82 protein-coding genes and 3 pseudogenes (1 of these 85 cut by a window edge) are annotated in these 106,174 nt (G+C 38.4%); 51 read left to right on the top strand and 34 right to left on the bottom strand.

The window, feature by feature from the left end; translation table 11 throughout:
• Window positions 1-99 precede the first annotated feature (99 nt).
• The 3 genes from H1X92_RS15600 to H1X92_RS15590 all read left to right on the top strand — a co-directional run bounded on the left by H1X92_RS15600 (window position 100) and on the right by H1X92_RS15590 (window position 2,935).
• Window positions 100-1,014 (top strand): Ig-like domain-containing protein, encoded by a 915-nt coding sequence (locus tag H1X92_RS15600; RefSeq protein WP_441293619.1) that lies wholly within the window; start codon window positions 100-102, stop codon window positions 1,012-1,014.
• A gap of 39 nt (window positions 1,015-1,053) precedes the next feature.
• Window positions 1,054-2,040, top strand: coding sequence for a hypothetical protein (locus H1X92_RS15595; protein WP_180560992.1), 987 nt, complete (start codon window positions 1,054-1,056; stop codon window positions 2,038-2,040).
• A gap of 460 nt (window positions 2,041-2,500) precedes the next feature.
• On the top strand, window positions 2,501-2,935 hold the full coding sequence (locus tag H1X92_RS15590; RefSeq protein ID WP_180560991.1) for a DUF4041 domain-containing protein: 435 nt from the start codon (window positions 2,501-2,503) through the stop codon (window positions 2,933-2,935).
• Between the two features lie 115 nt (window positions 2,936-3,050).
• Here H1X92_RS15590 and H1X92_RS15585 read toward each other — a convergent pair whose 3' ends face one another.
• The gene (locus tag H1X92_RS15585; protein WP_180560990.1) at window positions 3,051-3,860 is read right to left on the bottom strand and encodes a TOBE domain-containing protein; all 810 of its coding nucleotides are present in this window, start codon (window positions 3,858-3,860) and stop codon (window positions 3,051-3,053) included.
• 310 nt (window positions 3,861-4,170) lie between these two features.
• Here H1X92_RS15585 and H1X92_RS15580 point away from each other — a divergent pair, with 310 nt between their 5' ends.
• From H1X92_RS15580 to H1X92_RS15560, 5 genes are all read left to right on the top strand, one after another.
• Window positions 4,171-4,317, top strand: coding sequence for an AcrZ family multidrug efflux pump-associated protein (locus H1X92_RS15580; RefSeq protein ID WP_180560989.1), 147 nt, complete (start codon window positions 4,171-4,173; stop codon window positions 4,315-4,317).
• Between the two features lie 397 nt (window positions 4,318-4,714).
• On the top strand, window positions 4,715-5,851 hold the full coding sequence (locus tag H1X92_RS15575; RefSeq protein ID WP_180560988.1) for an iron-containing alcohol dehydrogenase: 1,137 nt from the start codon (window positions 4,715-4,717) through the stop codon (window positions 5,849-5,851).
• A 108-nt stretch (window positions 5,852-5,959) separates the two neighbouring features.
• On the top strand, window positions 5,960-6,793 hold the full coding sequence (locus H1X92_RS15570) for an SDR family oxidoreductase (RefSeq protein ID WP_180560987.1): 834 nt from the start codon (window positions 5,960-5,962) through the stop codon (window positions 6,791-6,793).
• Window positions 6,794-7,131: 338 nt separating this feature from the next.
• Entirely contained in the window at window positions 7,132-8,340 is a 1,209-nt protein-coding gene (locus tag H1X92_RS15565) for a serine hydrolase (protein ID WP_180560986.1), read from the top strand.
• Window positions 8,341-8,681: 341 nt separating this feature from the next.
• Window positions 8,682-10,688, top strand: coding sequence for a hypothetical protein (locus H1X92_RS15560; RefSeq protein ID WP_180560985.1), 2,007 nt, complete (start codon window positions 8,682-8,684; stop codon window positions 10,686-10,688).
• Between the two features lie 105 nt (window positions 10,689-10,793).
• Here the strand turns inward: H1X92_RS15560 and H1X92_RS15555 are convergent, their stop codons facing one another.
• The 3 genes from H1X92_RS15555 to ybjG form a co-directional block, all read right to left on the bottom strand.
• The gene (locus tag H1X92_RS15555; protein WP_180560984.1) at window positions 10,794-12,161 is read right to left on the bottom strand and encodes an L-serine ammonia-lyase; all 1,368 of its coding nucleotides are present in this window, start codon (window positions 12,159-12,161) and stop codon (window positions 10,794-10,796) included.
• A 142-nt stretch (window positions 12,162-12,303) separates the two neighbouring features.
• Window positions 12,304-13,614 (bottom strand): serine/threonine transporter, encoded by a 1,311-nt coding sequence (locus H1X92_RS15550; RefSeq protein ID WP_180560983.1) that lies wholly within the window; start codon window positions 13,612-13,614, stop codon window positions 12,304-12,306.
• A gap of 946 nt (window positions 13,615-14,560) precedes the next feature.
• Entirely contained in the window at window positions 14,561-15,169 is a 609-nt protein-coding gene (gene ybjG, locus H1X92_RS15545) for an undecaprenyl-diphosphate phosphatase (RefSeq protein ID WP_180560982.1), read from the bottom strand.
• Between the two features lie 161 nt (window positions 15,170-15,330).
• Between ybjG and H1X92_RS15540 the strand changes: the two genes are divergently transcribed.
• Window positions 15,331-15,765 (top strand): secondary thiamine-phosphate synthase enzyme YjbQ, encoded by a 435-nt coding sequence (locus H1X92_RS15540; RefSeq protein WP_180560981.1) that lies wholly within the window; start codon window positions 15,331-15,333, stop codon window positions 15,763-15,765.
• A 223-nt stretch (window positions 15,766-15,988) separates the two neighbouring features.
• On the opposite strand, the gene H1X92_RS15535 is transcribed toward H1X92_RS15540, so the two are convergent.
• A complete protein-coding gene (locus tag H1X92_RS15535) occupies window positions 15,989-16,246 on the bottom strand; it encodes a GrxA family glutaredoxin (protein WP_180560980.1) in 258 nt (85 codons plus the stop codon).
• 184 nt (window positions 16,247-16,430) lie between these two features.
• On the opposite strand from H1X92_RS15535, the gene H1X92_RS15530 reads away from it, so the two are divergent.
• The 3 genes from H1X92_RS15530 (at window position 16,431) to H1X92_RS15520 (ending at window position 18,232) form a co-directional block, all read left to right on the top strand.
• The gene (locus tag H1X92_RS15530) at window positions 16,431-16,736 is read left to right on the top strand and encodes a DUF1418 family protein (RefSeq protein WP_180560979.1); all 306 of its coding nucleotides are present in this window, start codon (window positions 16,431-16,433) and stop codon (window positions 16,734-16,736) included.
• Between the two features lie 130 nt (window positions 16,737-16,866).
• Window positions 16,867-17,361: a YbjN domain-containing protein gene (locus H1X92_RS15525; RefSeq protein WP_180560978.1), complete on the top strand. Its 495-nt coding sequence runs from the start codon at window positions 16,867-16,869 to the stop codon at window positions 17,359-17,361.
• 232 nt (window positions 17,362-17,593) lie between these two features.
• Window positions 17,594-18,232, top strand: a complete 639-nt coding sequence (locus H1X92_RS15520) for a hypothetical protein (protein WP_180560977.1) — start codon at window positions 17,594-17,596, stop codon at window positions 18,230-18,232.
• A 319-nt stretch (window positions 18,233-18,551) separates the two neighbouring features.
• On the opposite strand, the gene artM is transcribed toward H1X92_RS15520, so the two are convergent.
• From artM to H1X92_RS15490, 6 genes and pseudogenes are all read right to left on the bottom strand, one after another.
• Window positions 18,552-19,217 (bottom strand): arginine ABC transporter permease ArtM, encoded by a 666-nt coding sequence (gene artM / locus H1X92_RS15515; RefSeq protein WP_180560976.1) that lies wholly within the window; start codon window positions 19,215-19,217, stop codon window positions 18,552-18,554.
• The gene (gene artQ / locus H1X92_RS15510) at window positions 19,214-19,954 is read right to left on the bottom strand and encodes an arginine ABC transporter permease ArtQ (RefSeq protein WP_180560975.1); all 741 of its coding nucleotides are present in this window, start codon (window positions 19,952-19,954) and stop codon (window positions 19,214-19,216) included. Before artQ ends, artM begins: the two co-directional genes overlap by 4 nt.
• A gap of 12 nt (window positions 19,955-19,966) precedes the next feature.
• Complete coding sequence (artJ, locus tag H1X92_RS15505) at window positions 19,967-20,710, bottom strand: arginine ABC transporter substrate-binding protein (protein WP_180560974.1); 744 nt, start codon at window positions 20,708-20,710, stop codon at window positions 19,967-19,969.
• A 10-nt stretch (window positions 20,711-20,720) separates the two neighbouring features.
• The gene (gene artP / locus H1X92_RS15500) at window positions 20,721-21,458 is read right to left on the bottom strand and encodes an arginine ABC transporter ATP-binding protein ArtP (RefSeq protein WP_180560973.1); all 738 of its coding nucleotides are present in this window, start codon (window positions 21,456-21,458) and stop codon (window positions 20,721-20,723) included.
• 128 nt (window positions 21,459-21,586) lie between these two features.
• Window positions 21,587-23,023, bottom strand: a pseudogene (locus tag H1X92_RS15495) (DUF2867 domain-containing protein).
• 50 nt (window positions 23,024-23,073) lie between these two features.
• Window positions 23,074-23,973: a lysine exporter LysO family protein gene (locus H1X92_RS15490; RefSeq protein WP_180560972.1), complete on the bottom strand. Its 900-nt coding sequence runs from the start codon at window positions 23,971-23,973 to the stop codon at window positions 23,074-23,076.
• Window positions 23,974-24,171: 198 nt separating this feature from the next.
• Between H1X92_RS15490 and H1X92_RS15485 the strand changes: the two genes are divergently transcribed.
• From H1X92_RS15485 to macB, 3 genes are all read left to right on the top strand, one after another.
• Window positions 24,172-25,833 carry an ATP-dependent nuclease gene (locus H1X92_RS15485; protein WP_180560971.1) on the top strand — a complete coding sequence of 554 codons (1,662 nt, stop codon included), beginning with the start codon at window positions 24,172-24,174 and terminating at the stop codon, window positions 25,831-25,833.
• 114 nt (window positions 25,834-25,947) lie between these two features.
• The gene (gene macA, locus H1X92_RS15480; protein ID WP_180560970.1) at window positions 25,948-27,066 is read left to right on the top strand and encodes a macrolide transporter subunit MacA; all 1,119 of its coding nucleotides are present in this window, start codon (window positions 25,948-25,950) and stop codon (window positions 27,064-27,066) included.
• 4 nt (window positions 27,067-27,070) lie between these two features.
• The gene (gene macB / locus H1X92_RS15475) at window positions 27,071-29,017 is read left to right on the top strand and encodes a macrolide ABC transporter ATP-binding protein/permease MacB (protein ID WP_180560969.1); all 1,947 of its coding nucleotides are present in this window, start codon (window positions 27,071-27,073) and stop codon (window positions 29,015-29,017) included.
• A gap of 85 nt (window positions 29,018-29,102) precedes the next feature.
• Here the strand turns inward: macB and cspD are convergent, their stop codons facing one another.
• Window positions 29,103-29,315 carry a cold shock domain-containing protein CspD gene (gene cspD / locus H1X92_RS15470; RefSeq protein ID WP_180560968.1) on the bottom strand — a complete coding sequence of 71 codons (213 nt, stop codon included), beginning with the start codon at window positions 29,313-29,315 and terminating at the stop codon, window positions 29,103-29,105.
• A gap of 304 nt (window positions 29,316-29,619) precedes the next feature.
• Here cspD and clpS point away from each other — a divergent pair, with 304 nt between their 5' ends.
• Both clpS and clpA read left to right on the top strand, forming a co-directional pair.
• Window positions 29,620-29,940 (top strand): ATP-dependent Clp protease adapter ClpS, encoded by a 321-nt coding sequence (gene clpS, locus H1X92_RS15465; RefSeq protein ID WP_180560967.1) that lies wholly within the window; start codon window positions 29,620-29,622, stop codon window positions 29,938-29,940.
• A 26-nt stretch (window positions 29,941-29,966) separates the two neighbouring features.
• Window positions 29,967-32,252, top strand: a complete 2,286-nt coding sequence (gene clpA, locus H1X92_RS15460; protein WP_180560966.1) for an ATP-dependent Clp protease ATP-binding subunit ClpA — start codon at window positions 29,967-29,969, stop codon at window positions 32,250-32,252.
• 68 nt (window positions 32,253-32,320) lie between these two features.
• On the opposite strand, the gene infA is transcribed toward clpA, so the two are convergent.
• The 5 genes from infA to trxB all read right to left on the bottom strand — a co-directional run bounded on the left by infA (window position 32,321) and on the right by trxB (window position 38,244).
• Window positions 32,321-32,539, bottom strand: a complete 219-nt coding sequence (gene infA, locus H1X92_RS15455; RefSeq protein WP_004244560.1) for a translation initiation factor IF-1 — start codon at window positions 32,537-32,539, stop codon at window positions 32,321-32,323.
• Between the two features lie 329 nt (window positions 32,540-32,868).
• Entirely contained in the window at window positions 32,869-33,585 is a 717-nt protein-coding gene (aat, locus tag H1X92_RS15450) for a leucyl/phenylalanyl-tRNA--protein transferase (protein ID WP_180560965.1), read from the bottom strand.
• A 28-nt stretch (window positions 33,586-33,613) separates the two neighbouring features.
• The gene (gene cydC, locus H1X92_RS15445; RefSeq protein WP_180560964.1) at window positions 33,614-35,347 is read right to left on the bottom strand and encodes a heme ABC transporter ATP-binding protein/permease CydC; all 1,734 of its coding nucleotides are present in this window, start codon (window positions 35,345-35,347) and stop codon (window positions 33,614-33,616) included.
• A gap of 1 nt (window position 35,348) precedes the next feature.
• Window positions 35,349-37,121, bottom strand: a complete 1,773-nt coding sequence (gene cydD, locus H1X92_RS15440) for a heme ABC transporter permease/ATP-binding protein CydD (protein ID WP_180560963.1) — start codon at window positions 37,119-37,121, stop codon at window positions 35,349-35,351.
• A 157-nt stretch (window positions 37,122-37,278) separates the two neighbouring features.
• Window positions 37,279-38,244: a thioredoxin-disulfide reductase gene (gene trxB / locus H1X92_RS15435; RefSeq protein ID WP_180560962.1), complete on the bottom strand. Its 966-nt coding sequence runs from the start codon at window positions 38,242-38,244 to the stop codon at window positions 37,279-37,281.
• Between the two features lie 543 nt (window positions 38,245-38,787).
• Between trxB and lrp the strand changes: the two genes are divergently transcribed.
• From lrp to serS, 5 genes are all read left to right on the top strand, one after another.
• Entirely contained in the window at window positions 38,788-39,282 is a 495-nt protein-coding gene (gene lrp, locus H1X92_RS15430; protein WP_026822393.1) for a leucine-responsive transcriptional regulator Lrp, read from the top strand.
• A gap of 120 nt (window positions 39,283-39,402) precedes the next feature.
• The gene (locus H1X92_RS15425) at window positions 39,403-42,495 is read left to right on the top strand and encodes a DNA translocase FtsK 4TM domain-containing protein (RefSeq protein WP_180561013.1); all 3,093 of its coding nucleotides are present in this window, start codon (window positions 39,403-39,405) and stop codon (window positions 42,493-42,495) included.
• Between the two features lie 71 nt (window positions 42,496-42,566).
• Entirely contained in the window at window positions 42,567-43,169 is a 603-nt protein-coding gene (lolA, locus tag H1X92_RS15420) for an outer membrane lipoprotein chaperone LolA (RefSeq protein ID WP_370520711.1), read from the top strand.
• 1 nt (window position 43,170) lies between these two features.
• Entirely contained in the window at window positions 43,171-44,514 is a 1,344-nt protein-coding gene (locus H1X92_RS15415) for a replication-associated recombination protein A (protein ID WP_180560961.1), read from the top strand.
• 109 nt (window positions 44,515-44,623) lie between these two features.
• Window positions 44,624-45,916 carry a serine--tRNA ligase gene (gene serS / locus H1X92_RS15410; protein ID WP_180560960.1) on the top strand — a complete coding sequence of 431 codons (1,293 nt, stop codon included), beginning with the start codon at window positions 44,624-44,626 and terminating at the stop codon, window positions 45,914-45,916.
• A gap of 257 nt (window positions 45,917-46,173) precedes the next feature.
• Here serS and H1X92_RS15405 read toward each other — a convergent pair whose 3' ends face one another.
• The 7 genes and pseudogenes from H1X92_RS15405 to H1X92_RS15370 all read right to left on the bottom strand — a co-directional run bounded on the left by H1X92_RS15405 (window position 46,174) and on the right by H1X92_RS15370 (window position 50,767).
• Window positions 46,174-46,431: a Txe/YoeB family addiction module toxin gene (locus H1X92_RS15405; RefSeq protein ID WP_180560959.1), complete on the bottom strand. Its 258-nt coding sequence runs from the start codon at window positions 46,429-46,431 to the stop codon at window positions 46,174-46,176.
• Complete coding sequence (gene yefM, locus H1X92_RS15400; RefSeq protein ID WP_180560958.1) at window positions 46,428-46,679, bottom strand: YoeB-YefM toxin-antitoxin system antitoxin YefM; 252 nt, start codon at window positions 46,677-46,679, stop codon at window positions 46,428-46,430. The genes H1X92_RS15405 and yefM overlap by 4 nt, the downstream gene beginning before the upstream one ends.
• Window positions 46,680-47,235: 556 nt before the next feature.
• Window positions 47,236-47,493, bottom strand: a complete 258-nt coding sequence (locus H1X92_RS15395) for a bacteriocin immunity protein (RefSeq protein ID WP_180560957.1) — start codon at window positions 47,491-47,493, stop codon at window positions 47,236-47,238.
• Window positions 47,494-47,495: 2 nt separating this feature from the next.
• Window positions 47,496-47,840, bottom strand: a pseudogene (locus H1X92_RS15390) (colicin); the annotation flags it as partial.
• A gap of 110 nt (window positions 47,841-47,950) precedes the next feature.
• On the bottom strand, window positions 47,951-48,223 hold the full coding sequence (locus tag H1X92_RS15385; RefSeq protein ID WP_180560955.1) for a colicin immunity domain-containing protein: 273 nt from the start codon (window positions 48,221-48,223) through the stop codon (window positions 47,951-47,953).
• Between the two features lie 114 nt (window positions 48,224-48,337).
• On the bottom strand, window positions 48,338-49,435 hold the full coding sequence (locus H1X92_RS15380) for a colicin E3/pyocin S6 family cytotoxin (protein ID WP_310740110.1): 1,098 nt from the start codon (window positions 49,433-49,435) through the stop codon (window positions 48,338-48,340).
• Window positions 49,436-49,480: 45 nt separating this feature from the next.
• Window positions 49,481-50,767 (bottom strand): S-type pyocin domain-containing protein, encoded by a 1,287-nt coding sequence (locus H1X92_RS15370; RefSeq protein WP_180560954.1) that lies wholly within the window; start codon window positions 50,765-50,767, stop codon window positions 49,481-49,483.
• Window positions 50,768-51,498: 731 nt separating this feature from the next.
• On the opposite strand from H1X92_RS15370, the gene H1X92_RS15365 reads away from it, so the two are divergent.
• Window positions 51,499-53,922 carry an RHS repeat domain-containing protein gene (locus H1X92_RS15365; RefSeq protein ID WP_180560953.1) on the top strand — a complete coding sequence of 808 codons (2,424 nt, stop codon included), beginning with the start codon at window positions 51,499-51,501 and terminating at the stop codon, window positions 53,920-53,922.
• 66 nt (window positions 53,923-53,988) lie between these two features.
• A complete protein-coding gene (locus tag H1X92_RS15360; protein ID WP_180560952.1) occupies window positions 53,989-54,315 on the top strand; it encodes a hypothetical protein in 327 nt (108 codons plus the stop codon).
• A 208-nt stretch (window positions 54,316-54,523) separates the two neighbouring features.
• On the opposite strand, the gene pflA is transcribed toward H1X92_RS15360, so the two are convergent.
• The 4 genes from pflA to ycaO all read right to left on the bottom strand — a co-directional run bounded on the left by pflA (window position 54,524) and on the right by ycaO (window position 60,588).
• A complete protein-coding gene (pflA, locus tag H1X92_RS15355; protein WP_180560951.1) occupies window positions 54,524-55,264 on the bottom strand; it encodes a pyruvate formate lyase 1-activating protein in 741 nt (246 codons plus the stop codon).
• Window positions 55,265-55,349: 85 nt separating this feature from the next.
• On the bottom strand, window positions 55,350-57,632 hold the full coding sequence (pflB, locus tag H1X92_RS15350) for a formate C-acetyltransferase (RefSeq protein WP_180561011.1): 2,283 nt from the start codon (window positions 57,630-57,632) through the stop codon (window positions 55,350-55,352).
• A 57-nt stretch (window positions 57,633-57,689) separates the two neighbouring features.
• Window positions 57,690-58,547, bottom strand: coding sequence for a formate transporter FocA (focA, locus tag H1X92_RS15345; protein ID WP_180560950.1), 858 nt, complete (start codon window positions 58,545-58,547; stop codon window positions 57,690-57,692).
• 283 nt (window positions 58,548-58,830) lie between these two features.
• The gene (gene ycaO / locus H1X92_RS15340) at window positions 58,831-60,588 is read right to left on the bottom strand and encodes a 30S ribosomal protein S12 methylthiotransferase accessory factor YcaO (RefSeq protein ID WP_180560949.1); all 1,758 of its coding nucleotides are present in this window, start codon (window positions 60,586-60,588) and stop codon (window positions 58,831-58,833) included.
• A 187-nt stretch (window positions 60,589-60,775) separates the two neighbouring features.
• Here ycaO and ansB point away from each other — a divergent pair, with 187 nt between their 5' ends.
• From ansB to kdsB, 12 genes are all read left to right on the top strand, one after another.
• Window positions 60,776-61,819: an L-asparaginase 2 gene (ansB, locus tag H1X92_RS15335; protein ID WP_180560948.1), complete on the top strand. Its 1,044-nt coding sequence runs from the start codon at window positions 60,776-60,778 to the stop codon at window positions 61,817-61,819.
• A 147-nt stretch (window positions 61,820-61,966) separates the two neighbouring features.
• Window positions 61,967-63,055, top strand: coding sequence for a 3-phosphoserine/phosphohydroxythreonine transaminase (gene serC, locus H1X92_RS15330; protein ID WP_180560947.1), 1,089 nt, complete (start codon window positions 61,967-61,969; stop codon window positions 63,053-63,055).
• Between the two features lie 113 nt (window positions 63,056-63,168).
• Window positions 63,169-64,452, top strand: coding sequence for a 3-phosphoshikimate 1-carboxyvinyltransferase (aroA, locus tag H1X92_RS15325; RefSeq protein ID WP_180560946.1), 1,284 nt, complete (start codon window positions 63,169-63,171; stop codon window positions 64,450-64,452).
• Between the two features lie 177 nt (window positions 64,453-64,629).
• Window positions 64,630-65,316 carry a (d)CMP kinase gene (cmk, locus tag H1X92_RS15320; protein ID WP_180560945.1) on the top strand — a complete coding sequence of 229 codons (687 nt, stop codon included), beginning with the start codon at window positions 64,630-64,632 and terminating at the stop codon, window positions 65,314-65,316.
• Window positions 65,317-65,484: 168 nt separating this feature from the next.
• Entirely contained in the window at window positions 65,485-67,158 is a 1,674-nt protein-coding gene (gene rpsA, locus H1X92_RS15315; RefSeq protein WP_180561010.1) for a 30S ribosomal protein S1, read from the top strand.
• Between the two features lie 61 nt (window positions 67,159-67,219).
• The gene (ihfB, locus tag H1X92_RS15310; protein WP_026822377.1) at window positions 67,220-67,504 is read left to right on the top strand and encodes an integration host factor subunit beta; all 285 of its coding nucleotides are present in this window, start codon (window positions 67,220-67,222) and stop codon (window positions 67,502-67,504) included.
• Between the two features lie 352 nt (window positions 67,505-67,856).
• Window positions 67,857-70,154 (top strand): DNA internalization-related competence protein ComEC/Rec2, encoded by a 2,298-nt coding sequence (locus tag H1X92_RS15305; RefSeq protein WP_180560944.1) that lies wholly within the window; start codon window positions 67,857-67,859, stop codon window positions 70,152-70,154.
• A 55-nt stretch (window positions 70,155-70,209) separates the two neighbouring features.
• Entirely contained in the window at window positions 70,210-71,955 is a 1,746-nt protein-coding gene (gene msbA, locus H1X92_RS15300) for a lipid A ABC transporter ATP-binding protein/permease MsbA (RefSeq protein WP_180561009.1), read from the top strand.
• Entirely contained in the window at window positions 71,955-72,947 is a 993-nt protein-coding gene (gene lpxK, locus H1X92_RS15295; RefSeq protein WP_180560943.1) for a tetraacyldisaccharide 4'-kinase, read from the top strand. Before msbA ends, lpxK begins: the two co-directional genes overlap by 1 nt.
• Before the next feature lie 369 nt (window positions 72,948-73,316).
• Entirely contained in the window at window positions 73,317-73,538 is a 222-nt protein-coding gene (locus H1X92_RS15290; protein WP_180560942.1) for a cold-shock protein, read from the top strand.
• Window positions 73,539-73,665: 127 nt separating this feature from the next.
• Window positions 73,666-73,845, top strand: coding sequence for a Trm112 family protein (locus H1X92_RS15285; protein WP_026822372.1), 180 nt, complete (start codon window positions 73,666-73,668; stop codon window positions 73,843-73,845).
• A 1-nt stretch (window position 73,846) separates the two neighbouring features.
• A complete protein-coding gene (gene kdsB, locus H1X92_RS15280; protein ID WP_180560941.1) occupies window positions 73,847-74,596 on the top strand; it encodes a 3-deoxy-manno-octulosonate cytidylyltransferase in 750 nt (249 codons plus the stop codon).
• 31 nt (window positions 74,597-74,627) lie between these two features.
• Here the strand turns inward: kdsB and elyC are convergent, their stop codons facing one another.
• Window positions 74,628-75,434 (bottom strand): envelope biogenesis factor ElyC, encoded by an 807-nt coding sequence (gene elyC, locus H1X92_RS15275; RefSeq protein ID WP_180560940.1) that lies wholly within the window; start codon window positions 75,432-75,434, stop codon window positions 74,628-74,630.
• Between the two features lie 199 nt (window positions 75,435-75,633).
• Between elyC and cmoM the strand changes: the two genes are divergently transcribed.
• From cmoM to H1X92_RS15240, 7 genes are all read left to right on the top strand, one after another.
• Complete coding sequence (gene cmoM, locus H1X92_RS15270; RefSeq protein WP_180560939.1) at window positions 75,634-76,410, top strand: tRNA uridine 5-oxyacetic acid(34) methyltransferase CmoM; 777 nt, start codon at window positions 75,634-75,636, stop codon at window positions 76,408-76,410.
• A gap of 11 nt (window positions 76,411-76,421) precedes the next feature.
• On the top strand, window positions 76,422-77,744 hold the full coding sequence (mukF, locus tag H1X92_RS15265) for a chromosome partition protein MukF (RefSeq protein WP_180560938.1): 1,323 nt from the start codon (window positions 76,422-76,424) through the stop codon (window positions 77,742-77,744).
• On the top strand, window positions 77,725-78,432 hold the full coding sequence (gene mukE / locus H1X92_RS15260; protein ID WP_180560937.1) for a chromosome partition protein MukE: 708 nt from the start codon (window positions 77,725-77,727) through the stop codon (window positions 78,430-78,432). Before mukF ends, mukE begins: the two co-directional genes overlap by 20 nt.
• Window positions 78,433-78,434: 2 nt before the next feature.
• Complete coding sequence (gene mukB, locus H1X92_RS15255; RefSeq protein ID WP_180560936.1) at window positions 78,435-82,883, top strand: chromosome partition protein MukB; 4,449 nt, start codon at window positions 78,435-78,437, stop codon at window positions 82,881-82,883.
• Window positions 82,884-83,268: 385 nt separating this feature from the next.
• Window positions 83,269-84,963, top strand: a complete 1,695-nt coding sequence (gene ldtD, locus H1X92_RS15250) for a L,D-transpeptidase (RefSeq protein WP_180560935.1) — start codon at window positions 83,269-83,271, stop codon at window positions 84,961-84,963.
• A gap of 397 nt (window positions 84,964-85,360) precedes the next feature.
• Complete coding sequence (locus H1X92_RS15245) at window positions 85,361-85,909, top strand: YcbK family protein (RefSeq protein ID WP_180560934.1); 549 nt, start codon at window positions 85,361-85,363, stop codon at window positions 85,907-85,909.
• 50 nt (window positions 85,910-85,959) lie between these two features.
• Complete coding sequence (locus tag H1X92_RS15240; protein WP_180560933.1) at window positions 85,960-86,592, top strand: MBL fold metallo-hydrolase; 633 nt, start codon at window positions 85,960-85,962, stop codon at window positions 86,590-86,592.
• A gap of 101 nt (window positions 86,593-86,693) precedes the next feature.
• Here H1X92_RS15240 and H1X92_RS15235 read toward each other — a convergent pair whose 3' ends face one another.
• The 4 genes from H1X92_RS15235 to pncB form a co-directional block, all read right to left on the bottom strand.
• A complete protein-coding gene (locus H1X92_RS15235) occupies window positions 86,694-87,884 on the bottom strand; it encodes an amino acid aminotransferase (protein WP_180560932.1) in 1,191 nt (396 codons plus the stop codon).
• 247 nt (window positions 87,885-88,131) lie between these two features.
• Window positions 88,132-89,265: a porin gene (locus tag H1X92_RS15230; RefSeq protein WP_304488599.1), complete on the bottom strand. Its 1,134-nt coding sequence runs from the start codon at window positions 89,263-89,265 to the stop codon at window positions 88,132-88,134.
• A gap of 306 nt (window positions 89,266-89,571) precedes the next feature.
• Window positions 89,572-90,972 carry an asparagine--tRNA ligase gene (asnS, locus tag H1X92_RS15225; protein WP_180560931.1) on the bottom strand — a complete coding sequence of 467 codons (1,401 nt, stop codon included), beginning with the start codon at window positions 90,970-90,972 and terminating at the stop codon, window positions 89,572-89,574.
• A gap of 196 nt (window positions 90,973-91,168) precedes the next feature.
• Window positions 91,169-92,398 carry a nicotinate phosphoribosyltransferase gene (gene pncB / locus H1X92_RS15220; RefSeq protein ID WP_180560930.1) on the bottom strand — a complete coding sequence of 410 codons (1,230 nt, stop codon included), beginning with the start codon at window positions 92,396-92,398 and terminating at the stop codon, window positions 91,169-91,171.
• Between the two features lie 338 nt (window positions 92,399-92,736).
• Between pncB and pepN the strand changes: the two are divergent.
• The 3 genes and pseudogenes from pepN to H1X92_RS15205 all read left to right on the top strand — a co-directional run bounded on the left by pepN (window position 92,737) and on the right by H1X92_RS15205 (window position 97,452).
• A pseudogene (gene pepN / locus H1X92_RS15215) lies at window positions 92,737-95,358 on the top strand (aminopeptidase N).
• A 306-nt stretch (window positions 95,359-95,664) separates the two neighbouring features.
• Window positions 95,665-96,675: a quinone-dependent dihydroorotate dehydrogenase gene (gene pyrD, locus H1X92_RS15210; protein ID WP_180560929.1), complete on the top strand. Its 1,011-nt coding sequence runs from the start codon at window positions 95,665-95,667 to the stop codon at window positions 96,673-96,675.
• A gap of 228 nt (window positions 96,676-96,903) precedes the next feature.
• The gene (locus H1X92_RS15205; protein ID WP_180560928.1) at window positions 96,904-97,452 is read left to right on the top strand and encodes a cell division protein ZapC; all 549 of its coding nucleotides are present in this window, start codon (window positions 96,904-96,906) and stop codon (window positions 97,450-97,452) included.
• A gap of 112 nt (window positions 97,453-97,564) precedes the next feature.
• Here H1X92_RS15205 and H1X92_RS15200 read toward each other — a convergent pair whose 3' ends face one another.
• Window positions 97,565-98,677, bottom strand: a complete 1,113-nt coding sequence (locus H1X92_RS15200) for a YcbX family protein (protein WP_180560927.1) — start codon at window positions 98,675-98,677, stop codon at window positions 97,565-97,567.
• Between the two features lie 102 nt (window positions 98,678-98,779).
• Here H1X92_RS15200 and rlmKL point away from each other — a divergent pair, with 102 nt between their 5' ends.
• The 5 genes in view from rlmKL to pqiC are tightly spaced (at most 33 nt apart) and all read left to right on the top strand, a layout consistent with a single transcriptional unit that may run on beyond the window.
• Window positions 98,780-100,897, top strand: coding sequence for a bifunctional 23S rRNA (guanine(2069)-N(7))-methyltransferase RlmK/23S rRNA (guanine(2445)-N(2))-methyltransferase RlmL (gene rlmKL / locus H1X92_RS15195; RefSeq protein ID WP_180560926.1), 2,118 nt, complete (start codon window positions 98,780-98,782; stop codon window positions 100,895-100,897).
• Between the two features lie 3 nt (window positions 100,898-100,900).
• Window positions 100,901-102,814: an ABC transporter ATP-binding protein gene (locus H1X92_RS15190; RefSeq protein ID WP_180560925.1), complete on the top strand. Its 1,914-nt coding sequence runs from the start codon at window positions 100,901-100,903 to the stop codon at window positions 102,812-102,814.
• Window positions 102,815-102,847: 33 nt separating this feature from the next.
• Entirely contained in the window at window positions 102,848-104,140 is a 1,293-nt protein-coding gene (pqiA, locus tag H1X92_RS15185) for a membrane integrity-associated transporter subunit PqiA (RefSeq protein WP_180560924.1), read from the top strand.
• On the top strand, window positions 104,133-105,770 hold the full coding sequence (gene pqiB, locus H1X92_RS15180) for an intermembrane transport protein PqiB (protein WP_180560923.1): 1,638 nt from the start codon (window positions 104,133-104,135) through the stop codon (window positions 105,768-105,770). Before pqiA ends, pqiB begins: the two co-directional genes overlap by 8 nt.
• Window positions 105,770-106,174, top strand: partial view of a membrane integrity-associated transporter subunit PqiC gene (pqiC, locus tag H1X92_RS15175; protein ID WP_180560922.1) — the 5' portion only. It continues 153 nt past the right edge of the window; 405 of the gene's 558 nt are visible here — the first part of the coding sequence; it begins with the start codon at window positions 105,770-105,772; its stop codon lies beyond the right edge, outside the window. The genes pqiB and pqiC overlap by 1 nt, the downstream gene beginning before the upstream one ends.

Genomic DNA, 106,174 nt, shown 5'->3' with positions numbered 1-106,174 from the left:
GGTACTTATACCGTTACGGCTANCGTNAATGGNAAAGGGACTGANAAACAGACCACCTTTAAAGCCGATGGCACAACGGCGGAAATTACTGACGCCAATTTGTTGATTGATCCGGATAACTCACCGGCAGATGGAAAAACAACCAATGTAGTTACTGCAAGAGTAACTGATGCAAAAGGTAATTGGGTGCCTGATGCAGAGGTGACATTTACGGTCAGTGGTGAAGCGAAACTTACGCAGCAAAAAGTTAAAACCGATAGCGAAGGTAAAGCGATTACCAAGGTAACGAGCAGTAAGGCAGGTGCTTATACCGTCACGGCTAAAGTTAATGATAAAGAGGTTAACAAACCAACCCACTTTGTTGCGGATAGCACTACGGCAGCATTAACTCAAGTTCGATTGGATGGCGATATCATTAGTAAAGCTGCCAATGGTAAAGATACATTCACTTTTATTGCAGTGGTAAAAGATGCAAATGGCAATTTGGTGCCTAACATCGAGGTGACATGGCAACAAGATAAAGGTAGCGATGCTACATTACCAAAACCGGCGAAGAGTAAAACTGACGCTAATGGAGAGGCCAAAATTGATTTAACCAGTACAACTAAAGCTGTTGAGAATATTCAGGTCAGTGCGCAATTAAGCGATGGCAAGGTAAACAAAGCCGATAAAACAGTGAGCTTTGTTGGCGATACTGCAACTGCTGGGATCCAAATTACGTCATTAATGCAAAAAAATATTGTACCGGCGGATGATCAATCAGAGTATCCATTTGAAATTAGTGTCACTGATAGCAATGGTAATGTTTTGAAAGATTATGCTGTAGATGTGTTAATTCCAGCTTTATCGATTAATGAGAAACTTACCACCGATAATCTAGGTAAAGTTAAGTTCTCACCGAAGAGTGCAAAAGTGGGTAGGTTTGATGTGACTGTAACTTCGTCTACCAATCAGACAGTGTCTAACAAGTTCAAGGTTGAATACACTATTACAATGTTGTCATCAGCTAATTAACAATGACTGGTTGATTGTGAGATAGAAATGGAGTTTTTAATGAAAAAAATAGCACTTATTATGGCAATGCTGTTTTTCTATAGCAGCAGCGCGTTAGCGCTGGAATGTAAGGTTTTAGGTAATACTGATAATCCTTATCGTGAGACTAAACCTGTGGGCAATGTTTTGATCCCTAAAGATTCTAAAAATGGTGAAAAGATCTGGATATCTGAGCTATTTACGCGAAATGTTGAATGCACTTCTAAGGAATCAGAAGCGGTCTACTTTTATTCTTTTCCAGAAGTAAGTGCGCCAGACATTCCTCCGGGAATGAAATTTGGTATAACCTATAACGGTCATGATACTGATTTGAATATTAATATCCCAGAAATAGAGCGAAGGATAGAAACCGATATTTACGTGAATGCTAATCAGCCGGAAAAAGGAACTATTCAGGTAAGGCTTTATATAAAGAAAGATGGTGATATTGATTCAAGTCGTTTTTCTGGGCAGCTAAATATTTATCAGCTTGATGGTAAGGGTGGATTGAATAATGATCCGAAAGGGCCGAATTATAGATTTAGCTTATCTCAATTAGATAATATTACTGAAATTGCGTGTAATTCTAGCTATTCTTGGCGCAAATTTAATCTTTCTATCAATGACAATTTAACATTAAAGCAGCAGTCAGTAGCAAATATTGGCGGCTTAAATTTAACCTGTCAGGCTAATAACCACCTTAGTCTTGCTAATAAAAGCGTTACGCTGGATGTTTATCCAGACAGCGCTAAGTCTGGCGAGTTTTTTACCACCAATTTAGCCGGATTAAATTTTACCTTTAATATTGAGGGTCAGGAGCTAAAACCGAATAACAGAAATCAAATCATCGTACCACTTAATGACAAAGGCCAAGCCAATATTAATGTTGATGGGCTATTTAAGTTAGATTACCAGAAACCTGGCCAGGATTGGCTCTATAACCCTGCAACCTCAACCGTTACACCAGAAAAAGTCAGTATCAAATCAGATCTAAGGTTAATAGAATAAAAATGGGTTGGAAATCATGACAAATATTTTTATCAATGGAGAGATATTATATTGGGCATACAAGTGAAAGAAATATTTTCATTAGTATTGGCAGGGATTTCTAGTAAATTTCATTGCAATAAATCTTAACGGATGTAAGCGGTATTTTGAATGTCGATAAGGAAATTGGCATTCATTTATCGCTAGTGAGAAAAAGTAATGAAATGATAATATTGGTAATAATTATTATTTAGTCGTTATTACAAAAATTAAACCCATTTTTACTGAAATAAAAGATATTAGGAAGTAGTTAACCTGCCAGGGATGGCAAACTATATTTTAAAGCCACGGTAATTAATCTGAGAGGTTGATCGCTTTATTTATCGTTAGAAAAGGAAGTTGTTTACTTCTTTTATCAGTTAATTTACCATTCGTGATTTCGTGTAGATCAAAGAAAATAATATTTTTAGGATTCAATGACATGACGTACAATAAAAAAAATCTGTTTAGTGTATTATTAGCCATTATGTTGTTGAGCGGATGTGCGGGTTTCGCTAAAAAAAATAGCAATATCGATAACCAAACAGCGGCAGTTGAATCGCCAGTCAACAAATCTGGAATATTATTTAATGGTATTATTATTTCCTCAACAAACAACGAATGTATTGATCACTTAAATCTACTTAAAAAAACAGAACCCGTTAAATATCAAAAGTATATAAAAGACTACGTTATGATTATGGATGATATTAAATATTGGAATATTAACAAAAATATTATGGATAGTGATTCAAAAAATTTGTTAGCGATGGCACTTAATACCAAACTTGATTTACTCTGTGCCAAGGTAAAGTACAATAACTTTGTTAGCACGAAAAAGAAAATACAGAAGTTAGTTGACTCCTATCAAAAATAGTTAATTTGCTGTTATAGGAATAATATCAGTATCAATTTTTATATTTTCATTATAAAAGCTTAATTATTGGTTGGTTTTATTAAGCTTTTTATATGTTAAAATAAATTTTATAAAATTAATCTGTTGTTAAGTCAGGCAAATATTGTAATGTGGCGACAATAATCTGGTTAGCGGCAAAAACTGCCGTCAATTTATTGCCAAGTTCTATTCTTTGATCTGCTATTGCTTGATTTGACATGATAGAGCAAAGTAATAATCCATCCTCTAATTTCACCTTCAGCTCACTATCTTTATCATCTTTTTCAATATGAACTACCGTTCCTGTTACCTTGTTATCGGCTGCTGGGATTACTGTTTGTGATGGCAGCAATTTTATTGCGGGTGCTTTGAGTAGAATTAAAACTTCTTTGCCGACTGTTAATTGTAATCGTTTGATACTTTGCTTAGTTAATGAGGCATTTAAAATGGTGTCACTATTGGTTAACTGAATTTTGATATTTTGCTGAATTGAGTGGCTATCATATTCGATCAAAGTACCAAAGAATTGATTACGCGCGCTGGTTTGCAATGAAAAACGTGAAATTGCTGCTAGTAAACTATCGAGCGGTAAATTTTTATCATTTAACACATGATAGGCTTTTTGCTGGATCTGTTTTAATAATCCATACAGTTGTAATAAACGTTCGCCGTAGGGCGTTAAAACGGTACCACCGCCACCTTTACCGCCGGTAGCACTGGCAAGTAGAGTTTTTTCGGCTATTTGATTCATTTCGTTTATTGCATGCCAGGCGCTTTTATAACTCATGCCCGCCAATTGTGCAGCTTGATTAATGGAGCCAGAAGATTTTATATAGTTGAGTAATTTGATCCGTCGTGCATCAGCAAATAGTCGATCATGAAGTTTTAAGGTTAAGAAAATATCCATTAAAAATAGCCTTATTAGCCCAAACTCACATTACGAGTTTATTATTTTATTGCTCTTTGTTATATCAAATAGTGGAAATAGAATGAAGACTTGTCGATTGTTGCGAATAAATATCTGCGGTTAGAGATTAATATTTTAGGAATTTAATCATTTTTGTCACTAAATTTACCATCGGTGTAAAAAAATGAAAACTTTAGTGTTAGCCTTCAAAATAGAAAATAAATAGAATAATCTAACTTATAAGGTTACTATTTAGTTATGTTTATATCTTACCTAATAGAATGAATCACTACTTTACCGAGGCTATCTAATGCTGGATATTTTAAAAAGTATGCTCTTTGCACTCTGTATGGTGCCGATTGTGATGGGTGGAATTATGTTACTAATTTATGGTATTGGAGAGCTTTTTAACATATTGTCGAAGGCACATTACCCTCACTCAAAGAAACAACATTAATACATTGATCTTCTCTTGATAATTAGCCAAAATTTTGTGGCATTGCCTGAAAAAGCGTTTTATGCTTTTTCAGGCACTTTATTACTTATTTTTAATCTGAGTGATATATTTAATTTAGATATAACAACAGCCTCAATTACCTCGCCATTCTCTATTTTTTGCTCTTTATTATCTGATCTGTAAACGCTTAATACCTACTTGATATCTTACCGATGCCAAAATATTAAATATAATCAGCCTGTTTAGTTTAAAAGTATAAATAAACTATAAAACTATAAATTGACTTAGTGATTGATGAAGCGATTTTTATTTCTATCTGTGAAAAAATAGCTTGGTTGTTATTTGATAGCAAGATAAGTTCATTTGTTTTATTTTATTTAGTTTAAGGATAATTATTATGCCGCCATCAACTTTTTGCATTCCTACTATCAATAAAATTGGCCGGGGATGTTTAGTCGATGTGGTAAATTTAATGAAGGATTATGGTTATCAGCATGTGCTTATAGTGACTGATCCTTTTTTAATGAATAGTGGTCTGGTTGAAAAAGTAACCAGAGTTTTTTTACATAATAAGATTAAAAGTCATCTTTTTACTGATGCTAAATTGGTGTCATCATTAGAAATTGTAAAACAGTCGATCGGTTGTTATGAACAGCAGCAAATTGATTGTATTGTTTCAATTGGTGAGGGAGCTGCTTATGATTATGCTAAGGCAATGATTTATTTACAATCTCATCAATCCATTTTTATGACTGATAATATTAAAAAGCCATGGCCTTTAATTACCATCAACACAACTTCTGCCTCAAATATCGATAATTTTAATCCATTGATTGATCAAACTAAAAATGAATTGATCAATTTAGCAATTGCCGGATCACGTATTACGCCCTTACTGTCAGTAACTGAACCGGAATTAATGCTAGGTTTATCAAGTGAATTTATTGCTGCATTAGGCATGAACTCTTTAACTTATGCTATTGAGGCTTATGTTTCTACAGCAGCTAATCCTGTTACAGATGCATGTGCTTTGAGCGCTATTAAAATATTGAGTAATGATTTGCGCCGAGCAGTTAATTATTCATTAGATTTGCAGGCCCACGAAAATATTGCTTATGCCCAGTTTCTAGCGGGTATGGCTTTTAATAATGCTTCACAGGGATATGTACAGACCTTAGCCTGGCAAGTGAGCCATTTTTATAATCAACCACTAACCATTTGCAATGCGGTTTTGTTGCCTCAAGTACAAGTTTTTAATCTGAAGGCAGTGGCAAAAAAGTTAAAAAATATTGCTGGTGCAATGGGGATTCGAGTTGCTCATATGACCGATCAACGTGGTGCAGAAGCTTGTATTGCTGAAATAAGACGGCTAAATTGTGATCTTGGGCTACCTTCAGGACTAAGACGATTGAATGTTCAGGATAGTGATTTAGCTAAATTAGCTAAAGCAGCGTTAAAAAGTGCTTCCGGTATCACTAATCCTGTTCAGGCGAATTTAACTGATTTGATCGCTATTTACCAATCAGCAATGTAGTTTTAATGTTATAACTAATTATTGTTAGAGAATTGTGATCTTTGAATTATATTAATAAGTAGGGTAAGTATAATGTAACTACTAAGTTGATCGGAGGTGGTCAGATTTATGAAAAAGGTCGCTATCATTGGATTAGGCTGGTTAGGATTACCCTTAGCACTTGAGTTAATGCGGTCAGGAATGGAAGTGGTTGGTAGTAAAACCACGCCAGATGGTGTAAATGCAGCCAGAATGTCAGGTATTGATTGTTACCAATTACTGCTAACGCCAGATATTAAGTGTGAGGCCGAAGATCTGGTGCAGTTAATGAATGCTACCGATGTGTTGGTTATTATGTTACCAGCCAATAAAACAGCAGAAGGTGGTATCGGTTATTTGAAGGCGGTACAACTTTTAGTTGATACTGCCCTTTCCTACGCTATACCGCGTATTATTTTTACCAGTTCAACCTCAGTGTATGGAGCACAAAGTGGAACTTTAAATGAAGATGCTGAGTTATATCCTAATACCGAAGTAGGTAAAACGCTGGTCGAGGTAGAAAATTGGCTACATCAATTGCCAAATATATCAGTAGATATTCTTAGGTTAGCGGGTTTAGTGGGTGAAGCTCGACATGCAGGACGGTTTTTAGCGTGCCAAACAGCATTAACAGGAGGAAATGAGCCGGTTAATCTTATTCACCAAGATGATATTATTACTGCAATAAAGTTATTAATATTGCGGCCAGAAGGTGGCAATATTTATAATTTATGCGCACCTGAACATCCAATTAGATCATCTTATTATACAGCGGCATCACAACAGCTAGCCTTGCAACCGCCAGAATTTATTTCTGAATCAACACCTATCGCTGGAAAAATTATTGATGGTAGCCGTATCTGTAGGGAGCTTGGATTCGAATATAACTATCCTGATCCTGGCAATATGCCAATGAGTCTATAATTAGAGAATTGACGGTAAGATATATTTTGCATTTAGACCATTAGTAAAATTGCTGGTTAGGGCAAAAATTAGTAATACAGGGTTTTGTACTGATTTATTTATGCCACTGCGAGCAGTTATTGTCCGAAATTTGTCGGGTTTTCTGCTTATGGTGAATGTTTTATATTGGCTTAATTTTATCAACTGAAACAGTTAACAACCTATTTTTTCTACTTCGATTTGTGTGGCAGATCATATATAGCAATATTCTTTCTGCTTTTTGGCTAACTTTAATCGTTATAAGCGCTTTATAGTAGCATACTTAATATATTTAAATCAGAAAGCGCGGGAGATCGAGAATGAAAAAGAGCTTGATGAAAAAAATTAACCATTTGACGAGTGGATTAAGTCTATTATTTATTTTTGTTTTACCGATCAATGTTTATGCCGATGGATCACAGGTTACACCGCAACTTGATGTAAAAGCTTATGTGTTAATGGATTACCATAGTGGCAAAGTTTTAACAGCCAATAATCCAGATGAACGTTTAGATCCAGCTAGTTTAACAAAAATTATGACCAGTTATGTAGTGGGGCAAGCGATTAAAGCAGGTAAAATTAGCATTAATGATCTTGTCACCGTAGGAGAAGATGCTTGGGCAACGGGTAACCCTGTTTTACACGGTTCTTCTTTAATGTTTTTAAAACCTGGTGATAGGGTATCGGTGCTGGATTTAAATCGTGGTATCGTCATTCAATCGGGTAATGATGCTTGTATCGCATTGGCGGATTATGTCGCGGGTAGTCAAACGGTTTTTGTCGATCTCATGAACCAGTATGTTACCTCATTAGGATTAAAAAATACGCATTTTAAGACCGTACACGGCTTGGATTCAGAAGGCCAATACAGTACTGCCCACGATATGGCGGTATTATCTCAAGCATTGATTAGAGATGTTCCGCATGAGTATTTGCTACACGGCGAAAAAGTGTTTACTTATAATAAAATTAAGCAATTCAATCGCAATCGTTTATTGTGGAGCAAAAACTTACAGGTGGATGGGATTAAGACCGGTCATACAAGTGGGGCAGGGTATAATCTTATTACATCGGCAACGAATGGCCCAATGCGATTGATTGCTGTAGTGTTGGGGGCATCGAGTGATCGCATTCGTTTTACCGAAAGTGAAAAGCTGCTAAATTGGGGATTTCGTTTTTTTACTACGGTTATTCCTATAACGGCAGATAAACCCTTTACGACTGAAAAGGTATGGTATGGCAACCGATCTACGGTTTTATTGGGAACTGAAAAAGATGCAGCAATAACCATCCCGAAAGGAAAAGAGCAAGAGCTAAAAGCGACCTATACCCTCAACTCAGATTATCTCAAAGCGCCGTTAAGCAAAAATCAGGTAGTAGGAACAATTAATTTCTTTTTAAACGATCAATTGATTGATAAACGTCCATTAGTGGTGAAACAAGCGATAGAGCAGGGTGGATTTTTGAGTCGAGTATGGGATTATATTGTTGTGACAATTTCCAGTTGGTGGCAGGCATTATTTGGTTAGTTTGATTAGTTAAAGATAAAAAGACCTGCGGGTCTTTTTTTATAATTATTTTTAATAAAAGCAAGTTAAATATTTTTGAATAAAATTAGCGTTATATTTAATTAATTTTATAAAAATATAAAAATATAATATTATTTTTTTATATAAATTTACTTTTTTATTTACAGACAAACTTCATTGTGAGGTTAAATTAATTGCCTCATAATTGTTTTAGACATAATTAAATAATTATTTATTAATTAAATTATTATAATTTTGTCTACCAATTATTTCGGATTAACAGAAAGTTATTCCGCATTCCCTATTTTTATTAAATAAAATCTTATGGTGGAGTTTGTATAATGGATACAAATAGATTCAAAGTCAGAAATAACAATTTAAAAGGAGAGATTAAAAATAAAAAAAAGACAAAAATAAAATTTGACCGTTCGGTAACGCTTAATGATAGTGCGATAACAGTTATCGGTATTAATAATATTAATATCCTAGTAGCGGATAGTGGTAAGTCACAGATAGGCAATGTCACTGCCGGTAAAGAGAATGATATTACAGTCACAGCTAAACAGTATGCTGATGCACAGATAGGCAATATCACTGCCGGTAAAAACAACACGATTAAACAGAGTGCTATAGAGGTTGGTACTTCATCAATCGGCAATATTAAAGCAAATAAAGAGAACAATATTATAGCAATAGCAAAACAGCATGCTGATGCACAGATAGGCAATATCATTGGCTATGAAAACAATACCATTAAACAGACGGCGAAAGAGAGCGGCCGTTCAATCATTAAGGATATTACCGCCGGCAAAGAGAACAAAATTACAGCAACAGCGGAATTGTATGGTAGTGCAGAGATAGACGATGTTACTGCCTGTGAAAACAACAACATTAAACAGACGGCAAAAGAGAGTGGTCGTTCAACCATTAAGGATGTTGCAGCGGGCAAACAAAACAAACTTACGCTAATAGCGGAACTGCATGGTAGTGCAGAGATAGACGATATCACTGCTGGTGAAAACAACACCATTAAACAGACGGCAAAAGAGAGTGGTCGTTCAACCATTAAGGATATTACCGCCGGTAAAGAGAACAAAATTACAGCAACAGCGGAATTATATGGTAGTGCAGAGATAGACGATCTCACTGCTGGTGAAAACAACACCATTAAACAGACGGCGAAAGAGAGTGGTCGTTTGACCATCAAGGATATTACCGCCGGTAAAGAAAACAAACTTACACTAACAGCGGAACTGCATGGTAGTGCAGAGATAGACGATATCACTGCTGGTGAAAACAACACCATTAAACAGACGGCAAAAGAGAGTGGTCGTTTGACCATCAAGGATATTACCGCCGGTAAAGAGAACGATATTACGGTAATAGCAGTACAACATGGTAGTGCGGGGATCGGTGATATTACCGTTGGTAACAATATTAATGTAACGGGAACGCTATTATGTGAAACACAAACAGAAAAAAGTTCGACAGCAGAAATTCCAACGTTTATATCTCCAGAGGAAACCTTGGTAGAGAAAAGTCCAACAGCGGCAATTCCAACGATAGAGCAAGCGTTTTTATCTCTAGAGGAAATCTTGGCAGAGAAAAGTCTAACAGAGGAAGCCCCAAAAGAGAAAAGTCCAACAGCGGCAATTCCAACGATAGAGCAACCGTTTTTATCTCTCGAGGAAACCTTGGCCGAAAAAAGTATAACAGAGGAAGCCCCAACAGAGAAAAGTCCAACAGCGGCAATTCCAACGATAGAGCAACCGTTTTTATCTCTAGAGGAAACCTTGGCCGAGAAAAGTATAACAGAGGAAGCTGCAACAGAGAAAAGTCCAACAGCGGCAATTCCAACGATAGAGCAACCGTTTTTATCTCTAGAGGAAACCTTGCCAGAGAAAAGTCTAACAGAGGAAGCTCCGACAGAAAAAAATCCGACAGCGGAAATTTTAACTGTAGAGAAACTGTGTGGATGCTCAGATGAAACCATGAGCGAGAAGAGTCCAATACAGGAAGCTCCGATAGAGAAAAGTTTTCTAGCGGAATCGCCAACAACCCATTTACCGGCATATTTAGCTCCAAGCTTGGAAATGCAAACTCTTAGAGCTGCTGTTGACAACCAGCCAACAATTATAAATTATAATCAAATAAATATAATTAATTTAAATGGTTATAGTAGATTATCTCTTCAGGGGAATACCATTAATATTGATAATATGCAAACGGAAGGATTGAGCCAAATGATGTCAGGATTTAAAAATAAAGAATCAACCGCTTATGATTCCTGTGATTTAAAGCCTGCATTCGATCCAAGCCCACGCATGTATATGCCGCAAGTCGTTTAATCGGTAGACAGAGGTAATGGATAATAAAATAATTTATTAATATATTAAGTAAGCCAGTTATTAAAACTGGCTTACTAGTTAATGGCTGTAATAGTTTTAAATCATTCAGTCGCAATAAGTAATTTTAATAGCCAATCCACCTTGTGAAGTTTCACGATATTTAGCATTCATGTCTTTGCCGGTTTCATACATGGTTTCAATCACTTTATCCAGGCAAACGCGTGGATCACTGATTCGACGTAAAGCCATTCGGGCAGCATTAACCGCTTGAACTGCCGCAATCGCATTACGCTCGATGCAGGGAACCTGGACTTGACCACCAACCGGATCACAAGTAAGGCCAAGATGATGCTCCATGCCAATTTCAGCGGCGATACAGACTTGAGCGGGACTACCCCCCATTAATTCTGTTAATGCTGCTGCTGCCATAGAACAAGCAACTCCAACTTCTCCTTGACAGCCGACCTCAGCACCAGAAATGGAAGCATTCATTTTATAGAGGGTGCCAATAACGCCAGCAACTAAAAAGAAACGGGTATATGAATTTTCGTTAATAGGGCGAATAAATTTATCATAATAGGAAAGTACGGCAGGAATAATACCACAAGCACCATTGGTTGGTGCGGTAACGACGCGTCCACCTGCTGCATTTTCTTCATTAACTGCTAAGGCGAACATATTAATCCAATCAACAACTGCCATCGGATCAGTGGTCGTATTATCGGAGGTGACTAACATTCTTCTCAATGCTGCCGCACGGCGTGGTACCCGAAGTGGGCCTGGTAAAAGACCTTCGGTATTGACTCCACGTTCGATAGCTTGCTGCATAACCTGCCAGACTGCATCGAAGTGAGTTTGGATTTCCTCTTTGCTACGCAATGCCAGTTCATTTTGCATAACCAATGCCGAAAGTGAAAGGCCGGTATCTTTGCAGTGGCGTTGTAATTCTGCAGCTGATTTGTATGGATAAGGTAGTTGAACTGACGATCCACTTTCTTGACCAAAATGCTCTTCGTCAACAATAAAACCACCGCCAATAGAGTAATAGGTTTTACTGTACAGTTTATTTTCATCGGCGAAAGCGGTAATTACCATACCATTTTCATGGAGAGGTAGATTAGTGGTGTGAAAGTTCATCCCACCTTGGATAGGAAAATCGACCTCATGCTGTCCATTGGCAAGAGATAAGCGCTGAGTCTGTTCAACATTTTTAACAAAGGTAGAGATAGAATCGATAGCCACAGTATCAGGTAGATTACCAGCTAAACCCATAATAATGGCAATATCAGTGGCATGACCTTTACCAGTTAAAGATAAAGAACCATAAACATCAACACTAATCCGCTTGACTCTGGTTAGTATCTCTTTTTCGATTAGATCATCAACAAATTGTTTCCCGGCTTTCATTGGGCCGACAGTATGAGAACTGGATGGGCCAATGCCAATTTTAAAAATATCAAAAACACTACTCATATTTTATTCGCCTCCTTGTTAAAGGCGCTAATTTTTTTAGTAATAAGTTGGCTGAAGTGTTGAAGTTAATATTTCGGTTTTACGGTATTTGGGAAAGCTAATTCATTACGGATAATGAAAGCCATCCCAGAATCGTTAAACGTTAAAGAAATAATTTATATACTGCAGCTGAAATAGCGATAATACCGACAATTACCACAAAAATATTGCTAATATGACCAGAATATTTACGCATAGCGGGTATTTTGCTAATGGCGTACATTGGCAACATGAACAATAAAATTGCAATAACAGGACCACCTAAACTTTCGATAATGCTTAGAATGCTTGGATTTAAAGTAGCAACTAACCAGGTAGTGACTAACATAAAAATTGCAGTCGCTTTATTTAGCTTTTGGATATTGATTGTTTTACCTTTTGCCCGATAAGCGCGTTCAACCAAACCGTTAAAACCTTCACGAGCACCGAGATAATGCCCCAGAAACGATTTTATAATCGCGACAAAAGCAATGAGTGAAGCGGCATATTTAATAAAAGGTTTATCGAAATAACTAGATAGATAGTCGAGGATACTAATGTTTGCCGCTTTTGCTTTTACCAAATCAGCAGGAGACAAGGTAAATACACAGCTAAAAACGAAAAACATAACTGTTAGTACCATTAAAATATGTGCTGAAGCCAAAATTCGCGAAGATTTTTGATCAGCATGCGCACCATATTCTTTACGATTGGCAACGGCGAATGCAGAAATAATTGGTGAATGGTTAAAGGCAAAAACCATAACCGGAATGGTTAACCAAATTGTAGCCAACATACTTTGGTTATTTTCAGCATTATCCATATTAAGATTGGAGAAGGAAAGCGTTTCTAATGCAGCACTATGCCAATGCGGGATCATATAAAGTGAGAATATCACCAGCACCGCAATAAACGGAAATACTAGCATGCTCATTATTTTCACTATATATTTCTCACCTAGGCTAACAATAGCCATGATACCACCAACAAGAATAAGCGCTAATAGCCAGCGTGGTGGAGCATTGTAACCGAGGAGTTCAACGATAAAATTCTCAACATTATTGGTAATCGATACACCGTATACCAATAAGATAGGATAAATAGCGAAAAAATAGAGCAACGTAATCCAATTACCTGCTGAACGGCCAAAATGTTCTTCTACCACCTCGGTAATATCGCCATTTGGTTTTGAACCGGACAATACAAAACGGGTCAAACCGCGATGAGAAAAAAAGGCCATTGGAAAAGCGAGCAGCGTCATTAGAATGACGGGCAGTAGGCCACTCATACCTGCATTAATAGGCAAAAAGAGGACTCCAGCACCAATAGCGGTACCGTATAAGCCCAACATCCAAACTGTATTACTTTTACGCCAAACTTTTACGTCCTGGTGTGCATATGAGGAACTGATGGAATCAACTCGAGTTGTATCCATGGTAATCTCCAAAATATAAAACGAGAAACAAAAAATAGTAAATTTTTAATGTATGAAAACCGGTCAATATAATTATGATTGCAGGTATATTTATACAACATGCTTTATCTACAGAAACAAAATATATAGTTAGAATTTATGTAAATAAAGTAACTGATTATTCTAGTTAAGGATAATTGCGATACTATACCACATTATGGTTTAGTGTCATTATCACAATACTGTTTAGAATCAATTTTATTTGTTTTTTTATATATCGAAATTATATTTTAGTTTTTCAGACGCAAATCTTATTATTTATTGGCATAAAATTCCGTGATGAGCATCCCAAAAGTATAATCATCTATAGCCTGTTGTTAAAATGAGTGGTATTTTTTGTTTTTATTTTGTTAAATTTTAACTGTTCTTGGCTAATATTGCTTATAGTTGTTTTAATAAATATGATTAATCATTCAGTTAATAAACTCAATTTTTGATAAAAAATTTTTATTAATTTTGGTAATGTATATAAATAAACGGATAATTTACTAATAATATTTAGCGGTTTCACTTATTTAAAATTATTAATTGATTTATTGTTTGCTCTTTGCTGATTTCATTTTAAACATCATATTATTATTTTTTTACTTTTGTACAAAAAATAGTTTATTTTTATTAACGCGTTATTTTTATTTCATAAAGAAATAATTTCCTTTTAAGATATAACTATCATAAATTAATGCCGTAAATTTAAATGTTAAATGGCATAAATATTAAATCTGGCAATCTTTAATTCTATTTTAGTGTAATCCGATCATGTTATTTTATTTAGGTGATACTTATCATAAATAATTATCTGTTGATTTAAGATATTTAAAATATTGAATAATAAAATAGCCTCTTTAAAATTGGCAGGTTTTTCAATTAACAGAGGCTATTTATAGATTTATTTAAATTATTTTTGTATTTAACCTTTAATCCAACCTTTCTTAATAAAAGGCGCAAATAAGATTTGATAAGCTTTTATGATATATGGTAGTAATTTATCCCCAACTATTTCCCAAATTGTTTGACTAATTCCACAAGCCATAATAGCAACTAAAAATGCGCCTACCATATCTAAAGGCCAGTGTACTCCGAGAAAAATTCTTGCCCACGCAATAGCGAAAGCCGGTATTAAAAATAACAATCCAATCCAATTTCTTAACCAGAATAAAAAGCTAAAAGCAAAAGTAAAAGCAATAGTAGCATGATTACTGGGAAAAGAGGGAGTCGGCGCATGAGCAAGAAAATGTTGACCTATTCCCAACATAAAAGGTCGCTCTTGGGGAAAAATTACGCCAATAAAACCAGAAATAGCTAAACCTATAATAAGCGCAAGCGCAGTTTTACAGACAAAGACTCTTTGGCTGACTAAATTTTCCGATTTACCCCAAAACCAGCAAGCAGTAGTAATTAAGGGAAATATGAGAATGAGTCGTTTAGCCAAAAAAATTGCCAGTGTTAGTGTACTAATTGATGTAATTGGGGTGGCATTGATAAAACTAAACAAACTTAAGTTAATATCGTTTAGCAAGGTAGAGCCCTCATTGAGTAGATATCATGATCATTTATATTAGATAGCCAAGGGTAAAATGTCTTTTATATAGGGTAAAGTAAGCTTGGTAATTTTTTTATAGAACTTATTCATTTATGAGATATAAATAATGTCATCGGCTTTTTTGCTAGGGAGATACTATGTGGTACCAGAAGCAAATTAAACTGTATGCTCGTCCTCGAGGATTCCATTTGATAACAGCAGAAATTATACGACAACTACCTGATATTAGTCGAATAGAAGTCGGTATTGCACATCTTTTTATTCAACATACTTCTGCATCATTAACCATCAATGAAAGCGCTGATCCAAGTGTTCGAGCTGATTTTGAAAGCTATTTTAATCGAATTGTTAAAGAAAATGAATATTATTATCAGCATACTTGTGAGGGAAGTGATGATATGCCAGCTCATTTGAAGAGTAGCTTACTAGGAAGTAGTTTAATTATTCCAGTTACCAATGGCCAATTAAATATGGGAACTTGGCAAGGCATTTATCTCTGTGAACACCGCAATCATGGTGGTGAACGCCAGATTATAGTAACACTGCATGGTCAATTAGATAGTGATCAATAAAAAACCGATAGTTTAAATAGGACATAATTTAAACTATCGGATTCCTCAATAATTTGGGGACATTCAAAGAAAAGCAGTGGCATAAGTTATGACTATTTATTATTCATAAAGTTCTTATAAAAGAAAAAAAAGCATTTTTTGACAAAAAATGCTTTAATGATTTGTGCCTGAAACTTAAAAATATAAAATTAAAGTAATTAATAATTTTAATAAAATCAGCTAGTTAAGAAAGTAAGTGTTCTTCGGCGTAGGCTTCAAACTCGGTACAACCCCCAATATGTTGTTCATCAATAAAGATTTGAGGAACTGTCTTAACAGGTTTACCCACTTTTTTAGCTAAATCAGCTTTAGTGATCCCTTCCGCTTCTATATCAACATAATTATAATCAAAATCATCACGTTGATGTTTTAATTTTTCTGCTAAGGCTTTTGCACGGACACAGTAGGGGCAACTAGAGCGACCGAAAATGACAGTAAACATCCTATCTCCTTCAATTAAATTTTTATCTATTGTCTACAATATCAATTACTATGCTTATAGTCAGCATAAAAAAAAGCACAATTTATTCTTATTGTTATTTAAGAAGTTAATAATGACCTAATATAACAGGATAGCGTTTTTAAAAGGAAACATAGATTGTTTTGAGCAAAAAAAATTATCAGCTATGCGTTCTTTCGCTGATATGCCAAAAATTGTGATAATACTCGAAGTTATTGGCATACTAATATTGTTATTGGTCTATTTAGTGATAAATAACTATATTGAATTAGCTGCTTTATTTATGAAAAAAGGTGTTTTGCTTGCTATGATTATGCTAGCAATAGGTTGTATGATACCGGCTATCATTAATATTGTTTGGCGGGCACTGCCTAAGCTCAATTTTTTCGGCATTGATCAACAGAAAAATAGTTCGCAAAATAAGCAACGCAAGATAAAAGCTAAGCTGCGTAATTATCGTAAGATGGATTAAATTATAAGTTAGAATGGCTCGTTAAATATGATTTAACATGATAAAATATGGTTTATTTTTGGTTTAAGACGATAGATAGCGAATTTTCATAGGCAAAATTGTTGCTGTTTTGTGCAAATAAGGTTAATTAATGGATTCGATTTGTTTCCCTGACATAGCTAAATTACGAGAGTGGCTTGTTCAACTCAAAACATCGTATTTTGAATGTGATAATTGCCAGGCATTACATTTGCCACATATGCAAAATATTGATGGTATTTTTGATGCTAAAGTGGATATTGTTGAAAACATATTAGTTTTCTCGGTTTTGGCTGAACTGAAACCGACATCGATTATTACCTTATTGGCAAATTTAAGCCAAATTAATGCTAGCTCATTAACGGCGAAAGCATTTATGGAAATTAATGATGAAAATTTGCCTAAATTAGTCGTTAGTCAATCTTTTCCGTTGTTGGCAGGAATGACTTGTAACCAATTCTCCAGTTTTCTTCAGCAAGCAGAAGAACAGATGGCGGCTATTATTTTTGAAGTTTATAACAATGATTTGCTATATAGCGGTCAAGAAGATATTGACGATGAAGAGCTATCTGAGCAAACTTTGCCTGCCCGCTTTCTGTTACATTAAATTATAAAAATAGATTCAATAGGCATTTACCATTCATGTGAATGGTTAATGCGTTGCCTGCTTTTTATCTACAAATATGGCAGGAATAACAATAAAGTTCAGTCTTTTTATTACCTTACAGAACATAACTATTTTGCTGGATTCTTTTTATTATTCTTGTTAACTCCTTCATTTGCACTTTATCCACCAAACAATATTCCAATAATAGCTGCTTTCCAAAAGGAATTAGAATATGTTCAGTTTATCGCAATCTACTAGTGTCAAGAATATTGAATCTTCTGCTACTTCCGAACATCACCATGATCCGATAAAAACAGAAATTGATAAAAAAATTGATGGTAAATTTGTATTGGTTTTTAGTGGGTTTTCTGGAATGGGATATAAAGATACTGAAAAATTACAAAACGATATAAAAAAAGAGATAAAACAACATATTGATAAGTATGGGATCCATAATTTACTTATCGTTGCTGGTGCCACTTCTGAAGGTATTGGTTGTGTCTATGATATTGCTAAAAATCTAGCTGTAAATACTTTGGGGATTGTTTCAGAACACGCTTCAACAGATTGCTTAGCAAAAAATTGTGACAGTGTTATTCAAATTAAGGATCCGAATAACAGCTGGAAAGTTTTGGATGATTCAGGTGCTTCTTATATGATATATGCGGCAAGTAAGAATGGCTGCTTTTTAGCTTTTGGTGGCGGTAGTGTTACCCTAAGTGAATTAGAAGAAGCGGCTAAGAAAGGAATTGAAACAAAAGTTTTTCCTGATTTTTTACCTGATCCAGATAAATTAGACGCTAAATTAGCTCAAGGAAAAACAAGGGCTGAAATATGTCCAATACAAATGAAATATACAGAAGAGGTATAGTATAAAAAATAATCTCTTCACCTGACTTAAGAAATGAACAAAGCGTAAATATTGTCATAATTTATTCTTTACAGCACACGCAGGCTACTATCTTACAGATGGAGCTAGCATAATTGTGAAATCCCATAGTCATTCAATGGTTATATCACATTAAATAGAACCGGGTTTATTAAGTGGTGTTCAATGTTATTGATATCTATATATCATAGATTTTAGACATTAAAAGATTAACCCTTTTTGAAGGCAATATAGCATTAGCTTTATTAGTTAACATCATGATAAATTTCGTTTTCTTTAGTAGAAAGCGAGATTTATATGGTTAGTTTTTTTCAAAAGATAAAGCGTATTGTTCAAGCCAACGCATCAATAAGGTTAAGATGCCATTTACGCTCAGATATATAATTCCTGCGGCAATAAAAACATCGACATTATAAGTTTGGCCAAAAATTTGTTGGCTATATCCCATAATCTCTAATAGCGTTATGGTACTAGCCAGTGATGTGCTTTTAAATATAAGAATTACCTCATTGGAATAGGATGAAAGCGCACGTTTAAGCGCATAAGGTAAAATAATTCTCAAGGTTTGATGATTTGACATACCTAGCGCCTGACATGCTTGCCAGCTAGTTTTAGGAATTTCTTTAACGGCACCATGAAATAATAGAGTGGAATAGGCGGCACTATTAAGTGCTAATGCCAGCAAGGCGCAAATCCATGGAGTAGAAATTAAAGCCCATAAAGTAGGGTACTCTCTTAGCGCGGGAAATTGACCGGATCCATAATAAATCAGAAAAAATTGAACCAGCAAAGGAGTGCCAGTAAATAGCGTAATGTAGCCTTGAATTAGGGATGAAAAAAACGCTGTTTTTAACGATAAAATGATAGTCAAAAATAGCGCTAATAAAAAGGCAATAAGTATTGCGCATATTGTCAGTGATAAACTGGTTGGCAGGCCAGGCAGTAATGAAATGATTAAATTGATCATTTTGTTACTCCCTGTTCAAACTGGGTTGTGCGTATTTCAATCCGCCGTAAGATAAATTGACTTACTAGGGTGATGGCTAGATAGATCAAAGCCACAATTAGGTACCAAGTGAAAGGTTCATGAGTACGATTAACAATACTTTTGGTTTGCAACATTAAGTCATTTACGCTGATCAGAGAAACCAAAGCGGTATCTTTTAGCAATACTAGCCATTGATTGCCTAAGCCAGGTAAAGCGTGACGCCACATTTGTGGCATAATCAGCCGCAAAAAAATAACATTTCGATTGAGACCCAAGGCTTGTCCTGATTGCCATTGGCCGGATGGTATTGCTTTTAGTGCACCTCTTAAGGTTTGGGATGCATAGGCGGCATAGAGTAGAGCAAGGGCAAAAACACCACAAAAAAAAGGAATAAAATCGAATTCACTATTTTGTGGAAAGAACCATTCAGGATCAATTTGCCAGGTTGTTTGCCAGAAAATGAAATTAATATTAATGCCATCACCTAACAACATGATAAATTGTAATGTGCCATAGTAAACGAACAGGACAACGAGCAATTCAGGTAATCCGCGAATTAAAGTCACCCAGCAAGAACCCAGTAAGGCCACAGGCCTCCAGCGAATAGATTCCCAAGCAGTGAATAACACGGCTAATAACAGCCCGAGTATCAAAGCAGCACCGGCGAGAGTCAGTGTCAAGCCGGCAGCATTTATTAGAAATAACAGATTATTCATTGCTATAATCGACTATTTCTTCAACCATTTTTGGTAGATTACATCATAACTGCCATCTTGTTTCACTTGTGCCAATGCTTTATTTAATTTATCTAACAGCACTTTGTTTCCTTTACGTACCGCAATACCCAGACCTACACCAAAATAATTAGCATCGGTTACTTTTTCACCTACAGCAGCAAGGTCTTCGTTACCTTTTGTTTTTAGCCATTCCGTTGTGACAGCCGTATCACCAAACACCGCATCTATCCGGCCATTTTTTAAATCGAGGATAGCCGTTTGATAATTGTCATACGGCACAGCTTGCATCTCTTTATGTTGTTGCATGATATATTTTTGATGGGTGGTGCCATTTTGCACGCCAATTTTTTTACCTTTTAATAATGATATTTTATTAATTTTATTTTTTACCGCGATAAATGTTGCGGAGTTATTGTAATAAGTATCAGTAAAATCAACCTGCTTTTGCCGTTCTGGCGTAATATCAATTCCTGCTATCAATGCATCAAAACGGCGCATTTTTAAACTGGGGATTAAGCTATCAAAAGATTGATGAGTAAAAGTACAGTTGGCATTGAGTTTTTGACATATTGCCTTTGCCAGTTCAATATCAAAACCGACAATGTTATTATTGGCATCAATTGATTCGAATGTGGCATAAGTTGCTTCAGTTGCAAAGCGTATCGTCTCCTTTGCAGCGGCAAGCACTGGTAAGGATAGGCTGCATAAGGTAATAACTGACAGTAATTTTTTCATTACGGTATTCTCAATTAGATGAATGGGATAGATAATTTGCCAAGCCTTTAGTTTGTGGTTTAGCAAAACGATCAATATCGCCTTGTTCCACAATGGTTCCTTTTTCCATATACACAATCTTACTCGCTGTTTTACGGGCAAAATCAATTTCATGAGTCACAATCAGTTGAGTGATGCCCGTTTTTGATAATTCTTGTATAATATTAACCACTTGAGTGGTGATTTCAGGATCGAGAGCCGCGGTTGGTTCATCAAATAATAAGATTTCAGGCTCCATCATTAATGCTCGCGCAATAGCCACTCGTTGTTGCTGACCACCAGAAAGATGTAACGGGAAGCGATTAGCAAATTCAGTTAAATGCAAGCGACTCAATAAGTTTTTTGCTTTTTCTTTGGCTATTACTTTAGTTAAACCCAAAACTAAACAAGGCGCCTCAATCAGATTTTCCATTACGGTTAAATGGGGCCACAAGTTATATTGTTGAAATACCATACCAACTTTTTGTCTTAGGGCGCGGATTTCATTGCTTTTAGGTTGGCGAGAGAAATTGAAATGATAGCCTGCAATGTCCAGTTGACCAGAGCGGGGCATCTCAAGTAAATTGAATACCCGTAATAATGAGCTTTTGCCAGCACCACTTGGACCAAGTAATACCATTGTTTCACCCGTGCCGCATGTCAAATTGATATCGTGTAATGCTTGCTGCTCACCATAAAAGCAATTAATTTGGTTTAATTGAATACTCATGCTAAAAATCTGAATAAATAAACGATTGAGGTAATGGTAATCTTAATAGAATAATTATGCAATATATTGTTTTTGAAATAGTCTAAAATTGCTATATTTCAGAGATATTTTTGCTTTGCAAAATGATTTCAATCATTTTTATTCATTTTTAATGCGAATTTATTGATTTTTTTGGCCATTCCTTTGAAAATAAAACGATGAATTGGGGTCATAATTAGCCAATAGACTAGACCGCAAAAACCGGCAGGATGCCACCACGCTCTGACATCTAGCGTTCGATGTGTGCCACAATCCTGGATAGTAAAGGTTAAACGGCCCAGTCCAGGCGCTTTCATACCAAATAAGAGTGTTAATTGATGATTAGGTTTAATACAAATGACTTTCCAGCTATCAATCATGTCACCTAAATATAATGTTTCACGTTTAGGCCGGCCATATTTTACTTTGTTGAGCATTAAATCATCAATAAAGGCGCGTAATTGCCATAAAATATTGGCGTAGAAATATCCTCTATTGCCACCAATTTGTTGTAAGGTTTGCCAAATGGTAGCGCTAGTGGCGGTGGTTATTAACGTGAAACCGGCATCTTTTGGATAATAGCTATATTTGGCACACCAATGTGTTTTTAGCGTTGGATCTGGCCCCCAATCTGCTTTATTAATGGCATTATGCGAGTGCGTAAACGCATGTTTGATTGCCTCATCAATACTAAGTAATTTTTGCGGGATAAGCTGTCTTAACGCTTAATCCTTGGCGGGCAGATTGTACTGTAGCCCCTGAATTAAACTTTTGGTAATAAAGGGAGATACTGAAGTTATTAGGCTAATGAAATGAATAGAAATTATTCGAATTGGAATAGGTAGCGGGATGATTCGTCGATACTTACCGCTGATACTCATAAAGCGCTTGAATAGTGTTTAATAGTCAATATATTCAGGCCCACCCGCATCAAGGATGCGATGTTCATTCGTTGGATGGGCTATTAATTGCTTCAGATAGTAGAGAATATTTTCTAAAGCAATAGGGCAAGATTTTGACCTTACCCAGTGTGGAGGAGTAAGAATTAATAAGTTGTAAGTCATATCCCGAATTATTTCATAAGGCACTGAGCCCGCACCAATAATAATTGGCGCCCGAATTTCTGTCACCGGAATTTTACTTTCACGTAAGATTTCTCCGGTCAGTTTACGAGCAATCAGATGTTGTGAATGACAGGAAGGGTGTTGTAGGGCGCTTAAATAGATAACTTGTTTTACTTCAGATTGCTCAAGGACATGTTTAACATTATCAGCAGCCAGGCATTCTTGTTCGATAAGATTATTATTAGCTGCCATACTGTGAACCAGAAAGTAGACGATATCAATATCTGTCATAATATTGTGTAAGGTTTTCGGTGCAAGTAGATCAACATAACGACATTGAGTATTTGGCCAATTTTGTGCTTCAAGCCAATCAAGTCGACGCGCTGCTGCTGTGATCATATGACCTTGCTTAATTAACACTGGGATCAGATTTTGACCAATATAACCATTAGCACCTAGCACTAGGATCCGTTTTTTACCCATATAGTTACCTATCGAGGCCAGAGTGTTTGGCCAGAAAATCTAGCTATTTATTAGGTGAAGAAGGCTATCAGTAATGGCGTCAATAGACTTAGTACAAAACCGTGGACAATGGCAGCAGGTACAATAGACACCCCACCGCTACGTTGCAATATAGGTAGTGTAAAGTCCATTGATGTTGAGCCACAAATCCCCAACGCAGTAGAACGAAATTGGTTGATAATAATGGGAATAAGTATAATAGCCACTAACTCCCGCATTAGGTCGTTAAAGAAAGCCGTACTACCAATGACCGGTCCATAAGCGTCGGTAAGTAATATACCTGTTAGTGAATACCAGCCGTAACCGGCTGCAATCGCTAATCCCACTTTAGTCGGTAAACCTAATAAAAATGCAGCCAAAATACCACCAAGCAGCGCGCTGCTGGCAACAGTCACCGCAATCGTCGCCCCTCTGAAATTGATTAAAATTTGCCGCAGATACATCCCACTATTTCGCAGATGGCAACCCACCAATAATAATAAACAGATAAGTGTAACTTCAGTACCATATTTGGCATAGGATAAAAATGGCCACTTTGTCAATCCTAGCAAGAAACCAAGTATTAACGCGCCACACAGTGGTAGTGAACTTAAAATCATTTTTAAGCGAGAGAGTGGCTTATTGGTTTCACGTTTAGCAATTTTCCACGGCAAGAATTTATCTAATAAGAATAAAGCCATCAGGTTAGCGGCAAAGGTGCAACAAAAGAAAACCATTGTATAGATAAAAATTGACGTAAGATGCGTACTAATATTATCTAATAACGCCAATGTGATGCCCATTAAAAATAAGATAATGTAAACCATAGCGCCTAATAGGCGATGTGTAAACGCTAAAATCTTCTTATTTTTGAAGCGAAATAAATAGCCTACTGTTAACGGTAAAAGAATGATAAGCAGTCCTGAATACATGGTCCATCCTTATTACAATTAACGCTTTTATGGCGGTGGTTTTGTGGGAATAATACGAAAAAGACAGGCAAAATAATGATAAATATTTTATAACAGACTAAAAATAGACGCAATATTACAGAATAATATTTAGACAAAATTCATTGCTCACAGGATAATTCAGGAGCTATTGCTAATATACATAACAAGAGGGTAATCATGTATTTGCAACAAGTGGAAATTGCCGGTTTTCGTGGCATAAATCGGCTTTCATTAACACTGGATCATGAAACCGTGTTAATTGGTGAAAATACTTGGGGTAAATCAAGCTTATTAGATGCCTTGACTATTTTATTATCACCAAGGCAGCCATTATATCAATTTAATCAGCATGATTTTCATCACTTGGTAGATACAGATGAACAAATCAATAACCTACAAATAATTTTAGTTTTCTGTGAAAATCAGCCCAATAGCCATAAAGCAACTCGTTTTAAGCTTTTATCACCATTATGGATTGACGGAGATGATGAATACAGGCGTATTTATTATCGGGTCAGTGCACAACAACAGAATAATCTTGTGGTGACGGAACGATGTTTTTTAGATAAGCAGGGTAATAAGCTTGTATTGAATGATAATAGTAAATATATCCAGCAGATTATTCGACTATATCCAGTACTACGTCTAAGAGATGCCCGATTTTACTATCCTACCACTACTAAATTTAATGATGTTGGTTATAAAAAACTAGCTGTTAAATTTGCCAACCAGTTAGAGCAATTGGCTCAAGCCTTAATGCAAGCATCACGAAAATTGTCTCATGAAGAGACAGAGGAAGGTTTTGTGGTATTGCAGCAGTTGCTGGGTTATTACTTTGCCGAACACAGCACCCATTTATCTCATCGACAAAATCAGGCCAATATTGCCTATAACTTATCCCATAGAAGAGGCTGGCAGGTGCTGGAGGATATCAATCGTATCGTGGCTAAACCTGAACAGCAGTATATTAAATTAATTATTTGGCAGATTTTTTCCTCATTTCTGCAATTACAAGGTGATCTGCAACTAGCTCGCAATGCCAAGCCTATCCTAATTATTGAAGATCCCGAAACGCGTTTACACCCTATTATGCTGTCGATTGCTTGGCGACTGTTAAATCTTTTTCCATTACAGCGCATTAGTTCAACTAATTCAGGCGAATTACTTTCACAAGTTCCTTTGGAAAATGTATGCCGTTTAGTGCGTAATTCAAGTCGAGTAGCTGCTTATCGACTAAAGACTAATAAGTTATCACTAGAAGATATGAGACGTCTCTCATTTCATATCCGCTTTAATCGTCCTTCAGCACTATTTGCGCGCTGTTGGTTATTAGTTGAAGGAGAGACCGAAATTTGGTTGATGAATGAATTGGCACGCCAGTATAATTATCATTTTGCGTCGGAAGGTGTTAAAGTAATTGAGTTTGCGCAATGTGGTATTAAGCCATTATTGAAGTTTGCTAATAGTATGGGGATTGAGTGGCATACGTTAGTCGATGGTGATAATGCCGGCAGACAATATGCAGGAGCAGCCATCGCTTATGCTGAGAAGAACAATGATACGGCCCGAGATAGGTTAACCATGTTGCCTGCGTCAGATATGGAGCATTTTCTTTATCATGAAGGTTTCAGGGAGATCTATCACCAAATTGCAGGTATCCCGGATAATGGTAAAGTTTTACCGCGCCGTGTCATTATTAAAGCAATTCATCGAACTTCTAAACCTGACTTAGCAATTGAAGTTGCCAACAGAGCGGCAGAAAAAGGCATTAATTCAATACCTTCGTTACTACGCAATATGTTTTCACGTGTTGCTTGGCTAGCAAGAGGGAAATCTTAGTAAACAGGTAAGCAATAAATATATTGCGGCATTTGTCTGCCGGTTTAGTCAAGGCAGATAATAGATCGCTATCCAGTTTTTAACCTATTCCATATTAAAAAAGGTATTTTTAGTATGAAATTTCTTCGCAATCAAAAAAAGCGGTTATTGATTTTTCTCGTGTTGCTATTAATTATTGTCGTCACTGCTGCGATGTTGTATGTAATTAATTTACCTAAAAAGGTAACTTATCAGACTGTACCCGTTATTAGAGGGAATATCGAAAAGTATGTACTGGCAACTGGCAAGCTGGACGCAGTTAGTAAGGTAGATGTTGGTGCTCAGGTTAGTGGCCAGTTACAAACTCTTTATGTCAAAGAGGGGGATATGGTGAAAAAAGGGGACTTATTAGCGGTAATCGATCCCCAAAACGCGCAAAATGTGGTGAAAGAATCCGAGGAAATTCTGCGTGAACGTCAAGCTAATTTAGCCTTAGCCCGTGCAGAATTGAAATTAGCAGAAATGACTTATCAACGCCATATTGATTTGGCGAAGCATCAGGCTATTTCAAGGCAAGAGTTTGATCGAGTTAAAACCGATGTTGAGGTTAAAAAAGCGCGGGTAAAAATTTATATTGCCCAAATTAATCGTAATCAAGCCTCGTTAAATACGGCTAAAACCAATTTGAAGTATACCCATCTTACTGCGCCATTGAGTGGGATTGTTACCAACATTAAAACCTTGCAGGGACAAACTGTCATTGCTGCCCAAGAAGCGCCAACCATCATGACTTTAGCAGACTTGGATACAATGTTAGTAAAAGCGCAAGTTTCCGAAGCCGACATTATTAATCTTAAACCGGGGCAAAAAGCTTCTTTTACTATTCTTGGTGCACCGGATACCACTTTTAAAGGAGTTTTGAAAGATATATTACCTACGCCGGAAGAAGTTAATAATGCAATTTTTTATTATGCGCGCTTTGAGGTACCCAATCCGCAGCATATTTTAAAACTACAAATGACTGCGCAAATTAAAATTCAACTTGAATTACATAAAAATGTATTGCTTTTACCGCTATCTGCATTGAGAGAAAACATTGCGGGTAATCAATATACTGTTGCGATTCTGCAAAATGGCTACCAGGTGGAGAAAAAAGTCGAAGTTGCTACACGAAATTATATCGATGCTGAAATTGTTTCCGGTCTTGCTGAAGGTGATTTGGTCATTACCAACCCTGAAACTTCAAAAGGATAAAGGAATGAGTGCATTACTTGAATTATGTAATATAGGTCGTAATTATCGCTCAGGCGAACAGCAAGTAGCGGTACTAAAAAATATTTCTTTGACCATTAATGCTGGCGAAATGGTAGCTATAGTTGGCGCTTCAGGCTCTGGGAAATCAACTTTAATGAATATTCTTGGTTGTTTAGATAAACCAAGTTATGGCCAATACTATTTGGCTGGACAGAATATTGATGAGTTAGATAACGAGCAACTTTCTGTTTTACGTCGCGAATATTTTGGTTTCATTTTCCAGCGTTATCATTTGTTACCCTATTTGACGGCCGAACAGAATGTTGAAATTCCAGCTATCTATGCTGGCGCATGCCAACAAGAACGTCGTAAGCGAGCAATTGCCTTATTAACGCGTCTTGGTTTAAATGACCGAATTAAATATTATCCGACACAGTTGTCTGGCGGCCAACAGCAGAGAGTCAGTATTGCTCGGGCATTGATGAATGGTGGGCAGATTATTTTAGCTGATGAGCCAACCGGCGCTTTGGATAGTCACTCAGGTAATGAAGTTATTGCTATTCTTAAACAGTTATGCGAACAGGGATATACCGTTATTCTGGTTACTCATAATATGCAGATAGCAGAGCAGGCAGAACGGATAATTGAAATTAAAAATGGCGAAATTATCCGTAATTGCGTGCAACGTGAGTCAGCAAAACGATTACCGCCGATTTTTTCTGCTAAAAAATCGCAAATTTCAATGACCAAATGGCTTAATCAGCTTAGAGAAGCGCTACTGATGGCCTGGCGAGCGATATTGATTAATAAAATGCGTACATTACTCACCATGCTTGGCATCATTATCGGTATAGCCTCGGTAGTTAGTATTCTTGTTATTGGCAATGCGGCCAAAGGGCTTGTATTAGCCGATATTCAGTCAATTGCCACCAATACTATTACTGTTTTCCCTGGCAAGGGCTTTGGTAACATGAGCCCACAAGATAGAAGGGCACTTAAAGTAAGCGATGTAGATGCGCTACAGGAGCAGCCATATGTTTCTGCCATATCGGGTAAAATGAGTACTGATGTTCGATTACGTTATGGCAGTCAAAATTCTGCTGCAAGAGCATCTGGTATTGGAGAGTCATATTTTGATGTTTATGCTATGCCAATGAGCGAAGGGATAATACTGACCAGCGATATGGTTAAGCACCATGCACAGGTTATTGTTATTGATCAAAACACCAAAAATATGTTTTTCCCTCAGCAGAAACAGGTTGTTGGTGAAATAATGCTAGTTGGCAATATACCGGTTACTATTATTGGTGTGGCCGCAGAGCAAAAGTCTATTTATGGCAATAGCGATATGCTACAAATCTGGATGCCTTATACCACCATGAGTAGTCGTCTGATGAATCGCTCGTATTTTGATAATCTTGATATTAGGATCAAACAGGGTTATAGCTCGTCAGAAGCAGAACAACAATTGACGCGATTGTTGACGGTATTACATGGAAAAAAAGATATTTTTACCTACAATTTCGATACCTTGATTAAAACGATTGAAAAAACGACCAATACGCTACAGTTATTTTTAACATTAGTCGCTGTTATTTCCCTACTAGTCGGTGGTATAGGTGTTATGAATATCATGTTGGTTTCAGTAACCGAACGGACGAAAGAAATTGGTATTCGCATCGCGATCGGCGCGCGAAATAGCGATATTATGCAACAATTTTTGATAGAATCGATTTTTATTTGTTTGTTTGGTGGCTTTTTAGGGATCTTGCTCTCTTATTTAGTGGCAATTATAGCCCGCTTGGTATTACCAAATTGGCAGTTTACTTTTAGTCTAATGCCACTACTAGGTGCTTTGCTTTGCTCAACCGTTATTGGCCTCATTTTTGGTTTTTTACCTGCCCGCAATGCGGCAAAATTGAATCCAGTTGATGCGTTGGCAAGAGAATGAAAAATAAGGATTTATATGCTCCCAAAAGAAGATTGGGAGCAATAATTAAAATTGTAAATGATGATTAAAGGCAATGAAAACCTACCTATTCATTTTCTACAGGAATAATAAGGCAGGCATGGTTACCTTTAGGCCCTTTAGTTGAACTAAAATTAACCTTCTGTCCAGCTTTCAATGTACGGTACCCTTCCATCTGGATACTGGAATAGTGTGCGAAGATGTCTTCGCCACCATTTTCGGGGCAGATGAAGCCAAAACCTTTAGCATTATTAAACCACTTAACTGTACCTGTCTCCATACATCATCCTTCATAATAGGGTTTTATCAAACAAGTGCCTGTGAACAGCTCATTTCATATTGAAGCGAACTAAAAATTGCTTGTTCATAAAATATACTGTATTAAAAAGATATATGGCGTCAAGTGTACTATATTCCCAGAAAGTAGTTCTGTTGCTGAAATTTGATTTAGATAACGCTATAGGTCACTGTTTTTTATTATTTACTTTTTTAAGGATGATTGGTCACAAAGGGGATCAAAGTGATAAACTAAGAATATTCAAGAAGAATGTATAATTAAAAATATTTAACTGGATTTTTACATAATGAGTGAGTGCCAATCAGATTATCAGACGGATGTCAGGCTGAAGGAACAAGTGGAACACGCTTTACAACCACCTTCGATGTATAAGGTGATTTTGAATAATGATGATTTCACACCAATGGATTTTGTAGTACAAGTGTTAAAGAAATACTTTTCTCTTGATGAAGAGCAAGCCACACAAATTATGTTAGATGTTCATTTTCATGGAAAAGGGATCTGTGGGGTTTATACTGCTGAAGTTGCAGAAACAAAGGCCGCGCAAGTTAATATTTATGCAAGAGAACATGAATATCCATTACTTTGCACGATAGAAGAAGTCTGATTAGACTAATTTATAGGGAGGTGATTATGCTTAACCAAGAACTTGAACTTAGTCTTAATGTAGCTTTTGCCAAGGCAAGAGATAACAGGCATGAATTTATGACGGTTGAGCATCTATTGCTGGCGTTGCTCAGTAATACATCCGCCCGGGAAGCTTTAGAAGCTTGCAAAGTTGATCTTGTGATATTGCGACAAGAATTGGAGCATTTTATTTCACAAACAACGCCATTATTGCCTGAGGATGATAGTCGAGATACGCAACCCACGTTGAGCTTTCAACGCGTATTACAGCGTGCTGTGTTTCATGTCCAGTCATCAGGACGTAATGAAGTTACGGGTGCCAATGTATTGGTTGCTATATTTAGCGAACAAGAATCTCAAGCTGCTTATTTATTGCGTAAACATGATGTCAGTCGGCTTGATGTGGTTAATTTTATTTCTCATGGCATGATCAAAGGTAGTGAGGCGGACAATCGTCAGTCAGATTCTATTAATGCCGCATATCAGAATGAAGAAGCTGTTGGCGTTGAAGAACGGATGGATAGCTTTACCACCAACCTTAACCAATTATCAAAAGCCGGTAAAGTTGATCCTTTAATTGGGCGTCAGCTTGAGCTGGAGAGAACGATCCAGGTTCTTTGTCGTCGACGAAAGAATAATCCACTACTAGTGGGTGAATCTGGAGTGGGCAAAACTGCGATTGCGGAAGGGCTAGCATGGCGTATTATACAAAATGATATCCCGGAAGTGATGAAAGATTGCACTATTTATGCCTTGGATATCGGTTCATTACTAGCCGGTACTAAGTATCGTGGTGATTTCGAAAAGCGCTTTAAAGCATTATTAAATGTGTTAGAAAAAGACGAAAAAAGTATTCTCTTTATTGATGAAATTCATACGATTATTGGTGCAGGTGCGGCATCAGGCGGACAAGTTGATGCGGCTAATTTGATTAAGCCATTACTATCAAGTGGCCGGATCCGTGTGATGGGTTCAACGACCTACCAAGAATTTAGTCATATTTTTGAGAAAGATCGGGCACTGGCTAGACGATTCCAAAAAATTGATATCGTTGAACCATCTGCTGACGAAACGGTACAGATCATTAACGGATTACGGGCTAAGTATGAAGCTCACCATAATGTTCGTTATAGTTCAAAAGCGATTAAAGCTGCGGTTGATTTATCAGTAAAGTATATTACTGATCGCCATTTACCGGATAAAGCCATCGACGTTATTGATGAGGCCGGTGCAAGAACGCGTTTGATGCCACAAAACCGACGTAAAAAAACAATTGGGGTACAAGAGATAGAATCGGTCGTCTCCCTAATTGCCCGTATTCCTGAAAAAACTATTTCTTCTAGCGATAAAGAGCGATTAAAAAATTTAGATAATAGATTGAAAATGCTAGTATTTGGTCAAGAGCAAGCCATCGAAACCCTTAGCGAAGCGATCAAAATGAATCGAGCGGGATTAGGTAGTAGTCATAGACCTATTGGTGCGTTTTTATTTGCTGGGCCAACAGGTGTTGGTAAAACAGAAGTCACCGTACAGTTAGCAAAAGCATTAGATATTAAATTATTGCGTTTTGATATGTCTGAATATATGGAACGCCATACAGTTAGTCGGCTAATTGGTGCCCCACCAGGATATGTCGGCTTTGATCAAGGTGGTTTATTGACAGATGCGGTTATAAAACATCCTTATTCAGTTGTTTTATTAGATGAAATCGAAAAAGCACATTCCGATGTATTCAATCTTTTATTACAAGTGATGGATAATGGAACATTAACCGATAATAATGGCCGTAAGGCTGATTTTCGTAATGTTGTCTTGGTGATGACTACCAATGCGGGTGTACAAGAGACACAACGTAAATCGATTGGTTTTACTGAGCAAGATAATAGTACTGATGCATTATCAGAGATAAAACGAATTTTCGCGCCGGAATTTCGTAATAGATTGGATAGTATTATTTGGTTTAATGCTTTAACAACCGAAGTTATTGCTCAAGTTGTTGATAAGTTTATTGTTGAGTTACAAGCTCAACTAGATGAAAAAGGTGTGTCAATTGAAATTAGTAATGCGGCACGTCAATGGCTTTGTACTAAAGGTTATGATAAGGCGATGGGAGCTAGGCCGATGGCAAGGGTTATCCAGGATAATCTAAAGAAACCTTTAGCTAATGAACTATTATTTGGCCAGTTGAGTCGTGGTGGTGCTGTTAAGATCGATCTAAATAAGAAAACGCAAAAATTAACCTATCATTTTGAAGGTATGCACAAAACTAAACCAGAGGATGCAATAATTTAATTACAGATGGTTTATAACCATAGACGATATTCCAATCGTCTATGGCAAGAGCTTGAGAGAAGAGGCGATCAACGGCTACGAAAGATGATGCGGCCTTTACTCAGATCATAAGGTGTTAACTCGACAGTCACTTTGTCGCCCGTTAGAATACGGATATAATTTTTACGCATTTTACCAGAAATATGCGCAGTAACTACGTGTCCATTTTCTAGTTCAACACGGAACATGGTATTGGGCAGAGTATCTAGTACTGTACCTTGCATTTCAATATTGTCTTCTTTGGCCATCTAATCCTCTAAGTTAATCACCAAGTTTTTTACGGGCAAGATAATGCCGAAAAACCATCCTTATGTAAAGGAATGTCGAGTTTAAAGTCACTTTTACTTTTTATCAAGATACGAAAAATACGGCATTAAAGCTTAATTGTACAAAAATATACAACAAGTATACGGTTTGAACAACGCGAACGATAAAAAAATAAAATGCAACAATGTCACAGCAAACTATCTAACTTAGTTTGCAATAGTATGAATCATTCTGCTACCTATATCTTTAAATTAGTGCTTAATCAGCTATCTAATATCTTTGTTTAGGCAGAGAAATATTTTCTAGTTAATTATCCGAAATGATTAGTTTCTTCTGCACTAGGTAAACTTATAGTTTGCTTTAGCCAACATGCTTTATCAATAGGTTGGTCGCGATATTGATAGAGATAATTTAAAAATTGTACCCGAGGGATCTCTCTCACACCTAAAGAGGCGGTATATGCATTAATTATTTGACAATCAAACAGTTTACCGCCAAAACCCAGGAAATGGTGATAAAAAGCAATAAGTGCATATTTAGAACCATCACTAACACGGCTAAACATCGATTCACCACAAAAAATTTTACCAACATTAACGCCATACAGTCCACCAATTAATTTTGTGTTGTGCCAAACTTCGACGGAATGCGCAACACCTAGTTGATGCAAAGCAGTATATGCCTCTATTATTTGGTGAGTGATCCAAGTTCCTTCCTGTCGTTGTGCGCAGCCGGCGATAACTTGCTCAAAGGCATGATTTAACGTAATGACATAAGGCGTTTTTCGCATTCTTTTTTTAGTTGTTCGACTAATGTGTATTTCTGCTGGCAAGAGAACTGCACGTGGATCTGGCGACCACCACAATGGAATTTCCGTTGGATTAAACCAAGGGAAAATCCCTTCATAATAGGCAGCTTGTAATCTACCGACCGCCAGATCACCGCCGATGGCGAGTAAGCCGTTGGGTTCACTTAGAGCATATTCTGGCGCTGGAAAGATATAAGATCTCTCATCAAGCTGAAACATATAACCATCCTATTAGCTAATTTTATAATTATGTTAGTACTATTTTGGCTTGATAATATTGAAAATAGCGCCCTCGCAATTGTAATAATTCCTTATACGTTGCTTGCTCAATAATTTTTCCATCATCCATTACATATATTTGATCCATTTTATCCAATCCTTGTAAGCGATGGGTAATCACTAACAAGGTTTTGTCGCAGCAGTGTTGCTGCAACTGAAGCAGGATCTGGTTTTCAGTTTTTGCATCTAATCCTTCAGTAGGTTCATCTAATAAAATAACAGGTGCATCATAAAGTAGGGCTCTTGCGATACCTAATCGCCGTTGTTCACCACCTGAGAGTTGTCGACCTCCTTCACCGATCCAACTATCCAGCCCTTGATTTTTAATCAGGCTATCTAAACCGACTTGTTTTAATACTTTTGTCAGTAAAGTATCACTGGCATCATCTTTTGCTATTAGCAGATTATTACGCAAGGTATCACTAAAAATATGGGTTCGCTGTGGTACTACCGCCATTAATTTACGTAATGTATGCTCATTATAGTGATTAATTGGCTGACCATTTATCAAGATCTGGCCTGAACTAACATCCCAGGCACGCGTTAATAATTGTAACAGTGTAGATTTACCACAACCAGTTTTACCTAGTAGCGCAACATGTTCACCTGCATTAAGTGTCAAACAGATATTTTCTAATGTTGGTTGCAGTTGTTGGGGATAACTGAAATGCACTTGTTGCAATTTGATCTCAACTTTATCACTCGTTGATATGCCTGAAGCCGGAAATGTCACTGCTGGTTTTTGATTAATTAACTCCATTAAGCGATTTGCCGAAGTAACAACTTGTCCTAAATATTGAAATGCAACAGCTACTGGTCCAAGAACTTCAAAAGCAGCTAAGGTACAGAAAACGAATAGGGCAATAAGTGCACCAGGTTTATGCTGCTCACCAACTCCGGTTGCTGCCATCCACATTAGTAGGGTTGCGGTAAAGCCGGAGATAAAAATCATAATAGATTGTGATAGCGCGGTTAAGTTAGCTTGCTGCTGCTGGCGCTTTAACCAGTTGGATTCTAGATTGGTCAATACTTGTCGAAAGCGAGGTAATGCACCAAAAACAGTTAGCTCTGCTTGTGCCTGGATAATATTGATTAAACAAGCGCGATATTGGCTACGTAATATAGTGATATCGTGCCCGATAGATTTTCCCCCTTGATAAAAGAAAAAGGGTAAAGTAATCAGCAAACAGAGCATAATTGTGCCCAAAGTAAGGGCAAGCTGTAAGTCTAATGTACTTAATGCTAGGGTGAGCAAAATAGTAATAACCAAAGCAGCGAATATGGGAGAAAGCACCCGTAGATACAAATGATCAAGGCTCTCGACATCAGCGACCAGACGATTAAGAATATCTCCTTGGCGATAGTGTGCGATAGCGCCAGGGGATAGTGGGAATAGTTTTTGAAAAGTAAATATCCTTAAATGGGCTAAAACACGAAAAGTTGCATCATGGTTAACTAATCGTTCGGCGTAACGACTGGCCGTGCGGATAATGGCTGAACCACGAACACCTGCTGCTGGTAGCATATAATTAAAAGTATAAAGCCCGGCAGCACCAGCAAGAGCCGTTCCGGCTAAAAACCAACCTGATAAAGTCAGTAGGCTAATACTCGCCAGTACCGCAACAATGGTTAACAAAATACCAAGATTAAGCAGTACCCAATGACGACGATAAAGCGCAAGAAAAGGGAGTAGTACACGCATATTATATCTCCTCTGCGCGATAAGTTAACAGGCGGCTAAAAGCCCCTGTAGTCTGACTTAGCTTGTTATAAGTGCCCTGTTCAATAATTAAACCATTTTCCATGACCCATATTTGGTCGTATGTGGCAGCTTCTTCTAACAAATGAGTAACCAGCAAAGTTGTTTGTTTAGTAGAAGCCATATTAAGTGCGGTCATCACACGTTGCTCACTTTGCATATCAAGGCTAGCAGCAGGTTCATCGAGTAAAAGCAAATGACAGGGGTTTAATAGTGCGCGGGCGACTGCAATTCGTTGCGCTTGTCCAACGGATAAGCGAGCAGCATTTTCGCCAATTTGAGTATCAAGACCCGCGGGTAAATGCTCGGTAAACTCAGTTACATAAGCATTTTCCATTGCTGTATTGATTGCTGCTGCGGAAGCTTCCGGTGAGTAGAGACGTATATTGTCAATAATGGTTTGTGCGGGTAAATGGGGATTTTGACCAACCCAGCTAAGTTGTTTGCGCCAATCAGTCATATCGAGATCCCTAAGTTCGATTCCATTAACCATTAGCGAGCCGCGATAAGGTAGAAAACCGAGTAGCACATTTAACAAGGAACTTTTGCCAGCCCCACTTTGGCCGACTAAAGCAATCCGCTGGTTTGGCAGTAGGGTAAAATTTAGCGGGCCAGCCAAGCGTACATTATCGTGAGAAAAAATTTCTAGCTGATGCGCAGTAATCGTTAGTGGTTTAACCGGCGCAATTAGCTGATTATTTTGTGGTTGTGGCGATGGTTGTTCTATGCTGGCTAATAATGTAAATAAAGATTCTGCTGCACCTACTGCTTGCGCTTTAGCATGGTAATAAGTGCCTAAATCCCGTAGTGGCTGAAAAAATTCCGGAGCGAGTATCAAGGCCAAAAAGCCAGCAAAAAGGGTAACTGGTATGCCATAATTTCCGAAATCTAATTCTCCTAAATAAGAGAAACCAAAATAAACTGCGACAATGGCAATAGAAATTGATGCGAAGAATTCTAATACTGCCGAAGAGAGAAAGGCCATACGTAAGACTTCCATCGTTCTTTGACGAAACTCTTCGGTTGCTTGTTCAATATCTTTTACTTCTTTTTTAGCCCGCAAAAAAAGTCGTAAGGTATCAAGTCCACGTAAACGATCGAGAAATCTGCCGCTTAATCGGGCTAACGCCACAAAATTTCGCCGATTGACATCAGCGGCACCCATCCCTACTAATATCATAAATAAGGGAATTAAAGGTGCGGTGATAAATAAAATTAAGCCAGCAGCCCAGTTAATTGGGAAAATTGCAATCAAAATGATAATCGGGATCATAGCGGCTAAATACATTTGCGGTAAATAGCGAGCATAATAATCCTGTATGTCTTCAATTTGTTCTAAAATGATCGTTGCCCAACTTCCGGCGGGTTTATTTTTAACCCAAACAGGCCCCAATTGGTCAAGTTTATTTAGCACCATGATACGGATCTGCTGACGAACAATTTTGCCACAAACGAATCCAACACTTTCCCGCATAAAGTTAATTATCGCTCTTGAAGTAAATACACAAATAAGTAAAACAAATTGAACTAGCAGTTGTTCTCGAGGTAGATTCTCTACAATCAATGCTTGTAAAAGGGAAGCTAAAAGCCAGGCTTGCATAACGATTAGTAAGCCACTAATAATTCCCAGTAACATGGATAAGCGTAGCCAGTGTTTTGCTGGAGCTGATTGTTGTTTCAACCAATTAACCAACTCAGTTTGTTTTTGTTTATCCATAATGATGATTTTATATACCGGTGATAAGTTAATTATGACAATGTGTTGATTTTAATTTTATCAAATATCAACTTTTATAGGTATGTTACAGATAAAAAGGCGCTATTTCGACCGCGCCTGTTAAAGAAATTTATCAGGTTATTATAATTTGTAACATTTATTTGCGGTATAGCGCGTCTAAATAACGTTCGGCGTCAAGGGCAGCCATACAACCAGTACCTGCTGAGGTAATGGCTTGACGATAGACATAGTCCATGACATCACCAGCAGCGAAAACACCTTCAACTGAGGTTTGGGTTGCATTGCCTTTAGTGCCAGATTGCACTTGAATGTAGCCATTTTCTAACACTAACTGATCGGCAAAAATACTGGTATTGGGGGTATGGCCAATAGCAATAAACACGCCAGTCACAGCAAGCATCTTTAGATTGTCATTTTCGGTTGAACGCAAATTGATGCCAGTGACACCACTATTGTCACCTAATACCTCATCAAGGGTAAAATTGGTATGTAACACAATATTGCCAGTTTTTACTTTTTCCATCATCCGTTGGATGAGAATTTTTTCGGCACGAAACGTGTCACGTCGATGAATGACATGGACTTCTGCGGCAATATTTGATAGGTAAAGTGCTTCTTCAATAGCGGTATTTCCACCACCCACTACCGCCACTTTTTGGTTGCGATAGAAAAAGCCATCGCAGGTAGCACAGGCTGAAACGCCACGACCTTTAAAGGCTTCTTCAGACGGTAAACCCAGGTAGCGAGCTGAGGCGCCAGTTGCAATAATAAGCGCATCACAGCTATAGATTCCGTTATCACCGGTGAGCTTGAACGGCCGTTGCTGCAGATCAACCGCATAAATGTGATCATTAATAATATTTTCTTGTGCAGTAAATTTTTTAGTATGTTGCAGCATGCGTTCCATCAATACCGGGCCCATTAACTCGGTATGATCTCCTGGCCAATTTTCAACTTCGGTAGTGGTGGTTAATTGCCCCCCTGGTTGCATGCCAGTAATTAATACCGGATTTAAATTTGCTCGGGCGGCATAAATAGCTGCTGTATAGCCAGCTGGGCCAGATCCCAGAATTATAACCTTACTATGATTGTTGGTTTTCATGGGTGCTCCATTTGTAAGAATATATATTTAATGTGGCGATTGTAGGAGATTAGTAAAATTAAAAAAAGTAAATTGAATGAAAAGATGATAAGGAATAGTCATTCTTTGTTGACTTGTTTTAACATTTTATTTATTAAGGCAAGTCATGAAAAAAGATTATTTTTGGTGAAATAACGATTTAAATTGAGAATTTTTCTTATGTCTTATTGACAATTAGTTAATAATGAATTCATTTCCCTATGATGTTCTGATTTTTATTCATAATCTTTGACAATCGGTTGTGTATTTGAGAAAACATCTTATAGGATTAATTACCTCATTTGATTAATTGAAATTGAACATCATTTAAACAAATAGATAAATATCCTACTTTTCATTATCAAATTGAAAACTAACCAGATGATTTATCTACAAGATGAATTATACTACAAATACTAATGGTCAGGCGGAGTTTAACCTTATTGCATCTTTTCCAATTCAATAATAAGAAAAGAAAATAGGGAATGTAATGGGTATAAAAATAGATAAAAGAGAGATAACGAAATGATTGATAACAAAAAGCGTCCAGGAAAAGATCTTGATCGTATCGATAGGAACATACTTAATGAATTACAAAAGGATGGTCGTATTTCTAATGTAGAGCTTTCTAAGAGAGTAGGGTTATCGCCGACCCCTTGTTTGGAACGTGTGCGTCGTTTGGAGCGTCAAGGTTTTATTTCAGGTTATACCGCTTTATTAAATCCACACTATCTCGATGCATCTTTATTGGTTTTTGTTGAGATCACCTTAAACCGTGGTGCTGCAGATGTTTTTGAACAGTTTAATGCTGTTGTGCAAAAACTGGAAGGGATTCAGGAATGTCATTTAGTCTCTGGGGATTTTGATTATTTACTTAAAACACGGGTTCCCGATATGTCTGCTTATCGTAAATTATTAGGCGAGACTTTGCTTCGTCTCCCTGGTGTCAATGACACGCGGACTTATGTAGTAATGGAAGAGGTGAAACAGAGTAATCGTTTGGTCATTAAGACTCGTTAATCAAATAGATGCAAAACCGGAAAAAGTTAGGTACACTCCTGTTTATGCATACAGTTTCAACGCTGAGCATTACTCAGCGTTGTTCCTTTCAATCAACAGGAAAAACCTGGAGTGTTAGTTTTGGGCCAGGAATATACAGAAGACAAAAACATTAAGTTAAAAAAAATCAGTAATGGCAAGATACTGATAGAGGTTATTTTACTGATAATTACTATCTGGGCGATTTTTTTAATGGTGGCTCTGATAAGCTTTCATCCTTCCGATCCTAGCTGGTCACAGACGACTTGGAATGAACCGATTAAAAATTTAGCTGGCGGCATCGGTGCTTGGTCAGCCGATATTCTTTTCTCTGTTTTTGGCATCTTAGCCTATGTTATACCATTAGTCATGTTATTAGGGTGTTGGAATGTATTTAAAGATATCGATAATCAGGATTGCCTGGATTTTTTTGTTCTTTCCTTACGCCTGATCGGTGGGTTAGCGTTAATAATTACCTCGTGTGCCCTGGCAGCACTTAATATTGATGATTTACCTAATTTTTCCTCCGGTGGTATTATTGGTAGTGTTTTTAGTAATGCCATTCTGCCTTGGTTTAATATATTAGGAACCACATTAGCGTTACTTTGTATTTGGGTTATTAGTTTCACCTTATTTACAGGTTGGTCATGGTTAACGATTGCGGAAAAGATTGGAGCACTGGTGTTAGCGACAATAACGCTTATCACTAATCGTAGTCGTAGTAATAACAAGCATCAAGCAACAAAAGCTTATGTCTCACCTCATCCGGCTAAATTATACGATGGCACATCAGATACAGCAGATTATATCGATCCAGATGATGTGCTTTTTTCAACCGCTCCAATTAAACAGTTAGCGAAAGAAGGATTGAGTAATAATAAAAACGATGAGTTTTATCGAGATAAGGTACAGTCTTTGACGCCTGCTGAAGCTAAAGGCGCCCTTGATATTCAGGCAGAAACACTAGACAAATATGATGAAGATATCTTTAGCAAACCGTCAAATATCCCCGTTCCAATGGATGATGAGATTGATCTCAATCAACGGATAGATCCTAATCAGGTTACTCAAGTTAGCGATCAAAAAGAAGCCCCAAATTTGGCTGACCCGTCAATTTTCTCAGTAACAAAAAAAGATGCGGAAGCTGACGCTAGTACTGCTTTTACACCGGTAAAGTCACAAATTAAAAAAGGTATTGGTCCCGAATTTCCGCGCCCTAATCCTGTTCGTTTACCAACACGGCGCGAGCTTTATGGTAATCGTCTAACAACACAGAAAGAACAGGAATTGGATGCAGAGCAAAAAGCTTTTCAAAATCCCGCCACTCAGTCTGATAGTGCGGAGTTTACTATTGATGATTGGAATGAAGATAAATTACGTGATCAGTTTTTGCAACAGCAAAATGAGCGTTACAACACCAACATAACTAATAACCTAAATCAACCAACAGCTAACATTGATGTGGATGACAAGCCCATTGCAGCAGATGAAACTGAATTAAATGCATTCGTTGACAGCCAACCACAAGTTGAACATAAATGGCCATTGGAAGAAGAGGCAGAGATATTGCAGCAGCAAGTAGCACAAGATAGTAGTCAAACATCATTAGCGCCTGAGGATAAAAAGCAAAAGGTAGCGCAGACATTACCTGAGCAGGGAAGTCTTTTTCATCCTTTTCTGGTACGTAATGATCAACCATTACCAAAACCCACGACGCCAATGCCCTCATTAGATCTGCTTGCCAGCCCACCAAACCACAACGAACCGGTTGATATGTTTGCGTTGGAACAAACATCCCGTTTAATTGAAGCACGTTTAAGCGATTATCGGGTAAAAGCGGAAGTGGTTGGTTTTTCACCTGGGCCAGTTATTACGCGCTTTGAGTTGGACTTAGCCCCTGGCGTCAAGGCGGCACGTATTTCTAATTTATCTAGAGATTTAGCACGTTCTTTATCGGCAACTGCGGTACGTATTGTAGAGGTGATACCGGGTAAACCTTATGTAGGTTTAGAATTACCCAATAAAAAGCGCCAGACGGTGTATCTACGTGAAGTGCTTGATTGTGATAAATTTCGCCGTAACTCATCACCATTAACCATTGTATTAGGTAAAGATATTGAAGGTGAACCTGTTATTGCTGATTTAGAAAAAATGCCGCATTTGTTAGTTGCCGGTACCACCGGTTCGGGTAAATCGGTAGGGGTTAATGCCATGATCCTCAGTATCTTGTATAAAGCAAAACCTGAGGATGTTCGCTTTATTATGATCGATCCTAAGATGTTGGAACTTTCTATTTATGAAGGCATTCCGCATTTGCTGACCGAAGTTGTCACCGATATGAAAGATGCGGCGAATGCACTGCGTTGGTGTGTTAATGAAATGGAACGTCGCTACAAACTTATGTCAGCTTTAGGCGTAAGAAATCTGGCGGGCTATAACGATAAAATTAATGCCGCTGAGCGCATGGGACGTCCAATACCTGATCCATTTTGGAAACCAGGCGATAGTATGGATAGTAGCCATCCAGTACTGAAGAAAGAGCCTTATATTGTTGTTATGGTCGATGAATTTGCTGATCTGATGATGACCGCCGGCAAAAAAGTGGAAGAGCTAATTGCGCGTTTGGCACAAAAGGCGCGAGCAGCCGGTATTCATCTAGTCTTGGCGACCCAGCGGCCATCGGTTGATATTATTACTGGTTTAATTAAGGCTAACATACCCACTCGGATTGCGTTTACTGTATCAAGTAAGATAGATTCTCGCACCATTCTTGATCAAGGTGGCGCCGAATCTTTATTAGGCATGGGCGATATGCTTTACTTACCGCCAAACTCCTCTATTCCAATTCGTGTTCACGGTGCTTTTGTTCGCGATCAGGAAGTGCATGATGTGGTCAAAGATTGGCAAGCGAGAGGTAAACCTGAATATATAGATAACATCACTAAGGGTGGTGAAGAGGGTGAAGGTAGTAATGGTTATGATGGTGATGAAGAGCTAGATCCCTTATTTGATCAAGCGGTTGAGTTTGTGACGGAAAAGCAGCGTGTCTCTATATCGGGCGTGCAGCGACAATTTCGTATTGGCTATAATCGAGCGGCTAGAATTGTTGAGCAGATGGAGGCTCGGGGGGTTGTTAGTGAGCCGGGCCATAATGGTAATCGCGAAGTTTTAACACCACCACCAGCAGAATATTGATGGAAAAATATTTTTCAAAAACTAATAAATATGATAAATACAAAGGTCATGACTTGATAAAAAAACTGATAATGTTAGGCTTGTTAGTAATAAGTTTTCATATTAGCCAGGTTTGGGCGGATGCGGCTGCACAATTGCAAATGCGCCTAAATAAAATAAATAGTTTTCATGCTAATTTTGCGCAAAAGGTAACCAGTGTTGATGGTGATTTAATACAGCAAGGTGAAGGTCAACTCTGGATCAAGCGGCCAAATTTATTTAACTGGCATATGGTATCACCGGATGAAAGTTGGTTAGTTTCTGATGGCACCAATCTTTGGTTCTACAATCCTTTTGTTGAGCAGGTTACGGTAACTTTATTGAGTGAGGCAACGACCGATACGCCGTTTATGTTGATCACCCGTAACGATCCGCAGGACTGGAAACGTTATCACATCAGCCAAAATGGTGATGATTTCCTGTTAACTGCGACAAAAAATAAGGGAAATCTGAAACATTTTTCCATTACTGTCCAGCCTGATGGTACTATTCAACAGTTTACTGCGGTAGAGCAAGATGGCCAGATGAGTTCATATCAACTCAAGGGTCAGCAAAATAGTCATGTTGATGACGATAAATTTAAATTTGTGCCGCCACAAGGTGTAACCCTTGATGATCAGAGATCAAGGAGGTGAGGTGAGTAATTTGCCACTTGATTTTTCATCGAATGAATTTCAACCATTGGCCGCAAAAATGCGGCCAATCAACTTAGAGCAATATATTGGTCAGCAACATTTATTAGCTAAAGAAAAACCTCTGGCACGTGCTATTCGTGCCGGTCAACTGCATTCCATGATTTTGTGGGGGCCACCTGGTACCGGTAAAACGACACTGGCTGAAATTATTGGTCACTATGCGGACGCAGCGATTGAAAAGATTTCAGCAGTAACATCAGGTATCAAAGAGATCCGTCAGTCGATTGAAATCGCTCGTCAAAATCGCCAATTAGGGCGCAGAACGATTTTATTTGTTGATGAAGTTCATCGTTTCAATAAGAGTCAACAAGATGCCTTTTTACCTCATATAGAAGATGGTACGGTAACTTTTATTGGTGCCACGACAGAGAACCCTTCTTTTGAACTCAACTCAGCCTTACTTTCACGTGCTCGTGTTTATCTGTTGAAATCATTGGCGAATGAAGAAATTGCCATGGTTTTACAGCAGGCCATGGCGGATAGTCAACGTGGTTATGGTGGCCAGAAAATTATTTTACCCGATGATACCCGTGACATGATCGCTCAGTTAGTCAATGGTGATGCCAGACGAGCATTAAATTTACTGGAAATGATGGTCGATATGGCTGAAATCGATGATAAAGATCAGCGAATATTAGCCGTAAATTTACTCAAGGAAGTAAGTGGTGAAAGAAGTGCGCGTTTTGATAACAAAGGTGATCGTTATTATGATCTAATTTCAGCCTTACATAAATCGGTCCGTGGCTCTGCCCCAGATGCGGCGCTGTATTGGTATGCCCGAATTATCACTGCTGGTGGCGATCCGTTATATGTTGCTCGTCGCTTGCTGGCCATTGCCTCTGAAGATATCGGTAATGCCGACCCAAGGGCGATGCAAGTTGCGATAGCAGCGTGGGATTGTTTTACGCGTGTTGGGCCAGCAGAAGGCGAGCGTGCCATTGCCCAAGCAATTGTCTATTTAGCTTGTGCCGCTAAAAGTAATGCGGTCTATAATGCTTTCCAGGCCGCCATAAATGACGCCCAACAGAAGCCAGATTACGATGTCCCTAGCCATTTACGCAATGCACCGACTAAGTTAATGAAAGAGATGGGCTTAGGGCAAGAATATCGCTATGCTCACGATGAACCTAATGCTTATGCGGCTGGTGAAAATTACTTTCCAGCACAGATGCAAGGAACACGTTATTATTCTCCATCAAATCGTGGGTTAGAAGGCAAAATTGGCGAAAAATTATCCTGGCTGGCAGAATTGGATCAAAATAGCTCAATAAAACGCTATCGTTAAAAATCTCAATGGAGTAAGGTAGCCAAATCAGACTAAGAAACTATTAACCATCAGAGAATACTGACAGGTTGTTTTTATTTTTAAACAATAATAATTTTACAGGTTAAGCATGCTCGATCCAAATTTACTGCGTAATGAGCTAGACGTAGTTGCTGAAAAACTGGCTCGTAGGGGATTTATTCTTGATGTAGATAAGTTGCGTAAACTAGAGCAAGAACGCAAAGATTTACAAATTAAAACGGAAACCTTGCAGGCAGAACGAAACTCCCGCTCGAAAACTATCGGTGCAGCAAAAGCACGTGGTGAAGATGTTGACGATTTACGTAAGGAAGTTAACCAGTTGGCTGAAGAGCTGGATAACACTAAAAATAAGCTAACGCAAATCCAAGATCAGATCCGCAATATTGCCTTAACGTTACCCAATTTACCCGATGAAAGTGTACCAGACGGTAAAGATGAAACCGATAATGTTGAAATAAGCCGTTGGGGTGAACCGCGCCAGTATGATTTTGCCATCAAAGATCATGTGGCATTAGGTGAATTAACTGATGGACTGGATTTCCCCGCTGCGGTAAAAATTACCGGTTCCCGTTTTGTGGTCATGAAAGGCCAGATTGCACGTTTACATCGGGCGTTGGCACAATTCATGTTGGATTTACATACCGAACAACATGGTTATACAGAAACTTATGTTCCCTATCTAGTTAATCATGCCACCCTTTATGGTACTGGTCAGTTACCTAAATTTAGCGAAGATCTTTTTCATACTAAACCGCTGGCAGAGCAAGCATCAAATCAACAATATGCGTTGATCCCAACTGCTGAAGTGCCAGTAACTAATTTAGTCCGCGATGAGATTATAGCGGCGGAAAGGTTGCCGATCCGCCTGACAGCGCATACTCCCTGTTTTCGTTCTGAAGCGGGCTCTTATGGCCGCGATACCCGTGGTCTGATCCGGATGCACCAATTTGATAAAGTTGAGTTAGTACAGATAGTAGAGCCAGACAAATCGATGGCGGCACTGGAAGAATTAACCGACCATGCAGAAAAAGTATTGCAACTACTAAAATTACCATATCGTAAAATTATTTTGTGCACGGGCGATATGGGATTTGCCGCTTGTAAAACCTATGATTTGGAAGTATGGCTGCCGGCACAAAATACTTATCGCGAAATCTCTTCTTGCTCAAATACCTGGGATTTTCAGGCGCGTCGTATGCAAGCACGTTTCCGTCATAAAGAGGATAAAAAACCGCAGTTGCTGCATACCTTAAATGGCTCAGGTTTGGCGGTTGGTCGTACTTTGGTTGCCGTTATGGAAAATTATCAGCAAGCTGATGGACGAATCGAAGTGCCTGAAGTTTTGCGACCATATATGAAGGATTTAGCCTATATTGGTTAATGCAATGGTAAGATATTTTTGCAATAGCACAGACCATGAGGCACTGTTGCAACAGTGCCCTAAAACGTCACATAATCGATGGCTGGAAATAGGTAAACCTGACTCCTTAACGGATAACTCTAAAACGTCACATAATCGATGGCTGGAGCAAACGGATTAATTTAGGCAATAGATAATCCGTCCAAGGCGAAAAATAAATTGTTTAAAGCGGCTCAAGGTTGCATGCTAAATAATACTTAGCACTTCCCTTGATTGTATTAATTATAGTGATAACGACATGAAGCTATCTCTAAGCTCTTATCTGTTAACCGGTAAATTAAACGGTGTTCCTCAGTTATTCTGCGCGACCAAAAACCGGTTAAATTATGTTTTAAAGGCTCGGGCTTACCGATACCAGAAAAAAGTTCTCTTTTAATATCTTTAATTAATTCATTAATACGTTTAATTACCTTTTTATCTATCTGCTGCCAATAAAGGTAATCGTTCCAAGATTGTTCGGTAAAAATTAATTTCATTCCTGAATATCTCTTTCAATTCCTTTACCGGCATTGAGTTCATCAATTGAATCCAATAGATGACGAGCATTAGCTGGCGAGCGCAGCAGGTAGGCCGTCTCTTCTAAAGATTGGTATTCATCATGTGATAACAAAACGCAAGGGATCCCTTTTTGTCTAGTGATTAAAATTGGGATCCGATCATCTATCGCTTCATTCATGATAGAGGTTAAGTTTTGTCTTGCATCGGTATAATTGACTGTTTTCATTATGACTCCTTGATTGCTACGTCAGAACTAATCATTGAACAATAATAAACCAATAGTCAACATGAGTACAGATATATGTACTTATGTTGCAATGCCAATTTTTCAAAAGCATAGGCTGCAAATTGCAACTCATAATTCATTGATATTTTTAACAAACTTTTCAATAGTGCCACAATTTATTGCTTTTATGACTCAAGTAAATGTCCCAGGCCATCGGCACCCGGGCTTTAAAAGCTGTTCAATTTGGACGCAAGCGCAGTATTGATTGGGGAAAAATTCGTCAACTGTGTTCTTAGGGAATGGGAGTAACGGCGATTGCCCGCCAATTAAAAGTGCATGGATCACGGATTATAAGATGATGATTAATTAACCTGTAAGATTGAAGTAGCCTGTAATCTGTAATATAAATTTTGGTAATATTTTTATATTTAAAATAATAAATTTTATCATGGTCTGGACTAAGCCGGAAATTTCACCAGTTCCGGCTTAGACTGCCAATTAAGTATTACTGTTACTGGAGTTTTATGATTTTCAGTAACAGCAATGCAGATTATCGTTATTCTGGTTTAAAACCTGGTTTACCGTTTTTAGCGCGCCAATCTTTTATTTCTTTTATGATATTATTTACGCTTCCATCATTATTATTTTCTAGGTAATAAATTAAATCTGATCCACTTGGATGTTCTGAAACGCTAATGAAATTTTCCAAGTAATCATCTTGGGTTTTTTCATCTCCTTCACAATTAATTATCGCTTCTACAACTTTTTTGAATTCAGCTTCGGTGTAATCACTAATATTGTTTTTTAGTTTCACTATTATGTTCCTCTATGAATTTCGATATGTTTCTTTGGAGTGGTTACACTAAGATTATCTATATCGTATATTTTACCACCATTACTAATGCATATATTATGATGAAGTTCAAATGAGCGTCGGCCTCCAATAGTATTTTTATTTTTAGCTCGAGGAGCTAAACCTTGACTCATTCTGGTTTTATTGGCTGGAATAAATTGTTTACTAATTTCAGGATCTTTAGCCACTTCTTGCCAAAAAGCCTGACGGAATTGATCGAAACTGGCAAATTTTTTCCCTCTTAACTTATCAGCAATCTGACGGGGTATTGGAGCACCAAGTTCTACTCCTGCTTTATTTAACCAATTACCCGTTACCTCCTACCCATTTCCTGCTATAAATATCTCCAAGATCTAACACTACTTACTTTACTCTGCTTTGTGAAATGCCACTTCAGCCTCAATTGTATATAAATTATTTAAATGAAATTAAATTTCTCCAATGTTTCCTTAACCTCTCTCTTTAATCCATCGGAATCTAACTCACTTTCTCTTCTATCAGGATCGGGATCATAACAATCAGCTAAAATAAAAACACTAGAGCAACATTCCGATAATTTATCTGGGTCTTTTTTTGAAATGCCAGAATCTCTTTCTTTTTTCCATTGTTCCATATATTTATCAACAAAATCATCTTCGCTAATTTTAGATTCAATAAAATGTATAGCTAAAGAGATTAGTTTCATACTCATTGCAAAACCCCTTTTTCAATATAATTATTAAATTGTGGCTCACCAACTGAAAGTTTCCATCCAGACACAAATAACCCATCTTTGTCAAGGATTACAACATTATGAGTTCTTTGATTAAAATACTTTTGAATTTTTCTCTCTTGGATAAGTGCCTTTTTCTATTGTATCTTTGTCATTTAAATGGGCTGCAATTGCGTCACGATATTTAGTTAAGGTTTCGCTATTCTTTTGGGTATCATTAATACCAAAATCACTTGCATGCTTAAATTTTTTATCTAATTGTTTTCGTGTAAATGGGAAGACATCTAATGGAGAATTAAACATCACATAAAGGGGTTGATAACCGTTTTCAAGGGGAGGCACGTTTACCGGTGTTTCGATATCAGGCGGAATGAGGTTGGGGTAGACCCGGACAATAGGTGTTATAATCGGTTCGTTATTGCCAGTATTAAGGATAATAATTTGCTGTTGTTCAGGGTGCAGTAAATGCCCTAGGCCATCGGCACCCGGTGCTTTTAGCGGACTGATTAAAACTGTTCTGCCTTGTTTACCGTCTTTATCTGGTAGGGTAATGCCATAAAGTCCAGTTACCGGGTCGATTACACTTTCAACTACCCAGACCGGTTCTGCTTTACCACTAGGGGTTAATTCTGTTTCCCAGTGTCCAGGTTTATAAGTCTCCATTTTGCCGGTAAAAGTATTCCATTCATATAACTGGCCGCCTTTCGCATCCATCCAACGCGGTTTTTGGTTTATGCCATCTGCTGCCGGCGTTTTTGCCTGACTTACCTGTAAACCTAAATAATCTGCCAGTAATTTAGTTGCAGGTGCCGGATAATAATGATTATTGACGTTTTTAAGGTTTTGCTCAGAGACAAAAAGACGTTTGATTTCCGCTTCAACTTTACCTGCTGCGGCTTTTTTATTTTCTTCCGCCGTTTTGCGGCTCGCCATTAGAGGCTGCAATTTTTTCTGCTGTTGGGCTATTTTTTTATCTGCGTCAAGTAAACGATGACCTAATGTTTCATAAAGCGCCGCGACTAATATAGGTGCCAAACCCGGGATTGTTTTTTGCTGAGATTCTTTTTTTAGTGCTTCAAGGATATAGGCTTTTATTCCTTGTTGTTGTAAAACCTTAATCAATGACATATCCCTGACAGCAATTTCTCTATCTGTCATTTTTCGTTGTTCAACCGTTTGCTGATATATCAATGGATATTTTGCTGGGTTAGAGAGAGCTAACCCTTCTGGCGTTGTCTATAAGCTATTTAAAACTAATAATTCAGCTTGATATTGCTTATCAATCGCCGCAAAGGATTTGTTGGCGCTATCTAATTGTTGTGCTGCTTGGTCAACCATGCTCTGAGTTTTTGAGCCATAGGTTATATAAACCGGCTCCATTTTTGCCGCTTCAGGATAAACCAAAATAACATCCTGGAATTCAGTTGTTACGGATAGCGGGATTGGCGCATACTGCGACGAGGTTGGGTTATTACGGACGGTGACTGGCACAGAAGGCAGCTTGGGTATTAAGGGGGGCTGCCCTGTTAGCAACAACTCTTTTGCGGGGGCCGTGACAACATTAATAGTAGAGGTTTGATGACTATTTTTAGGTAGTGAGTGGATATATAATCCGGTTTTAGCATCCTGTACGGCATTAATGACTTTAACCGGTCTGATTTCATCAGTCTTAACCACCATGACGTTAATTTTATCATCTGTTACCACAAGTTTGCCTCTTATTGGCATGGCAATTTGACCTGATGTATTCGCCGCTTGTTGCAACGCTTGCTTGTTGGTTAGTCCCATGGTTTTTGCAGGCACTGACAATGAAAGAAATTGCTCAAGGGTTCGACCTTGAGCTAAATCACTACCTTCGCCGGCTTTGGGTGAATAAAAAATTGAGGCAATGACAAAACCTTTAGAAATGGCCTTTAAGGCAACCTCAGCAGCCATGCTTGTTAATGCATTCACAGCCTGGTTAAGTTGAGTAATTAAGGAAACTCCGGTGCTGTTGTTAAATACCAGGCTCCCGACACCAGATGAAGAGAACACTGGCGCCATTTGTCCCGCTGGCGTTACTGCACCGCCAATAATAGCGAGTGAGTTAGCTTTTTTTAGCAGGCTGCGAGCATGCTGCTCATTGATTAATATCTTAACTAAATCATCATTTATGGCGGCTGATGTTGATCTTTCAGCCTGTTTTTTGCTAGCAAGAATTGCCTGCTGGAGCGAATCAGATGCATAACTACTTTCTCTGCTAGAAAGCCATTCAGGTTGTTTATTCGCTATTACCGTTATTATATTGGGGTCATTGCTGTCACGTTTGTTTCTTATCTTTGGCTTGTCTTGTTGTTTCAACAGCGCTCTGGCTCTATCCCTATCTTTATTTATTAAATAATCAAGGCTACTACGGTTATCTATTTTTTCATCGTCAGGGGGTTTATTATTGTCAGTTTTTTCATCAGCAACGGTTTTGTCATCACTTTTTTTATCTTTTGCAACATAATAATGATGGTTAAAATTATTATTCGATATCTTCATTTATTTATCTCAATAGTTCATCTAACTTATTAGTTTATATAAATAAAAAAGATACTTTATAACTCAATTTTATAAAATCAAACGACTTTATGTCACCGATGGCGATGAAAAAAAAGAAGATGAACGGCTTGGCTGATGTTAACGATATGTTGGAAAAACTCTTAAAAAATTTACGGTTAAATAGGGTAAAATTTTTTGTTAAATTCTCATGTGATAACCACTATCACAAAAACTTATTTTAAAAATTTGCCAAATCAAAATATTCTTAATAATAATTGGCTAAGTTTTTAACAGGTAAATTAACAGCATTAAACGCTGGTGTATAAGTCGAAGTTCTATCTTGTAATATATTTATTATTTTTTTTTAATTTTGTTAATTTAATTTGAATTACCTATCAAAAAAATTGATCGGATTCTGATTATTTTCCTCTAGAGTGCTAGCAATTCATTAATTTATTATGTTGAAAAACAGACAAAGCATCTTTTTTCATAAATGAATAAACAGATGTTAGTAAAAATGGTTAAGTTCTAATTAAGTCTATTGTTAAGTTGATCGTTAATTTGCTCTTTATCTGTGATGATAGCGAAAATAACTTTCCGTTAGTTGGGTAGAATGAGTTATTTGTTTAATAATGCTTTTGTAAATAAAAAAATATCCATTGAATATGTTTAATAAATGCGTTTTCCTGATTACTGAGTAAAAATAAGACTCAACAACGAAAGGAGGCAGTATGCAAACATCATTATTTAACAATACCCCCACTATAACAGTGCAAGATAATCGCGGTCAGACGGTCAGACAAATTCAATATCTCCGCCATCCGGATACGCCCGATAAGCGTGATGAATTTATTACCCGCTATCAATATAATGCATTGGGTTTTTTAGCGCACAGTATTGATCCACGGTTATATCAACAACAGCAAACCGATGATACTATTCAAGACAATTTTAGCTATCTAACCTCACTCAGTGGTGAAGTATTGTCGGTTGAGAGTGTGGATGCGGGAATGACAGTAACGATGAAGGATGTTGCTCAGCGTCCTTATTTCGCTGTCAATGCAACGGCGCACACCTGTTACTGGCAGTATGAAGATAAGGCTTCACTTGGGCGGTTGTTGGCGATTTCGGAACAGCCGGCAGGCGAAGCAGCGCAGATCACCGAACGTTTTGTCTGGGCGGGTAATAGCCAAACGGAGAAAGATTGGAATTTAGTCGGGGCCTGTGTTCGTCACTATGATACTGCCGGGCTTGAGCAAACGCATAGTCTCGCGCTAACCGGTACCATGTTATCGACTTCGCGTCGCTTATTACAAGATGAACTGGATGCTAACTGGCAGGGAGAAGATGAGTCCGCCTGGGATACACTGTTATCGCCGGCTGTTTATACTAATCACTATAGCGTTGATGCCAGCGGTGCGATATTGACCAGTACCGATGCGATGGGCAATATGCAGCGGCAGGCCTATGATGTTGCCGGTATGTTGATGGCCAGCTGGTTGACGCTAAAAGCCGGCAGTGAACAGGTGATTGTCAAGTCATTAACCTACGCCGCCAATGGGCAGAAATTACGCGAAGAGCATGGCAATGGAATAGTGACTTCATATATTTATGAACCCCAGACGCAGCGGTTAATCAATATAAAAACCGAACGTCCAGCTAGCCACCCGGCAGGGGCAAAAATATTACAAGATTTGCGTTATGAGTATGATCCGGTCGGCAATGTGCTACGCATTAGCAATGATGCTGAGGCAACGCGCTTCTGGCGTAATCAAAAAATTGTACCTGAAAATCACTATTACTATGATAGTCTCTACCGTCTGGTTCAAGCCACCGGGCGAGAAATGGCCAATATTGGTCAGCAAACACAGCAATTACCGCCAGCATCCCCTCTCGATAGCAATACCTATACCAATTATACTCGAAATTACACTTACGATTTTGGCGGTAATTTATCGCAAATACGCCATAGTGCGCCAGCAAGTAACAATAATTACACCGTTAATATTACCGTATCCAATCGCAGCAATCGGGCGGTGTTAAGTACATTAACTGAAGATCCCACCCAGGTAGACAGTCTGTTTACCGCAGGTGGGCAGCAACAGCAATTATTATCTGGGCAAGGGCTGACCTGGACGCCACGGGGGGAATTGTTAACAGTCACATTAGCAGGCCACAGTGATCAACCGGCGGACATTGAATGGTACCGTTACGATAGCAATAGTCAACGAGTAGTAAAAACCACCGATAGACAAAATGGCAATAGTAGCCAAACTCAGCAAGTAATTTATCTGGCCGGTGCTGAGCTGCGTACCAGCAGTAATGATAATACAGTGAAAGAATTGCTGGAGATCACGCTGATTGGTGAGGCCGGACGGGCTCAGGTACGGGCGCTGCATTGGGAAATGGGCAGGCCGGCGCAGATCATTAATGATCAGTTACGCTATAGTTATGATGACCAGCTAGGTAGTAGTCGGTTAGAGGTCGATGCGAATGGCCTGCTGATTAGTCAGGAAGAGTATTATCCCTATGGTGGCACCTCGGTATTGCTGGCTATCAGTCAATTAGAAGTCAATTATAAAACCATTCGTTATTCAGGCAAAGAACTGGATGCTAGTGGTCTCTACTATTACGGTTATCGCTATTACCAACCATGGGTGGGACGTTGGCTAAGTGCTGATCCAGCTGGAACCGTTGATGGATTGAACCTCTATCGCATGTGTAGAAATAACCCAGTTACCTTAGTGGATGAAAAAGGAATGGCGCCGTCAGCGTTGCAGAAAAATGTCGATAAAACGGTTAAGCACACGATAAAAACTATTGATAAGGCGCTAAATGTACTACAGAGTAATAATAATGCGGTTAATCAAGTAATGAGTACTTTTTTTGGTCATGCTTCTGACGAACTTAAAGAAACTTGGCGTCAGGATTTAACCGCAATTCAGAACCTGATGAAATCATTTGATGTTAATAAAAATATAATTGAACACGTTGGTCCTGAAAGTGATACAGATGTAATAGCACAAACAGCATATTTTTTTCCTGAGAAGAAAAAATTAAATTACAATAAAGCTATGTCTGCTGGCGAAAATCAAATTTCTAAGGCAAAAATTTTTAAAGAAGCATCTGATTTTTTTAAGAATGAGAAATATTAAGAGGTTTTTGAGAAAACATGGTTTAAATATCAAAATCGCGGAGCGGAGGATGTAGTAGAGATAACTTTGATTCACGAATTTTCCCATATAGTATTAGGTACTCTTGATATTGCTTATTCAAGTACAGGTGGCAGTGCTCATCAAAATATACATGCGCTTCAGATTTTAGCAACTGATAAAACTTTCAATAATACAAGTGCATTAGTTTATAGTTTTGACAAATTTATTAGCAGCAAGAGTAGTTTGAAGCATTTAAAATTTGAGGATTATTACGAGCTGCCATATAACAATGCAGATTCCTTTGCATATGCTACTCAATTATTAGCCTATTCAGCGTCTAAAAAAAGTAGCCGCCAAGAGCAATTTAAGTCCATGGTCAGTAACCGTTATTAAAAAATAAAATCTCAGGCCGCTTGGATAGTAATGGAGGAAAAACAGCAAACCAAAGCCGGTTGCTGAGTTTAATAAACTTAACCGAATTGATTAATAAGTAGCGTATTATATTTTAAATAGTGGATTTTTCTGTCAGTAACATCGGCAGAAAAGCCCACTTAATTCAAATCGATAAATTAACTAAAAGCCAGATAAACCATAGCAAAATTTAATAAACCACTTTATGGCCATAACCTTGCAGAATATGTTTTACCCGCTCCATGGTTTCGGTGGTTGGTGGTCTGATATCGGCTAGCTGGTACTCTTCACCCATCGCTAGCCATTTATGCTTGCCTAACTCATGGTAGGGTAGCAACTCTATCTTTTCAATATTGTGCATATCACGGGTAAATTGGCCTAATAGATGGGCGGATTGGTCATCATCTGACCAGCTGGGTACTACCACATAACGGATCCAGGTTTTCTGCCCACGTTTAGCCAGATAACGGGCAAATTCAAGCGTTCGGTGATTAGAAACACCAACCAGATTTTTATGAATACTGTCGTCTAGTTGTTTTAAATCTAGCATCACTAAATCGGTGACATCTAATAATTCATCAATCACCTTATCATAACGGCGGACAAAACCATTAGTATCAAGACAAGTATGAATGCCTTGTTGCTGACAGGCACGAAACCAATCACGGACAAATTCAGCCTGCAAAATGGCTTCACCGCCGGAAGCTGTCACGCCACCGCCCGAAGCATTCATAAAATGGCGATAACTAACCACTTCTTTCATCAATTCTTCGACGGTAATTTCCTTACCACCATGGGTATCCCAGGTGTCGCGGTTATGGCAGTACAGACAACGCATCAGGCATCCCTGAAAAAAAACGATAAAGCGAATCCCCGGCCCATCTACCGTACCACAAGATTCAAAAGAGTGAATTCGCCCAACTAGCGACATAACATCTCCAAAATTAATGGCAGTTAAAAAGCCCCATCTTAAGCGGGGCTTTTATCTACTGCTATTTTAGTTCAACGGCAAATTGTTACATAGTTGCCGTAAATGTACGGGTAATAACATCTTGCTGTTGTTCTTTGGTCAAAGAATTAAAACGCACCGCATAACCGGAAACACGAATCGTCAGTTGAGGATATTTTTCTGGATTTTCCATCGCATCTAAGAGCATTTCACGATTCATAACATTAACGTTTAGATGTTGACCACCTTCAATATTGGCCTCATGGTGGAAATAACCATCCATCAATCCTGCCAGATTGGTTTTACGTACCTCATCATCTTTACCCAATGCATTAGGCACAATTGAGAAAGTATAAGAGATACCATCTTTGGCGTAAGCGAACGGCAATTTGGCAACCGAAGTCAGCGAGGCTACTGCTCCTTTCTGATCACGGCCATGCATTGGGTTAGCGCCTGGGCCAAAAGGTGCACCAGCGCGACGACCATCAGGAGTATTACCGGTTTTTTTGCCGTAGACCACATTGGAGGTAATGGTCAGAATTGATTGAGTTGGCACCGCATTGCGGTAAGTGCGCAATTGCTGGATCTTTTTCATGAAGCGCTCAACTAAATCGCAAGCAATATCGTCGACACGGTTATCATTATTACCAAATTGTGGATATTCACCTTTAATTTTGAAATCAATGGCAATACCATCTTCATCACGAACCGGCGAAACTTTGGCATGTTTAATTGCTGATAGTGAGTCAGCAGCAACGGAAAGTCCCGCAATACCACACGCCATGGTACGATAAACATCACGATCATGCAGCGCCATCAAGGCGGCTTCATAGCTATATTTATCATGCATATAGTGAATGATATTCAAAGCGGTAACATATTGGGTAGCCAACCAATCCATGAAGTGATCCATTCTGTCCATCACGACATCAAAATTGAGCACATCATCGCTAATCGCTGGCATTTTAGGGCCAACTTGTAGCTTAGATTTTTCATCGATACCGCCGTTGATGGTATATAGCAACGTTTTGGCTAAGTTTGCACGCGCGCCAAAAAACTGCATCTGTTTACCGACGATCATCGGGCTGACACAGCAGGCAATAGCATAGTCATCATTATCAAAATCGGACCGCATCAAATCATCGTTTTCATTCTGAATCGAAGAAGTATCAATAGAAACTTTGGCGGCAAATTTTTTGAAATTCAGTGGCAGCTTCTCTGACCAAAGAATTGTCATATTGGGCTCAGGCGAAGGGCCCATAGTATATAGCGTATTGAGGAAACGATAAGTATTTTTCGTCACTAGGGTTCGTCCATCGACGCCCATACCGGCGAGTGACTCGGTTGCCCAAATAGGATCACCTGAGAATAACTCGTCATATTCAGGAGTACGCAGGAAACGCACCATACGCAGTTTCATGACTAAATGGTCGATCAGTTCTTGTGCTTGTTGCTCGGTTAAGTGACCGGCTTTTAGATCGCGTTCGATATAAATATCAAGGAAAGTAGAAACACGGCCAAAAGACATAGCGGCGCCATTTTGCGATTTAACCGCGGCTAAATAGGCAAAATAGGTCCATTGAACCGCTTCTTTCGCATTGGTTGCCGGACCTGAAATATCATAGCCATATTTTGCTGCCATCTCTTTCATTTGACCTAACGCGCGGTGTTGTTCGGCAATTTCTTCGCGTAATTGAATGGTCATTTCCAGCTCTTCACCTTGCTCTAGCTTACTTTGCAAAGAATTGAACTGTGCTAGCTTGTCATCACGCAAGAAATCAATACCGTAAAGCGCTACTCGACGATAATCACCAATTATCCGGCCCCGACCGTAGGCATCTGGCAGTCCGGTCAAAATACCTGATTTGCGGCATTTCATAATGTCTGGGGTATAAACATCGAATACCCCTTGATTGTGGGTCTTACGGTATTCGGTAAAGATTTTTTTCAGAGCCGGATCCAGTTCACGATTGTAGGCTTTACATGAGCCTTCAACCATTTTAATGCCGCCAAAGGGGATCAGCGCGCGCTTAAGTGGCGCGTCAGTTTGTAGACCGACAATCTGCTCTAACTCTTTTTCAATATAACCGGCATCATGGGAAGTAATGGTAGCGGCAACATCAGTATCAAAGTCTACAGGCGCATGGGTACGATTTTCGATCTTGATCCCTTGCATCACTTTTTCCCACAAGCTATCAGTCGCTTTGGTTGCACCTGCTAAAAATGATTCATCACCTTCATAAGGTGTATAGTTGGTTTGAATGAAATCACGTACATCAACGTCTTTTTGCCAGTTCCCCTGAGTAAATCCTTGCCATGCAGCAGAGAATTTTTCATTTAACTTGGACATCATATTTTTACCTTTATTTTTTAAATAATAAAATGCTGACAATCTGTACGCAATGGATCAATGTTGACAGCCATCGCGTAAATATATTAACCAATATGTCATACCGACTAACAAAGCGCCGCCGATGATATTACCAATAGTGACAGGTATAAGATTATCTGTAATAAAATTGGCCACAGTTAAATGAGAAAACTGGTTTTCATTTACTCCGGTCATCAGCCAGAAGTCCGGTGATGCAAAATTTTTGATCACGATGCCTAACGGGATCATAAACATGTTGGCAATGCTATGTTCAAAACCACTGGCAACAAACATGCCTATTGGTAAAATTAATACAAAAATTTTATCTAGCAAGCTACGGCCTGAATAACTCATCCAGACACCCAAGCAAACCATTAAATTGGCTAAAATACCTAAGCAAATGGCTTCGAGAAAAGTGTGATCAAGTTTATGGGTCGCCGTTTGTAAAACATTAAGCCCCCATTGGCCATTGGCCACCATATATTGTCCGGCAAACCAGATTAATGCAACGAAGAACAGGGCACCAATAAGGTTGCCAATATAAACATTAAACCAATTAATAAACATCTGTTTCCAGGAGACTTTACCGGTTGCTTTGGCCACAATGGTTAATACTGTAGAAGTGAAAAGATCAGCCCCACAGACAATCACCAGCATAAGTCCTAATGAAAAACACAGGTCACCTGCAAGTTTAGCCAGTCCGAAAGGAACGGTTGCAATGCCTGTGGTGACAGTAATATAAAAAACAAAAGCAATTGAAATAAAGATACCCGCCGTAATAGCAGATAAATAAGTAATTCGAGGATGCTTGTTAACTTTATATGCCCCGGTATTATCCGCAAGTTGCGCCATTGCAGCTGGTGATAATAAATTGGACAAGTTGTTAGCTTTCATAACCAACATGCTCTTATGAAGTTAAGGAATTATAGCGCCAACAATATTAACAAAGGGGACATCAAATAAATTTGATATAGATCATTATTATTTGGTTAACAAATAGCTATAAAACTAACAAATTATAATAACCATTTGATTTATATTGGAAAATTTTTTTTAATTTTTATAAAAAAATTTTATAAAAATAATTAAGCAATAAATAATCAGGTTAAATTATCGTTGAAATAGGGTTTTTGTCTAATAAAGATTAACCTGATATTTATTTTTTAGTAGTGATCCATTAACTAAAATGAGCTTGTTTAGCGGTTTGCAGTTTATGATAAACATTGAGTAACGCTTGATGAGTCGGTAGCGTTTTTAACTCAGAATCAATTGACCATAGGCCATAAAAACAATTTTCGCCAGCAATGGCACTTGATGCGGCAGTAACCGCTTGTTGGCCATACATTTTATTGAAAGCTTCATAGTATTGATCAGGCTGACGCTCAGCTTGTTGCGTTAATTGCAGTAATGTTTGTAGACAACGATAATAATTGGCTCGTTCAGCAGTAAATAGCGAAGAATTAAACTCTAGCGTCCATTCAACCCACAGCAGTGCTTGGGCAAAATCACCACCGGCTAGCGCTAGCATCGATTTTAATTCACCGATCCGCAGGTGACTCCAACCATTGCCGCTACCGACCGCAATGCCTAATAATTCACGGATGCGAGTAAAATCATCAAAACCTTCATCATCAAGCCGCGCTAACAATCGCAGATAGTCCTCTTTTGGCCATTGACTATCGGCTAGCGACATAATGGTATCGCGTAAATCTATCGCCATGGCGTTATTGGCTATATGCAGATCGTCAACGGAATAAATATCTGAGATCCCCGGCACAATTATACGGCAGACATAGACACCTAGATGTTGATAATCGGCAATATAAACTTCCGCCTTCATCTGATTGAAAATCGCCATCAACGTAGCAAATTCTTCGCTGGTCGTGCCTTTGAAGTTCCAATCGACAAAAGGATAATCGGCATCCTGCTTAAAGAGATCCCAACTAATTAAACCGCTGGAATCAATAAAATGGGTCTCTAGATTCGTATGCTCTGCAACTTCATCATCATCGAATGTTGGCATATTGAACACATCCAAATCTTTTAAACTGCGGCCTTGCAGTAATTCGGTGACTGTTCGTTCGAGGGCGATACCAAAATCAGGATGGGCACCAAAAGAAGCAAAACAAGTGCCATTATTGGGATTGAAAAGTACCACACAGATAACCGGGTATTTGCCACCGAGAGAAGCATCAAAACAGAAAATAAGAAAACCTTCTTCTGCTAATTTAGCGATTGCCTCAACAACGCCAGGATAGCGCTGCATAACAGGCTCAGGAATAACAGGCAAACTAATTCGCTCAGCAATAATACGATTTTTGATATGACGCTCAAAGATCTCTGACAAGGCCTGAACTCGCGCTTCATGTTGTGTATTACCGGCTGACATGCCATTCGATACATACAGATTACCAATAATATTCATCGGAATGTAAACAATTTGCTGATCAGATTGGCGGATAAAAGGTAATGAACAAATCCCGCGTTGTTTATTACTTGATTGTAAATCAATCAGCATGCTAGCAGACAGACTATTATCAGGATCGTAAAAAGTACGTAATTTTTCGTCCAAAATCCCATCAGGTAAATGATCGTCAGGCGTTAATGCAAACCACTTTTCATTGGGATAGTGGACAAACTTGCCACTAGCAATTTTAGCGCCCAGATAAAAATCAGCGAAAAAGTAGTTGGTGGCTAAACGTTCAAAATATTCGCCCAATGCAGAGGCTAAGGCCGCTTTTTTGCTGGCGCCTTTACCGTTAGTAAAACATAAAGGGCAGTCTTTATCGCGGATATGAACTGACCAAACATTCGGCACTGGGTTTAACCACGAAGCTTCTTCAATATGAAAACCGAGTTTTTTAAGTTGTTGTTGAAAAGTGTTAATAGAATCTTCTAATGCGGCATCTTTGCCAGGAATAAAAGTTTGGCTCATAAATTAGGTTACTTATTTGTGTTTAATAACTAAAAGGCAATAATACGGCATTTTTGTTTACTTCTCTATTCACTAAGCCACAGTAGTAAAATGCAATATTGAAATTAATAGCTGTTTTTGCTGGTAATCACAGAAATATATTTTGTAATTTATATAATTTTACAAAATTTTAAAATGGGATTTTATTATGAAGAAGTTAAATATTTCTTTATTAGCTGGCGCTATGTTGTTAACTAACAGTGCAGTTTCTGCCTTACCAAGCATTACGGTACTGGCGACGGGAGGTACCATTGCTGGTGACGGTGATTCAGCAACGCAATCCCAATATACAGCCGGTAAAGTTAGTATTAATGCATTAATTAATGCGGTACCTGAAATAAAGAAAATTGCCCATCTTAATGGTGAACAAATTGTTAATATGGGTTCACAAGATATGAATGATCAGGTATGGCTGACTTTGGCAAAGAAAATTAATGCTGATTGTGACAAAACAGCAGGTTTTATTATTACCCATGGCACTGATACACTGGAGGAAACCGCTTATTTTTTAGATTTAACCACTCATTGTCATAAACCTATTGTAATGGTTGGAGCGATGAAGCCGGCCACAGCATTAGGGACTGATGGGCCGTTAAATCTCTATAACGCGGTTATTGTTGCCACTGACAAAGAGGCAGGCAAACGAGGAGTTTTATTAGCCATGGACGATAAAGTGATTAGCGGTCGTAATGTGGTTAAAATGAATACCAACTTTGTTGAAGCATTCGAAGCGGTTAATGCGGGCCCGGAAGGTTTTATCTACAATGGCAAGGTGCACTATTTAGGCGCGGCGCAACCAAGAGCAGATAAGGCTATTTTTGATATTAGTCAGTTAGATAAATTACCTAAAGTTGGCATTGTTTATAATTATTCAAATGCATCGGCACTGCCAGCCAAGTCATTTATCTATCATGGCTATCAAGGCATTGTCAGTGCGGGGGTGGGTAACGGTAACATGTATAATAAGATTTTTACTGTTCTGGCTGATGCAGTAAAACAGGGAATAGGAGTGGTTCGCGCGAGTCGTGTGCCGACCGGTTTTATAACGCGTGATGCAGAAGTTGATGATAGTAAATATGGATTTGTCGCGGCTGAACGTTTGAATCCACAGAAGGCGCGGGTTTTACTCCAATTAGCCTTGACCCAAACCGATGATCCAATAAAAATTCAAGCGATGTTTGATAAGTATTAAGTCGTTATCTAAAGATGCTGTTTGCCGGCCAGATTTTTTATTTATGCAATTAAAAATTAAATGATTGCAGCTGTTTTACGGTAATGTTAAAACCTAACCAGAGATTAAATAATAGTAAAAGTTTAATTAGGTCAATAAGGGTGGGTAATGAGTCAGATATATAATTTTAGCGCTGGTCCGGCCATGTTACCGGTAGACGTTTTGCAGCAGGCACAGCAAGAACTTTGTAATTGGAATAGTCTCGGTATTTCGGTGATGGAAATAAGCCATCGTAGTGACGCATTTATGGAGATAGTTAAACAGGCTGAACAAAATCTACGTGAACTTCTCAAAATACCTGATAATTATAAAATCCTTTTTTGTCATGGTGGTGCCAGAGGTCAATTTGCTGCATTACCATTGAATTTATTTCAGGCTGATGAAACCGTTGACTATATTGTTGGTGGCTATTGGGCAAAATCTGCTGCGCAAGAAGCAGCAAAATATTGTACCGTTAATGAGATTGATATTCGGCTTGAAAAATCAGCTTATTTGAGCATGCTACCGATGGAAGAATGGCCATTAACGACCCAGGCCAAATATCTGCATTATTGCCCCAATGAGACGATTGACGGAATTGCAATCCACACACTACCTGATTTTGCCGCCGATAAAATCGTGATTGCTGATTACTCTTCAGCGATCTTATCTCAACCACTTGATGTTAGCCGATTTGGTGTTATTTATGCGGGTGCGCAAAAAAATATTGGTCCAGCCGGTATCACATTGGTTATCATTCGGGAAGATTTATTAGGCCAAGCGAGAAAAACAACGCCTTCTATCCTTGATTACACGATCTTGGCTAAAAATGACTCAATGTACAATACACCACCGACTTTTGCCTGGTATCTATCTGGTATGGTGTTTAAATGGTTAAAACAACAGGGTGGGTTACAAGAAATAGCAAGACGCAATCAAGAAAAAGCTCGCTTAGTGTATGATGTTATAGATAATAGTCAGTTTTATATTAATCGAGTCGATTCAATTAATCGTTCGCTAATGAATGTTCCATTCCAAATGGAAAAACCTCACTTAGATAGTGAATTTATCCAAGCGGCAGAGCAGCAAGGACTGCTTTTTCTGAAAGGACATAAAGCGGCAGGTGGTATGCGTGCTTCAATTTATAATGCGATGCCCTTGGCTGGGGTGCAGAAGCTAGTTGATTTTATGATTGATTTTGAACAGCGGAATAAATAATTTAAATAATCCTGTATGGTTAGATTGGTAACGATATCGTTTAACCCTATCAAATGAATATAAATGTGATTTAAATAATATATCCAACTTTGTTATTGGAGAGTCTACTGTTAATGCAAGCCCTAACCATACAACCCATTTCTTACATTGAAGGTACTATCAATCTTCGTGGCTCAAAAAGTATTTCTAACCGGGTACTATTGTTAGCTGCATTAGCGCAAGGCCAAACCGTATTAACTAATCTTCTTGCTAGTGATGATATTCGTCATATGCTAAATGCTCTGACAGCATTAGGGGTTGAATATCAATTATCCCAAGATCTTACTACCTGTATTGTAAAAGGCGGTGGGCATTATTTTAGCCATAAACAGGGTTTAGAGATTTTTCTCGGTAATGCGGGTACCGCTATGCGCCCCTTAAGTGCGGTTTTAGCGTTGGCGGACAATGATATTGTTTTAACCGGCGAGCCTAGAATGAAGGAGCGGCCTATCGGTCATCTGATTGATGCACTACAGCAAGGCGGAGCAATTATTGACTATCTTGAACAACCTGGTTATCCGCCGATAAGGATAAAAGGTGGCTTTCGAGGTGGCAATATCACGGTAGATGGACGTGTCTCTAGCCAATTTTTAACCGCTCTTTTAATGGCCGCACCGTTGGCAGCCAATGATACGACAATACAAATAAAAGGCCAACTTGTCTCTAAACCGTATATTGACATTACTCTAGCACTGATGCGTAATTTTGGCGTTGAGGTGGACAATCAGCACTATTGTCAATTTCATATTAAAGTTGGACAACAATATATTTCACCAGGCAATTATCTTATTGAAGGTGATGCCTCCTCGGCCTCTTATTTTTTAGCTGCAGCGGCAATCAAAGGCGGTACCGTTAGGGTAACGGGTATTGGCAAAGATAGCTTGCAAGGTGATACCCAATTTGCTGCGGTACTTGAAAAAATGGGCGCCAAAATACGTTGGGGGAAAGATTTTATCGAATGTCAACGGGGTGAGTTAATTGGTATTGATATGGATATGAATGCGCTTCCAGATGCGGCGATGACGGTTGCTACTTTAGCACTCTTTGCACAAGGTGAAACGATTATTCGCAATATCTATAACTGGCGGGTTAAAGAAACTGACAGATTAACTGCGATGGCGACCGAATTAGCAAAAGTTGGTGCTAAAGTGGAAGAAGGACGTGACTATATACGTATTATACCGCCTAAATTATTGCAGCATGCGGAAATTGAAACTTACAATGATCATCGTATGGCGATGTGTTTCTCACTGGTCGCTTTATCAGATACTCCGGTCACCATTTTGGATCCCAAATGTACCGCCAAGACTTTTCCCGACTATTTTAATCAGCTAGAAAAATTAAGTTATCGCGACTAGCATGTAACAGCAACATTAGCATAATACTGAACGACCAGTATCATGCTTATTGGACTAAATTTGGTCTAAATATCTCATTGTTTTCCTTAATAGAATGAATTGAGTATAATAGGGTACTTATTAGCCTGATAGAGAGTATTTGCAAAAAATGCAATTCTATCAAAAAGGAGGAGTATAATGGCGGTTTTACCCCCCGTTATCACAGTTGATGGTCCAAGTGGTGCAGGTAAAGGTACATTATGCCAAGCATTGGCAAATAAGTTGGGTTGGCAGTTACTTGATTCTGGTGCAATTTACCGAGTTCTGGCTTTAGCGGCATTACATCATCGTGTTGATATTGAGTCAGAAGAAGCATTAGTTCCATTAGCGGCTAATCTTGATGTCCGTTTTGAACCAAGAGAAAAAGAATTAGCTGTTATGCTTGAGGGGGAGGATGTTAGTAATGAAATACGTAGTGAAGTTGTTGGTAATACGGCATCTCTTACTGCAACTTTTCCTCGGGTGAGAGAAGCATTATTACGTCGGCAAAGGGCATTTCGCACTAAACCGGGTCTGATTGCTGATGGTCGTGACATGGGAACGGTGGTTTTTCCAGATGCACCGGTAAAGATTTTTCTCGATGCCACGCCGGAAGAGCGCGCTCAAAGGCGGATGCAGCAGTTGCAGAAAAAGGGCTTTGATGTTAAATTAAGCGATCTTTTAGCTGATATTAAAGAGCGTGATTATCGTGATCGTAATCGGCTGATTGCGCCATTGGTGCCTGCAAAAGATGCGTTGATTCTGGATTCAACAAAGTTATCTATTGAAGGAGTCATTGAGCAGGCACTTGCTTATGTGAAAAAAAAGCAAATATTATCTATATAATATGCTTAATCTTGACATATAATAAGTGAATACACCTATTTGGTGTAGCTGAATTTTTGTTCAGTTAAGTAAAGCTTTGTAACAAGGAGTGTTGCGAGGTATGTAAAATAACCCCATTTGGCAGGATGTTGAATGGAAGTTAAAATTAAAATTTTTGAAGATCTTACTATGACAGAATCTTTTGCTCAACTCTTTGAAGAATCTTTACAGAGTATCGAAACCCGTCCAGGGGCTATTGTTCGTGGTGTTGTTGTTGCTATCGACAAAGATGTCGTGTTAGTTGATGCCGGTCTGAAATCAGAATCAGCGATCCCAGTAGAACAATTTAAAAATGTGCAAGGTGAGCTAGAAATTCAGGTTGGTGACGAAATTGATGTTGCTTTAGACGCAGTAGAAGATGGTTTCGGTGAAACTATCCTGTCGCGCGAAAAAGCGAAACGCCATGAAGCTTGGTTGATGCTAGAAAAAGCCTATGAAGATGCCGAAACAGTTATGGGTATTATCAATGGCAAAGTGAAAGGTGGTTTCACAGTAGAATTGAAAGGTATTCGTGCATTTTTACCCGGTTCACTGGTTGATGTTCGCCCAGTTCGTGACACAACTCACTTGGAAGGTAAAGAGCTTGAGTTCAAAGTTATCAAACTGGATCAGAAACGCAATAATGTTGTTGTTTCGCGTCGTGCCGTTATTGAATCTGAAAGCAGTGCAGAACGTGATCACTTACTGGAAAACTTGCAGGAAGGCATGGAAGTTAAGGGTATTGTTAAGAACTTAACTGACTATGGTGCATTCGTTGATCTGGGCGGTGTTGATGGCTTACTACACATTACTGACATGGCTTGGAAACGTGTTAAACACCCAAGTGAAATTGTAAATGTTGGTGATGAAATCAATGTTAAAGTATTGAAGTTTGATCGTGATCGTACACGTGTCTCTTTAGGCCTGAAGCAGCTTGGTGAAGATCCATGGGTAGCTATTGCTAAGCGTTATCCAGAAGGCACCAAACTGACAGGAAAAGTCACTAATCTTACTGATTATGGTTGCTTTGTTGAAATTGAGGAAGGTGTTGAAGGTTTAGTACACGTTTCCGAAATGGATTGGACTAATAAAAATATCCATCCATCTAAAGTTGTTAATGTGGGTGATGTTGTTGAAGTTATGGTACTGGATATTGATGAAGAGCGTCGTCGTATCTCCTTAGGTTTGAAACAGTGTAAACCAAATCCATGGCAGCAATTTGCAGAAACGCACAATAAGAATGATCGTGTAGAAGGTAAAATAAAATCTATTACTGATTTTGGTATCTTCATCGGTTTAGAAGGTGGTATTGATGGCTTAGTTCATCTGTCTGATATTTCCTGGAATGTTGCAGGTGAAGAAGCGGTTCGTGAATACAAAAAAGGCGATGAAATTGCTGCTGTTGTATTACAAGTTGACGCTGAACGTGAACGTATTTCTTTGGGTATTAAACAGTTAGCGGAAGATCCATTTAATAACTATTTGTCTGCTCATAAAAAAGGTGTTATCGTTATTGGTAAAGTAGTCGCTGTTGATGCCAAAGGAGCAACAATTGAGTTGGCTGCTGGTGTTGAAGGCCACTTACGTGCATCGGAAGCTTCACGTGATCGCGTGGAAGATACTACTCAAGTATTGAACGTTGGTGATACTGTTGAAGCCAAATATACTGGCGTTGATCGTAAAAACCGTATCATTACCTTGTCTGTTCGTGCAAAAGATGAAGCAGATGAAAAAGATGCTATTGCTTCTGTAAACAAACAGGAAGATAGCAATTTTGCAAATAATGCTATGGCTGAAGCGTTCAAAGCAGCGAAAGGCGAATAAATTAAGTTAATCATATGGCAACATTTTGTTGCCTCGTAACGGTAGTTTAGGGGGAGGTACTATGACCAGGTCTGAATTAATTGAAAGACTTATTAACCAATTAGCTCATATACCAGCAAAACTTATTGAAGAAGCTGTGAAAGAAATGCTTGATCATATGGCAATAACACTTGCTAAGGGAGAGCGTATTGAGATCCGCGGATTCGGCAGTTTTTCTCTTCATTACCGTGCACCGCGCATCGGTCGTAATCCGAAAACGGGTGACAAAGTTGATTTGAAAGGAAAACATGTTCCTCACTTCAAGCCTGGTAAAGAATTACGTGATCGCGTTAATATTTATGCATAAAAATTAACAGATTTAATTTATTTATTCTATTAAAATGGTGTCTTAATTAAGACACCATTTTTATTATTGATAGAAAATCTTCCCAATACCCATTTTTTGCATAATTAAAACCTCTCTTGGTTGTTACAAGACGCTTAATTTTTCATTATTAAAAAATAATAATAAAATTTTATAATCAAAAAATAAAATTTCTTAACTAAAACTAGTTGGGAATCATCTCGCAAAAAAATGAAAATAGTAAAAAAGAAATAAATATTTTTTCGGCTTTTTATGGGCAATGTCATTTATCTTTTTGAATTATATTAATAATATGACTAATTTCCTGATATCGATTTGGTCAGGAAAGCGCTACATGAAAAAAATGTTAGCTAATATAAATCGGGTTCAAATAAATATTAATTCAGCATCAGTAGCGGTTATATTGGGATTATTACCTTTACTTTTTTTAGCACAATTACCCAATAAATCACTCCAATTGTGCTTGTCTGTTATATTCTGTTTATTTTGGTTTATTCCATTCTATTTGACTAAATTTGTTGCTATTTTAGGTATAAGCTTTTTGTGGGGATGCTGGCAGGGAAATTATTTATTAGAAAAAATGAAATTATTTAGCCAACAACAACGCTATGTGGCCGTTATTGAAGATAGTTTAGTGAATAGAGACAATCATAACCGCATAAAAGTAAGGTTGCTAATCAATAATAATAAACAATCATTTCCTATATTGTATGCTTATATTCAGTTTAAGCCTAATGCTCTGTCAAAAAATAATTTTTTTTGTGCCGGGCAAAAACTCATTTTTTCTGGGCAATTAAAACCTGTTCATAGTTTATTAAATGAAGGTGGATTTGATTTCCAACGATATGCAATAAATCAACGTTTACTAGGTACGTTTAAAGTTCAAAACTTTACTATATTGAGTAAACATTGTTCTTTAAGACAACAGATAATTGCAATGTCGGCTAGTGTGATCAGTAAATATCATAATCAAGCTGTCATTTATGCCTTAATGTTTGGTGAGCGTGGATTATTAGACTCGGTACTTAGGCAGCAATTACAACAAACAGGTATCGCGCATTTAATGGCTATCTCTGGTTTACATATTGGCATGGCTTACTTTTTTGGTTTTTGGCTATCTCGTTTAGTACAGTTTTTATTACCTACTTATTTTATCGAGCCTCGTATCCCAATGTTAGTGGGATGGTGCTTTGCTTTAGGCTATGCCTGGTTATCTGGTTGGGCGATACCTGCAATGCGGGCTGTATTTGCCTTGTCGTTATGGCTTTATATTCGTCAACAAAATTTTGTCTGTTTTCCCTGGCAGTGGGCATTATGGAGTATCACTTTAATTTTAGTCGTTGAACCTTTAGCAATACTGGCTGATAGTTTTTGGCTCTCGAGTTTTGCGGTTGCGGCATTAATATTTTGGTTTTCATTTGTTAAATTGAGTGTCCAGTTTCAACACAGTTGGCTTGATTGGTTAGCTAAATTGGTTCATTTACAACTTGGCATGCTTATCTTGTTAATTCCTATTCAATTGATTTTATTTCAAGGTATTAATATTGCTAGTTTTTGGGCTAATTTATGGGCAGTACCAATTATTTCATTTATAACCGTACCGCTAATTATGCTTTCATATATTTGTATTTTTTGGCACTCAGTACAAAATTTATTATTCGATATAATCGATAAAAGCATTAGTTTAGTACTATGGCTCCTACCTCATATTGAGCGTTATTGGCTTGATACGGGCCATCTGCCAATTATCATAACCGGGGTTAGTTGGCTTATTATCGTATGTTGGCAATTTGGTTGGTTTGTCCAGTATAAGTTGCTGATAACATTATTAATCTATTGGTCAATGACCAGCCTGAAACAGAGCGATTTAGTGCTTTGGCGATTAATTATGTTAGATGTAGGGCATGGATTAGCGATTATTATTGAGCAACAAAGAAAAGTGTTAATTTATGACACGGGTACTGTATGGAACAAGAACAGTATTGCTAATAGTACTATTTTGCCTTATTTACGATATCATCGTTTAATACCAGAAGGCGTTATACTTAGTCATAATCATATCGATCACACAGGTGGGGTAGCCAGTTTATTATTAACCTATCCTGGATTAGTAGTCAGAAGTCATTTTGATAAAGAAAACCATTTTCCTTGCCATCGAGGTATTCATTGGCAATGGCAGAGATTACATTTTGAAGTATTATGGCCAATAGTCGATCAAAAAAAATCACACAATAATGAATCGTGTGTAGTAAAAGTTAGTGATGGCCATCATGCAGTTATTTTGTCTGGCGATATTGAAAAAGCAGCGGAAAAGGAACTGGTGCGTTTAGCAATAGCAAATTTGCCGGCTAATTTATTACAAGTTCCTCATCATGGTAGCAATACTTCGTCAACGATGGCGTTTATTCAAGCAATTAAACCGCAATATGCACTGACTTCTGTTGCTCGTTATAGCCGTTGGAGTTTACCTTCTGATAAAGTACGACAACGATATGTGAATCTGGGTGTAAATTGGTTAAATACGGCGGAATCAGGGCAAATTATAGCGCAGTTTTATTCTGATCAAATTGAAATAATGCGTTATAGGCAGGAGCTTTATCCTCGTTGGTATCATCAGCAATTTGGTATTTAGACATTTCCCGAGTAGAATAAAAGGCTTATTTTTATAGGTATTTAATAAGACAATGATAATGAATGATAAAGATCTTTCCACATGGCAAACATTTCGTCGACTATGGCCAATGATTTTGCCATTTAAACTGGGATTAAGTGTAGCTGCTGTTGCGTTAATCATTAATGCTGCAGGTGATGCATTCATGATCTCCTTATTAAAACCGTTGCTTGATGAAGGTTTCGGCAAAGCGGATAACACCACACTAAAATGGTTACCCATTGCTATATTGGGGCTAATGCTGATAAGAGGGATATCGAGTTTTATCTCCAATTATTGTATTGCGTGGGTTTCTGGTAAAGTTGTCATGAATATGCGTAGGCGTTTGTTTGGCCATATGATGGGGATGCCGGTCGCTTTTTTTGATCAACAGTCAACAGGAACCTTACTTTCTCGTATCACTTATGATTCTGAGCAAGTCGCCTCATCCTCTTCTAGCGCTTTAATCACTATTGTTCGAGAAACTGCCTATATTATCGGTCTATTTGGGCTGATGTTTTATTATAGTTGGCAGCTTTCACTAATATTAATTGTAATTGCTCCTATTGTCACGTTAACCATTCGTTCGGTTTCCAAACACTTTAGGAATATTAGTAAAAGTATGCAAACTGGCATGGGGCAAGTAACGGCTAGCGCGGAACAGATGTTAAAAGGCCATAAGGAAGTATTGATTTTTGGTGGACAAAAAGTTGAAACAGAGCGTTTTAGCAAAGTAAGTAACCATATGCGTCGGCAAACGATGAAAATGGTAACCGCATCTTCGATCTCTGATCCTATCATCCAACTGATTGCCTCTCTTGCTTTAGCATTCACGCTTTATATTGCGAGTTTTCCTGAAGTAATGCAAACATTGACCGCAGGAACTATCGGTGTTGTTTTTTCATCCATGTTTGCATTAATGCGCCCATTAAAGTCATTAACAAATGTTAATGCACAATTTCAACGAGGTATGGCTGCTTGCCAGACATTGTTTAGCATTTTAGATATGGAGCAGGAAAAAGACGAGGGTAAATTAACCTTGAAAAAAGCTAAAGGTAAAATAGAATTTAAACATGTTACCTTTAAGTATCCAACAAAAGATCATCCGGCATTACAGGATATCTGTTTTAAAATTCCGGCTGGAAAATCTGTTGCTTTAGTCGGACGATCCGGTTCAGGAAAATCGACAATAGCGAATCTAATTACCCGCTTTTATGAGGTTAATGAAGGTCAAATACTGCTTGATGATCGTGATTTGCGTGAATACACTTTAACCTCTCTACGTAACCAAGTCGCACTCGTTTCGCAGCATGTCTATCTTTTTAACGATACTATTGCAAATAATATTGCTTATGCAACCGATGGTCGTTTTAGTCGAAAAGCGATCGAAAAAGCTGCTAAAGCTGCTTATGCAATGGACTTTATTGAAAAACTGGATAATGGACTAGATACGGTTATTGGCGAAAATGGTGTAATGCTTTCTGGCGGGCAGCGACAGCGAATTGCCATTGCGCGTGCTTTATTACATAACTCATCTATATTAATTCTTGATGAAGCTACATCTGCACTTGATACTGAGTCAGAAAGAGCCATTCAAGCAGCATTGGATGAATTACAGAAAAATCGGACTTCTATTATTATTGCCCATCGTCTTTCAACGATAGAAAATGCAGATGAAATTTTGGTCATTCAGGAAGGTAAAATTATTGAACGAGGCAACCATCAAACTTTACTTAAGTGTGATGGTGCATATGCTCAACTTTATAATATGCAATTTAAATAATGATTGAAAAAATCTGGTCAGGTTGTTCGTGGTTGTCTTTTTTACTACTGCCGCTGTCATTTTTATATGGCATGATTATTGGTTTAAGACGGCTTTGCTATTATTTGGCAATTTTCCCTAGTTGGAAAGCACCGATACCTATTATTGTTGTGGGTAATTTGACGGTTGGCGGTAATGGTAAAACGCCGGTTGTCATTTGGTTAGTTGAACAGCTTTTATCACGAGGCTATCGCGTTGGAGTTGTATCTCGTGGCTATGGGGGTAAAGCAACTTCTTATCCGTTATTGGTTAATAAAAATATATCAATAAAGGAAAGTGGCGACGAGCCAGCTTTAATTTATCGGCGAACCGGTGTGCCAGTGGCGGTTGCCCCTAAACGAGTAGCAGCAGTTAAAATGCTACTGAAGCAACAAGAGCTGGATGTTATTATTACTGATGATGGTCTTCAGCATTATGCACTGCAAAGGGATTTTGAGATCGTAGTTATTGACGGTATCCGTCGTTTTGGTAATGGTTGCTTGCTGCCGGCAGGTCCATTACGTGAGTGTCAATATCGCTTGAATAGTGTTAATGCTGTTATTCTTAATGGTGGTATAGCTAAGCATGGAGAGATTGCTATGCAGTTAACAGGCGATATTGCTATCAATATGTTGACTGGCGAAAAAAGATCGGTCTGTGAATTAGGACAAGTTGTTGCAATTGCAGGAATTGGGCACCCAGCACGTTTTTTTTCAAGCCTTGAGCAAAAAGGGGTACCATTAATTGCCACACATGCTTTTTCTGATCACCAGTGTTATGAATTTTCTACCCTAATATCCTTAGTGACTGATCATCAAACATTATTAATGACTGAAAAGGACGCAGTGAAATGTTTTCATTTTGCTCAATCAAATTGGTGGTATCTGCCGGTCAATGCTAATCTTTCACAACCTGGTGCAGGAAAAATTCTTTCAACCATCAGTGAATTGGCGGAGCTTAGCAAAAATGCTTGAAATGATAACATTATCATGTTATTTATAAGTCAAATCTAGTTAGGAATGTAGTGACATCATTTCAATAATACCACGCCAGCTATTATTTCATTAATACAAAATCCTTTAATTTTATTTAGTATCAAGTTTGATTGATAAATTTTAGTAATGAATAATTTGGCTTATTGTAATGTTGTTTAACATTTAAATAAATGCTAGATAGCAATAGACACTAATGAGTTAGTGTTTTTTTAGTATAATAATACTACTCTGACATTAAGGGTATTTGGTAAAAGAAAAATGAGGTTTTTATCGAAGGCTTAATAAAAGAGTAGGGAGCACTAGGCAAAATGAAATTTTGTCACCTAGTGAACAAAAGGAGTTTTTATCATGACATTTCAATTACAAATGGGTCGCGTAAAATGGTTTGATGTAAAAGAGGGCTATGGATTTATCTCCCCTGTCAATGGCGGTCAAGATATCTATGTTAATCGTCGAGCTATTGCGAACACCAAAAATAAGTGGCTTAAAGAAGGCCAGTGTGTTGAATATTCAGTTACGCGTAACGCTTATGGTATTTCTGCCGCTGATGTTATCGTTTATGAAGTTTAAACCACTATTCGCTGCCAATTTGTCAAAAAATTGACAAATATTTATTAGAGCAGAGATTAAAGTTAACGGTGATACATGCTTGTGCTATTCTGGTTTCATCTAAAATTATGTTTTTGATGAGGAATGTATGGATCACCGCCTACTTGATATTATTGCTTGTCCTATTTGCCATGGCAAACTAATCTATGATAAACAAAATCTAGAGCTTATCTGTAAATTTGATCATCTTGCTTATCCTGTGCGCAATAACATACCTGTATTATTAAGGGAAGAAGCTCGTGAGTTGCCTTTAGATGAAGAGAAGTAACATGTTCACAGTCATTATTCCAGCGCGTTTTGCTTCTAATCGCTTACCAGGCAAGCCGTTAGCTGATATTCATGGAAAACCTATGATTATTAGAGTAATGGAAAGAGCGCGAATGTCAGATGCAAAGCGTGTTATTGTGGCGACTGATCATCAGGCTGTATTTGATGTGGTGAAAGCGGCCAATGGTGAAGTCTGTATGACTAATGCTAATCATCAATCAGGCACAGAAAGATTAGCAGAAGTTATTGCAAAATATAAATTTTCTGATGAAGAAATCATTATCAATGTTCAGGGTGATGAACCTTTAATCCCACCAGAAATAATTAATCAGTTAGCTAGTAATTTAATGCTAAATAATGTCGGTATGGCAACCTTAGCGACGGCCATCAATAATCCAGATGACGTATTTGATCCGGCTATAGTAAAAGTAGTGACGGATAAACAGAGTAATGCCTTATATTTTTCCAGAGCAGCTATTCCCTGGGAACGTGATCGCTTTGCAGTTAGCAAAATGGCGATTGGGCAGCACTTTTTACGTCATATCGGTATTTATGCTTATCGGGCTGGTTTTATTCGTCGTTATATTCAATGGCCGATTAGTCCGTTAGAGACAATAGAAATGCTCGAGCAGTTGCGTGTACTATGGTACGGCGAAAAAATTCATGTTGCCCTAGCAGTTAAAACACCAGGGCCGGGAGTAGATAATCAGCAGGATCTTGATGCTGTTCGGAAAGCATTTTTTCCTGGGTAAAATTATACTGCTATTAGCTATTTGAAACGGTTCATTCCTCTACATTAAAACTATGGATTAGAGGTTGATTATTGTTAATTTTTATTGCTTGCCATATTGAACCAAGAAATTCGTACCAAGCGCGTTCCGAGTGGGAAAAATAGTAAGCAGAAGGAAAAAATCTTTCCCAAGGTTGTAATGGTGAGGTAATGGCAAGTTGATTAGCTGGTGCTGTAATCGGACGCAAATTTTTAGCAACAAAGAAACGTTCTGCGCGTGTCATATGGTTTGCTGACGTCACTAATAGAAAAGGTTGCCTGCCAACGATTTTTTTCACTTCAAGGGCTTCTTCTTCTGTATCTCTGGGTTTGGTTAAGGTAATAATAGCTGTTTCAGGTACACCTAACGATAGTGCGACTTTCGCAGCCACTTCCGCATTACTGATCATATTTTTGCCGCGACCGCCAGTAAAAATTAATTTGGCACCGGGATGTTGAAGATAGAGACGAATTCCCTCCGTCACTCTTGCAAGGCTATTATTAATAAGGTTAGCGCTTGGTGGCCAATCAGGGTTATAAGTAAATCCGCCTCCGAGTACAACAATATACTGGATTGTTTGTTTAGGGTGTAATAGTTCATAGCGTTTGCTAAAGTTACCTTCCGTTGACAGTAGCAATTTGTCGGCGATAGGCTGTGTGCCAAGTAATAACAACGCCAACCAACTAACAGAGACTAAACATTTGCCGCTTTTTTGCCAGTGAGTAAACCAAAGTAGTAATAATCCGATAAAACTTATTAAAATGATGAGAGGTAATGGCATTAGAAGCGCACCAAGATATTTTTTCAATATAAACAACATATTTCAACCCTAGTTAATGAATTTATCGAGCGTGTGGTATATTCAATCATATAGATACTAGATTAATGAATTGTTAATATAAAAATTATTTTCAACAAAGATTGCTATTATTTTTTATTATCTAACTGTTGGTTAATAGGTATTTTTTATCAGCAATGGCGATTAAGTTTTATAATAGTTGTTATCGAGGTATTTTTTCATGGTAGGTCGCAATTTTGATGACATTGCAGATAAGTTTACACAGAATATTTATGGCACAACTAAGGGAAAAATACGCGAAGCGGTTATGTGGCAGGATCTAAACACTCTGCTTAATTTATTACCCAGTAAGCCGTTAAAGATATTGGACGCGGGTGGAGGAGAAGGCCTTTTTGCTTGCAAATTGGCTGCGATGGGACATCAAGTTATTGTTTGTGACATTTCGGCAGCCATGCTTGAACGCGCCAGATTGTTGGCTGATGAAAAAAAAGTAAGCCAGAACATGCAATTTATTCACGCTACCTTTCAGGATATAGCCCAATATTTAACAGCAACGGGAGCCGTTGATTTAGTGTTGTTTCATGCAGTGATTGAATGGATCCATGAACAAAAATCGGCAATAAAAACCCTAGCGGATATAATTAACCCAGGTGGCGCATTTTCTATCATGTTTTATAATGCGAATGGGTTGGTGATGAGAAATGCTGTATTAGGTAACTTCCATTTAGCGACACCTAATATTCAGCGTCGCCGCAAACGTTCACTTACCCCTCTTAATCCGTTATTACCAGAAACAGTATATCAATGGTTAGAAGAATTTGACTTTAAAATAGTTGGTAAAACCGGTGTACGGGTTTTTCATGATTATCTACAAAGCCGTCAGTTACAACATAAAGATTTTCCGGCGTTGCTTGCTTTGGAGCAGCGCTATTGTCGACAACAACCCTATATTAATCTGGGGCGCTATATTCATGTTATGGCATGCAAGTCTATGTGAAAGGATGAATTATGAGTGAGTTTTCCCAGACTGTGCCGGAATTGGTATCATGGGCGCGGAAAAATGATTTTTCAATATCATTACCTGCTGAGCGTTTGGCTTTTTTATTGGCGGTGGCTGTCCTTAATAGCGAGCGGTTTGATGGCGAAATGAGTGAAGGTGAATTAATTGATGCTTTTCGTGAAGTTAGTAAAGGATTCGAGCAGACCGCCGAAACCGTTACTGCCAGAGCAAATAATGCAATTAATGATATGGTACGACAGAAATTATTTAATCGTTTTTCTAATGAAATCATTGAAGGTAATGCCATTTACCGTTTAACGCCACTTGGTATTGGGATCAGTGATTATTATATTCGCCAGCGGGAATTTTCTTCCCTACGTTTATCGATGCAACTTTCGATTGTAGCTGGTGAATTAAGTCGAGCGGCGGATGCGGCAGAAGAAGGGGGCGATGAATTTCACTGGCATCGCCATGTCTTTGCACCATTAAAATATTCAGTGGCAGAAATTTTTGACAGTATTGATATGTCGCAGCGTGTAATGGATGAACAGCAAAATAGTGTAAAGGAAGACATCTCCGCATTACTTAGTCAGGATTGGCAAGCAGCGATTGCCAATTGTGAACAACTATTAACGGAAACTTCAGGCACATTACGTGAATTACAAGATACGCTGGAAGCGGCGGGTGATAAATTACAGTCCAATTTGTTACGTATCCAAGAGGCAAATATGAATGGAGGTGGTTCAGAATTGGTTGATAAGCTAGTATTTGATCTACAAAGTAAGCTTGATCGAATTATTAGTTGGGGTCAACAATCGATTGATCTCTGGATTGGTTATGATCGCCATGTGCATAAATTTATTCGTACCGCCATTGATATGGATAAAAATAGGATATTCTCGCAGCGCTTACGTCTATCGGTGCAAAATTATTTTACCGATCCTTGGGCGTTAACGGTAGCCAATGCTGAACGTTTATTTGATGTGCGTGATGAAGATCTGGTATTGAGTAATGAAGAAGCGACGGGTGAGTTGCCAACTGAACTGGAATATGAAGAATTTAATCAGATTAATGAACAACTGATTGAGATAATGGAGCAGGCATTAGCAGGTTATAAGAAAGATCAGCATCCACTTGATATTGGTTTAATTTTGCGTGATTACTTGACAAAATATCCACAGAAACGGCATTTTGATGTGGCGCGTATTATTGTCGATCAAGCTGTTAAATTAGGTATAGCAGAAGCGGATTTCTCAGGTATCCATCCTGAATGGTTAGCGATTAATGATTACGGAGCCAAGGTACAGGCACATGTCATCGACAAATATTGAACAATTTATGCCAGTAAAATTGGCACAAGCTTTAGTCAGCTCTCTTTTCCCTGAATTGGATAGCCAGCTTCGAGCCGGGCGCCATGTTGGCATTGATGATCTGGATAATCACGCTTTTTTGATGGATTTTGAACAGGAGTTAACCGCCTTTTATGCTCGCTATAATGTTGAGTTGATCCGTGCGCCAGAAGGTTTTTTCTATTTACGTCCACGTTCGACTACATTGATTCCTCGCTCAGTTTTATCTGAATTAGATATGATGGTTGGCAAAATTCTTTGTTATCTCTATTTAAGTCCGGAAAGACTTTCTAATCAGGGCATTTTTACTGCGCAGGAACTGTTTGAAGAGCTATTGTCCCTAGCGGATGAAAGCAAACTACTTAAGTTTGTTAATCAGCGTTCGACAGGTACGGATTTGGATAAACAAAAATTACAAGAAAAGCTGCGCACTTCGCTTAATCGTCTACGCCGATTAGGAATGGTTCATTTTTTGCAAAATGACAGTCAGCGTTTTATGATCGCCGAATCTGTCTTTCGTTTTGGTGCTGATGTGCGTAGTGGCGATGATCCACAACAAGCCCAATTACGCATGATCCGTGATGGCGAAGCGATGTCGTTAAAAGATAACTTAGGGTTAACCGATAACGAAAGTAATGATAGTGTTGAAGATGAAGCGGAGGATGAATAGCTATGTTAGAACGAGGCAAGTTTCGCTCACTCACGCTCATCAATTGGAACGGCTTTTTTGCCAGAACGTTTGATTTGGATGAGTTAGTAACGACGTTATCTGGTGGTAACGGCGCCGGCAAATCGACCACTATGGCGGCATTTATTACCGCCATGATCCCTGATTTAACCTTATTGCATTTTCGTAATACCACCGAAGCGGGTGCAACTTCAGCCTCACGTGATAAAGGGTTACATGGAAAATTACGTCCAGGGGTCTGTTATTCAATTTTGGACGTAATCAATTCCCGCCATCAACGTATTTTAGTCGGTGTGCGCTTACAACAAATTGCCGGTCGTGATAAAAAAGTCGATATAAAACCTTTTATAATCCAAGGATTACCTAGCGCAATATTACCAACGCATATCTTGACTGAGCAAGTTGAAGAACGTCAAGCGCGAGTGATTGGTTTAAATGATTTAAAAGATCACGTCGATGCAATTGAAGGTGTGCAGTTTAAACAATTTAATTCAATTATTGATTATCATGCCCAGTTATTTGATCTGGGTATTATTCCTAAACGATTGAGATCATCCAGTGACAGGAGCAAATTTTATCGCTTAATCGAAGCTTCTTTATACGGTGGAATTTCTAGTGCCATTACGCGTTCATTACGTGATTATCTTTTGCCTGAGAATAGTGGTGTTCGAAAAGCCTTTCAGGATATGGAAGCGGCTTTGCGAGAAAATAGATTAACCCTTGAAGCGATCAGGGTCACTCAGTCTGATCGTGATTTATTTAGACGTTTAATTAATGAAGCAACAGATTACGTTTCTGCTGATTATATGCGTCATGCGAATGAACGCCGAGTGCATCTAGATAGTGCACTTGCTGTTCGGGCTGAATTATTTGACGGCCGTAAACAACTGATTGCTGCCCAGACCCGTCATGTTGAAATGGTACGTGAGCTGGACGAACAAAATGGTTCTTCGCTAGATTTAGAGGCTGATTTTCAGGCAGCCAGCGATCATTTAGGTCTTGTACAAGCAGCGGTACGCCAACAGGAAAAAATTGATCGCTATCAGGCCGATATTGAAGAGATCACCTATCGTCTGGAAGAACAGACTGAAGTCGTTGAGCAAGCCGTAGAACAGCAAGCTGAGCTTGAAGCCAACGTTGAAGCGGCTGAATTAGAAGTTGATGAGCTAAAAAGTCAACTGGCTGATTACCAGCAAGCGTTAGATGTTCAGCAGACGCGCGCAATCCAATATCAAAAAGCTCAGCAAGCACTAGAACGAGCAAAGAAAATTTGCCAATTGGCTAAACTAACGCCAAATAATGTCGAGCAATTTTTGACCAAATTTGAAGAAACAGAGCAACAACATACCGAAAAATTGCTTGCATTGGCACAGAAAATCAGTGTGATTGATGCGGCCACTAACCAATTTGACCAGGCTTATAGCTTAGTTAAAAATATTGCTGGTGAGGTAAAAGGAGATAAAGCTTATCAAAAAGCTCGTGAATTATTGCGCGACTGGGCTTCCCAGCAACATCTTGCCCAGCGTATTGAGCCGCTACAAATGCAATTAGCCGAACTGGAGCAAAAACTTAATAGCCGGCAGGATGCTGAACGTATTTTAGCTGAATTTTGTCAATATTCTGAACAGCAATATCAGCCAGATCAACTGACTACATTACTGGAACAATTAGAAGCACAGCAAGAAGAACTAAGTGTTTCTGTTAATGAAAGTAGTGAGCATCGCATGTTAATGCGTCAAGAGCTTGAGCAGATCAAACAGCAAATTCGAACGCTAACTCAAAAAGCACCTATTTGGCTGGCGGCACAAGATGCACTTAATCAATTAACTGTACAGGCTGATGATAGTTTTAGCCAGAGTCATGAAATTACCGAGCATCTACAGCAATTATTAGAACAAGAACGTGAAATTACCGTTGAACGTGATGAAGTCGCCAGTCAAAAGCGTGAATTAGAGCAACAGATAGCCCATCTTAGTCAACCGAGCGGCGCAGATGATAATCGGCTACTTGGTTTGGCTGAACGTCTTGGTGGTGTTTTGTTATCTGAAATTTATGATGATATTACTATCGATGATGCGCCCTATTTTTCAGCGCTCTATGGTCCAGCAAGACATGGCATTGTGGTTCCTGAGCTGGCAAAAATTCAGCCACAACTAAGTGAATTGATAGCTGAATGTCCAGATGATGTCTATTTTATTGAAGGTGATCCGCAATCTTTTGATGATAGTGTATTTAATGCGGAAGAATTTGACCAGGCAGTATTAGTTCGATCTTCAGAGCGTCAATGGCGTTTTTCTCGTTATCCTGAAGTTCCGTTATTTGGTCGGGCAGCGCGTGAAAATCAACTGGAAATGTTGAACCAGCAGAGAGATAGCTTAGCTGAGCGTTATGCAACCCTCTCTTTTGATATGCAGAAATTACAACGAGCTCATCATGCCTTTAGTGGTTTCATTGGCAAGCATCTTGCGGTGGTTTTTGACCCTGATCCAGAGGCTGAGATTCGTTCTTTAAACCAACGTAGAAATGAACTAGAACGCCAGTTAGCACAATTTGAAGCTCAGACACAACAACAAAAAAAGCAACATACTACGATCAAAGCGCGGTTATCCAGTTTGAACCGTTTGTTGCCACAAGTGAATTTGCTAATGGATGAAACGTTAGTGGATCGCATCGAAGAGATCCGAGCAGCGCTTGCAGAGGCCGAAGAAGCGGGGCACTTTTTGCATAAACATGCAAAATCGTTGGCAAAGCTAGAACCGATAGCTAACGTTTTGCAAAGTGATCCTGAACAACATGAGCAATTACGCCACGAATATGAACAAGTCAAACAGTTACAGCAACAATCCAAACAGCAAACTTTCGCTTTAATTGAAGTTTTACAACGTCGTGCCCATTTTAGTTATAGCGACTCGACGGAGATGCTGACAGAAGATACTGATTTAAATAATAAACTCCGTCAGCGTTTACAACAGGCTGAAAAAGAGCGTAGTCAGGTACGAGAACAACTAAAACAGCAACAAACTAAAACTGCACAATTGAATCAACTATTAGCATCATTACGCAGCTCTTTTGACACTAAGCAGGATATGCTAAGAGAGTTAGAGGCTGAAATAAAAGCGATTGGCGTTCAGGCAGATAGTAATGCAGAAAAACGGGCACGTGAACGCCGTGACCAACTTTATGAAGCAGTAAATGCTAATCGCTCGCGCATCAATCAATTGGAGAAACAGATCGCATTTTGTGAAGCTGAAATGGACAATTGGCAAAAAAAATTAAGAAAATTGGAGCGGGACTATTACCAACTTCGCGAGCAGGTTGTGTCAGGTAAATCCGGTTGGTGTGCTGTTATGCAAATGGTTAGGGAGAACGGTGTCGAGCGTCGTTTACATCGACGTGAATTAGCTTATATGGATGGTGATAGTTTACGTTCGATGTCAGATAAAGCGCTAGGAGCGCTTAGACAAGCGGTCGCGGATAATGAACATTTACGCGATGTATTGCGTGCCTCTGAAGATCTTAAACGGCCAGAGCGTAAAATAGCGTTCTTTATTGCGGTTTATGAACATTTACGTGAACGGATTCGACAAGATATTATTCGCACTGATGATCCGGTTGATGCCATTGAACAGATGGAAATTGAATTAGCGCGTCTAACAGAAGAACTGACCGCCCGGGAACAAAAATTAGCTATCAGTGCTAAGAGTGTGGCAAATATTATCCGTAAAACGATCCATCGTGAGCAAAATCGAATTCGCTTACTTAATCAAGGGCTACAGTCAGTTGCATTTGGCCAGGTAAATGGGGTTCGACTCAATGTTAATATTCGACAAAGTCATGAATCATTACTTGATGTCTTGTCAGAAGAGCACGAACATCACCAAGATCTGTTTAAAAATAAAAGTCTGACATTTTCTGAAGCGATGGCAAAACTTTATCAACGTTTAAACCCGCAACTAGATATTGGGCAACGCTTGCCACAAACTATTGGCGAAGAGTTACTCGATTATCGTAATTATCTGGAACTGGATGTTGAAGTTAATCGTGGTTCAGATGGTTGGCTAAAAGCAGAAAGTGGTGCGCTATCGACGGGAGAAGCGATTGGTACAGGCATGTCAATTTTAGTGATGGTTGTACAAAGTTGGGAAGAAGAGTCACAAAGATTAAGAGGTAAAGATATTTTACCATGTCGGTTCTTATTCCTGGATGAAGCGGCTAGATTGGATGCTAAATCGATTGCAACCCTGTTTGAACTCTGTGAACGATTAAAAATGCAATTAATTATTGCGGCACCTGAAAATATCAGTCCAGAAAAAGGGACGACTTATAAGCTGGTACGTAAGGTATTTGGCCAACAAGAGCATGTGCATGTTGTTGGTTTAAAAGGTTTTGGTCAAGAAGATGAGCGGTTAAAACTATCATCTGCTGTTACTTAAACTCAAGTAGTAAAAGATTATTTTTATATTTTAATAACCGCTATTTCATGATAGCGGTTTTTTTATAAATGGTTTGTTTTAAAAGTAAATTAAGTATTGCAATTGAAAATAAAGTGATCGAAGATTATATTTTAAATATAGCGGATTGGTAATTTAATTTTTAATAAGCATTAAATCTAAAATTTATGGGATTTTATTTTAAATGAAAATTTACTTTGTCAATACAGGTTTAAATTAATTTATAAACATGATTATTTTTTAAATATAAAAATTATTTATTTTTGTAGCAAATAAAAGACAATAAATTAGTTAATTTTAACCTGGCTAAAGATAAATTTTTTACTCTGCTATTAAAACAATAAAAATGAAATAAAAAGGTGATATTATGGCGAATAAAAGAGTGAACACTTTGCGTGCTTCACTAATATGCTGTGTAATATTGGCAATAACACCAGCATGTGCTGAGTTGGCGCAAATAGACACGATCACAAATACCCAAGTCCCTTTAACAAATTTGGTTACTGAGCAGAAAAATATAACTGTGCCAGAGATGCAAAAAAGCCGTCAGCAACTGCAGGGCTGGTTATCACCTGGTATTAATTTAGTCTATATGGACAGGTTAGCGAAGCTCTATGCTGAAAATAATATGCAACCTTTATGGGATAATGAAGCTGCGGTAATAGAATTCAAACAGCAATTAGCCGAATTGGCGCTGGCCGGTTTTCAGCCGCAGTTTGGTAAATGGCTATCACTATTAGTAAAAAATAAACAACTCAATCAGATGGAACGAGATGTTATTTTATCAGATGCGATGTTAGGTTATTTATATTTTATATGTAATGTAAAATATAATGGTAAAGATTGGTTATATCAGAAAACGCCTTATCCACTTCGTGAGCCAACGATTGGTAGTGTTTCTCAGTGGCAAAGCGCGATTAACGCTAAACAATTAGCTAGTTGGATCAAAACATTAGCGCCGCAACACGCCTCATATTTACCAATGAGGACGAAAATGTTGGCTTATTTGGCTGATAAACAAATATGGCCAAAAATAAATACGGTTAGTCTATTAAAGCCAGGGCAAGCAAGCAACGATCTTGTTTCCTTAAGTGAAATTTTAACTCGCAATGGGTTGTTAACCCAGGATGCGGTAAAGGATGAAGATATTCGTAATTATGGTGGATTATTAGTAGATGCGGTTAAACAATTCCAGAGAATGTATGGATTAGAGCCGGATGGTATTATTGGTAACGCAACATTAAAATGGCTAAATACTTCACCTACCGAGCGGGCCGGATTACTGGCGATTAATATCCAGCGTTTAAGAATTATTCCTAATGAAGGTGGTTCTGACATCTTAGTTAATATTCCTGCTTATACTTTACATTTTTATCTAAATAATCAATTAATTATAGATTCTAAAGTTATTGTGGGTCGCCCTGATCGTAAAACCCCAATAATGAGTAGTGAACTTAATAATGTCGTTATTAATCCACCCTGGAATGTTCCTACTAGCATGGTTCGTAAAGATATTTTGCCTCAAGCCAGAAGGGATCCGGGCTTTTTTGCTCGCCGAGGTTTTACGGTTTTATCTGGTTGGGAGCGTAATGCCTATCCTATTGATCCTTACTCGATAAATTGGAATGCCATCTCATCTTCATCCTTTCCCTATCGTATACGCCAGGCACCAGGGCCAGCCAATGCCTTAGGCCGTTATAAATTCAACATGCCAAGTACTGATGCAATTTACTTACATGATACCCCTAACCATAGTTTATTTAATCGGCAAAATCGTTCAATTAGCTCTGGTTGTGTGAGAGTGAATAAGGCATCAGTATTAGCATCAATTTTACTTGCGCGTGCTAGTTGGGATCAAAAGCGTATTGACGCTGCACTTCAGCAAGGTGAGACACGTTATATTAATATTCCTGGTAGGATACCTATTTATCTTTATTACCAAACTGCCTGGGTTGATAACAAGAATAGCGCTAATTTTCGCGATGACATTTATGGCTATGACAAAGTTATTTATGGGGCGATAAATTATTTAAATGAAATAAGAGCCACCCTTAATGAATAAATAAAATGATATAAAAGAGGCAAAAACTTCTTTTATATTACTTTTCAATCGCGGATTATTTTTTAACTATTTAGTATAGATGCATAAATATCGCTATTTGTGATAAATTATGCCTTGTTTAATATAATCGACTAAATGCAGATACTAATAAGATTGATTGATAAACTAGCCTAATTTAAGCATGATTTGTATAAATATTGAACAATTTGATGTGCTTATTGCCATAATAGGTTATAATAATGTTATTTGTATTTATAATTAACATGTATTAAAAGTGATATTCTATAGCGTTAGATAGATATTTTTTACATAATTATACAAAAGTAGTGAAATAAATTCGGTATAATTATCGTACATATTGATTATTATTTTTTCTTTTTATTTGAGTTAAGTGGCTATGGACAATATTGATCAGAATCGACGAAAATGGTTAGGTTATGGCGCAATAACACTGGGTTTTAGCTTATTACCTAGCTATGTCTTTGCGGCATTAACCACCCCGCGACCCAAAATTCTGCGCTTTGAAAATCTTCATACTGGTGAGTTTCTTAAAACTGAGTTTTTTGATGGTCGTCGTTATAATAACGCTGAATTGACCAGATTGAATCACCTATTCCGTGATCATCGTAATAATAAAATTAAAACCATTGATCCGAAATTATTTGATCAGATTTATTTGTTACAAATGTTAATGGGAACCAATAAACCTGTTCAACTCGTTTCTGGTTATCGTTCTGTTGAAACCAATAATGCTTTACGACGTAAAAGTAGTGGGGTTGCTAAAAATAGCTATCATACCCATGGTCGAGCAATGGATTTTCATATTAAAGGGATCGAACTTAGCCATATCCGCAAAGCTGCATTAAAGATGCGAGCGGGAGGAGTAGGTTATTATCCTAATAGTAATTTTGTACATATTGATACAGGACCGGTCAGAAGATGGTAATCTATTAGATATTAAATAAATTTTTATTTAAATAATGGATTTACTACTATATGAAATTTGAAATTATTCCTGTAACCGATTTTAGGCAGAATTGTACGCTAATTTGGGATGAAAAGAGCTTAGATGCCGTAATTGTTGATCCTGGTGGCGAAGTAGCAAAATTAATTGCTGAAATTGAAAAGCGTTCATTAAATTTACACTATATCTTGCTAACTCATGGTCATTTTGACCATGTAGGTGGTTGTGCCGAGATAGCAGCACATTTTTCGGTGCCAATTTATGGCCCGCAAAAAGAAGATGAATTTTTGATCAAAGGATTAGCAGTGCAAAGCCAAATGTTTGGTGTCGCAAAATGTCCAGACTTTACGCCAGATCGCTACTTGCAAGAAGGAGATGAAATTCGTTTTGCTAATATCAAATTGTCTGTCTTACATTGCCCGGGGCATACGCCTGGACATGTTATCTTTGTTAATCATGCCGATAAGCTAATTTCGATGGGAGATGTGCTTTTCCAGGGTAGTGTTGGGCGCACTGATTTTCCGCAAGGTGATCATGCAACATTAATCCATTCAATTAAAACAAAAATTTTGCCCCTCGGTGATGATTATCAATTTATTCCTGGCCATGGATCAATGTCTAATTTGGCTGCTGAGCGGCAATTTAACCCCTTCTTACAAGAGTAGTTTTATGCGGCTACGACCATTTTGCTGTTGGCTGTGACTAATAAAAAACCGATTAGGGCATTGTCCTAATCGGTAACTATCTGAATTAACTATATGTTTCTTTATAATACATCAATGATAGCTTTGCAAAGAGGAACCATATTCTCTAACGTTAAGCCAGCCACATTAATTCGACCTGAACTAATTGCATAAATTGCATGCTTTTCACGTAGCTGAGTTACCTGTTCTTCATTAAGCCCACTAAAAGAGAACATGCCGTTTTGTCTGCTAATAAAACTAAAATCTTGCTTAGCGCCTTTTTCTTGTAAGGTATTTACAAATAATTGTCGCATCCGTTGGATGCGTTGCCGCATGGTTGTCAACTCTTCGATCCACTCTTTCCTTAGTAATTCATCAGATAAAATGGTGGTAACAATAGCTGCACCGTGGGCAGGGGGATTAGAATAGTTTGCGCGAATAATCGATTTTATTTGACTAAACGCTCGCTCGGCTTGCTCGCTATTATTGGCAATAATTGTACAGGCACCAACCCGCTCATTATATAAACCAAAATTTTTCGAATAGGAGCTGGCAATGATAATTTCTGGATTTTTGTTGGTAAAAATACGTAAACCTTGTGCATCTTCATCCAGGCCTTTTGCAAAGCCCTGATAGGCAAAATCAAAAACCGGTAGTAAGTTTTTCTCTGCTGCCAGGGTAGATAGAATTTCCCATTGTTCTGGCGTTGGATCGATACCGGTAGGGTTATGACAGCAACCATGTAGTAATAGGACATCACCCGGCTTCGCATCTTCTAAGCTGGTTAACATGCCAGCAAAGTCTAGATTATGCTGATTAGCATCATAGTAATGGTAATAACAGCTTGTCAGTCCGGCCGCTTTAAATATATTTTCGTGATTTGGCCAGGTTGGCTGGCTGATCCAGACGCGTTGGGCAGAGGTCTGTTTAGCAATAAATTCAGCCGCAATACGCAATGCACCGGTTCCGCCTGGTGCCTGTGACGTGCGAGCGCGATCTTCGGCGATAATCGGATGGTTGTTGCCGAAAAGTAATGCTTGCGTAACGGTGGCAAATTCCGCTATCCCACTAATAGCAAGATAATTTTTAGTCACTTCCTGCTCTAACAGATATTTTTCTGCTTTTTTGACAGAAGTAAGAATGGGGGTTTTCCCTGACTCATCCTTGTAAACACCAATACCTAAATTGATTTTTTGTTTACGCGGATCAGCATTAAAACTCTCTGCCAAGCCTAAAATAGGATCCGCAGGAGCTGCAATAATATTTTCCAACATATTTATAATTCCAGTAACTCAATTGTGATTTGATAATCGAGGGATCTCAGGTTAACGCGATGAAAATGATTTGCCAACACTCTGCGCTAAAAATAAGGCAAACTTGTGATATTAGTTTAGGTTGGTATTGTCTGATAGGTAACAATATTTTAACAGTTAACATGGACTACTAAAAAAAGCAGCGCTTATGCGCTGCTTTTTAGATTTACGTTTTCACTTTTACTGCTAAATCACCGCTAAGCGATAATTAGAACTGGTAAACTAAGCCTAAACCAACCAGGTTGTCTCTGCCAATACCATATTTATCAGCAAAGCCATTGCTGCCATTGATTAGGTTAATTTTGTAATCAACAACTGCGGTCAGGTTTTTGTTGAAATAGTAGAAAGCACCTAAAGAAACGTATTTCACTAAGTCTTGCTTCTGCGAGTAGGCAGCATCAGTTAAATCTTTACCTTTAGACTGCACATAGGCGATAGATGGTTTCAGACCAATTTCGTCAAACAGATACTGACCAACGATTTCGAAGTTTTCAGTTTTGTTAGCGACTTGAGTGCCATCTGTATTAAGAGTTGTTTCTTTACCGAAACGAGTCATATTACGGGTTTCACCGTACATGGCTGCCAGATAGAGGTTGTTGGCATCATATTTGATACCTGCGTTCCAGCCTTCAGCACTATTACCGCCAGCGCCACTGTCATTTTTTTGCTGATCAGTCAGGCCACGATTAGATTTGGCGTAACCAGCGCCCAGCGCCACGCCCCAGCCGATATCGTAGTTGGCGGCCAGACCGAAGCCATCACCGTTATTTTTCAGGAATTTATCGCTGCCTGATTTATTGCTGTCCGTATTTTTGCCTTGATACTGTAGGGCGAAGTTCAAGCCATCGACCAGACCAAAGAAATCAGTGCTACGGTAAGTTAACAGGTTACGGTTACGGCCAGTCAGGTAGCTGTCAGCTTGAGACATAGAGTCTGCACCATAAAGAGGCAGAACGTCAGTCCATGCGTTGACATCATACAGAACACCGTAGTTGCGACCATAATCTATTGAACCAAAGTCAGCAATTTTCAAACCGGCATAAGCTAGACGGTTTGTGTTTTCGTTCTCAGCTTCACTTTTGTTGGTTTTAGTTTCCCACTCGAAACGACCAAAACCAGTCAGTTGATCAGAGATTTGAGTATCACCTTTAATACCAAGACGAACACGCGAATCATCGCCTTCATCGCCACCACTGCTTTTGCCAAAGAAGTGACGAACGTCAACTTTACTGTATAGATCCAGTTTGTTGCCGTCTTTGTTATAGATTTCAGCTGCGTTTGCTGTACCAGCTCCAGCTATCAACGCCGGGATAACTATTGCAAGAATATTGCGCTTCATCATTATTATTACCCTCATTGGTGTTATTCGGACACCTGCCACTGCCAAAAATAAATTCCCAACCATTGGGAACTATCTCTAAGAGTTTAGTGTCGTCTCGTTTCTGCGTCCAGTGTTCCATTGGTAAAAATTTTTATCTACCCTGAAAATGATACAAAAATACAATATTTGTAACAAAAAGAAATAATATGTTTCAAAATGTAAATAAAGGGGAACTTTTTAATATTTATCATAATTAGAAATAAAAAGGCCAGCGGTATACTGGCCAGTTATGATTAAAATATTTATTCATTTTATGGGATTAAATATTTAAAAGCTCGCATTACGTGGAGTACGCGGGAAGGGAATAGTTTCACGAATATTTTGTACGCCAGTGACATAAGCGACTAGGCGTTCAAATCCGAGCCCAAATCCGGCGTGGGGCACAGTACCATAGCGGCGCAGATCGCGATACCAACTATAATCTTGTTGGTTAAGCCCCATCTCTTCCATGCGAGCATCCAATTTATTCAATCGCTCTTCACGCTGAGAGCCACCAATAATTTCGCCAATACCGGGCGCTAATACATCCATGGCAGCAACGGTTTTATTATCATCATTCAGACGCATATAAAAAGCTTTAATATCTTTTGGATAATTTTTAACCACTACGGGTGCTTTGAAGTGTTGCTCAGCTAAATAACGTTCATGTTCTGAAGAGAGATCGATACCCCAAGCCACTGGGTTTTCAAAGGTTTGACCCGATTGCTCCAGCACTTTGATGGCATCGGTATAGTCGATTTGGGCAAAATCTGAGGCAATAAATTTTTCCAACCGGCTGATCACTTCTTTATCGATCCGGTCAGCGAAAAAGGTTAAATCATCATGGCGTTCTTGCAAAACCGATTTAAAAACATATTTTAACATTTTCTCAGCCAGCGAGGCGATATCGTTCAAATCGGCAAAAGCGACTTCCGGTTCAACCATCCAGAATTCGGCTAAATGGCGGCTGGTATTCGAATTTTCTGCCCGAAACGTTGGGCCAAAGGTATAAATTTTGCTTAAGGCACAAGCATAAGCTTCGCCATTTAGCTGACCGGATACAGTTAGAAATGCTTCTCGGCCAAAAAAGTCTTTATCAAAATTAATATCACCTTTTTCTGTGCGAGGAATAATTTGCAAATCTAATGTTGAGACACGAAACATCTCACCGGCTCCCTCGGTATCGGAGGCGGTGATAATGGGTGTTGAGACCCAGAGATAGCCTTCATCATGAAAGAAACGGTGAATAGCTTGTGCTAGCGTATTACGAACACGGGCAACAGCGCCGATAAGATTGGTGCGCGGACGCAGGTGTGCCACTTCGCGTAGATATTCAACACTATGACGCTTGGCAGCCATAGGATAACTATCAGGATTTTCTACCATGCCGACGACAACAACTTGAGTGGCAGATAATTCAAATTTTTGTCCTTGACCTTCCGATGGCTTCACAATGCCGGTTACTTCAACTGAGCAGCCGGTGGTCAGGTGTAAAACGTCGTTTTCATAATTATCTAGTTGATTATTTACAATAGCCTGTAATGGATTAAAGCAGGAACCGTCATAGATGGCGAGGAATGAGAAACCGGCTTTTGAATCTCTCCTTGTACGTACCCAGCCACGAACGGTTACTTCTTCGCCTACCGCTACACGGCCTTGCAGTACTTCGACTACAGGCGCTATGTTCATAAAATACTCTCTTTTGTTATTTAGTTGTTTAAAGTTGTTTGATCCCGTTTGGGAAAGGCCTTATGTTACTTGTCCACACGTAGGAAACAAGTAAAAATAGCAAGTTTAAAATGGGAATAACCAGATGAAAAGACCTTTGTAATAAGAATTTAATTTAGCTTGATGCGCCAATTAACAAAATAGCTTGCCATAATAATCAGTTAGGTTTGTCATTAACCTGCTTAGTTATATTGGGAATATCAAAGGCTTTTTTCAAGCGATCGACAAATTCATCGTCATCACAGATAGTTTTTCCTGGGCTATCAGACAACTTAGCTACTGGCTTACCATTACATTCCACTAATTTAATCACAATATTAAGTGGTTTTACCCGAGGAATATTGCAGGTTAACCGGGTTCCAATACCAAAAATAAGATTAATACGTTTATAAAAATGTTTATAAAGGATCAACGCTTTTTGTAGGTCAAGGTTATCTGAAAAAACCAGGGTTTTACTCATCGGATCGATGGCCAATTTTTTATAATGACGAATTGCTTTTTCACCCCATTCTAACGGATCTCCCGAGTCATGCCGTAATCCTTGATAACGATTAGCAAAGTTAATATCGAAGTCACGTAGGAAAGCATCCATCGTAATACAATCTGTTAGTGCAATGCCTAGTTGATCGGGATATTCATTTAGCCAACTTTGCAGCGCAACGCGTTGGCTATTAGCCAGTTCAGTACTAATTTGTTGATGAGCTTGAAACCACTCATGAGCTTGGGTACCCACCGGTCTGAGTTGTAGTTGTTCGGCTAATTTATAATTACTAGTGCCAGAAAAATAAGGAAAATGGTTTTTTAGTTCATTAACAATAGCGGATTGCACTGTACGAGAAAAACGCCGACGAGTGCCAAAATCCATTAATTTGAAGTTTGCTAAATCGATATTTTGCATTTTTGCGTCTTGGTAAAAATGCTTAATCAATTTATGTAACTGTTCAATGGCATCTTCGGCTGTTACATTGGGCGAGCGGGAGCGATGAACCAGTTCGCTGATTAAGGCTAATAGAGGGACTTCCCAAAGAATGACTTCACGCCATGGGCCACTAATTCTGAGTGCTAATTGATTTTCTGGTGTGGTATAAACGTTAACCTGCGTGGGATTGAAGCGAAAATCCTTCAACCAATCGAGATAATCTGTTTTAAAAAAAGGCAGACCTTGCAGATAGTGGTATTCAGTTGGTGTTAATGCAACGTGTGCCATTAAATCTATTTGTTGGCGTACAGCTTGGGCATAGTTACCAAGTCGCTCATCACTACGGCAACGAAATTCTGCCACTACTGACACATGGTTATAACGATGAAAAACGGCTTGTTGCATATGCAGTTTATAAGCATCAGTATCTAGTAGTGATGTAATGATAGGTGGTGCATCTAAATTCATAATGCGTTAGCTTTCCTCGCGGAAGCATTACTCTCGACTTAAAGATAAAATATGCCAGAGTATACCTGTTGATGCTAGTAAGAGTGAAGGCTGTTGTATATATATTTCTGGCGTAGTTATAAAAAATTCTAATCATCTATTTGATATTATCAACTTATTTTTATATTGGCAGCGCTTTTTGCCGCAATAAATAACCCATTAAACAGGACTGGCAAGCTTGAACATTAATCATAGGTAAATGATTTATGATCAAAAGAAACAAGTTTTAAGATATCATTTTTGCCAAATAATTGACCACATTGAGACATTAGAATAATTGATACAGGTAAAAATTTACTATGACGCAACAGCGACAAGAGAAATATCGTCAGGATTACCAGGCGCCTGATTATACCATTACAGATATTGAATTAGATTTTCAGCTTGATCCGGCAACAACTATCGTTACCGCTATTAGCCACGTAAAACGATTAAATTTACAAGCTAATCGGCTGATACTCGATGGTGAAAACTTGATTTTGCACACGATCCATATTGATGATAAACCGTGGAGCGACTATCGTGAAGAGGCTGGGAAACTGATTATTGAGTCAGTGCCAGATAGTTTTGTTCTTAAGATCGTTAATGAAATAAACCCAGTAAAAAATACCGCGCTAGAGGGGCTTTATGTGTCAGCTGATGTCCTTTGCACTCAGTGTGAGGCAGAAGGTTTCCGTCATATTACCTATTATTTAGATCGACCAGATGTATTAGCGCGTTTTACTACTTCTATTACCGCTGATAAAAGCCGTTATCCTTATTTGCTTTCTAATGGCAATCAAATTGATAAAGGAGAAAAAAAAGATGGCCGTCATTGGGTAAAATGGCAAGATCCGTTTCCTAAGCCGAGTTATCTTTTCGCCCTGGTAGCAGGTGATTTTGACGTTCTATACGATAATTTTGTTAGTCAAAGTGGCCGTAATGTAACGTTAGCTCTTTTTGTCGATAAGGGTAATCTTGATCGTGCCGACTGGGCAATGGTGTCGTTGAAAAATGCCATGCGGTGGGATGAGACACGTTTTGGTTACGAATATGATTTAGACATCTATATGATTGTTGCCGTTGATTTCTTTAATATGGGAGCCATGGAGAATAAGGGACTCAATATTTTTAATGCTAAATATGTGTTAGCAAAAACAGAAACGGCAACGGATAAGGACTATCTGAATATTGAAGCGGTGATCGGTCATGAATATTTTCATAATTGGACGGGTAATCGTATTACTTGCCGTGATTGGTTTCAATTAAGTCTTAAGGAAGGTTTAACGGTTTTTCGTGATCAAGAGTTTAGTTCGGATATGGGTTCTCGTTCCGTAAATCGGATTGAAAATGTTCGGCTGATGCGCGCGCACCAATTTGCTGAAGATGCCAGTCCAATGGCGCATCCTATTCGGCCGGAAAAAGTAATTGAAATGAATAATTTCTATACTTTGACCGTTTATGAAAAAGGGGCGGAAGTTATTCGAATGTTGCATACTCTGTTAGGTGAGGAGCGGTTTCAGGCGGGTATGAAACTCTATACTGCTCGTCATGATGGTAGTGCAGCAACCTGTGATGATTTCGTCCAAGCTATGCAAGATGCCTCTAATATCTCTCTGACGCTATTTTGTCGTTGGTATAGCCAATCGGGTACACCTTTAGTGACGGTCAGAGATGAATATTTAGCGGATAAGCAGCAATATTTACTGCATATTAGCCAAACCACAGCGCCAACGGCAGATCAAGCAGAAAAATTACCCTTACATATACCACTAGATATTGAGCTGTATGATACAGAAGGTAATGTTATTCCATTACAATATAATGGTCACGCTGTACACTCAGTGCTTAATGTAGTTAAGGCACAACAGACTTTTATTTTTGATCAAGTTAATTCACGGCCAATACCTTCATTACTGCGTGAGTTTTCCGCACCGGTGAAATTGGATTATTCATACACAGATGAGCAATTAGCATTATTGATGCAATATGCTAGTAATGAGTTTGCTCGTTGGGATGCGGCGCAATCGCTACTAGCAATTTATATTAAACAAAATGTGGCACGCCTACAGCAGCGGCAAGAATTAATATTACCGTTGCATATTATTGATGCATTCTGAGCGGTTTTACTTGATAAAGCCTGTGATCCGGCTTTAAAAGCACAACTATTTACTTTGCCTTCAGAAAATGAAGTCGCCGAGTGGTTTGAGATCATCGATCCGATAGCCATTCACGATGTTATTAACTTTATTAGCCAAAAATTTGCCACTGCAATGACGGCGGAATTTGTTACCGTTTATCATGCTAATAAAGTGACTGAGTATCGGATTGATCATGGGGATATTGCCAAACGTTCCTTGCGAAATAGATGCTTATTTTATCTGGCTTTTGGCCATAATAAGCCCCAAGCGGATAAGTATGTATCCGAGCAGTATTATCAGGCTAATAATATGACTGATGCGATGGCGGCATTAAATGCAGCAGTGGCGGCACAATTACCAAGTAGTCAACAGCTTATGGCAGAGTTTGAACAGCGCTGGCGCCATGATGGTTTGACAATGGATAAATGGTTTATGCTGCATGCTAGCAGTCCAGCTAAAAATGTTCTGACAACCGTACGTTCTTTGCTGACTCATCCAACATTTAGCATGGAAAATCCTAATCGAGTACGTGCACTGATTGGGACTTTTGTTGCACAAAATCCTTCGGCATTTCATGCCGAAGACGGCACTGGCTATCAATTTTTAGTGGAAATGTTAACTATTTTAAATAGCAGCAATCCGCAAGTTGCTTCGCGTTTAATTGAACCATTGATTCGTCTAAAGCGCTATGACGAAACACGGCAAAATCGGATGTATCAGGCGTTAAAACAGTTGCAAGGATTAACCGATCTTTGTGCTGATCTATTTGAAAAAATTACTAAGGCGTTGGAAAAGCAATAGCCTTTTATTTTTTGCTAAGCTACTAACGTTTTCCTTAATCAAAACGATTAGTCAAATAAGATATCCCTTCTTTTGCAAGATTATTTGGGGGGGATATCTATCAGTTTGCTTTTACCTATTATTTTTGAAAACTTAAATGACAAAAAGCAGTGTCATATTAGGCATATTTAAATTATCATGATCATCTGTACATACCATTTGAGTTTACTGATAAATTTAGCAGTAGACTGTTTTATAGAGTAAAAAGCGGCAAATGGTTTCTACGACTAAATAATTTACATTATCTATCAAAAAAAGGTACAGCTAATGTTTTATCCCCTTATCCGCAAGGCGCTATTTCGTTTAAATCCTGAACAAGCCCATGAAATCACCTTCCGACAGCTTAAATACATCATGCATTCACCGCTCCGGTTTATGATCCGGCAGTCGGTCAATTTTAAACCTACGACTTGCATGGGACTAACATTTAAAAATCCATTGGGATTAGCGGCCGGTCTTGATAAAGATGGTGAATGTATTGATGCTTTTGGTGCAATGGGATTTGGTTTCGTAGAAATAGGAACGGTCACACCTCGTCCCCAGCCTGGTAATGAAAAGCCTCGGCTATTTCGCCTGGTTGAAGCTGAGGGACTGATCAATCGCATGGGTTTTAATAATCTAGGTGTTGATAACTTGGTTGAGAATGTTAAAAAAGCCAAATACGACGGCATTATTGGCATTAACATTGGCAAAAATAAAGATACGCCGATTGAACAGGGTAAAGAGGATTATTTAATTTGCATGGAAAAAATTTATCCTTATGCAGGTTATATTGCGGTCAATATTTCTTCACCGAATACGCCCGATTTAAGATTATTACAATATGGTGAAGCATTGGATGATCTATTGCGGTCAATTAAAAATAAACAACACTTGTTAGCCGAACAACAGCAAAAGTATGTTCCTGTGGTAGTAAAAATTGCGCCTGATTTAACAGAAGAAGAGATTATTCAAATTAGCGATAGTTTAATTCGTCACCAGATTGATGGTGTTGTAGCGACCAATACGACTTTAGATCGGAATTTAGTGAAAGGATTAAGATATTCAGAGGAAGCGGGCGGTTTAAGCGGCCGACCTGTGCAATTAAAAAGTACTGAAATTGTTCGTTTATTGACAAAAGAATTAAAAGGGCAGATACCTATTATTGGTGCAGGTGGAATTGATTCTTTGGTTGCGGCCAGAGAAAAATTGGCTGCAGGAGCATCATTATTACAAGTTTATTCTGGGTTTATTTATCACGGACCTAAATTAATTAAAAATATTGTTAATTATATTTAATCTTTATTTAGAGCATAAAAAAGTAAGCAGTTTTTTTTATTTATTAATATTTGTTTGTAATCTGATAATTTATTAAATTCAGGATCTTCTTTGAATATCTTTACATAAAAACTCGAAATTTTTTTTATTATTTCTATTATTTATTTTATAGCAATACTTTTTTATCTTAATTCTAATTAGTATGGATTTTAAGCTAGTAAATAGAGTGATCAGATTGAGGGGTGATAAATGAAAATAAAACCCAATAATCAGTGGCGCTGGTATTACGATGATGAACATGAAAGGATGATGTTAGATTTAGCTAATGGAATGTTATTTCGTTCATGTTTTCCAGCAAAAATGTTGGTTGCATCTGCTTATGGAGAAATGACTTTCAATATTGATGATGCGGGGTTATACCATTGTATTGAAGAACAGGTGCAAAAGTTATCACTTTCTAATGAGCATAGTGCGGAATTAATTTTAAATGCATTAGTTGCTTTTCGTTTTTTAAAGCCGCAGATGCCTAGAAGCTGGTATTTTTTGCCAGTAAATTGCCATGATGATTTGGTGTTAGGGGATGTTGTTCAGGTTCATATTGAAGATAGTGGACAGCAAGCGTTGTTTTTAGTGGCAGAAGCAGGCAAATATGCCAGCTTATGTTTACTAATCGAACCTAGATTAGTATTGAAAGATCGGTTAATGAGGTTTTGTGACCCAATTAAGATTATGAATAATCGCTTAATGATTTATCAACCACCAGCCAGTAGTTTAATATATGAAAGGGCCGTTTCATAAAACATAACCTGAATTAATCAATATTCAAGGTTTATATAATAACTAAATTACAAAGCATCTTTTAACCAATAGTAATATCCATCATTCATTGATGACGAATGATGGATAAGGATTAGTTTAATAATAATAATTTAATATTTGTTTTAGGAATGCAACTGCAACTTAAGATAACTCCATCATCTTTGATTGCTGTTTTTGTTAATGGGATCACTTCACCTGCTATTAGTTTCATTTTACAACAACCACAAATGCCTGCTCGGCATGAATAAGGAATTTTTAAGCCATGCTTTTCCAATTGCTCCAAAATAACCCTTTGATTATTAGCTAAATACTCTGTGCCATTAACATTGATTAATACTGTTGTTTCCTTTTCTGGATTGATTATCTGCGACTTGGTTGATCTTACGCTTTTATATTGCTTCGGCTGTTTTTTAGTTAAGATTTTTACCACATCACCAAGGCGGAGCAGACCGCTATTTTGGGCAATAGCATTTTGGCCAAAATCAATTTCTCCGTTCTCGTCAGTGCGGAAATTTTGCAGTGTGGTTAACGGCTCTCCAGTTGGATGTTGCGCGCCATTATCAATGTTTACTGTCGTCAAAATGCAGCGGCTACAAGGTTTGACCAGTTCAAAAATAACCTCACCGATTTGTATTGTTTGCCAGCTATCTTCAGCAAAAGCTTCTGCACCTATTATGATCAAATTGCCTCTAAATTGTTCTATGTTGATTTTAGCAGGGCATAATTGTTGAACTGCTTTAAATGAGGCTTGATTAATAAGAAGATAAGGATAGCCATCTGCAAATGAGAGCGGGATGGTTGGAAATCTTTTTATTCGGCGGCTGGGTATATCACCTAACCATCTTAATTGAACGGTAAAACTAAAATACTGCGACAGCCATTGATTTATCTTTGCTGGTGCGGCTAAGGAGGTAAAATGATTTCCCCATACTTCTGTTGGCAAGGGATCATTAATAAAGTCTTTATATAAAATAGTTGCTGTTTGATTATCAGGTGCCTGTATTTGGATACCATTATCAAGTATTATTGGCTTAAATAACAGCATTTGTGGATATTGCCGCGCAGTAATAAACCCACCTTGATCATTGGTAACCATGAAATTGCGATCGAAAACCAGGCCACTATTTTCTGCATAGGCCTGTGGCATACGAATGCCTTTCATTGATTTAACGGGATGGATATAAAGACGAGACAACCGGATCATTCTTAACTCCTGTTTAAGCGCAATAATTTTGCTAGTAACTTTATGATATGTCGACAGGGTTAGCTATAATGTGCAGCAATTTTTTATTTAGGTGACAGCGATATGAAAGCTCTGTTTGCTACTACGGCATTTGGACTGGAAGAATTACTTAAAAGTGAATTAGAAGTATTAGGCGCAAAGCAGTGTCATATTGCACCCGGTGGCGTGCATTTTCAAATTGACGAACATGGTATGTATTTGAGTCTATTATGGAGTCGTTTAGCCTCAAGAATTTTATTACCCTTAGCTCGTTGCCAGATTGTTAATGATCTTGATCTCTATCTTGCCGCACAAACAATTGCTTGGCCAGATTTGTTTACCGTTAATGATACTTTTGCTGTTTATTTTAATGGAACCAACCAAGTTATCCGCAATAGCCAGTATGGGGCGCTACGAGTGAAGGATGCTATTGTCGATAGCTTCCAGCGTAAAATGAATCAACGGCCTAATATTGCTAAACAACAACCCGATATACGCATTAACGTCCAATTAAATAAAGATAATGCCACAATATCGTTAGATCTAAGTGGTGATCCGCTCCATCTCCGTGGATATCGTAGTTTGGCAGGGCAAGCGCCTATCAAAGAGAATTTAGCCGCAGCGATTGTCTTACGCTCAGGTTGGCAGCCTGGATCGCCAATGGTCGATCCTATGTGTGGTTCGGGTACACTTTTAATTGAAGCTGCAATGATGGCTTGTGATCGTGCACCTGGTTTAGCACGTCAAGTTTGGGGATTTCAGCATTGGTCAGGTTATAATGCTACGCTTTGGGCTAAGGTAATTGCTGAAGCGGAAAAACGTTTTCAAACGGGTATCCAGCAAGCTACTGCACTTTTTTATGGCTATGATATTGATCGCCACATTTTAGCCGTCGCCAAAAAGAATGCCAAACAAGCGGGTGTTCAATCCTTAATAAATTTCCAACATGCTGATGCGGCGAAGTTGGAAAATCCATTAACATTTGCCCAAACGGGTTTTATCATCAGCAATCCACCCTATGGCGAGCGTTTGCAAAGTGAACCGGCATTAATCGCACTCTATAGTCTATTGGGCAGGGTAGTAAAAAGTCATTTTCCTGGTTGGCATTTGTCATTATTTAGTGGTTCGCCTGAACTATTAGCTTGCTTAGGACTGCGGGCAGAACGTGAATTTAAAGCTAAAAATGGACCATTAAATTGCCTGCAAAAAAATTATCGTTTATCCGCTAAATTAGTTGGCGTTCAGGCCATGGTTGGCGAAGATTTTGCTAATAGATTGAAAAAAAATGAAAAAAAACTTAATAAATGGGCGAAGCAACAAGGAATTGATTGTTATCGAATTTATGATGCTGATTTACCTGAATACAATGTTGCCGTTGATCGTTATGGCGAACATATTGTTATTCAAGAGTATGCTCCACCAAAGAGTATAGATAGCCATAAAGCAAAACAACGCCTGTATGATGTGATTAGTGCAACTATGAAGGTATTAGCGTTAACTTCCACCCAATTGGTGTTAAAAACACGTCAGCGTCAATCAGGCAAGCAACAATATGAGAAATTATCCCAACAGGGTAAGTTTTTATTAGTCCATGAATATAATGCTCAATTATGGGTAAATTTGACCGATTATCTGGATACAGGATTGTTTTTAGATCATCGCTTGGTGCGTAAAATGTTAGCCAACATGAGTAAAGGAAAAGATTTCTTGAATCTGTTTGCGTACACGGCGTCAGCGTCGGTACACGCGGGTCTTGGTGGAGCAAGTTCAACCACCAGCGTTGATATGTCGCGTACCTATTTAGAATGGGCAGAAAAAAATTTACAAACTAATCAATTAGCCGGACGGCAACATCGGCTTATTCAGGCCGATTGTTTAGGTTGGTTAGCACAGACGACAGATAAATTTGATTTGATTTTCATTGATCCACCCACTTTCTCCAATTCAAAACGCATGAATACTACCTTTGATGTGCAACGCGATCATATCAACTTAATGATGCAGATTAAGCGCTTGTTGCGTCCTGGTGGTACAGTTGTATTTTCTAATAATAAGCGTGGTTTTAAAATGGATATGTCAGGCATTACTCAATTAGGATTAACTGCCAAGGAAATCACTCAGCAAACTGTTTCACTTGATTTTATACGTAATCGCCAGATCCATAACTGCTGGTTGATTGGTCATGCAGATGAGGAAAAGTAATTTATGTCATTAATTAATATGTCAGCTGCCTATCTGGCTTTTAGTGATGCACCATTATTAGATAATACAGAGTTGCATATTGAAGATAATGAAAGGGTCTGCCTGGTTGGTCGTAATGGTGCTGGCAAATCAACTCTAATGCGGGTATTGACCAAAGAACAACCGCTTGATGATGGACAGGTCGTTTATCAACAGGATCTACAAGTAGCTCGTTTACAACAAGATCCACCGCGTGATACCGGTGGTACGGTTTTTGATTTTGTCGCTGAAGGTGCTAAAGAGCAGGCAAATTATATTAAGTCCTTTCATAAAATAACCAAAATGGTGGAGCAAGATCCCAGTGAAAAGAATCTTAATAGGTTAGCGGAATTGCAAGAGATATTAGATCGCGATAATTTGTGGTTACTCGATACACAAATTAATGATGTGATTAAGCAATTGCAGCTACCAGCTGATAGCCCGTTATCTGCTTTGTCCGGCGGTTGGTTACGCAAAGCTGCGTTGGCGCGTGCCTTAGTTTGTGGGCCACGCGTGCTTTTTCTTGATGAACCAACCAATCATCTGGATATTACTACTATTTTGTGGTTAGAAAATTTTCTTAAAGATTTCCAAGGTAGTATCGTGTTTGTCTCGCATGATCGCTCTTTTATTCGCCATATGGCAACGCGCATCATTGATCTTGATCGGGGTAAATTAGCTTCCTGGCCCGGTGATTATGACGATTATCTGACTAACAAGGAAGAAGCATTACGAGTAGAAGATCAACAGAATGCTGAGTTTGATCGCAAATTGGCGCAGGAAGAAATTTGGATCCGCCAGGGAATAAAAGCACGCCGTACTCGTAATGAAGGCAGAGTAAGAGCATTAAAATCTTTACGGCAGGAACGTTCGCAACGGCGTGAGGTACTTGGCACAGCAAAGATGCAGGTTTCTGATGCCAGTCGTTCTGGCAAGCTCGTGTTTGAGCTTGAAAATGTCAATTATCGTATTGGTCAGAAAGTGTTAATTGATAATTTTAGTGTGCAAGTACAACGTGGCGATAAAATAGCATTAATCGGGCCCAATGGGTGTGGCAAGACGACATTGCTCAAATTGATGTTAGGCCAACTTGAGGCGGATAGCGGCAATATTTATCGCGGTACCAAACTTGAGATTGCTTATTTTGATCAACATAGATTAACGTTAGATCCCGATAAAACAGTGATGGATAATTTAGCTGAAGGTAAACAGGAAGTGATGGTTAATGGACAGTCGCGTCATGTCCTTGGCTATTTACAAGATTTCTTATTTCATCCTAAACGGGCAATGACACCGGTACGAGCCCTTTCCGGTGGAGAAAAAAATAGATTATTATTGGCACGTTTGTTTTTAAAACCTAGTAACTTATTGATTCTTGATGAGCCAACCAACGATTTGGATATTGAAACACTTGAACTATTGGAAGAGCTCGTTGATAGTTATAAAGGGACAGTTTTATTGGTTAGCCATGATCGTCAATTTGTTGATAATACCGTAACCGAGTGCTGGATGTTTGAAGATCATGGTAAAGTTGAGCGCTATGTAGGGGGTTTTTATGACGCCTCTTCGCAGCGTGAACAAAAAGTTTCTTTATCGCAGCATTCAACTACTAGTAAAACCAATATCAAGGACGCAGAAACAACTAAAGAACAGCCAAAACGAAAAAGTAATAAAATTAGTTATCATTTATTGCGGGAACTAGAAGAATTACCGGTACGGCTAGAAGCCTTAGAAGCTGAAATTGCCATATTGCAATCTCAAGTTAGTGCCCCTGAATTTTTTAATCAGCCTCATGCTGTTACTGAATCAGTATTAAAAACGTTAGCCGAGAAAGAAGCAGAAATGGAAATGACATTTGAGCGTTGGCAAGAATTAGAATCATTCAAGGATAGCCAATAATTTTGCATTATGCCTGTATAGAGGAGAGAAAAGTTGTGCTCTCATAATCATCTTAATGACAGTTGTCATAATAAGATACTCTGCCCACAATGCGATTTATTGGTGGCATTACCGGTTTTAGAACAAGGTACTAAAGCCAGTTGTCCACGTTGTCATACGGTTTTATCTGCCAAGTGGAAGTATCCCGCTAATCAACCAACAGCAATTGCGATTAGTGCATTAGTAATGTTAGTTATTGCTGGTTTATTTCCTTACGTTAAAATGAGTGTCATGGGTATTGAAAGTCAGATTTTACTGTTGAATATTGCCCATGCCATGTTTGACGTAAATTATGCTAGTCTTGGCTGGTTTTTTATCCTTTTTGTTATTGCGGTACCGGCTTTTTGCATGGTTGCCATTATTTTATTATGTCAAAAAGTTAATCTGCCGCTTTGGTTAAAAATAAATCTTGCCAGGACGTTATTTCAGATGAAAACCTGGTGCATGGTAGAAATTTTACTAGCCGGTGTGTTGGTTAGCTTTGTTAAACTAATGGCCTATGGTGATATTAGCTTGGGTATCAGTTTTGTTCCTTACTGTTTTTTTTGTTTGTTGCAAGTTAGGGCATTTCAATGTTTAGATCGTTATTGGTTATGGCAGCAGATAGGAGAAGTGCCAAAGCTTGAAATCTCGCTGCAAGAAGGTAAAAGTGGTATTAGTCAAGGCGTCAGATCCTGTCATATCTGTATGGCAATTTTACCAGCCGAACGCAAATACTGTCCTCGTTGCCATGCTAAGGGTTATGTGAGGCGCCCTAATAGTTTACAAAATACGGTGGCGTTATTAATCTCTTCTTTAATTCTCTATGTTCCCGCAAACGTTTTACCTATTATGGTCACCAATACATTAGGCAGTAGACTAGACTCTACTATAATGTCTGGTGTTATTTTATTATGGGGTGATGGTTCTTATCCGGTCGCCATTATTATTTTCATTACTAGCATTATGGTACCAAGCTTAAAAATACTAGCTATAGGCTGGTTATGTCTTGATGCTAAGGGTTATGGCAATCGGGATCCGGCGAGGATGCACTTTATTTATGAACTTGTTGAATGGGTTGGACGTTGGTCAATGATTGATGTTTTTGTGATTGCTGTATTGTCGTCACTGGTGCAAATGGGTCGGTTAATGAGCGTTTCACCAGCAATTGGGGCGATTTTGTTTGCTGCTGTTGTAATTTTAACTATGTTTGCAGCCATGACTTTTGATCCGCGTTTAACTTGGGATCGTTGTAATGTTGTATCGCAAAGTAGAATTCGGTTAGAAAAGGGGTTGCAAGGTGGCTAATAAAGATAACACTGATGTGCAAGCAAAGATCAGTAAACTAAAAAGCTGGTCACCGATTTGGATCATTCCCATTATCACCATATTTATTGGTGCCTGGATCTTAATTTATTATTTTAGTCATTTAGGCCCTCAAGTCAAATTGATTACTTACAATGCAGAAGGCGTAGAAGCAGGAAAAACCAAACTTAAAAGTCGTAGTGTGGATATAGGGTTGGTGGAGAATGTTTCCCTTGATAAGAACTTTAAGCGTGTAATTATTAAAGCACGCTTAAATGACGGCATGAGGGATCTGTTAAAGAAAGATACCGCATTTTGGATTGTTAAACCCGCTATTGGCAAGGAGGGAATAACCGGATTAGGCACGCTATTTTCTGGTGTTTTTATTGAAGTACAACCTGGCAATAGTGAAGAGCATGCTGATAAATTTGACTTATTGGGTTCGCCGCCATTAGCTTCACCTGATGCTAAAGGTATTCGAGTGATTTTAACCAGCGATCAGGCTGGTAGGCTGAATATGGGTGCACCAGTACTGTTTCATGGTTATCGTGTTGGTTCGGTAGAAGCTAGTTCGTTTGATATTAAAAGCCGCAATATGCATTATCAGCTTTTTATTAATGCGCCTTACGATGGACTGGTAACGGAAAATGTTCGATTTTGGCGAGATAGCGGTATTGCTTTGGATTTGTCAGCGCAAGGTGTTCGTTTGGAGATGGGCTCTTTAACCACACTATTTAGTGGTGGGGTTAGTTTTAATGTTGTGGAAGGCTGGCAACCAGGTAAGCGAGTAGAAGATAAAAGCCTATTCAGACTTTATGAAGATCAAAAAAGTATTCAGAATTCTTTATATACTGTGCATAAAGATTTTGTCCTATTTTTCACTGATTCAGTTCGTGGATTACAACCTGGAGCGCCGGTTGAATTTAGAGGAATTCGCTTAGGAACAGTGATGGAGGTGCCCTTTGATTCTGAAAAATTGCGGCAAAAATTGGATAATGAATTTCGTATTCCAGTTTTAATTCATATTGAGCCAGGTCGTGTCAGTAGCGATATTGATCTAGAAAAAGAGTTTGCGGTGGCTTTAAGACAAGGATTAAGAGCAGCTTTAAAATCAGCTAACCTAATCACCGGAGCACTATATATCGATTTGGATTTCTATCCCGATAAAGGCCAATGGAAAGGACCATTAAAAGTGGCTGATTACGATATTATCCCAACGGTTAGTGCAGGATTATCACAGATCCAGCAAAAAGTGGTTGAGGCATTGGATAAAATCAATCGTATGCCGATTGAGCCTATGATAAGTCAAGCGACTAATACGCTAGCAGAAAGTCAGAAAACTATTCGAGAAGCACAACGTACCTTATCTGAATTGAATAAACTGATGACTAGCAAAGATTTTCAAAATATTCCTGCTGATCTGCAACAGACGTTGCTTGAATTGAATCGAGTTATGCAAGGTATGCAACCAGGTTCTCCAGCTTATAATAGAATGATCGGTAATATGCAGCGTCTTGATCAGGTGTTAAGAGATATTCAACCCGTGATTAAGACATTAAATAATAAGAGTAATGCGCTTATTTTTGAAGCAAAACCGATGAAGGATCCAGAACCGAAGAAGGTGACTAAATAATGAGATATTTGGCATGGATTGTTTGTTTTTTACTTGTCGGTTGTAGTACTGGTATTGAAAAATCTTATTATCAATTACCAACGACGCCGAGCTTAAAGACTAAAAAAAGTGATTTGCTAACGCAAAAACAGTTATGGGTACAGACAGTGCAACTGTCTGGAATATTGGCGGCTAATGGTATTACTTATCAAACTAGCGATGTTAATTATGTTAATGCAGCCAATCATCTCTGGGCAAGCCCGTTGGAACAACAGTTGATGCAAAATTTAGTCAATGAGTTATCGATAACGTTGCCTAATCGATTGGTATCGGCTCAACCATTAGAAAATAGACCTGATAGTCTTAATGTCATCTTGACTGCTTTTCATGGCCGCTATGACGGTAAGGTGATTATCCAAGGAGAC

This window comes from Arsenophonus endosymbiont of Apis mellifera, assembly GCF_903968575.1.
Classification (GTDB): Bacteria; Pseudomonadota; Gammaproteobacteria; order Enterobacterales; family Enterobacteriaceae; genus Arsenophonus; species Arsenophonus apicola.
This window is presented reverse-complemented; position numbering and strand designations above follow the sequence as displayed.

What these genes read in the sequence shown, in the direction of transcription:
- H1X92_RS15595 (WP_180560992.1), top strand. Translation starts at nt 1,054, where the DNA reads ATGAAAAAAATAGCACTTATTATGGCAATGCTGTTTTTCTATAGCAGC.
- H1X92_RS15590 (WP_180560991.1), top strand. Translation starts at nt 2,501, where the DNA reads ATGACGTACAATAAAAAAAATCTGTTTAGTGTATTATTAGCCATTATG.
- H1X92_RS15585 (WP_180560990.1), bottom strand. Translation starts at nt 3,860, where the DNA reads ATGGATATTTTCTTAACCTTAAAACTTCATGATCGACTATTTGCTGAT.
- H1X92_RS15580 (WP_180560989.1), top strand. Translation starts at nt 4,171, where the DNA reads ATGCTGGATATTTTAAAAAGTATGCTCTTTGCACTCTGTATGGTGCCG.
- H1X92_RS15575 (WP_180560988.1), top strand. Translation starts at nt 4,715, where the DNA reads ATGCCGCCATCAACTTTTTGCATTCCTACTATCAATAAAATTGGCCGG.
- H1X92_RS15570 (WP_180560987.1), top strand. Translation starts at nt 5,960, where the DNA reads ATGAAAAAGGTCGCTATCATTGGATTAGGCTGGTTAGGATTACCCTTA.
- H1X92_RS15565 (WP_180560986.1), top strand. Translation starts at nt 7,132, where the DNA reads ATGAAAAAGAGCTTGATGAAAAAAATTAACCATTTGACGAGTGGATTA.
- H1X92_RS15560 (WP_180560985.1), top strand. Translation starts at nt 8,682, where the DNA reads ATGGATACAAATAGATTCAAAGTCAGAAATAACAATTTAAAAGGAGAG.
- H1X92_RS15555 (WP_180560984.1), bottom strand. Translation starts at nt 12,161, where the DNA reads ATGAGTAGTGTTTTTGATATTTTTAAAATTGGCATTGGCCCATCCAGT.
- H1X92_RS15550 (WP_180560983.1), bottom strand. Translation starts at nt 13,614, where the DNA reads ATGGATACAACTCGAGTTGATTCCATCAGTTCCTCATATGCACACCAG.
- H1X92_RS15540 (WP_180560981.1), top strand. Translation starts at nt 15,331, where the DNA reads ATGTGGTACCAGAAGCAAATTAAACTGTATGCTCGTCCTCGAGGATTC.
- H1X92_RS15535 (WP_180560980.1), bottom strand. Translation starts at nt 16,246, where the DNA reads ATGTTTACTGTCATTTTCGGTCGCTCTAGTTGCCCCTACTGTGTCCGT.
- H1X92_RS15530 (WP_180560979.1), top strand. Translation starts at nt 16,431, where the DNA reads ATGCGTTCTTTCGCTGATATGCCAAAAATTGTGATAATACTCGAAGTT.
- H1X92_RS15525 (WP_180560978.1), top strand. Translation starts at nt 16,867, where the DNA reads ATGGATTCGATTTGTTTCCCTGACATAGCTAAATTACGAGAGTGGCTT.
- H1X92_RS15520 (WP_180560977.1), top strand. Translation starts at nt 17,594, where the DNA reads ATGTTCAGTTTATCGCAATCTACTAGTGTCAAGAATATTGAATCTTCT.
- artM (WP_180560976.1), bottom strand. Translation starts at nt 19,217, where the DNA reads ATGATCAATTTAATCATTTCATTACTGCCTGGCCTGCCAACCAGTTTA.
- artQ (WP_180560975.1), bottom strand. Translation starts at nt 19,954, where the DNA reads ATGAATAATCTGTTATTTCTAATAAATGCTGCCGGCTTGACACTGACT.
- artJ (WP_180560974.1), bottom strand. Translation starts at nt 20,710, where the DNA reads ATGAAAAAATTACTGTCAGTTATTACCTTATGCAGCCTATCCTTACCA.
- artP (WP_180560973.1), bottom strand. Translation starts at nt 21,458, where the DNA reads ATGAGTATTCAATTAAACCAAATTAATTGCTTTTATGGTGAGCAGCAA.
- H1X92_RS15490 (WP_180560972.1), bottom strand. Translation starts at nt 23,973, where the DNA reads ATGTATTCAGGACTGCTTATCATTCTTTTACCGTTAACAGTAGGCTAT.
- H1X92_RS15485 (WP_180560971.1), top strand. Translation starts at nt 24,172, where the DNA reads ATGTATTTGCAACAAGTGGAAATTGCCGGTTTTCGTGGCATAAATCGG.
- macA (WP_180560970.1), top strand. Translation starts at nt 25,948, where the DNA reads ATGAAATTTCTTCGCAATCAAAAAAAGCGGTTATTGATTTTTCTCGTG.
- macB (WP_180560969.1), top strand. Translation starts at nt 27,071, where the DNA reads ATGAGTGCATTACTTGAATTATGTAATATAGGTCGTAATTATCGCTCA.
- cspD (WP_180560968.1), bottom strand. Translation starts at nt 29,315, where the DNA reads ATGGAGACAGGTACAGTTAAGTGGTTTAATAATGCTAAAGGTTTTGGC.
- clpS (WP_180560967.1), top strand. Translation starts at nt 29,620, where the DNA reads ATGAGTGAGTGCCAATCAGATTATCAGACGGATGTCAGGCTGAAGGAA.
- clpA (WP_180560966.1), top strand. Translation starts at nt 29,967, where the DNA reads ATGCTTAACCAAGAACTTGAACTTAGTCTTAATGTAGCTTTTGCCAAG.
- infA (WP_004244560.1), bottom strand. Translation starts at nt 32,539, where the DNA reads ATGGCCAAAGAAGACAATATTGAAATGCAAGGTACAGTACTAGATACT.
- aat (WP_180560965.1), bottom strand. Translation starts at nt 33,585, where the DNA reads ATGTTTCAGCTTGATGAGAGATCTTATATCTTTCCAGCGCCAGAATAT.
- cydC (WP_180560964.1), bottom strand. Translation starts at nt 35,347, where the DNA reads ATGCGTGTACTACTCCCTTTTCTTGCGCTTTATCGTCGTCATTGGGTA.
- cydD (WP_180560963.1), bottom strand. Translation starts at nt 37,121, where the DNA reads ATGGATAAACAAAAACAAACTGAGTTGGTTAATTGGTTGAAACAACAA.
- trxB (WP_180560962.1), bottom strand. Translation starts at nt 38,244, where the DNA reads ATGAAAACCAACAATCATAGTAAGGTTATAATTCTGGGATCTGGCCCA.
- lrp (WP_026822393.1), top strand. Translation starts at nt 38,788, where the DNA reads ATGATTGATAACAAAAAGCGTCCAGGAAAAGATCTTGATCGTATCGAT.
- lolA (WP_370520711.1), top strand. Translation starts at nt 42,567, where the DNA reads ATGTTAGGCTTGTTAGTAATAAGTTTTCATATTAGCCAGGTTTGGGCG.
- serS (WP_180560960.1), top strand. Translation starts at nt 44,624, where the DNA reads ATGCTCGATCCAAATTTACTGCGTAATGAGCTAGACGTAGTTGCTGAA.
- H1X92_RS15405 (WP_180560959.1), bottom strand. Translation starts at nt 46,431, where the DNA reads ATGAAATTAATTTTTACCGAACAATCTTGGAACGATTACCTTTATTGG.
- yefM (WP_180560958.1), bottom strand. Translation starts at nt 46,679, where the DNA reads ATGAAAACAGTCAATTATACCGATGCAAGACAAAACTTAACCTCTATC.
- H1X92_RS15385 (WP_180560955.1), bottom strand. Translation starts at nt 48,223, where the DNA reads ATGAGTATGAAACTAATCTCTTTAGCTATACATTTTATTGAATCTAAA.
- H1X92_RS15370 (WP_180560954.1), bottom strand. Translation starts at nt 50,767, where the DNA reads ATGAAGATATCGAATAATAATTTTAACCATCATTATTATGTTGCAAAA.
- H1X92_RS15365 (WP_180560953.1), top strand. Translation starts at nt 51,499, where the DNA reads ATGCAAACATCATTATTTAACAATACCCCCACTATAACAGTGCAAGAT.
- pflA (WP_180560951.1), bottom strand. Translation starts at nt 55,264, where the DNA reads ATGTCGCTAGTTGGGCGAATTCACTCTTTTGAATCTTGTGGTACGGTA.
- pflB (WP_180561011.1), bottom strand. Translation starts at nt 57,632, where the DNA reads ATGTCCAAGTTAAATGAAAAATTCTCTGCTGCATGGCAAGGATTTACT.
- focA (WP_180560950.1), bottom strand. Translation starts at nt 58,547, where the DNA reads ATGAAAGCTAACAACTTGTCCAATTTATTATCACCAGCTGCAATGGCG.
- ycaO (WP_180560949.1), bottom strand. Translation starts at nt 60,588, where the DNA reads ATGAGCCAAACTTTTATTCCTGGCAAAGATGCCGCATTAGAAGATTCT.
- ansB (WP_180560948.1), top strand. Translation starts at nt 60,776, where the DNA reads ATGAAGAAGTTAAATATTTCTTTATTAGCTGGCGCTATGTTGTTAACT.
- serC (WP_180560947.1), top strand. Translation starts at nt 61,967, where the DNA reads ATGAGTCAGATATATAATTTTAGCGCTGGTCCGGCCATGTTACCGGTA.
- aroA (WP_180560946.1), top strand. Translation starts at nt 63,169, where the DNA reads ATGCAAGCCCTAACCATACAACCCATTTCTTACATTGAAGGTACTATC.
- cmk (WP_180560945.1), top strand. Translation starts at nt 64,630, where the DNA reads ATGGCGGTTTTACCCCCCGTTATCACAGTTGATGGTCCAAGTGGTGCA.
- rpsA (WP_180561010.1), top strand. Translation starts at nt 65,485, where the DNA reads ATGACAGAATCTTTTGCTCAACTCTTTGAAGAATCTTTACAGAGTATC.
- ihfB (WP_026822377.1), top strand. Translation starts at nt 67,220, where the DNA reads ATGACCAGGTCTGAATTAATTGAAAGACTTATTAACCAATTAGCTCAT.
- H1X92_RS15305 (WP_180560944.1), top strand. Translation starts at nt 67,857, where the DNA reads ATGAAAAAAATGTTAGCTAATATAAATCGGGTTCAAATAAATATTAAT.
- lpxK (WP_180560943.1), top strand. Translation starts at nt 71,955, where the DNA reads ATGATTGAAAAAATCTGGTCAGGTTGTTCGTGGTTGTCTTTTTTACTA.
- H1X92_RS15290 (WP_180560942.1), top strand. Translation starts at nt 73,317, where the DNA reads ATGACATTTCAATTACAAATGGGTCGCGTAAAATGGTTTGATGTAAAA.
- H1X92_RS15285 (WP_026822372.1), top strand. Translation starts at nt 73,666, where the DNA reads ATGGATCACCGCCTACTTGATATTATTGCTTGTCCTATTTGCCATGGC.
- kdsB (WP_180560941.1), top strand. Translation starts at nt 73,847, where the DNA reads ATGTTCACAGTCATTATTCCAGCGCGTTTTGCTTCTAATCGCTTACCA.
- elyC (WP_180560940.1), bottom strand. Translation starts at nt 75,434, where the DNA reads ATGTTGTTTATATTGAAAAAATATCTTGGTGCGCTTCTAATGCCATTA.
- cmoM (WP_180560939.1), top strand. Translation starts at nt 75,634, where the DNA reads ATGGTAGGTCGCAATTTTGATGACATTGCAGATAAGTTTACACAGAAT.
- mukF (WP_180560938.1), top strand. Translation starts at nt 76,422, where the DNA reads ATGAGTGAGTTTTCCCAGACTGTGCCGGAATTGGTATCATGGGCGCGG.
- mukE (WP_180560937.1), top strand. Translation starts at nt 77,725, where the DNA reads ATGTCATCGACAAATATTGAACAATTTATGCCAGTAAAATTGGCACAA.
- mukB (WP_180560936.1), top strand. Translation starts at nt 78,435, where the DNA reads ATGTTAGAACGAGGCAAGTTTCGCTCACTCACGCTCATCAATTGGAAC.
- ldtD (WP_180560935.1), top strand. Translation starts at nt 83,269, where the DNA reads ATGGCGAATAAAAGAGTGAACACTTTGCGTGCTTCACTAATATGCTGT.
- H1X92_RS15245 (WP_180560934.1), top strand. Translation starts at nt 85,361, where the DNA reads ATGGACAATATTGATCAGAATCGACGAAAATGGTTAGGTTATGGCGCA.
- H1X92_RS15240 (WP_180560933.1), top strand. Translation starts at nt 85,960, where the DNA reads ATGAAATTTGAAATTATTCCTGTAACCGATTTTAGGCAGAATTGTACG.
- H1X92_RS15235 (WP_180560932.1), bottom strand. Translation starts at nt 87,884, where the DNA reads ATGTTGGAAAATATTATTGCAGCTCCTGCGGATCCTATTTTAGGCTTG.
- H1X92_RS15230 (WP_304488599.1), bottom strand. Translation starts at nt 89,265, where the DNA reads ATGATGAAGCGCAATATTCTTGCAATAGTTATCCCGGCGTTGATAGCT.
- asnS (WP_180560931.1), bottom strand. Translation starts at nt 90,972, where the DNA reads ATGAACATAGCGCCTGTAGTCGAAGTACTGCAAGGCCGTGTAGCGGTA.
- pncB (WP_180560930.1), bottom strand. Translation starts at nt 92,398, where the DNA reads ATGAATTTAGATGCACCACCTATCATTACATCACTACTAGATACTGAT.
- pyrD (WP_180560929.1), top strand. Translation starts at nt 95,665, where the DNA reads ATGTTTTATCCCCTTATCCGCAAGGCGCTATTTCGTTTAAATCCTGAA.
- H1X92_RS15205 (WP_180560928.1), top strand. Translation starts at nt 96,904, where the DNA reads ATGAAAATAAAACCCAATAATCAGTGGCGCTGGTATTACGATGATGAA.
- H1X92_RS15200 (WP_180560927.1), bottom strand. Translation starts at nt 98,677, where the DNA reads ATGATCCGGTTGTCTCGTCTTTATATCCATCCCGTTAAATCAATGAAA.
- rlmKL (WP_180560926.1), top strand. Translation starts at nt 98,780, where the DNA reads ATGAAAGCTCTGTTTGCTACTACGGCATTTGGACTGGAAGAATTACTT.
- H1X92_RS15190 (WP_180560925.1), top strand. Translation starts at nt 100,901, where the DNA reads ATGTCATTAATTAATATGTCAGCTGCCTATCTGGCTTTTAGTGATGCA.